This window comes from Mucilaginibacter sp. PPCGB 2223 (genome assembly GCF_001705515.1).
GTDB lineage: Bacteria > Bacteroidota > Bacteroidia > Sphingobacteriales > Sphingobacteriaceae > Mucilaginibacter.
The window spans coordinates 346029-461371 of record NZ_MDJS01000001.1 but is presented as its reverse complement, the minus strand read 5'-3'; the positions used below and the strand labels follow the sequence as shown (position 1 = coordinate 461371).

At 46.9% G+C, this 115343-nt stretch carries 67 protein-coding genes (2 of these 67 cut by a window edge); 12 read left to right on the top strand and 55 right to left on the bottom strand.

Going from position 1 to position 115343, the window contains the following annotated elements; all coding sequences use genetic code 11:
- Positions 1-1313 carry the 5' portion of a polysaccharide lyase gene (locus tag BEL04_RS01775; RefSeq protein WP_065999545.1) on the bottom strand. It extends 343 nt beyond the left edge of the window, so the window shows 1313 of its 1656 coding nt (coding positions 1-1313); it begins with the start codon at positions 1311-1313; its stop codon lies beyond the left edge, outside the window.
- Between the two features lie 27 nt (positions 1314-1340).
- The gene (locus BEL04_RS01770; RefSeq protein WP_065999538.1) at positions 1341-2039 is read right to left on the bottom strand and encodes a DUF3826 domain-containing protein; all 699 of its coding nucleotides are present in this window, start codon (positions 2037-2039) and stop codon (positions 1341-1343) included.
- A gap of 181 nt (positions 2040-2220) precedes the next feature.
- On the opposite strand from BEL04_RS01770, the gene BEL04_RS01765 reads away from it, so the two are divergent.
- Both BEL04_RS01765 and BEL04_RS01760 read left to right on the top strand, forming a co-directional pair.
- Positions 2221-3669 carry a sialate O-acetylesterase gene (locus tag BEL04_RS01765; RefSeq protein ID WP_065999536.1) on the top strand — a complete coding sequence of 483 codons (1449 nt, stop codon included), beginning with the start codon at positions 2221-2223 and terminating at the stop codon, positions 3667-3669.
- A gap of 16 nt (positions 3670-3685) precedes the next feature.
- Positions 3686-5992: a DUF5703 domain-containing protein gene (locus tag BEL04_RS01760; RefSeq protein ID WP_254659510.1), complete on the top strand. Its 2307-nt coding sequence runs from the start codon at positions 3686-3688 to the stop codon at positions 5990-5992.
- 394 nt (positions 5993-6386) lie between these two features.
- Here the strand turns inward: BEL04_RS01760 and BEL04_RS01755 are convergent, their stop codons facing one another.
- From BEL04_RS01755 to BEL04_RS01640, 24 genes are all read right to left on the bottom strand, one after another.
- Positions 6387-6848 carry a hypothetical protein gene (locus BEL04_RS01755; protein ID WP_065999532.1) on the bottom strand — a complete coding sequence of 154 codons (462 nt, stop codon included), beginning with the start codon at positions 6846-6848 and terminating at the stop codon, positions 6387-6389.
- Between the two features lie 11 nt (positions 6849-6859).
- Positions 6860-8899 carry a glycoside hydrolase family 127 protein gene (locus BEL04_RS01750; protein WP_254659509.1) on the bottom strand — a complete coding sequence of 680 codons (2040 nt, stop codon included), beginning with the start codon at positions 8897-8899 and terminating at the stop codon, positions 6860-6862.
- A 123-nt stretch (positions 8900-9022) separates the two neighbouring features.
- Positions 9023-12307, bottom strand: a complete 3285-nt coding sequence (locus BEL04_RS01745) for a glycoside hydrolase family 2 TIM barrel-domain containing protein (protein ID WP_065999530.1) — start codon at positions 12305-12307, stop codon at positions 9023-9025.
- Positions 12307-13380 carry a mandelate racemase/muconate lactonizing enzyme family protein gene (locus BEL04_RS01740; RefSeq protein ID WP_065999528.1) on the bottom strand — a complete coding sequence of 358 codons (1074 nt, stop codon included), beginning with the start codon at positions 13378-13380 and terminating at the stop codon, positions 12307-12309. Before BEL04_RS01740 ends, BEL04_RS01745 begins: the two co-directional genes overlap by 1 nt.
- An 8-nt stretch (positions 13381-13388) precedes the next feature.
- Positions 13389-15560 carry a trehalase family glycosidase gene (locus tag BEL04_RS01735; RefSeq protein ID WP_065999525.1) on the bottom strand — a complete coding sequence of 724 codons (2172 nt, stop codon included), beginning with the start codon at positions 15558-15560 and terminating at the stop codon, positions 13389-13391.
- A gap of 49 nt (positions 15561-15609) precedes the next feature.
- Positions 15610-17238: a sodium/solute symporter gene (locus BEL04_RS01730; protein ID WP_254659508.1), complete on the bottom strand. Its 1629-nt coding sequence runs from the start codon at positions 17236-17238 to the stop codon at positions 15610-15612.
- 105 nt (positions 17239-17343) lie between these two features.
- The gene (locus BEL04_RS01725; protein WP_065999522.1) at positions 17344-18414 is read right to left on the bottom strand and encodes a Gfo/Idh/MocA family protein; all 1071 of its coding nucleotides are present in this window, start codon (positions 18412-18414) and stop codon (positions 17344-17346) included.
- Positions 18415-18530: 116 nt separating this feature from the next.
- Positions 18531-19271 (bottom strand): L-rhamnose mutarotase, encoded by a 741-nt coding sequence (locus BEL04_RS01720; RefSeq protein WP_065999521.1) that lies wholly within the window; start codon positions 19269-19271, stop codon positions 18531-18533.
- Positions 19272-19277: 6 nt separating this feature from the next.
- Positions 19278-21179: a right-handed parallel beta-helix repeat-containing protein gene (locus tag BEL04_RS01715; RefSeq protein WP_083227722.1), complete on the bottom strand. Its 1902-nt coding sequence runs from the start codon at positions 21177-21179 to the stop codon at positions 19278-19280.
- On the bottom strand, positions 21179-22090 hold the full coding sequence (locus BEL04_RS01710) for a sugar phosphate isomerase/epimerase (RefSeq protein ID WP_065999515.1): 912 nt from the start codon (positions 22088-22090) through the stop codon (positions 21179-21181). Before BEL04_RS01710 ends, BEL04_RS01715 begins: the two co-directional genes overlap by 1 nt.
- Position 22091: 1 nt before the next feature.
- Positions 22092-23486 carry a S9 family peptidase gene (locus BEL04_RS01705; RefSeq protein WP_065999513.1) on the bottom strand — a complete coding sequence of 465 codons (1395 nt, stop codon included), beginning with the start codon at positions 23484-23486 and terminating at the stop codon, positions 22092-22094.
- 4 nt (positions 23487-23490) lie between these two features.
- Positions 23491-24600 (bottom strand): exo-alpha-sialidase, encoded by a 1110-nt coding sequence (locus BEL04_RS01700; protein WP_254659507.1) that lies wholly within the window; start codon positions 24598-24600, stop codon positions 23491-23493.
- 39 nt (positions 24601-24639) lie between these two features.
- On the bottom strand, positions 24640-27414 hold the full coding sequence (locus tag BEL04_RS01695) for an alpha-L-rhamnosidase (protein WP_065999508.1): 2775 nt from the start codon (positions 27412-27414) through the stop codon (positions 24640-24642).
- Complete coding sequence (locus tag BEL04_RS01690; RefSeq protein WP_065999506.1) at positions 27411-30206, bottom strand: glycoside hydrolase family 2 protein; 2796 nt, start codon at positions 30204-30206, stop codon at positions 27411-27413. The genes BEL04_RS01695 and BEL04_RS01690 overlap by 4 nt, the downstream gene beginning before the upstream one ends.
- Position 30207: 1 nt before the next feature.
- Positions 30208-31650, bottom strand: coding sequence for a sialate O-acetylesterase (locus BEL04_RS01685; RefSeq protein WP_065999503.1), 1443 nt, complete (start codon positions 31648-31650; stop codon positions 30208-30210).
- Positions 31650-33491 carry a six-hairpin glycosidase gene (locus BEL04_RS01680; protein ID WP_065999502.1) on the bottom strand — a complete coding sequence of 614 codons (1842 nt, stop codon included), beginning with the start codon at positions 33489-33491 and terminating at the stop codon, positions 31650-31652. The genes BEL04_RS01685 and BEL04_RS01680 overlap by 1 nt, the downstream gene beginning before the upstream one ends.
- Before the next feature lie 19 nt (positions 33492-33510).
- Entirely contained in the window at positions 33511-34431 is a 921-nt protein-coding gene (locus BEL04_RS01675; protein ID WP_065999496.1) for a glycoside hydrolase family 43 protein, read from the bottom strand.
- On the bottom strand, positions 34428-35810 hold the full coding sequence (locus tag BEL04_RS01670; protein WP_065999494.1) for a glycoside hydrolase family 140 protein: 1383 nt from the start codon (positions 35808-35810) through the stop codon (positions 34428-34430). Before BEL04_RS01670 ends, BEL04_RS01675 begins: the two co-directional genes overlap by 4 nt.
- A gap of 142 nt (positions 35811-35952) precedes the next feature.
- Positions 35953-39105: a DUF6298 domain-containing protein gene (locus BEL04_RS01665; protein ID WP_065999491.1), complete on the bottom strand. Its 3153-nt coding sequence runs from the start codon at positions 39103-39105 to the stop codon at positions 35953-35955.
- A 34-nt stretch (positions 39106-39139) separates the two neighbouring features.
- Positions 39140-40819 (bottom strand): polysaccharide lyase, encoded by a 1680-nt coding sequence (locus BEL04_RS01660; protein ID WP_065999489.1) that lies wholly within the window; start codon positions 40817-40819, stop codon positions 39140-39142.
- 448 nt (positions 40820-41267) lie between these two features.
- The gene (locus BEL04_RS01655; protein WP_065999487.1) at positions 41268-42197 is read right to left on the bottom strand and encodes a hypothetical protein; all 930 of its coding nucleotides are present in this window, start codon (positions 42195-42197) and stop codon (positions 41268-41270) included.
- A 56-nt stretch (positions 42198-42253) separates the two neighbouring features.
- A complete protein-coding gene (locus tag BEL04_RS01650) occupies positions 42254-44125 on the bottom strand; it encodes a RagB/SusD family nutrient uptake outer membrane protein (protein WP_065999486.1) in 1872 nt (623 codons plus the stop codon).
- 22 nt (positions 44126-44147) lie between these two features.
- Positions 44148-47306 (bottom strand): SusC/RagA family TonB-linked outer membrane protein, encoded by a 3159-nt coding sequence (locus tag BEL04_RS01645; protein WP_065999485.1) that lies wholly within the window; start codon positions 47304-47306, stop codon positions 44148-44150.
- Between the two features lie 61 nt (positions 47307-47367).
- Positions 47368-48051, bottom strand: a complete 684-nt coding sequence (locus BEL04_RS01640) for a DUF3826 domain-containing protein (protein ID WP_065999484.1) — start codon at positions 48049-48051, stop codon at positions 47368-47370.
- A 478-nt stretch (positions 48052-48529) separates the two neighbouring features.
- Between BEL04_RS01640 and BEL04_RS01635 the strand changes: the two genes are divergently transcribed.
- Positions 48530-49402, top strand: coding sequence for an AraC family transcriptional regulator (locus tag BEL04_RS01635; RefSeq protein WP_065999483.1), 873 nt, complete (start codon positions 48530-48532; stop codon positions 49400-49402).
- On the opposite strand, the gene BEL04_RS01630 is transcribed toward BEL04_RS01635, so the two are convergent.
- From BEL04_RS01630 to BEL04_RS01555, 16 genes are all read right to left on the bottom strand, one after another.
- A complete protein-coding gene (locus BEL04_RS01630) occupies positions 49399-50322 on the bottom strand; it encodes a dihydrodipicolinate synthase family protein (RefSeq protein WP_065999481.1) in 924 nt (307 codons plus the stop codon). The two genes, BEL04_RS01635 and BEL04_RS01630, sit on opposite strands and share 4 nt — an antisense overlap.
- Positions 50323-50324: 2 nt before the next feature.
- On the bottom strand, positions 50325-51914 hold the full coding sequence (locus tag BEL04_RS01625) for a sodium:solute symporter (protein WP_065999478.1): 1590 nt from the start codon (positions 51912-51914) through the stop codon (positions 50325-50327).
- Between the two features lie 26 nt (positions 51915-51940).
- Entirely contained in the window at positions 51941-52972 is a 1032-nt protein-coding gene (locus BEL04_RS01620; protein ID WP_065999476.1) for a substrate-binding domain-containing protein, read from the bottom strand.
- A 110-nt stretch (positions 52973-53082) separates the two neighbouring features.
- Positions 53083-55605 (bottom strand): beta-galactosidase GalB, encoded by a 2523-nt coding sequence (galB, locus tag BEL04_RS01615; protein ID WP_254659506.1) that lies wholly within the window; start codon positions 55603-55605, stop codon positions 53083-53085.
- 27 nt (positions 55606-55632) lie between these two features.
- Positions 55633-56772 carry a glycosylase gene (locus BEL04_RS01610; protein ID WP_065999473.1) on the bottom strand — a complete coding sequence of 380 codons (1140 nt, stop codon included), beginning with the start codon at positions 56770-56772 and terminating at the stop codon, positions 55633-55635.
- 25 nt (positions 56773-56797) lie between these two features.
- Entirely contained in the window at positions 56798-60292 is a 3495-nt protein-coding gene (locus BEL04_RS01605) for a malectin domain-containing carbohydrate-binding protein (protein ID WP_065999471.1), read from the bottom strand.
- A gap of 46 nt (positions 60293-60338) precedes the next feature.
- Positions 60339-63161: a glycoside hydrolase N-terminal domain-containing protein gene (locus tag BEL04_RS01600; RefSeq protein WP_139112894.1), complete on the bottom strand. Its 2823-nt coding sequence runs from the start codon at positions 63159-63161 to the stop codon at positions 60339-60341.
- A 4-nt stretch (positions 63162-63165) separates the two neighbouring features.
- On the bottom strand, positions 63166-65913 hold the full coding sequence (locus tag BEL04_RS01595) for a hypothetical protein (RefSeq protein ID WP_065999468.1): 2748 nt from the start codon (positions 65911-65913) through the stop codon (positions 63166-63168).
- Positions 65914-66055: 142 nt separating this feature from the next.
- A complete protein-coding gene (locus tag BEL04_RS01590; RefSeq protein ID WP_065999466.1) occupies positions 66056-67624 on the bottom strand; it encodes a sodium:solute symporter in 1569 nt (522 codons plus the stop codon).
- A 7-nt stretch (positions 67625-67631) separates the two neighbouring features.
- Complete coding sequence (locus BEL04_RS01585) at positions 67632-68798, bottom strand: four-carbon acid sugar kinase family protein (protein ID WP_065999463.1); 1167 nt, start codon at positions 68796-68798, stop codon at positions 67632-67634.
- Entirely contained in the window at positions 68795-69847 is a 1053-nt protein-coding gene (gene pdxA, locus BEL04_RS01580) for a 4-hydroxythreonine-4-phosphate dehydrogenase PdxA (RefSeq protein WP_066003339.1), read from the bottom strand. Before pdxA ends, BEL04_RS01585 begins: the two co-directional genes overlap by 4 nt.
- A gap of 4 nt (positions 69848-69851) precedes the next feature.
- Complete coding sequence (locus tag BEL04_RS01575) at positions 69852-70781, bottom strand: dihydrodipicolinate synthase family protein (RefSeq protein WP_065999460.1); 930 nt, start codon at positions 70779-70781, stop codon at positions 69852-69854.
- 2 nt (positions 70782-70783) lie between these two features.
- The gene (locus BEL04_RS01570) at positions 70784-71935 is read right to left on the bottom strand and encodes an iron-containing alcohol dehydrogenase (protein WP_065999458.1); all 1152 of its coding nucleotides are present in this window, start codon (positions 71933-71935) and stop codon (positions 70784-70786) included.
- 37 nt (positions 71936-71972) lie between these two features.
- A complete protein-coding gene (locus tag BEL04_RS01565) occupies positions 71973-73526 on the bottom strand; it encodes a glycosyl hydrolase family 65 protein (RefSeq protein ID WP_065999456.1) in 1554 nt (517 codons plus the stop codon).
- Positions 73527-73921: 395 nt separating this feature from the next.
- Positions 73922-74839: a type IX secretion system membrane protein PorP/SprF gene (locus BEL04_RS01560; protein WP_083227720.1), complete on the bottom strand. Its 918-nt coding sequence runs from the start codon at positions 74837-74839 to the stop codon at positions 73922-73924.
- A gap of 33 nt (positions 74840-74872) precedes the next feature.
- On the bottom strand, positions 74873-81775 hold the full coding sequence (locus tag BEL04_RS01555) for an MBG domain-containing protein (RefSeq protein ID WP_083227719.1): 6903 nt from the start codon (positions 81773-81775) through the stop codon (positions 74873-74875).
- A 706-nt stretch (positions 81776-82481) separates the two neighbouring features.
- On the opposite strand from BEL04_RS01555, the gene BEL04_RS01545 reads away from it, so the two are divergent.
- From BEL04_RS01545 to fucP, 7 genes are all read left to right on the top strand, one after another.
- Entirely contained in the window at positions 82482-83642 is a 1161-nt protein-coding gene (locus BEL04_RS01545; protein ID WP_065999447.1) for an ABC transporter substrate-binding protein, read from the top strand.
- Positions 83643-84788, top strand: a complete 1146-nt coding sequence (locus BEL04_RS01540; protein WP_065999441.1) for a CaiB/BaiF CoA-transferase family protein — start codon at positions 83643-83645, stop codon at positions 84786-84788. It abuts the gene before it with no gap.
- Positions 84785-85930: a CaiB/BaiF CoA-transferase family protein gene (locus BEL04_RS01535; RefSeq protein ID WP_065999434.1), complete on the top strand. Its 1146-nt coding sequence runs from the start codon at positions 84785-84787 to the stop codon at positions 85928-85930. Before BEL04_RS01540 ends, BEL04_RS01535 begins: the two co-directional genes overlap by 4 nt.
- The gene (locus tag BEL04_RS01530; protein ID WP_065999432.1) at positions 85920-87152 is read left to right on the top strand and encodes an extracellular solute-binding protein; all 1233 of its coding nucleotides are present in this window, start codon (positions 85920-85922) and stop codon (positions 87150-87152) included. The genes BEL04_RS01535 and BEL04_RS01530 overlap by 11 nt, the downstream gene beginning before the upstream one ends.
- 3 nt (positions 87153-87155) lie before the next feature.
- Complete coding sequence (locus tag BEL04_RS01525; protein WP_065999431.1) at positions 87156-88229, top strand: Gfo/Idh/MocA family protein; 1074 nt, start codon at positions 87156-87158, stop codon at positions 88227-88229.
- 289 nt (positions 88230-88518) lie between these two features.
- Positions 88519-88968, top strand: coding sequence for a MaoC/PaaZ C-terminal domain-containing protein (locus tag BEL04_RS01520; protein WP_065999430.1), 450 nt, complete (start codon positions 88519-88521; stop codon positions 88966-88968).
- Positions 88969-88971: 3 nt separating this feature from the next.
- Entirely contained in the window at positions 88972-90282 is a 1311-nt protein-coding gene (gene fucP, locus BEL04_RS01515; RefSeq protein ID WP_065999428.1) for an L-fucose:H+ symporter permease, read from the top strand.
- Positions 90283-90321: 39 nt separating this feature from the next.
- Here fucP and BEL04_RS01510 read toward each other — a convergent pair whose 3' ends face one another.
- The 5 genes from BEL04_RS01510 to BEL04_RS01490 form a co-directional block, all read right to left on the bottom strand.
- Positions 90322-91641: a gluconate:H+ symporter gene (locus BEL04_RS01510; protein ID WP_065999423.1), complete on the bottom strand. Its 1320-nt coding sequence runs from the start codon at positions 91639-91641 to the stop codon at positions 90322-90324.
- Positions 91642-91649: 8 nt separating this feature from the next.
- The gene (locus BEL04_RS01505) at positions 91650-93362 is read right to left on the bottom strand and encodes an IlvD/Edd family dehydratase (protein ID WP_065999422.1); all 1713 of its coding nucleotides are present in this window, start codon (positions 93360-93362) and stop codon (positions 91650-91652) included.
- A gap of 27 nt (positions 93363-93389) precedes the next feature.
- On the bottom strand, positions 93390-94970 hold the full coding sequence (locus BEL04_RS01500; RefSeq protein WP_065999420.1) for an aldehyde dehydrogenase (NADP(+)): 1581 nt from the start codon (positions 94968-94970) through the stop codon (positions 93390-93392).
- Positions 94967-95806 carry a fumarylacetoacetate hydrolase family protein gene (locus BEL04_RS01495; RefSeq protein ID WP_065999418.1) on the bottom strand — a complete coding sequence of 280 codons (840 nt, stop codon included), beginning with the start codon at positions 95804-95806 and terminating at the stop codon, positions 94967-94969. The genes BEL04_RS01500 and BEL04_RS01495 overlap by 4 nt, the downstream gene beginning before the upstream one ends.
- A gap of 279 nt (positions 95807-96085) precedes the next feature.
- Positions 96086-96976, bottom strand: a complete 891-nt coding sequence (locus tag BEL04_RS01490; protein ID WP_065999416.1) for an AraC family transcriptional regulator — start codon at positions 96974-96976, stop codon at positions 96086-96088.
- Between the two features lie 762 nt (positions 96977-97738).
- On the opposite strand from BEL04_RS01490, the gene BEL04_RS01485 reads away from it, so the two are divergent.
- Positions 97739-100879 (top strand): SusC/RagA family TonB-linked outer membrane protein, encoded by a 3141-nt coding sequence (locus BEL04_RS01485; protein ID WP_065999413.1) that lies wholly within the window; start codon positions 97739-97741, stop codon positions 100877-100879.
- Between the two features lie 13 nt (positions 100880-100892).
- A complete protein-coding gene (locus tag BEL04_RS01480; protein WP_065999411.1) occupies positions 100893-102443 on the top strand; it encodes a SusD/RagB family nutrient-binding outer membrane lipoprotein in 1551 nt (516 codons plus the stop codon).
- A gap of 160 nt (positions 102444-102603) precedes the next feature.
- On the opposite strand, the gene BEL04_RS01475 is transcribed toward BEL04_RS01480, so the two are convergent.
- The 8 genes from BEL04_RS01475 to BEL04_RS01440 form a co-directional block, all read right to left on the bottom strand.
- Positions 102604-104769 carry a glycoside hydrolase family 3 C-terminal domain-containing protein gene (locus tag BEL04_RS01475; RefSeq protein WP_083227718.1) on the bottom strand — a complete coding sequence of 722 codons (2166 nt, stop codon included), beginning with the start codon at positions 104767-104769 and terminating at the stop codon, positions 102604-102606.
- Positions 104770-104922: 153 nt separating this feature from the next.
- Entirely contained in the window at positions 104923-106371 is a 1449-nt protein-coding gene (locus BEL04_RS01470) for a family 43 glycosylhydrolase (protein WP_065999404.1), read from the bottom strand.
- A 17-nt stretch (positions 106372-106388) separates the two neighbouring features.
- Entirely contained in the window at positions 106389-107129 is a 741-nt protein-coding gene (locus tag BEL04_RS01465; protein WP_175403976.1) for an acetylxylan esterase, read from the bottom strand.
- A 116-nt stretch (positions 107130-107245) separates the two neighbouring features.
- Positions 107246-109597 (bottom strand): glycoside hydrolase family 127 protein, encoded by a 2352-nt coding sequence (locus BEL04_RS01460; protein WP_065999399.1) that lies wholly within the window; start codon positions 109595-109597, stop codon positions 107246-107248.
- Positions 109598-109822: 225 nt separating this feature from the next.
- Positions 109823-110995 carry an endo-1,4-beta-xylanase gene (locus tag BEL04_RS01455; protein ID WP_065999398.1) on the bottom strand — a complete coding sequence of 391 codons (1173 nt, stop codon included), beginning with the start codon at positions 110993-110995 and terminating at the stop codon, positions 109823-109825.
- A 1-nt stretch (position 110996) separates the two neighbouring features.
- Positions 110997-111854, bottom strand: coding sequence for a sialate O-acetylesterase (locus BEL04_RS01450; protein ID WP_254659505.1), 858 nt, complete (start codon positions 111852-111854; stop codon positions 110997-110999).
- A 95-nt stretch (positions 111855-111949) separates the two neighbouring features.
- Positions 111950-114562 (bottom strand): TIM-barrel domain-containing protein, encoded by a 2613-nt coding sequence (locus BEL04_RS01445; RefSeq protein WP_065999397.1) that lies wholly within the window; start codon positions 114560-114562, stop codon positions 111950-111952.
- A 33-nt stretch (positions 114563-114595) separates the two neighbouring features.
- On the bottom strand, positions 114596-115343 hold the 3' portion of the coding sequence (locus BEL04_RS01440; RefSeq protein WP_065999394.1) for an alpha/beta hydrolase-fold protein. Its footprint extends 446 nt past the window's final position; only the last 748 of its 1194 coding nucleotides appear in the window; its start codon lies off the right edge, out of view; the stop codon is at positions 114596-114598.

Below are 115343 nucleotides of genomic sequence, written 5' to 3'. Positions count from 1 at the left end.
CGGGTATCAACCGGGTCGCGTTTGGGTAAAAAAGCACCCACATTTTCCAATACATAATTGTAAGCTTCCTGCGCAGGGATAATGGTCACTTTCGGCATCGGGAACGGCGTGGTCGATTTGATGCTGTCAGTATATCTTCCGGCATCCGGCATCTCGGCAATCTGTATACCGCCATCCCAGTTGTTTTTGGTTACCTTCTCGTTACCGTCGATAATGTTGCCATCGGCATAAACCCGGCCGAACAAACCTTTTTCCTGCGGCGAGCGGCCCGATTCCGGTTTCAGTATCCTATGACCGATCGGTTTATCCAGCGGGGTTATCGGCCCTGGTTTATAATAGTTGTTAATGAAATTAAATAACGATTTATTGTCGCCACCGTCTGCGCTGCGGTTCCACCAGTTAAAAATCACATTATCCACAAAGTTAAAATCACCATCCATACCTACCGACGGGTTACGGCTGATGCAATTTGCCCACAGGTTACGGGTAAACATGCTGTTGTGCCCGCCAATGGTGCTGCCAAACGCGTGGTTATACGTATCCAGCGATTCGGCCGAGATCGAGTTTTGGATAGTGATGTTCACAGTCGGCAATTTCAAGCCTTTGCCGTCATTTTTACGGTCGTACACATGGCGGTACATCGACATCGTTTCATCCAATCCCCAGCTTGCCGATACATGGTCGATCATGATATTACCGATCGGGTTACCGCCAAAAGCGTCGTCCCTGCGGGCAACATTGGTTTCACCTCTGCGGAAACGCATAAAACGAACGATCACATCGTGCGTATCTATCCAAACCGATTCCCCTGCGATACAGATACCATCGCCCGGCGCGGTCTGCCCTTCAATCGTAACATAAGGTGCACGGATACTCACCGGATCAGTGAGGTGAATAATCCCTGCAACGTTAAATACGATCACACGTGCACCGCCCTCTTCACATGCAGCACGGAAACTGCCCGGCCCATGATCGTTCAGATTAGTCACCACGATCACGCGCCCGCCACGGCCACCTGCCGTATACATACCACCACCTTCAGCACCCGGAAATGCCGGGATCTTTGCATGAGGCAGGTCTTCGGGCTTTGCCGCCCAGGGTACATAAGGCCTGCCCTCTTTTTCTTCTTTCTCGATGATCGGCAACGCTTTTGCCCAGGCCTCGTCCGAGCGTTTTTGCGCTTCCTTCAAAGCCGAATCGGCTACTGCCTGCACTTTCGGCGGTATGCGCGGGTATTGTGCTTCTGCTTTGTTAAAGCTGAGTGTGCCTGCTACCAGGGCGGCAACGGCTAAAAAATATTTGGTATTGTTCATTATAATAAGATATCAGAATTTACGGGTTTATTGATCAGCTGGTGCAGCACCTTTTTTGGCTTTCTGCGCATCCGCATAAGCTTTATACATGGCATGCCAGTTGCGGCCACTATCGGTAAAGTAAGCTTCTATTTTGGTTTTATAAATTTTAAAGATGGTCGATATCTGGTCTACATTCTTATAGTCTATCGCCTGCTCACGCGCCAATTTTAAATTAGTTAAGATAAACGCTTCATCTTCTTTGGTCATATTCGGCACGATGGATTTATACCCATTCATGGTAAAGGCTACCTTACCGATGGTGTATTTATCCAGTACCAGTTCCACCTGGGCCTCGGTCAGGTCTTTGCGCAAACCGGCCATCAGGCTTTCATGTACCGATTTCGGGATGGTTGAATTGATGATCACCTGGCGTTCCAGTTTATTAAACACCTTGCCGGTGATAGGGTTCATGCCCTCGGGTACCAAAGTATAATCGTGGCTGTTGTGCCAATCGCGCACTGCCGTTAAATGCGCAGTAATTACCGCTGCTACACGCGCTTCCTTCGCGGCATCGTTCAGGTTAAGCGATGCCGCCCACTGCGCGGCTTTCACATCCGGGTCAGACTTCGATTTCGCAGGTGCAGCTTTTTCATCAACCGGCGGCGTTGCCGTTTGGGCAAAAGTACTTTTACATACTGCAGTAAGTACAAAACAGCAGGCTAAAACGGCACAGGCTTTTTTCATCGTTTTCAGGCTAAAAAATAATTGGTGATCAAATAAGTTATTCGATGATGTAAAGGTAGGCGTTATTACGCCAGCTGATTGGAATAGATTAGCAACTCATTGTACGATCTTATCTTATTTAAATCTATCATCCAAACTATCTAAAAAAGATAGTATACATTTGATATATAAACCTTCGATAATGAAAACATTACGCCTGCCCTTATGCCTTTGTGCTGTTTTATGCCCATTTTTTATTACTGCCAACGCGCAGGTAAAACCCGCCAATCTGTTTACCGATGGCATGGTATTACAGCAAAAAGCCACCGTACCCGTTTGGGGATGCGATAAGGCCGGCGCTAAGATCAGCATTGTTGGCTCCTGGGATAAAAAAGCGTACACCGGCACGGCCGATGCTTCAGGCAAATTCATCATCAAAATCAACACGCCTGCTTACGGCGGACCGTTTACCCTCACCATCAGCGATGGCAAACCGGTCGTTTTAAAAGATGTACTCATCGGCGAAGTCTGGATCTGCACCGGCCAATCCAATATGGAAATGCCCATGAAAGGTTTTAAAGGCCAGCCCATCATCGGCTCAAACGAGGCTATTGTTGCCTCGGCAAACAAGAACATCCACTTATTCACCGTTCCCCGCGGCTCAACAACCACACTGCAAACCGATATTAAACCCAGCCAATGGCTGGAAGCCTCACCCGAATCGGTATCCAATTTCAGCGCTACGGGCTATTACTTTGGCAGGCTCATCAACAAAATGCTCAATGTGCCTGTCGGCCTGATCAATTGCAGCTACAGTGGTTCGAGCATCCAAGCCTGGATGGATCCGGAAACTTTAAAAGCCTTCCCCGAAATTAAAGTACCCGCGCCAGCCGATAGTATTAAGGATAAAAGCCGCACAGCTACCACCCTATACAATGCCATGATCAGCGCCGTGTATGGCTACGGCATCAAAGGCGCCATATGGTACCAGGGCGAATCCAACTATACCGAACCCGCCCAATATCAAAAGCTGCTCGAAACCATGGTAGCCAAATGGCGCAGCGTTTGGGGCATCGGCGATTTTCCATTCTACTACTGCCAGATAGCACCTTACGATTATGCCCAACTGCCTCCCTACAACAAAGGCGGCAAATACAATTCGGCCTTTTTACGCGATGCCCAGCGCGTCGAAGCCGACAAGATACCCAACAGCGGCATGGCCGTACTGATGGATATTGGTCAGCAAGGCACCATCCACCCTTTTCATAAGGAAGAAGGCGGCACCCGCCTTGCCTACCTGGCTTTGGTTAAAACCTACGGCGTAAAAGGCTTTAGCGGCGTTAGCCCCTCGTACGAATCAATGACCGTAAAAGGCAGCGTAGCAAACATTAAATTTAAAGATTGCGTCAACGGACTGACATCTTACCTCAAAGAATTGACCACCTTCGAAGTATCCGGCGCCGATAAACATTTCTACCCGGCCAAAGCCATCATCAGCGGCAGCTCGGTAAACGTAAGCTCCGACCAGGTTAAAGAACCCGTTGCCGTACGTTATGCTTTCCGCGATTTTGTAGTAGGCGAACTGTTCGGTACCGATGGCCTGCCTGTTTCCTCATTCCGCACCGACGATTGGGATTATAATGTGCAGTAAAAAACTCAGATGGCTTTTGTTCGGACTGCTTGGCTTACAAGCATCCTCGCTACGCGCGCAAACCGGCGAGCTGGATAAATACAACATCGTTTGGAACAGCCAAAGTCATAACTCCGGCGAAAGCATGCCCTGTGGCGGCGGCGATGTCGGTTTGAATGTTTGGGTCGAGAACGGCGACCTGCTCATCTATCTCGCCCAAAGCGGTGCTTTCGACGAAAACAACACGCTGCTTAAGCTTGGCCGTGTTCGGGTAAAGCTATTCCCAAACCCCTTTGCGGGGAAAACCTTTAAGCAAGAATTGGTTTTGCGTGATGGCAACATCGTAATAACCGGCACGAATAATACCAAGATAACGGTTTGGGTTGACATATTTAACCCTACTGTCCACATCGAGATCAAAAGCGCTAAACTAATATCGGCCAAAGCCGCTTACGAAAGTTGGCGCTATCGCGACCGTATAATGAAAGGCCGCGAAAACAACCAAAGTTCCTGGAAATTCGGCGCGCCGCCCAATACGGTTACCTATGCCGATACCATTAGTTATCACGGTAAAAATAGCGTGCAGTTCTACCATCGCAACCGCGATTCCACCATTTTCGATGCCACGGTAAGGCAACAAGGCATACAGTCGGTAAAAGCCGGAATGTATAACCCGCTTAGTGAGCTAATTTCGGGTGGCGAACTATGCGGTGATGACAACATGGTTGTCGCACAAAAAACAAGCGATGGCATTTACAACGGCACCGATTACCGCTCATGGCAGATACAAAGTCGTAAACCCGGCACGGAATTTCACATCGATGCCTTCCTGTTGATCGCAAAAGCAAAAACAGTTGGCGATTGGCAGACTGCATTATTCCATAAACAACATGGCCCGTTATCACATGTGCCTTATGATAAAACAAAAGAGGCAAACATTACATATTGGCATCACTATTGGGATAAAAGTTTTATCTGCATCAATCCTGATGACGCCAACCCCGCCGACAGCGTTTGGCAAGCCGGGCGTAATTACCAGCTATTTCGCTACATGCTGGGCTGCAATGCTTACGGCAGCTCCCCTACCAAATTTAACGGCGGCCTGTTTACCTACGACCCTGTTTTTGTAAATAAAGATTATGCCTACACACCCGATTTTCGTAACTGGGGCGGCGGTTTGATGACGGCCCAAAACCAACGCCTGGTCTATTTCCCGATGCTTAAAAATGGCGACTGGGACATGATGAAACCCCAATTCGACTTCTATCTTAAATCCCTTCACAACGCCGAACTGCGCAGCCGTGTGTACTGGAACCACGCAGGTGCAAGTTTTACCGAACAGATCGAAAACTTCGGCCTGCCCAATTATGCCGAATACGGCACCAAACGCCCGGCCGGTTTTGACAAGGGCGTCGAGTACAACAACTGGCTCGAATACGAGTGGGATACCGTTTTCCAGTTTTGTTTGATGATGTTGGATGTGGAACGCTATACCGGCAAAGACATTAGCCATTATATTCCCCTGATCGAAAGCTGCCTGACTTTTTACGATGAGCATTACCAATACCTCGCCAAACAGCGTGGAGAATCTCCATTGGATGAGAACGGCAAACTAAAACTCTATCCCGGTTCTGCCGCCGAAACGTATAAAGTGACCAATAACTCAACCACTACCATTGCTGCGCTACAAGGTACACTAACACGCCTTTTAGCTTTGCCGGATCATTATCTCAGCAAAGAAAAAAAAGAGCATTGGACTCAAATGCTCACCCGCATCCCGCCTATAAGTTTCCGCGAGTTCGACGGGCACAAAACCATCGCCCCCGCTCAAAAATGGGAACGCATCAACAATACCGAACCTGCCGAACTATATGCTGTATTCCCCTGGCATCTGTACGGTGTCGGCAAACCCGATCTGCAAACCGCCATCAACACCTGGCAATATGATACCGATGCCATTAAATTCAGAAGCTTTATTGGTTGGAAACAGGATAACATCTTCGCTGCCGATATGGGCCTCACCAAAGAAGCCGCCGAACTGACCATTTTAAAAATGAAAGACTCCGGCCGCCGCTTCCCTGCCTTCTGGGGTCCGGGTTTCGATTGGGCGCCCGATCATAACTGGGGCGGCTCGGGCATGATCGGCCTGCAGGAAATGCTGCTGCAGACCGATAACAGAAAGATCTACCTCTTCCCGGCCTGGCCAAAAGATTGGGCTGTACATTTTAAACTTCATGCGCCCTACAACACTACCATCGAAGCTGTATTAAAAAACGGCAAAGTGCAATCGCTCAAAGTAACTCCGGTTGAAAGGATCAAAGATGTGATCAACCTGTTGAAATAATGCCGATGTAAATATACCCCATGTCATTTCGACGAATATGGGAGGGTTAAGCGTGCCGGAATGAGGAGAAATCTTTTGCGAAATTCATGAAATTTGCTAATAGCAGAAGATTTCTCAGTCACGCAGCCCTTCATCCCCCCTCGTTCCTTCGAAATGACAATTTTTTATATTCTTATTGAACTTTAATAAAAAAAGTCCCGGCTGTGAAACACAGCCGGGACGCCAATTATAAACCAATTAAAGTTTCTTTTTTAAAGCTGCTCCGGGCGGAGCCAAGGTCCTAACCAAAACCTGTACAAACTTTAATTATCTGTAATGCAAATGTATCTCACACCCGCTTTGCATTGCTGTATAAATTTTTCAATGTATTGTAGGATGTTAGCAAAATAAACAATCAGTTAACCGATTGTCGTTTAACCACAGAATAGCCCACTATGCCCATATCTATTATATTACCCGCTATCAGTTTATTAGGAAAACCTGAAATATTTAAGTTCTCATCATCACCTAATTCGAAGTGAATCACCAAAGTGTATTTCCCTGGCATCAGTTTAATAGTCGGATGAAGGGTATTATTATAATTTTCGAGCTTTCTTACTACCTCGGTATCACACTGCGGAAGCAAACTTCTTACCACTTTAATATTGGTTATTGATTGTTGAGTTAGCGTCAGACTAATAATTTCTTTCCCTTGAAAATTATTTTCTTTAGCCACGGCTGGATAACGTATATTTTTCATCAGGTAGCGACAAAAACTCTTCAAGCTATCATCTTTCATTAAGTTGTCCGTCTGCGCAAAGCTCTTCGTCTGTGAAAACAAAACCATCGTTATTCCAATCAAAAAAAAGCGTTTCATACCAACAATTTTTACCTGCTAAACGGTATCCAGGTCTCCATTTCCACATGGCCGCGGTTACCCCAGGCAAAATACGGAATTAATTGCACATCAACCGTGCCCAAAGGTTTGCTGTTTACCTCGCGGTAAAGCTGATTAGTCCATTTGGTATTATCGATAATGGTCGCTTTGCCCGTTAGGCTTACCAGGTCGGCATTATCAATTTTGATATTTTGAGGTTTTAGATCGATGTTTGACGACAGCGCCAGTCCCGACACTTTTTTGCCCTTCGGTATCCCTGCCGATTCGATACAATAAACCACAGGGCCACGTTTAACAGCTATCTGGTTGCGTACCTCCTCAACCAGCGGGTTAGCCTCAACCATCGTTACCGGCATAGCCAGTTGCAATTCAATTTTATCGCCTGCGTGCCATTTGCGGTTCAGTTCGGCGTAGGTTCCCGGTGTCAAGATAACCGAGGCCGGCTTGCCGTTCACCGTGAGCGATGCATTTTTACACCATCCAGGTATCCGTACAAAAAATGAAAACGTGTTGGCGGGCACTTCCTGCAAGGTAATGCTCACAGCGCCGTTCCACGGGTAATCGGTTTGCTGTGTTAGTTTGATCTTCGAACCATCTTTTAAAGTGGTGGATAGATTATTACCACCATACAAATTAACCCAAAGCCCTTTATCAGATACATTATAAGCATAGTTGCTCACCTCAGCTATAGTCCGGATCACATTCGGCGGGCAGCAGTTAGAGTAGCCGATGTACCCCACCCTGTCTTTCGACCAACGCTGGGCAAACGGCAGATCGTCCGAAACGGCCAGCGGGTTGGTATACAAAAACTTCGTGCCATTAAGGCTAATGCCCGAAAGCATGCCATTGTACAGTGTCAGCTCCATGATATCGGCATATTTGGCATCGCCGGTTAGTTGCAGCATACGCCAGTTCCAAAGCACGTTGCCCACAGCGGCGCAGGTTTCGTTATGCGCAGTAAAATTGGGCAACTGGTAATCACGGCCGTAAGCCTGGTGCACCTGCTGTACATCTTTCAGCAGGTACGATGTCCCGTCGGGCGAAACACCATCGTATAAAGCACCGCAGCCACCGGTAATATACAGTTTATGCTGGGTTACATCGTTCCAAACCAGGTTAAGCACGTGGGTCAGGCTGGTATCGCCAGTTTCGGCAAAAACATCGGCAGCGCCGGCATAAAGGTAATTGGCGCGCACCGCATGGCCGGTAGCCACGGTCTGCTCGCGGAAAGGTATCCTGTCCTGGTTATCGTCGGTACCCTCCTTCATCAAACCACGAATGTCGATCAGATTTTTAGCCAGTTCCAGGTATTTCGGGTCGCGCGTGGTACGGTACATTTCCACCACACCCATATAGTGCGAGGGGCATATAGCATTCCGCGCCAGCTCCGGCGAAGCCGTTTTATAAAAACGGTATAAATAATCAGTGGCCTTAACGGCAATATCCAAAAACGTCCGTTTTCCGGTAGCCCGGTAATGTATGCAGGCAGCGGTCATCAAATGGCCCAGGTTATAGGTCTCAAAGTTCAGCCTGTCCTGAAACGATGCTTTCACACCCGGATGCATACGCTCTTCTATCTCGGCCGGGGTATGGATATACCCATCCGCACGCTGCGCCTTACCTATTATCGCGATGGTTTTATCCATCAGTTCGTCCAGTTTCTTGTCATGCGTTTGCGCATACAAACTGGCTACCGCTTCAAACAGCTTATAAAAATCCCCATCCTGAAACGGCGGACCTACATGCGAACCTGTATCCAAACCAGCGGCGATCTCAAAATTCTGCACCGCGTGGCCCATCTTCGGGTCGGCATAAATGCGCCACATATTAGGGATCATGCTGTCGCGGCAAGCTTTAAAACGCTCGGCCCAAAAACCGTTCGTCCATTGTACATCGCCCATGTTCACACTTTCCAGCTTGGCATAAGGGCTTTTTGAAGTATTTACCAGGGCTTTATCCTGTGCAAAAGCCGCGGTACTTGCGGCAAATAATACTGCATAAAAGGCAGCTTTCAACTTCTTTCCCATCATAATTATCTTCTGTTGTACTATTCAATTCTTGGGCGTTTCCCTATCGGGCCGGGTCTTCCGCTCATACTGCACCGGCCTTATCCGCGGGCCGGTATCCGCTTCCCCCCTAACGCAACTGCCCGTTTAAAATTTTATAGCCTTGGCCATATCACTAATCTTAGTTACCTCAGCCTTAACCGGCTTCAGGTAAAAAGTATAGTGGTAACTACCCGCCGGTATCTGGTATTGCGGCAACGGTGCAGCTACTTCGCTCCAACTATCATTACCACCAACACCCATCTGCTTTAAGTCAATATTGAGCGTGATATAACCCGCATCTTTCAGCTTATTGGTATGCCTTGCGGCGACGATATTTTGCTCGGTGTAAGGCCATGCGCTCATACTCAATAAACTGTCAGCAACCACCATTAAACCGTTATTCTGCTTATCGCCAAGGTACATCCAACGCACATCGGTACGGTTACCGTTTTCCTGCGGCACCACGTAAGGCTCATCAAACTCGTTAATGGGTTGTGAGTATATACCGACCGGGAAACCCGTTCTACGGTCAATATAGTTTTCCAACAAACCTCGGCCATACCAGGTGATGTTATCATAGCTCCGCGCTATACCACCCTGCATACCTACTTTAGGAATATTGGGTAAATCCGGCGACGCTTTCAATTTATAATCAATTTTTATAGTCCCATTGCCGCTAATGGTGTAAAATACTTCGGCGGTAGCCTTATTATCAATCACCGTATAGTTACAGCCTATTATGATGGTGCCGTTTCCCTCACCTACAGAAAACTCTTTTAACGACAACTTTGGATTATACCAAACAGCCAACTTTTTATCGGCTTTCCACCCACGATGGTCGTTATCAGTAGCCGGCCTGCTAAAATGGGGCAAAAATGGCGCGAATATCTGTTCTTTTCCATCATACACATATGAAACTAACGCTCCCTCTTCGTTAAATGCCAGTCTGAAGTCTTTACCGCTTACAATAGTTTTATCACCCTCCCGCGAAGTTGAAAGTTTAGGATAGCTCTCCTTTACAAGATTAGTTAACGCCAACCCGGTCAGCGCTAACTGGTTGCCCGCTACCTCGAAACCTCTATCCGCCCAAAGTGTGCTTTCGGGCAGTAAAAAATGGATATTGGCTAAGTATTCGCAACCCGTTTTCATTTTTGGAAGATAAGGCTGCAGATTAAGCGTCCCAATCGCTCCCGCTGCAATATCCATCTTTGGCAATAATTTACCTAAGATCACTTTCCCGTCTTCCAAAATTTCTAACTTAATATCATAATCAGCAGCTGACTGTACCGAACTACGATTCGCAATTTTCACAACAGCTTTCGCACTATCCGCCCAGGTACATTCAAAGGGCTGAAAAACATGCTTGCACTCATAAATGGCAGCTTTTGGTCTACCATCAGATGCAACAATGCCTTTAATGGTAAAATCGTCGAAATATCGCTCGTTGTAATCCCCGCCGTAAGCATAGTACTTCACCCCTGCCGAATCGGTCTTCTGCAAACCCTGATCCTTAAACTCCCATATCCCGCCGCCGATGATGCGTTTGGTGGATCGGAACAGATCCCAAAACTCTTTCAAATTGCCGTTCGAGTTCCCCATCGCGTGCGAGTACTCCACAAAAAATATGGGCCGGCGGTCGCCGTTATCCTGATTAGCCAGCAACGGCACAGTATACAAACCAGGGTACATCCGGCTGATGATATCCACATAAGGCTGGTCTATCGGGTTTTGCAGGCGGTGCGAATGGTCGTTCGGTTTCAGATAGCGCGGGTCGCCGGGCTCAATATAGCCTTCGGCCTGCGGCGTACCCTGTGCAGGCTCGTAATGCACCGGGCGGGTGATATCAAAATCGTGCACCCAACCGGCCATAGCGGCGTGGTTCGGCCCGCGACCGGCCTCGTTACCCAAACTCCAGATGATCACGCTCGGGTGGTTTTTATCACGCATTACCATCCGTGTAACGCGGTCGAGGTAAGCGCCCGCCCATGCCGGGTCATTACTTAACTTCGAACCCAAACCGTGTGTTTCAAGGTTAGCCTCATCTATCACCATAATACCATATTGGTCGCACAGGTCGTACAGGTACGGATCCATGGGATAATGACTGGTACGGATGCAGTTAAAATTAAATCGTTTGATGGTCTGTACATCCCGTAAAATGATATCCCGCGTAAGCGCCTTACCCAAAACCGGGTCATGATCCGGCCGGTTAACGGCGTACAGGTAAGTTACCTTACCGTTAATGAGCAGCTTGCTATCCGTTTTCGAAAACTCGATGCTGCGGAAACCTATCCGGCAGCTTTTGGCTTCCAGTACTTTGCCTGTAGTATCCTCAAGCGATAATACCAGTTTGTACAGGTTAGGTTGCTCGGGGCTCCATTTGGCCGGGTTTTTCAAATTGGCTTCCATCAAAGCAAACTTGGCATTATCCAGCCTCGGGAATATTTCGTTGATGATGCTCTCCACGCTCCTGTCCAATGGTTTATCCAACACCGGCTTATTATCCTTATCGTATAGTTGTGCTTTGAGGTGATATCCTACTACCTGTTTACCGGTCAGGTTCTCCATCCGCGGGCGAAGCATAAAACGCACGTCCTTATAATCCTTATCCAGTTTGCCCTGCCAAAAGAAATCTGCTATACGCAGTTTAGGCTCGGCCAGCAGCATTACCTCGCGATGAATACCGCTCAAACGCCATTGATCCTGGTCTTCCAGAAAATAACCATCGCTCCAGCGGATCACCTGAACCGATACAATATTTTCGCCTGCTTGCAGGTACGGCGTTACATTAAACTCCGATACCATAAAGCTATCCTCGCCATAACCTAAGAACTTCCCGTTCACCCAAACTTTGAAGCCCGACGATACCCCGCCGAAATGCAGGGTAACATTCATATCCTTCCAATCTGCCGGGATGGTAAATGTGCGCTGAAAGCTGCCCACACCGTTATAATCCAAAGGCGGGTACGGCGGGTTTACCGGGCGGAACGGATAGACTGCGCTTTTGTAGATCGGTTTTCCATAACCCTGCATTTCCATGTTGCCCGGAACGGGTATCTGTTTCCAGCCATGTACGCGACTTTTATAAAAATCGGCAGGTGCATCGCCCGGCTTCTCGGCGAACTCGAAATCCCACATCCCGTTCAAACTCATCATACGGCCGCTTTTATCCCTGTCTAAAGTCAACGCGTCCTGCACACTGCTAAACGAGTAAGCCGTTGCCCGGGCCTCGTCGCGGTTAATACCGTCCACCATCGGGTTTTGCCATGGCTCGGCGTTGTAAATAGTTGGCACTTGCGGTATGGCGGCCGGTGTTTTATCCACCAGTTGTGCAAACAATGCGCAAGGCAACAACCATCCGGCAATGGCCAGTAATATCTTTTTCTGCATTATATCTCGCTTAAAAACTCATCCTTAAAACCAAAACCCCAGCCCGGCCGGTTATGCGGCAAAGCAAAACCGTTGTCGACTATCATCGGGTTATCGATCAGCGGGTCGATCCAATCGAACGATTCAGCGCCCATGGCATTCGGTATTGTACACAGCAATGGTATATCATAATCCTTGTAATAATGCGGCAACACGGGAACATTGAAACTGCCGGCCAACGCGGCGCTATCGCGCCAGGCCTCAACCCCGCCCAGGCGCAAAATATCGGGTTGCCACATGTCGATAGCATTTCGGGTCAACAGTTCCCGCAAAGGCACGGTCGAGTATTCCCGCTCGCCCATCGCCAGCGAAATACCTGCCTGGTTGCGCAGCAACTGGTAACCCTGAAAGTCGGTATGATCGATAGGCTCCTCAAACCAGCTGATGTTGAGATGTTTGGCAGCGGTTGCCAAACTCAACGCGTTCGGCACCGTCATGCCCTGGTTGGCATCCATCATAATGCCGATGTCATTACCCACGGCTTCACGCACCAGCGTCAAACGTTCCAGGTCTTCGCGCCAATCGGGTTTGCCTACCTTTATTTTTACCGCCTTAAAACCGCGGGCTTTATATCGGGTAACTTCGTGGATCAGTTCGTCAACGGAGTAAGATATCCACCCACCACTCCCGTACAAAGGCACTTTGGTTCCCGATGAACCCAACACTTTCCATATCGGCTGGCCCAAAGTTTTGCACCAGGCATCCCACATGGCGATGTTATAAGCAGCCTGTGCCCAGCGGTTTATACCTTCGTGGCCAAAGTATTCGTTAGCAGCGTTTATCTTTTCGAAAACCTTAACGGTATCGTGTACCTCTTCGCCCAAAACCATTTCACCCACATCTTTCATAGCGCCTGCAATAGCTTTGGGGCTGTATTGAAAGCTTAGCATATAAGCTTCTCCGGTTACACCACCGGTGGTTACTATCCGCAGTATAATGAACGATATCTCCGTCAAGGTATGCGTGGCATCCGAAATGGGCTTTTCCAGTTTGGCTTTCGCCGAATAGACCGAATAGGTTTTAATTTTATTCATTTGATGGTTTAAATAGCCGAATATTTAATCGCATAGCTCTTATCCTTCTCAACACTAACCTCGTACACGTTATTACCTAAGTTTTTTATTTCGACAGTTTTGCACACTGGTTTGCTTTTACTTTTAAACCTCAACGTACCCAAACCTGCAGCGCCTTTTACTTTGATCTCGGTAGTGCTGGCGTATACATCAATATTACCATCGGGCGTTGGTACGCTGCCACTCATCCATTTTAAGCCACCTAAAACAGGTTCTATCTGATAAGTTGAATATCCCGGCCCGGTTGGTTTTACACCCATATAGTATTTGCCCAGCAGGTAAATCGGGCTCGCACCCCAGGCATGGCACAAACTCTTACCAAACGGACGCCCGTACATGGCGTAAATATCCGCACCGCTTTTGGTAGGATTATACTCTTCCCAAAAGGACGTCGCGCCAAGCTTTAACATTCCGCCCCAGTAATCTTTCATTTGTTTAAGCACATAATCCTGCTCGCCCATCGCGCAAAGCGCCTCAAGCTCGTAAAAACGCATGTACGGGGTAGTGATCTTTTGGATGTTGTCATTCAGCAGCACACTCTTCTTCACATCCTGCTTTTGCTGCTCGTTAAAATAGTTGAAGAAGATGGCGAACATATTGGTGTAACGGGTTACATTATCGCTCTGCTGCCCGTCTATCAGGCTATGCACCAATGCATGTTTCTGGTCATTCCAGTACAACTTGAAAATCTTAACCTTCATGTCATCAGCTAAGGCCTGATATTTAGCTGCGCCTTCAACATCACCATACTGTTTGGCGCAAATTGCCATGGTTTCCAAACTGCGGCAAAACAGCAATTGCTCAAAGCTTAGCTCTCCTTTTTTGCTTAGCCCATCAGCCCAATCAATAAACAGCCAGTCGCCGGGTAGGCCGGCCATCATGCCGTTTTTATCACGCCGCGCAAGGCAATAATCCATCAGCGTTTGCATACGCGGGTAAAACTGCTTAATAAATGTTTTATCGCCGGTGTACTGATAGTAATCGTTAATGCTCAAAAACCAGTAGAAAGTATAATCCATAATGGTGTTGATATGGCTCGTCACCGGGTCTTTTCCGCGCAAAGCTAAAATGGTGCGGGTAACCGTAGGCGAATCAAAGAACGAATAATAGTTCATGGCATAGCTCTGGTACGCATCGCCCGACCAGATCCACCGGTCACGTTTGATGCCATCGATAAAGAACTCACGCGTAGCGAGATGCAGCGTGTATTTCGAGATATCGTAGATATTATTGATCTCTTCATCCGAACATTTAAACGAACCTCTTTCCGTCAGCGGGGCGTACTCATACAGCATCGAAACCGAATCGACACTAATACCGCTATCAAACTGCACGTTAACATAACGTAACGCTTTAGACAGCTCCATCACCGAGTCTTTCTTAGCCGGTTCGTTGATGGTCAATTCGTCCAGTGTTTCGCAATGATCAACCGACAAAGCCTCTTCTTTCGATTCGCCATAATAGATATGCAATTTGCCTTTGCCTTTTAAGCCATGCAGTTTCACAAAACCAAAGGTTTCCTTACCAAAATCTAAAAAGAAAGAATGCGACTGCTTGTCGCTGCTTATGGCATGTTGCGGAATGGTTGGTAAACTAAATTTCGACGGCGGCATCACCGGATCATTAAAATTCCACGAACCGGCATTGAGGTAAGTAGTTCCCGATTTATCGGATACCTTGCCTGTGGCATCTATCCACTCTTTATCTTCAAAGGTCACCAGCCAGCTATCGTCGGATACCACGGTTTTGCCCTGCACAAATATGGTGGGCACATTGGCCTGGTTATACACTTTCAGGCTTAGCTTATGACGCCCGGCAGGCATCGTGATACTCTTGGGATAACCCACAAAAGCCTGCCCGTCAATCTTTACGTTATAGGTTCCTTCAACAAAAAGTTTAACTTCTTCGTTGGCCGGAACATCAAACTCTTTATGAAATTCAACCAATACATAATGACTGTCCATTTTCCAAAGCACCGGCAAAAACGCGCCACGGTCGGTACGGCGGTTCTGCATCTTATTGCCCAGCCATATCTCATAATCGCCCGGATAATATATCCAGGTAGCCTTTTTGGCTTGCGCCGATGCAATCTCCGGCACCATCAGGCCGCAGATTAATAATAAATAAATTATCTTCTTCATATATTCAGTTCATTGGTCATTGGTTCATTGGTTTATTTCAGAGTGGGAACTATTTAAAGTATAAATAGATCAAAATCATAGTTATTGTTAGCAATGCCCACGAAAGCTTAACCCGGTTGGTGGTTTTAAACACCGGTTCATTGGTTGTATCATCAGCTATATACGTTTGTGGCGACGGATCCAATACCGAGATCAGTACAGCCAATAGCTTCAACACCACAAAAATGATGAACGACAGCATCAGGTAATGCGGCCAGAACGGATGTGTTGCAGCAGGCAATACCCACAGGTAAACAACACCTGTACCCAAACTCAACACCGATCCTACCGACAACACAAAATTTACCGCTTTACGCGATGTACGCTTCCAGAAAACCGTGAGTAAAAATACAACTGCCAGCGGCGGTGCGATAAAACCTAATATGGATTGAAAAACATCGAACAGGTTCAGGTCTTTAATGCTGTCGATAGCCAGCGCCATGCCGATGGCGAAAATACAACCGGCCACCACTACCATGCGCCCCACCCCGATAATCTGTTGGTTGCTTGCCTGCTGATTGATCTTTTTCACATAAATATCCATGGTAAATACTGTGCTCAAAGCATTTAAGGATGAGCCGATTGTACCTACCAAAACTGCGATCAGCACTACGATCACGAGGCCGTTCATTCCCGGCGGGAAGAGGTTGGTCACCATCGTCATATACGCCTCGCTGGGGTCTTTTAAATGCGGGAAAAGGCTATAGCAAAGTATGCCCGTTACGATAAACAATGGCAGCGACAGTATTTTTAACCAGCCGATAAAGCTCACGCCCAATTGCCCCTGCTCCAGGTTACGCGATCCCAAAACCGACTGTACCATAGCCTGGTCGGTACAAAAGAACGCCACCGCAGAAACGGGGTAACCCAGCAAAATAGCATACCACGGGTATTTAGGATCGCTTGCCGGATGGATCAATTGCCAGTAATGTGCAGGCACGCCGTGATACATGGCCGATATGCCACCTACCTTTTGTAAACCTAAAATGGTTAACGTTAACGATACACCGATCAGCAACAGCATCTGGAAGATATTGACCTTGGCAATGGCCTTTAATCCACCGGTAAAAGCGAACAATCCCGCGAAGGAAACCAGCACGATGACCGACTCCCACATGGGTATCCCCAATACCTGCCTTACCAGCAATCCGCCTGCAAATAGCCCAAGCGACAACCACGATATCAGCATTTTAACCAGCGCATACCAGGCCAGAATGGTTTGGGTCGAATCGCCGTAGCGCTGCCCCATAAAGCCCGGCATGGTACTTACCCTGGCAGCCAGGTAACGCGGAGCAAAAACCATAGCCAGCAGCATCAAAAAGATAAAAGCATACCAATCGAAATTGGCGCCAACAATGCCCGATGTATAACCAATGCTTGCAAAAGCCAGCAGCAGCGAGGGACCAACGTTGGTGCCCCACATGTTGAAACCAATGCTTGCCCAGCCTAACGACTTGTTAGCCAAAAAGTACGAGTCCTCCTTGTTACGGCCTACAAAACTTGCCCGGTACCCGATAATGATCAGAATAACGAGATAAGCCACCACAATGGCATAATCTAAAAAAGTAAGTTTATCTACAATGCTGCTGTGCATGAGTTTTGTTATCGGGTTATTAAAATGATATTCTCCGCGCGTCATTGCGAGGCACGAAGCAATCTCTACGTAGGACAAGCGGCTATGCAAGTTCGCTCTGTACAGTTTAGAGATTGCTTCGTACCTCGCAATGACGTTTTATTTTCATAACTACAAGTTGATATGGTGTTCCTTCAAAATATCCGCTATTCTAACCGGTTTCCCGCTTTGCAGCGATTGATCCATTGCCTGCAATAGCGCCACCGTACCCACGCCCTCTTTCATATCCGGGTAAGCCGTAAATCCCTGCTCAATGCTATCGGCAAAATACTCCAGGTAATTCTGGTATTCGCCTGCGTGGTGGCTCTGCCCCTCGAAACGGAAATAATGCTTCAGCGTTTTATCGCCCCAGGTCACAATTTTCTCCTCGCCGGTTTTGTCAGTCACCGAATAGCGTAATTCGTGGTAATCAGCTTGCGAAGCCCCCTCGGTGCACCGTAGTATCACCGTCATGCCGCTATCGCGCTGAGCGGGCTGTATTGGCCCCGTATAGGCCCCGCTCACCCGGGCAACACGCCCGTCTTTGGCCCGGAAAATAAAATGCATGGTATCGTGGTTCCTCAGCCCCGCTGTTTTGCCATTGCTGCTGATCATCCCATAACCCATTACCTCTTCAATATCGGGCAGGTACCACCGGATAAAATCAACCGGGTGGCTCAGCCCGCCGTACAGCCATTTAAACGATGACTCCAACGCCCACGGCTTCTCCAGAAACCAGCGGTGGTCGGCATGGTAATGGCTTTCTACCGTGATCAATTCTCCCAATAAACCTGCCTCAAAATCCTTACGCTGCCTTTTAGCCGGTTCAAAAAAACGGGAGCTTTGACCGATAAACACCTTTTTATTAACACGTTGCGCTATCTCAATTAACTCGTTTGCTTTAGATAGGTCATCAATAAAAGGCTTGGTACAAACTACGTGCTTGTTATGCAGCAAAGCCTGTTTAACATGTTCGGCATGCAGGTGATCGGGCGTATAAATGGCAATTACATCTATTTCCTTGGCATCCAGCATATCCTGGTAATTGGTAGTGTAATCGTACATTTTAAACTCGTCGGCGCGGTGGCGGCACAGGTCTTCATTACGGTCGCATATCATCCGCAGGTCCCATTTCGGGCTCGCTATCGCTGCCGACATCGTGCTGCGGCCCTCGCCTAATCCTAATATTCCTAATCTTAACATATATCGTTCATTAGTTCATTTGTCATTGGTTCATTAGTACCAATCAGGTATTTATTTTTTTAAATCCGAAATCGAACATCCGAAACGGCGAAGCCCTCAACGGAGTTAATCCGAAATCAAATTGGTTTCAAAAACACCCAGGTCTCTCCCGGCTTTGTTCCGGGGATACCTTCCTGGTATTTAGCCATAATTTTATTCCATTCATCAACCCGCGGGTTATTCTTCGTTGTCAGCGGGTTTAGTTTGTCGAGGCTTTCTCCTTGCGGGATGCTGATGATCAGCATCAACTGCCTGCCGTTTCTAAACACCAGCAACTGCTGAAAACTCGCGTTGCAAAAGCCCTGTGATACTTCTGGCCATTTTTCAAATTGGGTACGATGGTATTCCATGTATTCCGCTTGTTTTCCGGGATCGGAAACCAGGTTTGCGGTCAGGATGATGTTGTCCCAATTTTTGGAACTCACGGTGTCCGAACAAACCGACCGGTTGAAAATGTAGAAAGGCTTATTAAAGTACACTATAGTATCTTGTGGAAAATGAAGACGGTGATTTAGCCAATACTTAAACTCACCGTTTTCCAATGAACGCTTATCGGCCAATATCACCACTCGATTTTGCCATTCGAAAATGTTTTCTCGCTTAATCTTGTATCCATCACAAAGCCCATAGAGCCACTCTTTGGAAAACTCCGAACCATCATGCTTTATGATCTCGATCACTTGCATTTTGGTGGAATCACTAACTGTTATTACTGCCCTTTTCGCTTGCTTGCATGAGCCATACAACAAAGTAATAGAAATCAATAAAATAGTTAATACTTTACAATACAGATATTTATATATTTTATTTACACCCATACTTTATCAATGATTAATTGCCTGGTTTGTTAGGTTCGGTGTCTTATCGATCAGCAGATATTGGTACGTCGGGATGATGCCCGCGGCATTTTTTATCCCGTCGGATACCACCGGCCCGTTGTTCTCCCACACGTTCCCGGGGCCGTTGGCATTCTTCAAATATTTCTCAGTCGGTGTCCAGTTATCCCTTACGGTGATGTTGGATGAACCCTCGTCGAGGTACAGGTAAAACCAATGATGAGGGTCGTGGGCGTAAGGCGCTTTGTATATCGAATCGACATAATTTTCGGCTATCACCGTTCCCGGCTGGTTAGATAAAGTGTAGATACCAGCCACATCGTACATATGTTTGGCATAGCGGGTTATTTTGTTACCCGTTACCTTGTTATCGCTCATGGCATTCGCCGTCCGGGTCCACCCCCATCCTACGCTAATACCTGTGTACGATACATCGCAAATCTCATTGTGTCTTATTGCAATACCTTTAACATACCCTGCCCCTATCCCTACACAACCCCAATCCTCGTTGGCCACATCGGTTATCAAGTTGTAGTCAAAACGGTCATAGGTACAAACATCTCCGGGGTTAGTGGGATTGTAAGGCAAATGCACCTCGGTCGACTCATCCGAAAAAGTACCATCCAAAATACCGCTGCCGCCGATATCCTTAAACAAACAACCCATCACATGACTCTGGTAAGTACCTTTCACCAAATCAAGCCCGGTTGATGCCAGGTACAGGAACCTGCATTTTTCAAACTCAACCTGCTTGGTATAGCTCAACTTCACAGCCGCTTCCGGCCTGCCTACCCAGGCTTGGTTCTCCAAGCCCTTTTTATCGGGCGTACCCGGAATTTTTAGCTTGTAAGCATCCAGCATATACATGCCCGCCTGGTGCGGTACAATGCCCTGCTGCGACGGTCTGAGCCAGCCCGCATACATAAACGATATCCCATTGAAACATATTCCCGAAACCGGATTTTCGGCATTACCTTCAATCTTAACCAGGTTTTCCAGCACAGGCACAACCACGTTAGCCGTGGTCAGATCTTCCCCTCCGCGAGGCCAGTAGTACAACTTACGCGCTTTTTTATCCAGGTACCATTCGCCGGGCTGATCTAAAAACTGGATGGCATTGGTTAAATAAAACGCCGAATTACCTGTTTTTCTGGAGATAAAAGGCGCCGGCCAGGGGTGCTCAGATTGTATCCGGCTTTCGGGTTGCTGAAAGGTCAGCTTCACACTATCACCACTGGGTTCGTACGTTTTAACCCGCAAAATGGCTATCGCCCACATCTGGTGGATCAGCATCTCCATGCCTTTAACCCGTGTCAGATCAGCTGTCTTTGGTTTGGGTATCCAACAGCTTTGGTCTTTATGGTTCCATGAAAGGATACGCATCATGCTATCCCCTCGCATAGTATTGGCACGAGTGGCTTTATGGTTATTCACCCACATCTGCCTGAAATCGATCAATTGGTCACCAACTTCCGGAGCATCGCTTACCCAAACCTTGCCTCTTGCTTCTTTTGGCAAACCTGCAATATTATTTTTTGCTTTGCTCCAGCCGGCAATATTGATACCGCCGCTTAAAATGGGATATTCGCCCTCGGCAGCCTTGATCATCGTAGGCACAGGGCCCCCTGCGTCTTCAGGGCGAATGACAACAGGCTCATTCAATTGGTACACACCGCCGCTCATCGTGATCAAAATAAACTCGCCTTTTGGTAGTTGATTGAGCCTTCTTATCTCGCGGGCCGCACGCAGGGCCATTTGCAGCGTGGCAAAAGGTTTTTCTTTAGTACCCTGGTTAGCATCATCCCCCGTCGTACTAACATATAATTGCACCGCGAACACGCTAACGTGAGCCAGGCATATCAACAGGCATATCAACAACCTTTTGTACATTATTTTGATTGAAATACTGATTTAACATATTCGGTATTGGCGCTGTAATTCTTCTTTACGTTATGCACATCGTTTGCATCACGCGAGCGTTCTATCACCAGCCAGCCGCTCCACTTCATTTTATCCAATGTCTCTTTCACCTTTTTCAGATCGATCTTCGGGTCGTAACGCAGCCAGACACCGTCGGTATCGCTGCAGTGTATCATGCAGATACGTTTTTTACCTAAAGTTTTCAGTTCTTCGCTGATGTCACGCCCGTTATCTGCCGCGTTGGCAAAATTGAAATAGCTTTGGATATGCAAAGAACCAATTTCATCCAATAGTTTAACCTCATCGGCAGCAGCCAGCGAAGTTTCGATACCGATGATCACATCGGCCCTTTTAGCAAGTACGGCAACAGCTTTTAGACGTTCAACTATCGCCGGGCGCAGTTCGGGCTTCTTGGTCAGATCGGCAACTCCTAAAGGCAAAAAGCCCACTTTTACATTCATGGCCACCATGGTATCTATACAATCTTTCACCATCCGCTCTACGCCCGCCCTTTCGGCGAATGATTGCGCATAAAAACCGGTCATCCCCAGCGAGCATATCTCCAGGTTCAGTTCTTTGGCTTTATCTAAAAACTGCTGGCGTATCTCGGGAGTGCCTAACTGGCTGTCGAAAGTCTCACGCTGACCCAAGCCGCCCATATCCACCTCCACACCATCAGCGCCAATATCTTTGGTCAATTGCAGCGCGCCTAATTTCTGGCGTTTTAAGAGCATCAGGTCAACCAAAGCTACCTTGTACCGCTGCGAAGCATCCGAAGCAAATACACTCGTCCAGGATGCGTTTGCTGCCAGCAATGTACCACCGGTTAGTAAGACGCTGTTGCGGATAAAGTTTTTTCTACTGATATATTCTTCTTTCATTTCAATGCCCTGTCGACTTGTTAAACACCTTCTGTATCTCATCAAGCCCGTGAACGGCATTAGCGGGCAAACGCTCACCTTTATCGCCAAACACATATAAAGCCTTTTCAGGTTCGATGGCGCTTTTTGTTTCGTCTACTTCCCCGTCGGCACCCTGTACAGCCTTGATATCCAGTTTTAAATATTTCGCCATAAAAGCATAAACCGCTTTTCGTTTATTAATCCCGTAATCGTGACCTTCGGTCGGCAGGTGCACATTAGTCACCAGATCCTTTTTGCCGTAAAAGCCATAAGTTCGCTGCAAAAACGGGAATTCAATTTCAGGGACGTTCGCAGTCCAGTCCTTACCGTCCGATACGATCAGTTGAGGTTTGGGTGCTACCATAGCTGCCAGTTCCACATTATTCGTCCCGCCAACGCACAGGTGCACCGGCATCCCGCTTTCGGAGTGCGAACCGCCATAAAACGCGCTCGACAACATTACCACCGGCGCACTCACTTTAAAACGATCATCCAGCGAAGCCAGCAGCATGGTTTGACTGCCACCGCCTGAAGCCCCGGTAATACCAACCCGCTCCGGGTCGGCATCTTTCTGCGCAAGCAAAAAATCGAGCAAACGGATACCGTTCAGCGTTTCGATACTCATGGCGATGCTGCGGTTATGGTCGGCATCTTTAAACTGCAGCAGCGATTCGCCCCAGGCAAACAGATCGTAACTCATCGCCATAGCGCCCATGCGCGCAAACGTGGCGCAAAGCTTTTGCTGATCTTTGTTATAACGCCCGTGCTCAAAATGTCCGTTTGGCGATAAGATAACCGGCATCTTACCGTTGCTTTTTGCCGGGCGATAGATCGACCCGCAAACGTAATATCCCGGCAAAGTCTCGATAGCTACGTTTTGAATGGTATAGCCATCCATTAGCCTTAGGGGAGTAAAAATGGGTTTTGAGTTGGGCTTAGCCGGCAGCGGCGACAATTGCAAAGCGCTATAGGCACACGCGCGTAATTCGGTTTTTCGTTTTTCCCAGCCTGCCTGGTCGTTGTAAAGAGATGACAGGTAAGTCAGCTCTTCCTTCCCATCCTCAACCGACCAGCGCGGGTAGTCAAACTTGCGCAAGCTATACACACCTGCTTTCAGAGTATAAGAGATATCCAGTGGAGTAAGGATGTTATTCAACGTCTTATCAATATTACCCGGGCGTACACGCCAGTCGGCAAAGCTCACCACCTGCCCCTTCACAAGGTTTTCGTCGAACTTGATCTGTACATGAAAACGCGCCTGCACCTCGGTCAACACCTGCTTCAGCGGCTTTTTCAGGCTATCATCAACAGATACCTGTGCCATGCTCTTACAAGCAGCAACCATCAGAAAGATTATGACACTTATCTTTTTCATGCAATTACATATCAGATACCGGGCCGCTCACTACAGGCGCTGTATAACCGGCAACCTTTGGCCACTCTCCGTTCACAATTTCTTTTAAAAGCAGTTTTTTAGGATCGATCACCACGTGTTTGATCTTTTGCCTTCTCCAGGTATACACAAAATGCACCAGGCCATCTTTTGTCTGTATCACTGCCGGGTATGAGTACTGGCTTATGGGCGAATCTTCTAAGATCAAAGCCGCGTACCAGGTTTTACCATCGTTCGAAATAGCTACATTAAGCGGGGTACGCGCACCTTTAGCTTCTTTGCCCGGAGGCAACACATGGTTATAAACCAGCAACTGGCGGCCATCGACTAAAGTTACCGCGTCGGTACCCGAGTTATTGTTAGGCAAACTTGTTTTGGTTAATGGCGACCAGGTTACCCCGTTATCGCCCGACCAAGTCTCGAGTATCGCCCTGTCTCGGCTACGGCACAGCGCCTGGAGCTTTCCATCTTTATGAAACAGGATGCTGGGCTGTATAGCACCTGTCGCGCCATCGCCTTTGGCTAAGTCGGCGGTCTTTGTCCAGGTTTTGCCATTATCGGGCGATAATTCAAAATGCACGTTCCAGCCTTTATCTTCGGTACTCGTCGGGCAGATAAGCGTTCCGTTTTTCAGCAATACGGGCTTGTTTTTGATCGGGCCCAGGAAACCAGCAGGCAAGGCCTTTTGCGCCGACCAGGTAACACCGCCATCGGCCGAGGTTTTCATAAAGCCCTTCCAGGTACCGGGGCTTGGGCCTATCTTGTAAAACAACATCAACTCGCCGTTGGGCACCTGGTACAATACCGGGTTCCAGCAGGGGTAACGCAGCGTATCGTTCTGTATACCGTCGGCTACGTTTTGCGGGGCTGTCCATTTGCCGTTCACGTGCCGGCAAACCCAGATGCATACATCGGGGTTACGCTCTTTGGTCCCGCCAAAAAATGCAGCCACCAAACCTGTTTTTGTTTGTGCGATAGTGGATGCATGGCACTCCGGGAAAGGTGCCTTATCATACAAAAACTCATCAACCAAAATGCCTTTACGCCATGGATTTGTCTGTGCAAATACCACATTTACAGCATGACAAAATAGCATAGCTGTAAAAAATAAAATTCTTTTATAATTCATATTCAATTATATATGCGATTTAAATGAATAATCACCTGAATTAACACGATATACTGCCCTACCGGCCTCCATTTTTACAAAATGCACGTCAGGATTGCCTGTCAAACTCTTGCCCGACTCGCTAACACCCGCCGCAGAAGTTGCCGGAACATAGATCAACGCTTTCGTATTTGCCGGCACACTGATCTCCCAGCTAAAGCTACTCCCCTCTTTTTTCCAATTACTTTTAACCATCCCGCTAACAGATTTGTACGACGCATTGACGAAAGTCAATCCGGCAACCGGCTCTGGTTTCATCACCAGTTTATGGAAGCCCTGTGCACTTTCGGTTTTGATCCCGGCAAGGTTTTCGTAAAACCAAACCAGCAGGTCGCCTAACAGCATCACGTGGTTTTGTGAGTTCATTTGCGGAGCTGCGGTGTTACCATTCCAAAGCTCCCAAAAGGTAGTAGCGCCGTTCTTCACCATATAACCCCAGCTCGGGTAGTCGGTATTGGAAGCAATACGATAAGCAATATCCGCACGGCCATTATCAGTTAGCATCCGCATTAAAAATTGGGTACCGATAACCCCGGTACTGATGTGGCCTTTGTTTTCGATCAGTATTTTATCGGTAATGTTTTTAAATACGGCTTTCCTATCCTCAACAGGCACCATGCCGAAGTATAACGGCAACAGGTTTGAGGTTACCGAGTTATTGCTGTAGCGTTTGGTTTTAGCATTAAAGAAAGTTTGATTGAAAGTGGCTTTGATCTTACTGGCCATGGCATCGTATTCGGCTATATCCCGACTTTTACCAGCCAAACCCGCAAAACGCTTCATCAACGTCAACATCCGGTAATAATAGGCCGTGGCTATCAAATGCCCGTCGGTACCGCGCAGGGTATCTTTGGAATGTATCAGCTCCGGTGATTCAGGCGGAACACACCAATCGCCGTATTTATCCTTGGTCAGGATGTTATCTTTAAGATATTTATCGCGCATGTAGTTCATCCATTTTTTCATGGATGCATAATGCTTTACGATGGGCTCTTTATCGCCATATTGGTCGTACAGCATATCGGCAACAACCAGGTAGGTAGCGGGCCAGGTAAAATCTTCGCTGTAATAGTTCCAGTACGCCGGAGCTACGTCACACAATTGGCCTTCAGGTTTTTGAGATTGTTCAATATCATCCAGCCATTTAGCGTAAAAACTATCGTTGCCGTAAACAAAACTTTCGCTGTACGAACCTGTAGCATGGTCGGCCAGCCAGGGCATGCGCTCGTTGCGCTGCGGGCAATCCAGCGGCATGCCTTTATAATTGGCACGGATACCCCAATAAGCGTTTTTGTAGATCTGGTTGATCAACGGATTCGATGTTTCGAACGAGCCTACATTTTGCAGGTCATCATTAACCACCTGGCCTTCAAAATCTTCAATTTTAGGCACGCCCGGGTAACCAACTATCTCCACATACCTGAAGCCGTGATACGCAAAGCGCGGATGCCATTGTTCTTCGCTCCCACCTTTTAAAGTATAAACGTCTGTCGATCGGGCATCGCGAAGGTTGGCTACATACAAATCACCATCGCTTTTAGTAGTTTCGGCAAAGCGCAACTCAACACGCTGCGCTTTATCGCCCTTTACATGCATGTTGATCCAGCCTGCCATATTCTGGCCCATATCGATCACATAATTGCCATTAGCTATTTTGGTGATGGCTTTAGGTTTAATGGTTTCTACAACACGTACCGGCTCGTTCATCTGTGCACTCATGTAGCCGCCGGGAACATCAACCACTTCGGGTTTTATCCATGCCGAAGCATTATACCCGGTATTTGTCCATCCGGTCAGTTCTTTATTCGCATCATATTCCTCGCCATCATATTCGTTATTGCTGCGGATCGGGCCGTCACCGGTGAGTTTCCAGCTATCATCGCTGGCTACAATACTGTGCGAACCATCAGCGTATTCAATATCCATCTGCAACAGCATTTTAGGGTAGCCAAAGGTTTTAATTTTGGCCGGCTTATAATTTTGGCGCATGGTAAAAAAGCGGCCGTTTCCCAATATGGTACCGATAGCATTACTGCCCTGTTTCAATTGCGCGGTAACATCATAAGTATTGTATTTAACCGATTGCGTATAATCGGTCGGCGCGGGCGCTAAAACCTGGTCGCCAATACGGCTGCCATTAATGTATAGCTCATAATACCCCAGGCCAGAAACATAAACCATCGCTTTCTTTATCGCTTTCGCGGACGAAAACTCCTTCCTAAAATATCTTGCCGAAAGACGCGAGAACTTAGATACGCTATCCCAGGCAAAAGCGTGGTCATACCCTATCCATTTGGCTTGCCAGTCGGCAGGCTTTAGTAAACCTACGCTCCAGTGCTGCACTTCGCTCCAGGCTGATTCGCCTTTATTGGTCCAAATCCTTACTTTCCAAAAGTATTCGGTGCCGCTTTGCAGCGGTTTGCCTTTATAGCTTACCTGTATCGATTGATCTGATTTAACAACGCCAGAGTCCCAAACGTTGCCGGTATTGTCAGATAGTTTTTCGGCAGATGACGATACCAACACTTGATAGGCGATCTGATCGGTACCGCGAACATTGGATGTGATCTCCCAGCTCAAGCGTGGCTGCAGGGCATCGATACCTTCGGGGTTAACCAACAACTCGCAGCGCGGGTTTTGTATAGCGATGCCCGTTGCATCCTGTGCCCGGAAGGAAAACAAACAAGCACCGCTTAAAAGCAGTGCAAATAATAGCTTGTATGGTGTCTTGTTCAGTTTCATTTGCCCGAAAAATCAAAATACAGGTCCATACTCAGCGCAGCATCTATATTCTTGTAATAATCAAAATACTTATTCGGAGCTCCCTGCGGCCCCAATTTTTCCGGCTTTTGCGATTTGGTACCGATAGCCGTTATGCCATTCATAAACGAAATATCTCCCGAAGGGAAAGCCGGTGCCGTATTGTAAACCTTTTTAGGCGCGGCCGGTGTAAACAGGCGCATAAACACATCCCGGTTATCGCAAACAATAGTAATTGGCTGGCCGGTGGTTTTCAGCTTCATCCAATATAAATTAGAGTAGTAACCTTTAAACTCAGGGTACTCCATCCCCGGTTGCCCGGTGATGGTATTGTTATAAGTTTTATCCCAAACGTTTAGCGTAACACCCTTCAGGCGGTTTTTCCAAACGTGGTAAGGCCCATCGCCCATATATTCAACGCCTTTAACATCCTTTTCAGGATAATTGAAGCTAAAACCGAGCAAATTGCCTTCTTCACCTATCGGCCAGTATTTTACATTGAGTTTTATCCAGCCCGACGGATAGATCGTCCAGCTTAAACCGGCCTCGGTAGCCTTCTTTTCGAAAATGGCTTCTATGATCAAATTTTCGCCATCATAACGATAGCTCAATTTTTGAAAACCTGTTTTCTCGGCGCCCTCGGCCAAAACCGGCCCGTTATTGAACGGGATATTACCTTTTTGATTTTTAACACTTACCAGGAGGCCAGAATTACGGTTAAACTCCGCTTCGATACCGTTTACGGCAACTTTGTAAAGCGAATCAGTTTCTTTAATAGTTGGTTTGGCTGCGCCTTTAGTTTCGATAATACGTTTTGTGATCTTTTCATGGCTGCTTATCGGGTAACTCCAGGTAAACAGTTCGCGTTTATCGGGGCCGTAGGCGGTTAGATACATCACATCGTAATGCTGCCAGCCTTGCGGAAGATTAACCTGCAGGTTACCAAACTGACCGGGAGCCACGTCAGGCGCAGCAATAGCACCCGTTTCGGCAGGGTATTTCACCGTTTCGCCGGGGTAGGTCAGCATCGCCAGTTTATATTTAAATGTACATTGTTTGATATTGGTGTACAGGTAGCGGTTTTCAAAGTGTAGATGTCCGTCAAATTGTGGTGTGATATCACGCGGCTCCAGGTGTATCGGGCACCATATCTCTTTAATGGCGTAATAGCTCCCTTCTTTTTCGCGATACGGGCCTACGATGCCATCCGGTGCATGGTCGCCATCCGAATCCAAAATGCCGCCTTTATCGGTACGCACCACATCCTCATCCAGAAAGGCCCAGATAAAACCGCCTGCCGAGATCGGCGTGCGGTACATCAGTTCCCAAAAATCGTCTAACCCCGCACCTGCGCCGCCGTCATATAAACCATGCAAAAACTCGGTCGGGAAGAACACATCATGGCCGTGCAGAGCTGTGCCTGTGCCGTAGTCGTAATTGATGTAGTGATTGGTGTTGATACCTTTAAAAACGGCCCAGGGGTGTATCACCGGGCGTTTTTGAGGGTCGTTGTCCGGAAAAAGATGATCGAGGTCAAAATTAAAGCCGCTTTCGTTACCGTTATCCCAAACGACGATCGACGGGTGGTTAACATCACGGGTAACCATCTCCTTTACCAGTTTTGAGCCGGTTGGCGTATCATAGATACCATGCCAGCCGGTTAGCTCATCCAGTACGAACAAGCCCAGCGAGTCGCACACATCCAAAAAATGCGTATCAGGCGGGTAATGCGACATGCGGACAGCGTTCATGTTCATATCCTTGATCAACTTCACATCTTCGATGCTGATAGTTTTATTAACCGCCCTGCCGGTAGTCGGCCAGAAAGTATGACGGTTTACACCTTTAAATTTGATCTTAACATTGTTGACATAAATCCCATCGTGTTCACGGAACTCAACCGTGCGGAAGCCAAAACGCTGTTTGTAGGTATGTATAGCTTTGCCATTGCTGGTGAGTGTAAACACCACATTATACAGGTTTGGAAACTCGGGCGACCATAATTTTGGCGAAGTGATATTACCCTGCAGATGCGCTACCATATCACCTTTGTTTATCTTAACACTAAAAGGCTGTCTGAATTTTTGCCCCGCAAGGGTATAAACCTGTGCGGTTACCTGGCTGTTAGCCGATACATCCGCTAAAGAAACATTAGCCATAATCCTGCCGCTTGCCAGGGCATTAACGGCAACAGTGCTGATATGCTGCGGCGGCGCGGCCTCCAGGTAAACCGGGCGGTAAATCCCGCCGAACACCCAGAAATCAGCCTTGCGTTCCGCATTGTTTACCGACGCATTTGCTGAATACTTATCAACCGTAGCTTCAAGCAGATTGCTTTCGCCGTATTTAAGCAGTTTAGTGATATCGTACTTAAACCGGTAAAACGAGCCCTGATGGATTGCTCCCGCCGACTCACCGTTGATCTTCACCCTGGTATCTGTCATCGAGCCTTCAAAAACGATCTGCACGTTTTTTCCTTTCCAGGCTACGGGCACTTTAAACTCGTATTTATATAAACCCTGTTCGCGACCTTTGGTACTATCCTTATCCAAACCATAATTGTATTTGCCAAAGCCCTGTAGTTCCCAGTTCGAGGGAACGGGGATGGTCGTCCACACGCCCGAGTGCATGCCACCGGTACAGTAAAAATGCCAGTTTACGGTATGATCGCTGCCGGTACCCGAGAGGTAGAGCTTTTGGGTTTCCTGTGCTTTTGAGCTGAAAGTTAAAAGCACCAAGCATAAAGCCAATATTTTAGTAGCGATGTATCTCATATCAATTTGGGCTGAACTTTATGGGGTTATTGGTGCGGAACGGCGCTGCTGGCAGCCCATCTTTGTTGAATAAATTAGGCTGAGCATCCTCGCTCCAGGCAAAGCGTACAGCAGCCGGATTAGTCACCTCGGGCGATGACACGATCACTTTATTACCATCAATAACCGCATCGGCTTTTACGAACTTACCATCAGCGCCCGCTATGCTAAACCAGGTAAGCGGTTTGCCATCTTTACTTGCCAAGCCTTTGCCAACGTTGGCAAATGTAAGTTCGATGGTGCTGCCCTTTATCGCCATGGATTGGTATACCGGCCCAGAATACACAATATTTTTATTATAACTTTTCGCCAATGCCAGCAGGGCAAGCCTGCGGCCTACTTCCCACTTATAAGGCGGGTGTAGGTTGTGGATGTCATCGTTCAGGTCGGTTGTGATGATCATGCCTGTATTTGGTATTTTAAGCGCCGCCTGTTGTACCTCCCAAAATGCGGGCAGGCTTTCGGGTGTGATAACCGCGGTGCTCTTCATCTGTGAGTAGTAGTAAGGCACTATTTCGACATAGTAGAACGGCAATGCAGCATCATTCCAGGTTTTACGCCAGGAGTTGATGAGTGCGTTCATCTTATGATCATAGATCACATCGTCGGTCATGTTGGCCTCGCCCTGGTACCATAAAAAACCCTTGATGGCAAAAGGTGCTAAAGGTTCGATCATGGTATGATAGAACTTGCCGTCGGCTTTTGAGTTAATGCCGGTTAAACGAAAGTATGGATCAGCAGTAAATACCTCGTAAGGCGCCCATGGTTCGATGGCGCTGCCACTGATGGCTGCGCAGATGATACCTACAGGCACTTTAAGTTCCTGGTTCAGTTTTTTGGCGAAGAAATAACCTGCCGCCGAAAATGACCGCAGCGCCGAATCCTGGGTAGCCGACTCCCATTTGGCCAGGTAATTACCGGTTGTCTTGAGGTTTTTCTGGTTTACCCAAAACAGGCGGATGTCGGGGCTATGCGGCCTGTCCATTTCATCAACAGGCGAGTTTTTATCCAGGCTATCGGGTTTGCGCACTTTGCTGTTCTTGCGCATCTCATACAGCATGTTCGACTGGCCCGAGCATAGCCAAACCTCCCCGACCACCACATCATGCAAAACAATGGTATTGGTACCCTGCACAGTAAAATCGCGACCTTTGACCGTTGCTTTCAGCACATCGAGCATCACCTGCCATTTGCCCGAAGTATCGGCAACAGCTTTTTTGGTTTGACCGGCAAATTGCACCGTAATCTGTTCTCCAGCGGCAGCCGTGCCCCAAACCGGCACTGGTTGACCTTGCTGCAGCACCATGCCACTGGTAAATACGCGCGGCAAAACAACTTCGGCGTGTAGAGTTGGCACGAAAAATAGCGCAAGCGCCAAAAAGAGGTATGATTTATAATTACGCATTAATAGTTTTTAGTTGTTAAACCTTTAATATAAAACACTGCCGGTTTATCTTTTTCGCCGCCGTTGGGCAAATCAAAATCCTGATCGGTTGGTGTATCCGCATTCGGGAACCTGCGTACCCCACCAGTACGGAACACGATCCTTTTTACGGTGAGCACCGGGGCAAAAAACAAGCTCGGAGATAAGTCTTTCCCATCTATGTTAACCGTGTAAAAGCGGGTATCGGTATGCAGTTTTACTATGATATGATAAGGTTTATCAGCCTCGTATTTTTTAATCAGGGTTTTGTTGCGGTAGCCTGCTTTGGCGATAAATGCACCTGTCGAATCAAAAGTTAAGCGGATAGCTGCATCACCCTTACCATTTTGAAATTCAATATCCAGCATACCATTGGTATTTTGGCCGGGCACTACCGTAAAATCGGCTACTAACTTCTTTGACTCAGGCACTACACGTTCGGCACGGGCATAGTCAAACTTATCTTCGTCGTGCAGGGCCAGCGCTTTGGTGCCATCGGCCATCTTTTCTATCTGTACCTTTGCCCATTGCGGGCTGAAAGTGTTCCATTTATCCAGTTCTCTCCCGGCAGGCATCGTGTTAAAATCTTCATTGGCATGCGCATCGGCCATATCCGTAACCGGCACAGGGATGGACGACACCCAGATATCCTCCTTATTCATACTATAAGTTACCCAAAGTTTGCCATCGGGTACCACACCGTTACCTTCTTCAATACCGCGCACATACTGCGGCCCGTACGATTTATAGGCGCCGCCATAACGCATGGTCGATATTTCGCCGTTTACCAATAGCAGGTTAGTGTATTCTAAACCGTCCTTACTGGTTGATACACCCAGCGGCCAGCGAAATTCGGACGGGTTATAAACCGTGGCATATTTACCGTCGGATGTTTTTTGCCCCCAGATTTTAGCATTGCTGGTCACAATCCTCGGCGCCCTTACAACTGCGCCCCAGGTTTTGCCTTCGTCTTTGCTGATCGATGTCAGGCCGTTCTTCCACAAACCGACAACCCTGCCATCGGGCAAATGGTAAAAATTAAAGGCTTTGTAATCCTTGTGCAAAGGTATCAGCGGGTCTTTCCGGTCGGTTTCTTCGGCCCATTGCATCATCATTAAAGGCGTTGCCATCAACTCATCGCAAGCCTGTACAAAACCTTTGTCCTTGCTGGTTTTATAGAACGGATACGAGGTGTTTTTTTCGTTCCAGGCCGGGTTATAATGTAAAAAGTAGATCGGCCCGTATTTGCCATCGGGTAAAACTTCGCGTACTACCCTGCCGATACCTAAACCATCGTTAGGATCATCATGCGGTTCGAGGCATATCCCATAAAAACCCAACACCAGCAGACGTTTTGATTTAGCCTGGTAAAAGCCCATGCGCTGGTGCATTACCGAGTACAAGTCTTTAGCCACCGTTTTAATGCCGGGCTTGGTAGTACCGTCGGGTATTTTGTATTGCGGGAAAACAACTTCGGGTTTCGACCAGTTTTGCCCGTCTTTCGAGGTAATCACCAGCGTTTGGCCGGGTGGTACGCTTTCGCCTACCTTATCGCTCAGGTACTCAACATAAAAAGTATTGTTCCAGTAGCTTAGCATCGGCGCGTGGTTATAGGTAAAGCCAAAACCATCTGCCCATTCAGGGTGCTCGCGGTTTGCCCGGAAGATCTGCATGCTATGCACCCCTATTGCCGGACTTAACTGCCCGTGGTGATAATCCACATTAACCACCGTATTGCCGGTATAATGCACGGTATCCTGTGCCTGCGCGTTAAACGCAAACAAAACCGGTATTAACAATAGCAGTTTAAAGTTCTTCTTCATAAATAATAGCGCAGGCCGTTTAGTTGGCGATCTGCTGTTTTAGGTTATCCAGTACCTTTTTGCTGACTTTAAAAATGGTACCATGCTTATGCCCTTGCGGGATGTTGATCTCGCCGGTTGCATCGGTAAAAGTTACGAAATCCTGAGTCTTAACCGCACCAAATTTTTTATCGCGGTAAGCATCATAATAAATGAGCCAATCGTTGCCCGCGTGCGCTACTGATGGGCCCTCACTAAACAAAGGCGCTACCGGTTTCGAGATATTGGTATACGGTCCAAGCACGTTTTTGCTGAAGCCCACTTTAATATCACGTTCCGGCCGGGTATTGTCCTTCATCACCAGCACATAATCGTTTCTGCCGCGCTGCACAATGGTGGCGTCGATCACGCTGAAACCCGGATCTAAAAATAGTTTGGTAGGTGCGAATGTTTTAAAGTCGGTAGTGGTGGTATAATATAAGCGGTGATTGTTATTCTCATCCTCCTGCCCTTTCGCAAAACGACCGGGGACACACGATGCAAATACGATAACGAATTGTTTACCTTCATCATCATAAAACAACTCCGGCGCCCAGGCGTTGATGGCGGTCGGCTCATAAGCCATTACGGGGATGTGTTCTTCTTTCGACCAATGGATCAAATCGGGCGAGCTGGCGTAACCGATGCTCTGGTCATTTTTCCAGCCGGTTGTCCACACTAAACGAAATATTCCGTCAGGTCCCTGGCAGATCGAGGCATCACGCATGATCTTTTCGGTGCCTACTTCAGGTTTAATAAAAATATGGTTCAGGTCTGTCCAATGGTACGCGTCAAAGCTGTATAGCAGGCGCAGGCCCTCATTGGCCGGTTCGTGAAAAGAACTGTACATGTACACATTCTTTTTTGCTTTGCAGGATGCAAACAGTACAGCAGCTAATATGATGAACCCGAAATGCCTCATATCTTATCTAAAATTAAAACCCAGTCGTTGCCGTCTTTCACCTCGCCGGGTGGGTTAAACCCGTGCGTGCCGGTGTTGGCAAAACTGCCGATGGTTTTGGTTTCGCCTGTCCGCGGGTCGTACCAGGAAGCTTTTACTTTAGTACCTGCTATCTTACCCATCACAACCGGGATATTGCGACCGTTGTAAGTATAGATAAAGGCGTAATCCTTACCCCGCGTAGCCAGCAGGCGGTTATATCGTGTACCTTGTTTTGCAGCTACGATCAGACTTTGATCGGGAACACGTTCAAAATACGGTCGCGACAGCATCAGCTTTTTAACGTATTGCATCTGCGATGAACCGGGATCGTTAATAGCGTCAAACCAAAGGGCTTTTGCGCCATAAGCGCTGCCTTTGGCATGGGGCAGCAAAAACTGCATCACCGAGTTATTGCCATAGGTAAAACCGCAGCCACCCGCAAAAACCGACCAGTACGCATAACGGCGCACATCTGCATCCGTCCACCTTTTCTGTGTGGTGTCATGCAAGCCTTGCGGGATGCCTTCGTAACTTGGTTCGGCATCAAGTGTGGGTTTTGCCGGTATTTTTTTATAATCAACGTTTACATATTTCCAGTTATCCTCGCCGTATTTAAAATCATTTTTAGAGGTATCTTGTTTGTAATTACGGTGCCCCGACTGGAACACATTAAAGCTTAGCCAGCTTTGATTGTGGAACCAAATAGACGATTGCGTGCGGCCCCGCGGGTGGAAAGTTTCGATGTGCGACGGATCGAGCTGTTGTAAGGTTGAACCGATAGCATTCCAAACATCCATATTCTGGCTGCCTGGGATATCGCCGCCGTTCATCCAGATAATATTTGGCCTGTTTTTATAGCGCTCTGCTAAAAATGCAGCGTAAGTTTTTGCTTGTGCCACAGTTACATGGTGCGATTTTACTGCCGAGCCCCAAACCGGAACCATCGCAATATAAATCCCTTTGCTGGCCGCCAGGTCAACTATATAATCTACATGATCCCAGTAATCATAGGTTTTATCAGCAAGCGAAGTCCCATTCATTATCCTTGGAGTAGCTACGTTTTTGTTGATCAACGCCGAATCGCCGTAGGCATCTTTGATACCCAGATCGTGCAGCACCATTACCTGTATCACGTTAAAACCTTTTGCAGCACGGTCGGTCAGGTACTTATCTGCTTCTTCGCGGGTCAGTTTTTCGAACAACAGCCAGCCGGTATCGCCTAGCCAAAAGAATGGTTTACCATCCGATGTGGTAAAGTAGCGGTGGTTAGCCGATATTTTTAAGCGTGACGGTGTTTGGGCATTGACACCAATGCACACTAAAATTAAAAGTAATATGCCTAATATCTTTCTATACATCTCTTTATACAAATTGTCATTTCGACTGGGAGGAGAAATCTTCTGCTCTATACATAAGCATCTGATTGTTCTGTAGCAGACCTACTGCCCTCAGAAAATCTCTCAAATCGTTCGAGATGACAAGGTTTTTATTTTAGGTTAACTATTTCTTCTGTGCCCACATAATCACTGCGCCACCATTGGGTGCTTTCAATTCTACCGTTTTACCTCCTGTAACCGTTTCATCTTCTTTTACTATCCTGCCATCGCGCGGGTTTATCCAGTGGATAATATAGTTTCCGTTGTTCATGTTCAGACTGATTGGCGTCGGGTCAGCATTATAAACAATATAGCCTTTATCGGGGTTACCCAAGGCATACTGGCCTTTTGTGTTTAGCTCGATACCTTTCATAGCCGATGCATCAACAGCAAATTGCGGGTTAGCCACTGCAGGTACGGCCGCCAGCGAACCCCCGCCGATAAATACTGCCCAGGCATAATTATCGTAACCATCATCCGAATAGATCACGGCCTTATCAGGATATTTAGTGCGATACTCGTGCACCGCACGGTAAACCTGATCGAATGAAGTTGCTTTAGGTTTTAAAATACGCTCGTGCTGGCGTGGGGCCAAACTTTGGCCGCCAAGCGGCGCGTAAGTCGTGCCATCGGCCTGGTAATGCCAGTATTTGATATCGATCACATTAATTACAGAAGCACGTGCAGGGTCGGCCAGGATAGCGTCCTGAACATCTTTAGTGGTGCTTAAACCAATGATCTCTTTATGTTTATTATCGATTTCCCACTGCTTCACGTTATCAACCCAAAACTGTACAAAGTGTAGCGGGCCGGTAAATTCTTCACCTATCAGCTGAATGACGCCTGTGTTATCTTTAAAGTTATCCAAACACTGGCGAACAAACGCGATATGCAGCTTGGTTAATGCAGGGTCTTTCTCGTTATAAAATTGCTCGGCCATAAATATCCGCTTATCCCCAGCAAACGGAACCGGCTCAGGAAAACTGGTGCTATTGACGTTATTAGCCGTGCGCCATGGAAAATCGGCATAATGCGCACCCGCCTCGATAATATTATGCTGGAAATAGTTTTGATGAATGAGTACCAGGCCTTTTTCATCGGCCAGGTCGGCAAATTTCTTTAACCGGCTCCAGTACCAGGTATTGTATTTGGTCAAATCATATTTACTTAAACCATCCCAGGCACTGCTTTCGCCGCTGCGGGCAAAAGGCAATTCGTAAAACGGAGGCCAGACGTCACCATCCATCCGGCGGATACGCTCGTGATCGTCACGGCGGCGATCATACCATAAACCGTAATTATGCTCGTAGGTTAACACATGCTGACTGATCATTTTGTTGGTCATGCTGTCCAGATCATCCGTCCAGCCCGTACCTGTGCGGCCGGGCACATAACGGGTTACCGATGGCTTAGCCTCCTTAACCCCGACCGGGCGAATATTACCGTTCCACCACGGCGAATCATAATGGCGGCCGGTTAACACCGAATTGCCGCGAACGATCACACCATTAACAACCGCCATCGGTGCCGCCATTTTGGGAGCAACGGGTTCTTTGATCCCTATCTCATCAATAGTTTTTACGCCCGATGCCGAAACCGGTATGGGTGTACGTTTGGCGGCCTGATCGATCCAATCGCTTAAATGCAATTGTGGTTTTTTATATTGTTCTATTAACCGTTGTGCTTCCTCAACAGTCGGGCTGCTGGATGCGCTGGTATTTAACGGGAATATCTGCGCCATTTCCATAGCCTTTTCTTTGCCAAGCCTGTCGCTCAATTGTGCATAGTAAAAGCTGCGCGGACTGATGCTGTTATTCGAATCGCTCCAATAGCCATCGCCCTGAAACTGCGCCCATGTGGCAAATGCCCAGTTTTGAGCAGTGGGCGGCTTAGGGCAATCAACAATGGCGGCAGTGCAGTTCCAGAATACACTGTTTGCCGCGCTCCAGCCTGCTCCCTGCCCGTCTTGCCCACGGTTTGCATAGCTTAAGCGGTTGTTATCGATATTCACCACATCGAACAATACGCCCGATGCCCAGCTATCGATAGCACCGCTAAAACCAACCGACTGCCACGAATCGCACTGCACAAAGGCATTCGGGCCGGGGGCACAATATCCAACTGAAAAATCGTGATAACCATATTCAGAATACAAGCGCTGAAACAAAGTTTGCTGCCCCGTCGTAGTGAACGTAAACCGGCGCTGGCCCCCTATCTCGGATGTCGGCGATAGCGATTTACAATCTTCAACGGTTACCCGGCGCGATGTTTCCAGCACATTGACAGCCGAACCGGCAAAATGCTTAAACACCACCTGCCTAACCCAGGCATCGCTTGTGTTCTCTATCGTGATGGCCATCCAGCGGTGATCTTCGTCTTTTGGTTTGGCTTCGTCGTAGTAAGAGCGCATCTGCAGGTTTTCGATACCTATCTGCTCAATGCGGCCCGGCCACTCGTATTTAGCAATAGTTCCGCCACCATAAGTGGTATCGAGCGCAGTCGTCAACGGGACATCCAGTGTCAGTACATCGCCGTTAACGGCTACAACCTTACGGTCCCAAAAGGTTTCACGGTCTCCTGCATGCCAGCCTAAAGCTGAGAGGCCGCCGCCAAAACTTTCAGTACCTAACTTCTGTATCCAGGCCAGTGTGGTCGGGCGGTGTATCATCACCATATCACCGGCCCTAAATTTACCGGCATCGGCAACTTTAATTTCGGTAGCGTTTACAGGTACGTAAGTATTGGTAATTTTCGTCCAGCTATCAACACGTTTGTTAGGTGTGCCTAAAACTCTTATAAATGTTGCCCGGTCTTTACCGCCTGCAACCAATATGGTGCCCTCAAGCGTATTGCCGCTTCCGCGGAGCACAACGCCCGATTTGCGGATGAGCAAAGTACCTGCAACATCGTATTTGCCCTTTTCCAGCAAAACCGCTCCACGTATACCCTCTTTATCGGCAGGCAGCGAAGCCACATAATCCAACGCCGATTGGATGCGCAAAGTGGCATCCCCTTTTTTAACAGGCACAACCACTTTTACAGGAACGTTGGGAATTGCTTTTTCTGAAGCCATGTATCCACAGTACGAAAAATCGGGAATGCGGTTACCCTGTTCGTCGGCAGCGTATACCAGTTTGCCATCTTTACCGGCTGCAACAGGTGGTTGTGGTTTGGGGGCTTTAGCCGGCTTTTGAGCCGTTGCAGACAAAGTAATAAATAAACAACCTGCCGAAAAGCAGGTTGTTAAGTATGTATTAAGTTTCGGTTTGAGAAACATTTTGTTTTTAGGTTATTAAAGGTATTGGTATGCCTTAAAACTTGGTTAGCGATGGCGGCAATTTTTGCTGACCTTTTTCGGCCAGGGTGTTCAGATATACTTCGATGTTAGTATAACCACCACCATTTTTAGCCGGTTTAGCCGAATCGGTCGGGTCTTTCGGGTTTAAACCGTGGGCAATTTCCCAGGCATCGGGTATACCGTCGTTATCGCTATCCTTGTAAGGTGTTCCTTTATAGTCGGGGTAACCGCCCACCTGCCATGGCGCAGTAATGATACCCATTTTGTACGAGTCTTTAGGCAATTTACGCACTTTAAACTGAAAATCGGTATCTGTTTGCATCTCTTTATAAGTGATCTTCCCGGTACGCGCCTGTTCGGTTATGCGTTTATCTACCGCATCGCGTACAGGTAAGGTCGCACCTACATTATCCAGTACATATCTATAGGCCTGCTCTGCGCTAAGCACGGTGATAGGCGCTGGTGGCAGCGGGAACGGATGATCGGCATACATATAATCTTTATATTTACCTGCGTCTGGCAGTTCTTTACCACCTTCGCCTTCAACCTGTACACCACCGGCCCAGTTGTCCTTAGTCACTTCAGGGAAACCTTCCACAATGTTGCCATTTACGTAAGCACGGCCGAAGTATTTTTCTTTCAGCTTACTGCGCCCCGACTCTGGTTTTAAAATACGGTGACCTACAGGTTCGTTTTTGGGTGTAACGGGACCAGGTTTGAAGTAGTTATTAATAATATTGAAATGGCTGGTGTAATCGCCGCCATCCATTGATCGGTGGTGCCAGTTAAATACCACGTTGTTTACAAAGTTGTATACGCCATTCCACCCGATAGACGGGTTACGACCGGTGTTATCGGCCCATAGGTTACGGATCAGCAGACTGTTTTCGCCGCCGGTGGTGCTGCCAAAAGCATGGTTCCAATAGTCGAGCGCTTCGGCATAGATACAGTTTTGAACAGTAATATTTGCTGTGCCTTTTTTCTCATCTATAGATCCATCGCCGGGTGTAAACATGTGACGGTACATCGAAAAGTTTTCATCCAGGCCCCAGCTTGTTGAAGTATGATCGACAATGATGTTACCAACCGGGTTGCCGCCCAAAGCATCGTCACGACGGCCCACATTGGTTTCGCCACGACGGAAACGCATATAGCGGATGATCACATCGTGCGTATTTACCCAGAACGATTCGCCTGCCACGCAAACGCCGTCGCCTGGAGCGCTCTGACCTTCGATAGAAATATATGGCGCGCGAACAATGATAGGCGATTTGATCCGGATAATACCGGCAACATTAAATACCACGATGCGCGCGCCACCCTGTTCGCAGGCCCAGCGCAAGCTCCCCGGGCCATCATCATTCAGATTGGTTACTACGATCACTTTGCCGCCGCGGCCACCGAAAGAATAAGCACCGCCACCTTCGGCCCCCGGGAAAGCCAGGATAGGCGCCTGCGGCAAATCTGTTGGACGGGAAGCCCATGGAACATATGGTTTACCGTGTTTGGCATCGTAATCTACGATTGGGAATGCCACAGCCCAGGCTGAATCTGATTTACGATAGGTTTCCTTGATCAGGGCATCGGCAGCAGCCTGAACGCTTTTGGGGACATTGGGGTATTGCGCTTTAACAGGTTTAACCAAACCCATCACCGCGGCAACCGCCAAAAATAAAACTGTGCTTTTTTTCATGTAGTTGATCTATAAAAGAGACTATACCTATTCCTCAATAACAATCCTGAACCAGCATAATGTTTGGGTTTAAAACCGGTTCATTAACTAATTTCCGATATAAAGATCACTTTGGTTATAGGTATAACTGGTTGTTTAGCAAATTATCTATAATTCAAATATGCACGGTATTCATAGCTGTTTTATATAGAATATTAACAAGCTTTAGTACGATTTTATCTTAAGGCCGAAAACGCCCTGTAGACGCTCCAATGTCTCAACGATGTTACAATAACAACAAAATTGGCATATTTCTTAATATTTTGTTTAAATCATTCAAATCAAAAACACAGTTAAACAAGTACGATTAGCTGTCAAAATCATACAACAGATAATACAAATTGGCTTTATGTAAAACAAAAAAGGAGAAGCACCGGCCTCTCCTTTTTGACAGATGATCAACCGGCTGTTAGTTAGCCAGTTTCACCTCAAAATTCATGTAAGTGGTTTTTGAGGGAGACGCAGCATTGATATAAGTAATATTGATGGCGCCATATTTACCTGCGGCAGTTTTAAACAAAATTACGCTGCCCGCAGCAAGTTGCGAAACCGAGTTTGCAGACGCCGTTTTAAAGGCAGCTGCCCCCTGGGCTTTCAATAATCCTCCCGAGTTGATATTTGCCCAGGTAGGTGTGGTAATTACTTTAAACTGGGTAAGATTTTTTGTAAAACTGGCTGTATTGTACATGGCGATAGGGCTCGGTACAGGCGACATGGCCAGGTTATAAATGGTGTTACCCTTTGGCGTCGTTCCCGATGCTATCGTAGGATCCCAGAAATAACCAAAATCGATCAGGTTACTGTTAACGCCACCCGAATTGATATCGGTAAAGCTGTAAGCTGTTTGGCTTGCGACGTTATAATAACATTTATTGGTCATTGCCGTAGTATCCGGAACGTACAACCTTTGATTGGTATAATAATTAAAATCGGCGGTAACAGTTACGATGATCGGGTTACTTGCTCCCAGGTAGATACCGGTATTGTCCCGGGCAACCACTTTATAAACGTATTGGCCCGGTATAGTATCGGCCACTAATTTCTTTAAAAAGCCGGAAGCCGACATCCTATCGCCGGTTTTAACCGAGTCGCGCGATATCTCAGTATCGTTCTTTGTTAATGTCAGGTACGACATCGGCTGCGTGCAAACAACCGAGTAGCTGAATTTAATGCTGTCTTTCGGGTTAACCGTTTTATCGCCTGTTAAAAACAAAGAGCCCTGGTTATTAAATGTAACCGTTAAGTTATTGCTGTTAAATTTATCAATCACCTTAACGCAACTTGTTGCCAATATTGTCAGAAAGATGGCTGTATAAAATATGATTGATCTTTTTTTCATTGTTGTCATTCTTTAATAATGCTTACACACTATGTATTTATATTTTATCAGTTATCTTATTGCAGCGGATCGAACGTGCCACCCGGCCAGCCGATTGTTTGCTGTATTGATGGATTTGAGGTCAACAGCACTTGTGGCAACGGATAGAAATAATATGTCGACGGATAGTTAATAACAGGAGCGGTTGATGGCTCGATAGTTGCGAAAGTCGGCGTAAAGAACTTGCGGTACGTAGTTCTGTTATTTACGTTTATGGTATCGCAAACCCTCGCGCCGGTAACGTCAGGAACGTCCATATAAGTTTTACCTGCCACCGGGTTCGCCGGTTTGGCACCGGCCAGGTATGGCGAATTTACCGCCAGTTTGATACCAAACCTTTGTGTACCCGATAGTTTTTCGAACTGGCGCGTACGGCGCAGGTCCCAGTAACGTTTGCCTTCCATCGCAAACTCGATCTCGCGCTCGGTTAATAAGAAGGTAAACATGGCCGACCGGGTGGTTACCACGCTTAAACCATAGTTATAGCTGCCCTGTGTAAGGCCGCGTGCGGCACGCAGTGTTGCAAGTAAACCCTGGCACTCAGATAAATTACCGATACCGTTAGCGGCTTCGGCGTAGTTCATCAGCACTTCGGCAAAACGCAGTTCGATCCAATCCATACCGCTACCGCCGCCGGTATTTGAGTTTAACGGGGCCTGTGATGCAGTTATGGTAGGATTACAGATTTTGCGGCAATAAAACCCGGTTACCGAAGCTTTGCTCACATCGTCCAGAAAACCGGTGTACGTCCACTCGTGGCGGTTCGACTTATTGCTCAGGTTCCATATCTGGCCATTGTACGAAATGGTCTGATTGAAACGAGGATCGCGGTTTAGCCAGTATAATTCGGCATCGTAGCCCGAGTTAGGATCGGTGATAGGCAAGCCGTTTGCCATTGGGAACGCCTGTACCAGGTTCCAGGTTGGCTCGTTGCTGCCGCCGCCACCAGTGGTTTCAGAAACCGGGCGGGTGATATTTTCATTATTGGTACCATGGGTCGGGTTAACGCTAACGGCATCTAAGGTACGCCACATCATCCGCTCTTTGTTGTTGGCGCTTTCGTCTATCCACAAGTTACCCAGGCCACCGCTTGTTGAAGGATATAAGGCATATCCGTCTGTTTGCGCCAGGGTGTAGGCAGCTTTACATGCATTATACGCGTCCTGCCAGCGACTGGCAATATCGTTGGGGTTAAATTGCGGGCTTGCCCAATAAAGCAACGTTTTGCCTTTATATGCCGAGGCCACAGCCCTGGTTATACGGCCGCCATCAGTTGATAAGGGCCAGGTTGCCGGGAGCATAGCTGCTGCCGAGTCCATATCGGCGCAGATTTGTTTCACGCAAACGCTGGTTTTGCTTCTTGGGGTATAAAGCGAATCTGTCTGCGACGGATCCTGTGGCTTCAGAATTAAAGGCACGCCGCCGTATATCCTGATGAGGTTAAAATAGATGTACCCTCTTAAAAAATAAAACTGGCCTTTAAGTTTCGCCTTAACATCGTCAGACATGGTGCCGCCGTTAATGCCCTGTAACGCCAGGTTACAACGGTATATCCACCAGTACTGGTCGTTGGCTTGTTTATTGGCGCTGGCAATATCGGTGATTTCGTTACCAACACCTGTTAAGGTGCCATTTAAAATAGATGCTGTGGCATTGTTCAGCTCATCGCTGGTATTATGGATTGAACCGGGCGACGGCCAGTTAGGCATTACCAGGTCGTATGTGCCGTTTAAAAACTCGGTGGCCGACGATTCGGTATTCCAGATAGACGGATCGATACCGTTCAGATCCGATTTATTAAGCACGTTTTTATTACATGCCATAAATGCCGTGCTTATTGCTGCAAACATCAATACTATTTGAGCTTGCTTTATAAAGTTTCTTTTCATGTTAAACTACTTAAATAATTTACTACAGCGTTAAATTAACCCCGAATGAGAATGTTCTGAGCATCGGATAGGTTTGAATATTGGCGGTCCTTACGTCCTTATAATCAAACGGATTAATGATACTCCACAAGTTTTCACCGGTTACCAGGAACCTCAGGTTAGGTATTTTCAGCCTGTCTGCTATAGATTTAGGTAAAGCATATGATAAAGTAGCGTTGTTGATATATAACCTTGTACCGCTGCGGGTCCAGAACGTTGAGTTCTCAGAGATATCCGGCGAATCTGTACGCGGATAAGCAGCATCAGGATTGCTCGGCGTCCAGTGGTCGGCCCAGAAAGCAGGCTGGTTCAATGAACCTGATGAGTTTACTGTAGCGCTGGTTGGCGGGTTCCTGTCGGTCACTGTAACCTTGCCTCCTAACTGAAGATATCCGTTAACACTCAGTTTAAGGGTCTTGTAGCCTACGCCCCATGTCCAGCCCATTGATAGTTTTGGCGACAAGCTATTGTACATCGGATATTCATCCTGTGCGGCGGTGATCTTACCATCGCCGTTCACATCAACAAAGTCCATCCAGCCTACCTGTGGCGTTTTGCCTTCAATGGTATAGTTGGGGTTTTTGGCCAGAATTGCATTCAGATCGGCTTGGGTACGAATAATACCTTTTGCAATTAGTCCATAATTGCTTGAGCTGTATTTGCTCGACAGCTCGCCTACGCTGATATTCTGATATTCGGTAGCTGTACCCAGGGCGCCTAAAGAATACATAGACTGCGTAACCTGGCTATCGCCCCATCCGAAATTGACGTTAATGTTGTAGGTCCAATCTTTATTTATCCTGTCAACATAACCAATAGTGAACGTTTCGCCCCAGGTGTTAGCCTCGTTATAGTTTACTACGGCGCTCGAGTTGCCAAAAGTTAACGGAAGCACGGTATTACCCAGATCGATCAGGCCGTCGTAATAATGCTTGGTCCAGATATCGGCGGTAAGAGATAACCTGTCGTTAAGGAAAGTGGCATCGATACCGAATGTTTGCGACCGGTTATGCTCCCAGGTAATACCAGGGTTTGGAACCACGCTCGGATCGAGGCCGTTTGTAACCGTTGTTCCGAATAATGATGTACCGCTGTAAGGCGTAAATCTTGATTTATACAAAAACGAGTTTACACGGTCGTCGCCGGTGATACCAATGTTATACCTTATTTTTAAACTGTTGATGTATTTGGAAAGGCTCTTTTTAAAGAAGTTTTCTTCGCTTATCCTCCAGCCGATCGCCGCAGCAGGCGAACTGCCCCATTGATGGCCCGGGCCAAAATTGGCCGACCCGTCTATACGGTCTATAAATTGAAACAAATATTTACCTGCGTAATCATAATTTGCCCTGAAAACGTAACCTATGTTGCCGCTCTCGGAGTTTGATATGTTTTGACCGGTTGTTGTGCTTGGATCGAAAGCAAACATCTGATCGACACCCGGAATTAGCTGGGTAGTACGGTAGGTATTATACGATGTGGCATTGGTTTCATTTTGAGTACCAACTACCAAAATATCAAAAGTGTGAGCTTTAATTGTACGATTGTAATCTAACGAACCGATTAACTCATACTCCGAAGTTGAACCTGTGCCCACAAGCAACTGGTTTGAGTTGCTGATAGATTTGGTACCGGTTTGGGTGGTGGTATATAACGCACCGTTCTGGCCCGTATTGGCAAAAGTATAAAGGGTATACGGCGGATAATAGTTTTTACTATTGCTCAGGTAATTGTTTTTACCAAACTGTACCTTGGCGGTTAAGCCCTTAAGCTGATGTGGCCTGAACTCCAGCGAAGAGTTAAGGTTAATAACCTGTGCGGCGCTGGTGGTATAACTTCCCGAATCGAAATATGCCGACGGGTTCCAGGCGCCGCCTGTAGAGCTCGGCCCGTTCCAGTAAACAGGCAACCCGTTAATAGTTAACGGCACCCATGCCGGAACCTGGATAATTGCGCCAAAAGTGGTGTTCTCGGCGTCTGAGCTTTCAGATTTTGCGGTATTGCGGTAATCGTTACTATACGAGGTATTTAAGCTGATATACGCGGTAAGTTCATCGCTAATCTTCGCGGTCATGCCCGAACGGATATTGTATTTTTTGATCGAGGTTTTGCCAAAGTTCGAATCTTCATTATAATAACTGCCACCACCAAAAAATGTCACCTTTTCTGTGCCGCCGCTTACGTTGATAGTATGCCTCATAGCTTGCGACGAATGCCACAACTGGCTGTACCAGCTTGGGTAAGGATTGGTCGCGATAAAGTCCAGGTCGGCTTGCGAAAACCGCGAACTCAAAGCGGCATTGCTCAGCTCCAAACCGTCATTAATGGTTTTAGCCAGTTGGTACCCGCTCAGCAATTTAGGGAGAGAAGCAGCATTGGTGGTACCAAAATAACCGGTATAGCTTATCTGTGCTTTACCTACTTTACCTTTTTTGGTAGTTACCAAAACCACGCCTTTATCAGCTGCGGCACCATAAATAGCCGCTTCAGCATCTTTCAAAAACGAGATCGACTCAACCAGACTTGCATCTAAATTATCAAAATCACTTTTTTGTGCTATTAAACCGTCAATTACATACAACGGGTCGGTAGTGATACCGGCTGTAGAAGACGCGGCGAAGGCACCCTGTAAAGTAAGGGTGGTTGTGGCGCCCGGGCGGCCGGAGCCAGAGGCAACACTAACGTTTACGCCCGCAACCCTGTTCATTAACGCGGTACCTAGGTTTGCCACCGGGATGTCTTCGATCTCGGCTGCTTTAATTTCGGATACCGAACCTAATAACTTATTTTTCAGGGTAGTCCCATAACCTGTTGCCACAACCGCTACTTCAGCCAGATCGGTGGTCGATTTAGGCAACTTAAAGTTTGCAACGGTCTCGCCCGGTTTCAGGGTTATCTCCTGATATTGAAAGCCAATGAACTTAGCGCCAATGGTTACATTCTGTAAGTTGGTTACCATAATAGAGAATTTACCATTCACATCGGTCGAGGTCGCAGCAGAGCTCCCTTTAACCGTAATGGTAACCCCTATCAGCGGGTCTGTTTCGCCCTCACCGGTAACCACACCGGTAATGGTTCTGTTTTGAGCATGCGCAGCGATGGTTACCGTGAGCATTACAAAAAATAAGAGGAAAAGTTTTCTCATAATAATTCAGGATTTGGTTTCATATTTAGTTAATGGTTGATTGGTTACGCTCTCATTTTGGTCAGTTATCTTTAGGCTGGGCTTTTTCTTTGATGCGCTTTTGCCACTCCTCGCCCTCCTTTTTCATATCGTAGCCCTGGGCCGACAGGTAGTTATTGATACGACCTTTGTATTTATTAAAAACAGCATGTTTTTTATCAGATGATTCGGCATCGATAGCCAGTTCGCGCGCTTCAAGCAACCAGGTTTTGATCTGGGCCTTTTGCACGTCGGTGAGGGTGAGTACTTCTTCGGTATAGGCTTTATAAGTGATAGGCATGATGCGATAAGTCATGGCATCTTTTACCTGGTCTGTTTGCGCCGGAGTAAGTTCTGTGTTTAATTTAGACAGATATTCGCTGTGCAGCTTGCCAAGCCGGGCATCTACATCATCGTCAATTGACTTTATTTTAGCGTTAGCTGCATCTTTATCGGCACTGGCTTGCGCTTTGATATCTTTTACCTGTGCGTTACGGGTATCGTGTATACTGCTCAGGCTACGGTACTGATCAACAATGATGGCCTGAACACGTTTGTATTTAACAGAATCGCTGATGCCGAGTGCGTCGACAATTTTGGCAGCCCGGGCCGTAATTACCTGGGCATAATTGGCGTCTTGCCCGGCAGGTGTGTTGCCACCTTTTTGGGCAAATACGGGTACAGTTAAAACAGTAACAATTAAAAAGAGGGTGAAAAACTTGTTCATTGTAATATCCGGCAGGACCGGTAATTAGTTTATAATTTTATAATTCAGAAGCACGTCCGTTATAATATTTTGAATAATCGCCACAATAAATTATCATAATTTATCACTGCAATGACCGCCGAATACCGCCGGGCTCTTTTAGTGTTGATCCATTTCCAACACTAAATATTTTAAGCAAAAATGTATAGCTATGTGCTTTGGTTTATATCTCAGGTACAGCGAATTTGTTTAAATTCAAACTATCCAATACAAATATCAATTTTACTATAAGCACATTATTGCCCATTGTTATCAACTTATTGTATAATCTTATCATAACCGTTACGTTAACATTTTAAAAAGCTATTTTTAGTTTTTTTGTAGGATTTTATCATTCCGGCTTGGAGATAATAAAGTATAATTTATTACTTTTACCATCCGGAAAACATAGGGATCACCGTTCCCGAACCAATTAAACCTGTTAGTAAATTTTTTTGAGATGAAACCTCATTTTTTAAAGGTTGACGTTAAGCCACAAAACTCATTCAGCATAAGGCACGATATACTGCCAACCTTCAGGGGCATCTGGCACTATCACCCTGAACTGGAACTTCACTATGTAATCAAGGGCGAAGGCGTACGTTTTATCGGTGATAATATCAGCAACTTTTCGGCCGGCGAAATCACGCTCCTGGGCGAGAACCTCCCCCACTGCTGGCGTTGTAAAGAGGAATATTTCCAACCCGATTCGAACCTGAACGTCGAAGTGATCGTTATTCATTTTTTGCCCGATTGCCTGGGGCGCTATCTGCTCAACCTGCCCGAAATGTACCTGCTGCCAAAACTGTTTGAAAAGGCTAAGGGCGGTTTGGTTATCGAAGGTAAAGCGCGTACCGAACTGGCCTCGCTGATGCGCCGGGCTTTGGAGGCTACGAATATGGACCGGGTGATCGTACTGCTATCCATCCTTAAAGTATTAGCCGAAACCGAGGAATTTAAGCCAATCACACTCTCACACAACGAGTTTCATCAATCCAACGAATCGGATACGATACGCTTAAACAAGGTTTGCAGCTATACTTTGGCCAATTATAAAAAAGAGATCAGCCTCGAAGAGATATCATCAATCGGCAACCTGAGCGTAACTTCGTTTTGCCGGTATTTTAAGCTGATGACCAAGAAAACCTATTCGGATTTTTTAACTGAGATACGCATCAGCCACGCCTGCCGGTTTTTGATCGAAGATAAACTACCTACCGAGGTGTTATGCTTTGAATGCGGTTTTAATAATGTATCCAACTTCTATCGCCACTTTAAAAAAGTAACCAATATGACGCCGCTGGAGTACAAACGCAAATACCTGCACAATTAACTGTGCAGGCCGATGCGGTTACTTAGTATCGAATAGTCGGTATACAAATGCTCAATGCTGCTTTTAATGGCCGGTGAAAAATCGCCCACTTTACGGCGCGTAAAGGTGGATATTTTTAGCCCGCGTTTGTTTAAGCCGTACTTAGCGATGATAGGGTACACATTGTGCATCACATCCATGTTATCGATCAAAAATTGCTGCACATTGTCAACTTCAGCTTTAAGGCCGGCATTGTCGTAATTATCGCAAAGCCAAACAATCAGCTCGGGGAAGAAGTTACCCTGTATACACGATAATCCCGCCGATCCAGCCTTCAACGATTCCACGGCATGCACCATGTATGCATCATACAATCCAAAATCGCTGTTATATTTCCCGGCCTTTAGTTTTTGTTTGATCATGCCCAGGTCGAGGCAAGTATCCTTGTGATAGACAACCCTGCCGGTTTTAACAAAGGCCGTTAATTGTTCTGCTGATATTAAACGCTTATAAGGTACCGGGCATTCGTAAAAACCAAGCGGAATTTTATCTGTTTTATCAAACAGCTCAAAAACACGATCATTGAATACTTTCTCGCTTTCATTTTCGGCAGCCAACACGCCGGTGATGGCAATTACAGCATCCGTACCGGCATCGTTTACCCGTTTAACAAAATCGGCCTGCTGGTCAACGGTACCTTCAAAAGTACCCGTGGCTACTACCGGTACTTCGCCGTTGGCCACTTTAATCACGTGTTTGATAACCAGTAAACGCTCGGCATCGCTCAGCTCAAACATCTCGCTCGACAGGCAGTTGGCAAACAAACCGGTTGCCCCGGCTTCGATATAAATCTCCGTCAGTTGCGTTAAAACATCATAATCTATCGTACCGTTATCTTTAAACGGCGTCAGCATCACCGGTATAAAACCTTTCTTTTTCATTCTTAATGTATCTCTTGTATTTCGTGTTGCGCTGCATCGGTTGGCGCAGCTTTTAGTTTTGTTAACAGTATTCCAACAAGGAAAATAGCCAGCGTACCTACCACGATGATCATGTTGGTATGCAGCGTATTGCGCAGGAATTTATATTCTTCGGGGATAAGGCCCGGGAAAGTCATCCATAAAATAACCAGTAAACCGATGATTGAAGCTATAAGCGCTTCCTGGTTTTGGGTTTGTTTGCTAATGATGCCCAGCAGGAAAAGGCCCAGCATACCCGCGGCAAATATGCCCGAAAGCGCCCACCAGATATCGAGGATGCTCTTCACTCCTATCATGGCGATACCCGTGCCCATGCCCAGTAACCCGAAGATCACGGTAGCAATGTGCAGCGTATTCAGGGTTTGCCTTTCGTTGATGCCCGGTTTGATATAACGTTTATAGATATCGACGGTAAACACAGTAGCCGACGAGTTCATGCCCGAACTGATGGTGCTCATAGCGGCGGATAAAATTGCAGATACGATGAGGCCGACCAAACCCGTCGGGATGCTGGTGACCATAAAATGCGGCATTACTTTATCGCCGTAGTCGGCGGGCTGCAGTTTCGCAGCCAAAGCGTTGATCTGATCGGCAGTGGCATTGAGCGGCAATCTTTCTACCGCGGCCTGGTGCCTGATGCCTTCGAGCAATTCGGGGTGAACATTGTAATACGCAAACAAACATGCGCCGATGATAAAAAACAGGAACGAGGCCGGGACATAAATGTAAACGCAAAGCCATACCGATTTTGCTGCGGCTTTTGCCGATTTTGCGGTATGATAGCGCTGAATATAATTCTGATCCATCCCGAAATTATTGAGATTGATAAAGAACCCGTAAAGGAGCACTACCCAAAAAGTCGATTGGGTAAAATTTGCCGAGAAGCTACCCAGGCTAAACTTACCTGCTATCTTCCCAATACTAACTATCCTTTGGATACCGCCATCCATATGCGATACGATGAGATAGATGATCAGCACTGCGCCCAGGGTTTTGATAACGCCTTGCACAACTTCCGTCCAAATCACCGCTTTAATACCTCCCATTACCGTGTAAATGATAATGGATATACCCATCACGATCATGATCGTCTGCATGGAATAGCCCGTCAGGGCCTGCAGGCTCAAAGCTATCCCAAAAAAAACCGAGCCCATACGTGCCAACTGCGTCAGTAAAAAGCAAACTACGGCATACGTTCGCGCCCAGGCGCCAAAACGCTTTTCCAGATGCGTATACGCTGATATCTGCCCGGTTTCACGATAAAATGGTACAAAATATTTAGTAGCAACCCAGGCTGCTAAAGGCATCGACAGGCTGAATACAAAAGCATTCCAGTTGCCACCAAAGGCTTTACCGGGTACACCTAAAAAAGTATTACTGCTGAGAAAGGTAGCATAGATCGACATGCCGATGGCCCAACCTGGTATCAGGCCCGACGCTTTGGAATACGAATCGGAATTGTTGTTTTTGCGCGAAAAATAAAAGCCTACCAGAATCATCCCCAGCAAATAGAGCACAATGATCGCGAGATCGAACAGGGGCAAAACTTTCATATGCCTGGTGGTTGCTTGGGATTAGATTATATTGACGATCGTTGTTTGATACGGCACTCCAAATGCATTTGTTCCATCTGCCCTTTCAGGATCATGGTAGCAGCCTGCCTGCCCATTTGTTCATAATCAACCGATATCGTGGTAATACCTTCCAGGATATATTTTTTAAGCGGTGTTTCATTGCACGATATGATACCTACATCTTTCCCAACCTTAAATTTAGTGGTTTTGATTTTTTCGATCAGCGTGATCAGGTCATCGTCAGCAAGGCAAACGTAAACCTCTCCCTGTTTAATTTCTGTAGTGCCAACATCTTTCAGCACAGCTCGCTCAAATGCATACTGCAGGCAAAATGCACCGAAATTCTTGACTATACCGGCACAATGATGATCATTCTGCGGCAAAACCAGTTTCATGGTGTGATACTTGCTCAACGGCTCAAGTAACTTTTCGAGCGATGAGTAAATGCCTTTTTTAAAGTCTTCATAAACTGCACCGTAATTACCCTTTAACCCGGCAACAGGTTTATCCAGCAGGATCAGCCTGTCTTTCGGCAGGGTATCAATCAATTCGTGCACGTGCTCTCCGCCTTCGGTAAATTGTGGTAAGATAACATAATGGGTATAACCCTCGCGCCTGGTATTGAACAGTTTTTTAAACAAGGCAAAATCTCCATTGTACACATAGAAATCGATGGTTACGGGCTCCTTTAAAACCTGCGTAAAGGCATCATAGAATACTTTTTTATTATTTCCCAGTTCGTTGATCAGCAAAAAAATCTTGTTTTGCCTTACCACGTTATTCGCAGTAATAAAATGGCCCTTACCGGGGATAGATGCCAGTATGCCCAGGTTTCGCAAGTATTTATAGCCTTTATCGGCCGTATCTCTTGATATTTCGAGATGATAGGTCAGTTCGTGCAGCGATGGCAGAATCCGGTCGCGGTTAATTTTCCCGGTCATTACCGCTTCGTGGATACAATTGGCAAGCTGCATATATTTCGGTGTCGACGAAAAGCCGTCAACGCTGATATGATCGAAGATGCTTTGTTGTTTCATAGATACGGGTAAATAAGTGCCGCAGGTTTATTGGGATAAAACTACTCGCAACAGGCACTGCTTTTGTGTATCAGGTTCTCCAACTATTGTACGATTTTAGCATTAATAACTTATTTGTTACAATCGATAAAAATTGTAACCGGTTGTAGCCCGGCTGAACTTGCCGTAACCATAACCTTACCCTTATAGTTTTTAGATTGTATGATGGCGAGGCATAAGCCATTAAATACTTTACACGATGAAGAGTTGAAAGGCTCCAGGCTGGTTTGCAAGCCGTTATCGACACCGGCTATAAAGCCCGGTCCGTTTACCTCGAACTGTATCTGGTTACCGGCATCGGGCACAAGGTTACCCTGCGCATCAGTGACCCGCACAGTAATATAGCTTAGGTCCGTTCCATCGGCTTTAAGTTTGGTTTTATCTGTTATGAGTTCAATTCTCGCCGGCTTACCTGCTGTATGTATCTCGCGGGTCAGTACCACCTTACCATTCAGCCGTGATACCGCTTTTAAAGCTCCCGCTTCATATCTTACCCGCCATTGCACATGCAGGTCGTCGACTTGCTTATGCCTCACTCCCAGTGATTTGCCGTTTAAAAACAGTTCCACCTCATCAGCCCGGCTATAATATGCCCAAACGTCGACCACCTTACCCGGCTGCCAGTTCCAATGCGGAAAGATATGCAGTACGGGCTTATTTGTCCATTCGCTTTGGTACATATAATAGATATCCTTAGGGAACCCGGCCAGATCGACAATGCCGAAATACGAACTGCGCGCCGGCCACGGATATGGTGTTGGCTCGCCCAGGTAATCAAAACCGGTCCAGATAAACATCCCCGAAAGGAAATTGTACTTTTTGATCACTTTCCAGGTTTCTTCGTGCGTTGAACCCCAATAGGCTGATATATTGTCATAAGCCGAAACTGTCAGATCTGCATTACCATCTTTCAGCGGATCCTTACCATTATGCGGCCAGCGGCGTATGCTGTCGCTGGGCATATCATAATGTCCGCGGGTTTCTAAAGCCGAAACCGTTTCGGTAGCGAGAAACTTCTGGCCGGGATAATTCTTCGGAAAATCAGGATACAACTCATGGTGATAATTAAAGCCTAACACATCCAAAGCGCCGCTCTGGTAAATAAAATTCTTTTTAGGATCGGTTTCCGTCAGAGCCGAAGTAACCGGCCGTGTCGGGTCATATTCTTTTACAATACCAGCCAATTCTTTAGCGATGCGTATGCCCGATGTATCAAACTGCTCCCGTATCTCGTTGCCGATGCTCCACATAAAAACCGATGCGTGGTTACGGTCGCGTTTGATCTGATCAATTAAATCCTGCTTATGCCATTTATCCCAATCCAAATGATAATCGTTTTGGGTCTTCTTTTTCTTCCACATATCAAATGCTTCATCCATCACTAAAAAACCCATTTTATCGCATAGGTCTAAAAGCTCGGGAGCAGGCGGATTGTGCGATGTACGGATGGCATTGCAGCCCATATCTTTTAATATTTTAAGCTGTCGCTCGATGGCATGTTTGTTAACTACCGCGCCTAAAGCCCCTGCATCATGGTGCAGGCAAACGCCGTTTATTTTCAGCGATCTGCCATTCAGAAAAAACCCCTTGTGCTCATCGAAATTGAAAAAGCGGATGCCGAAGCTGGTCGTTTCAGCATTCAAAACTTTATCACCATCCAACACCTGGCATACTGCTTTATATAGGTAAGGGTGCTTAACCGACCAGAGAATAGGTTTGAACACTTTTAATTCTTCCCGGAATGAGTATGCTTTAAACAAACCGACATAAGGTATAACTGATTTTACTGCGGCAACAGTTTTACCCGATTCGTTGTTTATTGTTATTTTCAGATGTAACTTTTTACCCAAACTGCCAAAGTTGACCTTGGTTACTATTCGAACAGTGGCATTTTGATCATTTATTGATGGTGTAGTTACAAAAGTATCCCATTGATCAAACCCATGAGGGTTTTCCTTTAATAACCAAACATTCCGGTATATCCCCGAACCCGAATACCAGCGCGAGTTAGGTTGCGCCGAGTTATCAACCTTTACGGCGACGACATTAGGCCTTGCACCAAAGTTAAGATAAGGCGTCAGATCATACCTGAACGAGATATACCCGTTCGGCCTGTTGCCCAGCAAATGTCCGTTGAGCCAAACTGTGCTATTACGGTATACGCCGTCAAAATCAATATAAATATTTTTGCCTTTATCCGTTGCCGGGATGGTAAACGTTTTGCGATACCAGCCAATACCTGTGGGCAAAGCGGCTTCGTTGGTTGTACCGGGTGCTTTTTCGTCAAATTTTCCTTCAATGCTCCAATCTTGCGGCAGATCCAGTTTTCTCCAGCGGCTGTCATCGTAAGCCTGGTGTTTTGCCAGGCTGTCATCGCCTAAATTAAATTTCCAGTTTTGGTTAAAGTTTTGAGATGGGGAATGCTGTGCGAAAGTAACGGAAGAGGTTAATAAGATCAGCAGGCAAGATATACCCATGAGCCGCGTTAGGGATAGCAGCGGATACCGGCCCGTGGCTAAAGCCTGTGCAGTATGAGCGGATAGCCCGGCCCACAGGGAAACGCCCAAAACTTTATAATCAGTGTTACTTTTCACTACCAACTCTTTTTATCATAAAAAATCCTACTGCCCTACCGACCGTGCTTTTTGCGGTGGCGGAGCAACAAAATGCACTTCGCTTTTACCCATATCTTTTGAGGTGGCTACCGCAATGCCTCTCTGATCGGCTTTGTTTACCGCGCAATAAAAGTGATAAACTACACCTTTATATTTAATGACGTACGACTTATGCGCGAATTGCCCGTCGAACACTTCGGATGATTTGATCAGATCGTCTCCGGTCCAATCCGTCCAGTGTACCAGGTCGTACGATGCCGCGAAACGATTAAACGCCCCACCACGTTTATTCCATGTCGGCCCGGAGGTCGACCAAAACGCACCGAAGTAAAACATCACCCAGGTATCTCCTATCTTCTCAATGTTCGGGTCGCCGGTAATGCCTGCGCCATGATTCAGCACCGGGTCTTTACCATAGCGCTTCCAATGCACCATGTCAGTTGATACGGCAAGGCCGATGCGTTCTGCCCCGCGTTTTTTGTTTACGCTGTCGCCGTTGGCGTTATAATACATTAAAAACGGGTAGCCGGTGGTTTTTGCTTTGTCCCAGATCACGGTTTCCTTATACAAAATATGATTATCCCACCAACTAACGGTACTATCGGCAGGCGTCAACACCGGGTGGCCAAGGCGCTGCCAATCATGCGGCACAGACGGATCTTTATCAGTATACGCCAGGCTAATAGCCAACGAGCCCTTTTCGTAACCACGCTCATGGCCGCCGAAATAGCTCATCCAGTATTTGCCGTCGTATTTTTGCAGCTCGTAGCTGCCGCCCCATCTGGTATCTTCCAAAGCAGCGTAGCCGGCCTTTTGGTTATTGTCCCAATCCGTCGTATCACTGAATGATAACACACGTCCCTGCGTTGCCCAATGCAGCAGGTCATCGCTTTTGGCCAGCCAGGTTTCATAACCGCGGCCGTTAAAGATAATATAGGTCATGTACCATTTCCGGGTTTTGCGGAACACCGTGGGGCAGTCCATTTTTTTGCTGTTATCGGTCGGCACCATTACCATACCGTATTTGAATGGCGTTTTTACTTCGTTGTAAATCTCCTGCATTTTGGCCTCAGATACTGTTTGTGCATGCGCCACTATTGCTGTCACCATCAGTAAAATCCCAAAAAACAACTTTGCTAATCTCATATCATTAGTTTTTTCATTTGCACATCTACTGTATTTCTATTCCCGAAATGCTTAGCCCTGTAGCTGCTTTAGCCGATATCTGAACCCGGTAATTACCGGCATTAATACTTGTACCCGTAGTGGTTTCAACAGTTTTCCATTTATCGGCAGTTGTTGGCGGGAACTCCATTATGCCCGATTTCATCACCGGGCCATCGGCTGCCAATACCTTCACGTTCGCGCTAAGAGTTTTGCCTGTCGTGTTTAAGTATTTTACACGAATGGTGTATACATCGGCCACACCAGGTGCAATTGCCCAGGCTATGCTACCTTCATCCGATTTAAAACTGATGGCTTTTTTACCTGCCGGCTCTGCAAGGGTGATCCCACCTGTCAGAATAGCTGTTTCCGGCTTATAAGATACCGTAGGTTTCAGATCGGTAGCGCGCTCCATGTAGGTTACCGGCAATACTGAGATGGTATACATGAGCGCGTTATCAGCATTTTTACCAAATATCACCGTAGCGTTTTTATTGAAGCGATGGTGATAAACATTAAAACGATGCCCGCCATCTGCGTCAGTTTCGATAAAGGTCTTGGTATCGTCGTAATTCTTTAACCAACCCGGTAATTGTTTTGCTTTTTCATCAATGGCAACATAAACCTCTGCGTCGGTAGCCACCGAGAAAGAAGCTCCTCCAGTTGCGCTTTGCGAAGTGCTTAACCATTCGGCACCGTACAGGTTTGGCGGCAGTTTACTGAATTGTGTACCGGCGCCGGCGTACTGTTGATTGCCGGTATCCATCCAGGTATTAAGTTTCCACTTGTCTTTGCCCTTCGATCTCAAATTTTGAACAAGGGTCGGCGCTGTAGTTACTGCCGGCATCCGGGTATTTTTTGTAGCGATGGCTATTGCCGAGATTACCGCCTGGCCGGAGGCCACCTGCGGAAAACTAATGGAGAGCCAGCCATTGGTAACGTGTACATACAAAACCTTTTTAACCGCAGTTGAAAAGCCTGCCTCTTTAAACAGATCGACGTTTTTTAACATGGTTTTCCCGTTGACAGCCACATCGAACACGCGCCAGCCGGTAGCATCGATGTTAGCGAGGCCGTACCAGGGTTCGGCAAAATAAAGCTCAACCCGGTATTCGCCATTGGGCAGCGGGAAATCATATTTCAGCTTATTCCTACCGTACCTGAATGTTTGAAACAATGGTTCATCGAGCGTACCCGCAACAGGATCAATTATCCGCCGCTGGCTCCCGAACATGGCCGGCATCCCCGCAAAATCGTCTGTCCACGAGGTTGAGCCCCAATGCTTTTTATCGGGTTGTTGAACATCCTGCATCCAGGTATTCCCCAAATGGTCGGTATAAGCAGGTCCTCCGCAATTTACCCGGTAAACATAATTCATCCCCTGTGCCGGTGCGAGAATATCTTGATCAATCCTGATATTTTTAAAATTGGGCGAAGCAGGTAAATGATGCAACATGATGTAATCCTCTGCTACTTTTTTACCGCTTACATACCCCACCGCGTAAAGCATATTGCATTTGATATCTACACCATCCCACTGAAAATGCGTACCCTTGCCCTGTTGCCGGCGTTTGCCTAACGATGCACCGTTAATATCATTAAATAGCTCCACCTCGTCGCAGTTCGAGTACACTATAATGCTATCTTTTTTGCCTGGCTTCAGCCACCTGTCGGGCCAGGTATGCGATACGATGTAAACCATCGGCTCCTTGTCCTTCGGTACATAATTAGCGCGATACAGGTAAAAAGCGTCGGTAGGTTCGCCCCATGGCGTTAGCAGCCCTTTATAATTTATTGGGCCAATCCTGTCCAATTCGCGATAACCTTCGCCTGCCTGTACCCTGCCAGGGTTATCGTGCGAGCTGAGCACCCATAAAAACTGGCCGGCGGACTTATCCTTTACCGATTCTGCCAGTCGTATCTTAGTCTCCAGTAATTGCTCTTCACGATTTTCACTTAAAGGCCCATCCTGCACAAACGCACCTTCAGTATGCATATCAATACTGCGCCATGCGCCGTACTCACCTATCAAAATCTGTTTCTGAATGTCGGCAGCATAAGTTTGCGGATCGCCGCCGTAAGTGCCTGTCCAGTTTTGCGGAACGTTCCAGTCGGTACCTTCGCCGCCGTTACAGGTGGTTATTTTACGTTGGGATGATGCCGTAGGGTCGAGCTTACGGATGATATCCGAGCATTCCCTGGCAAAATCGGCAGGCAGTTTACTTTCATTCTGTAAACCCCATAAAATGTTTGATGGATCGTTACGGCGTTCTTTCACCCAATCAATTAACAGCGTTTTAAAATTATCGCGAAAAGCGGGCGTATCATACCAGATATGCGCCGTAAACTGCGGCCACCATAGGACGCCCAGCTCATCCCAATACTTTTGATATAACAAATTATGCGGCTGATGCGCATCGCGGAAAGCATTAAAACCTGCCGCCTTTACCTGCATTACGCGAGCACGTACCTGTTCATCGGTAAAAGCGTGGCTTTGCCCCATATTGTGCTCGTACTCGCCTATGCCGTTGATAAATACAGGCTTTCCATTCAGTAAAAACTGTTTCTGATTATCTTTTCGCCCAACAGGCCAGCTTATCCGGCGTATACCGTAAGGCGTGGTTTCCCGGTCGATAACATTTTTATTTTCATCAAGCACCTCGGTAACCAGCCGATACAAATAAGGATCTTGCAGCGACCATAAATGCACATTTTTAAATCCTATACCATACTGTGTGGTAGTGCTTTCGCCCCGATTAAGCGTTAGATCAGTATACGCCTTCGCAACAATTTTTCCTTCTTTGTCGATCAGTTTATTGCTGATAGTAATGCTTGCTGCACTGTTTTTATAGTTTTTAACTTCAGTTTCGATATTCACTGTCGCAGAGCGTTCGCTTACTGTAGTATCGTTCCAGATGTGTACGCCAAAAGGCTGCACCCTTACGGCATTGGTAACGACCAGATGCACCGGCCTGAAAATACCTATAGGCTGCGAGCCTTCCGAAAAACCCACCTCATCCGACGAGCCACCGCAAACCCATGGCAGATCCTGAATATGGTCCGGATGATCGGCTCGAACAGCCAAAATGTTTTGCGCCTTGATAGCATCAGTAACATCCAAAGTAAATGTGGTACGGCCGCCAGCATGGTAACCAACCTGCTTACCATTTAGCCAAACCGTAGCGTATGAACCTACACCCTCGAAATACAGAGAATAGCGTTTACCGGGAATAATTTTGACTGCGAAACTTTTGCGATACCAGGCATAGCCATGCCTGTCGCCATGTTTTAAACGGCGGTAACCTTCGTATTCGTCCCAATTATGCGGTACGTCGACGCTTTTCCAATTGATTGTTTTAAAGTTCGGATTTTCAAAGCCGCCATATGCTTTGACATTGTTATCGTCTTCGGCGGTAAGCCAGTTTTTGTTGAGGGAGATATCCTGGCGGACACTTTGCGCAAATAATGGCTGAATAAGCAGCAACAGAATAGCTATTTGCATGAACAAATGCCAATATTTCGCTCGGTGTTGCTGGGTAAGTTGCATATCAAGTGCCGATGGCTTTTAATTCGCCGTTAAACTTATACGTTTTGCCTTTAACGGTTTTAAATTTAACAGCCTGCCCTGCATATTTCAACTCGCAATCACTGCCTGCTTTGGATATAACCTCCAGTCGTTGCAGTTTACCATTCTGCCATTTCATATTCAATACAAAGCCACTACGGGCACAAGTGCCTTTGATCTCGCCATTCGGCAAAGCCGATGGCAGGGCCGGAAACAGTTCAATATAACCTTGCTGGCTTTGAACCAGCATCTCTGCAATACCCGCCGCGCCGCCAAAATTGCCATCAATCTGGAAAGGCGGGTGTGCATCGAACAGGTTATGGTAAACGCCACTGCGCTCTTTGCCATTAGGATTGCTGTTTTCAGCCACGCTTAGTAACTTATTAACCAGCGCCATGGCATGATCAGCATGCTTAAAACGTGCCATCAGGTTGATCTTCCACGCTAAACTCCAACCGGTTGCGTCATCACCACGAAATTTAAATGACTGCTCGGCAGCATGCATCATCGCCGGCGAATCATCCCAGGTAATGTCCGTACCCGGATACACGCCCCACAGATGCGAAACATGGCGATGCGTATCTGCCGTATCATCCTTATCTTCCATCCACTCCTGCAGCTGTCCGTATTTGCCGATCATATTCGGCGCTATCTGCTTATACTTCTCTTCCAGTATTTTGCGGAATTCAGCATCAATTCGCAATGTTTTGCTTGCCGCGATGCAGTTCTTAAACAGATCGCGGATGATCTGCCTGTCCATCGCAGGTCCTGCAACCAAACCGCCATGTTCAGGCGAGTTTGACGGTGTGCTGATCAAATACCCTGTTTTGGGGTCTTTAACTAACGTACTCACAAAAAATTCCGCTGCGCCTTTCATTTCTGGGTAAGCATTTTTCAAAAACGCGATATCCCTTGTGAACAGGTAATGTTCGTACAAATTATGGCACAGCCACGCACCGCCACTTTGCCAGATACCGTGGTTGGATGCATTGATAGGCGCCGTACCAAGCCAGATATCGGTATTGTGATGCAGCACCCAACCCGGCGCATTATAATGTATTTTAGCCGTTGCCTTACCGGCGACAGATAGCTCGCCGATCATTTTATACAGCGGCTGGCCGCAATCTGCAAGGTTCAGTTCGTCCACCGGCCAGTAATTCATTTGCAGGTTAATGTTGGTAGTAAATTTGCTACCCCACGGCGGTGTCAGCTGATCGTTCCAGATGCCTTGCAGGTTAGCAGGCAGCGGGCTATCCGGCCGCGAGCACGAGATCATCAGGTAGCGCGCATATTGCATGTACAGCGCCAGTAAACCGGGATCAGTAGCTGCAGAATATTGTTTGATCCGCTCATCGGTCGGCAGGCTACTGCCCGCACCAAAATCAACCGAGAACTTATTGAAATACCTTTGATAATCTGCAATATGCGCAGCTTTTACCTGTGCGTAGGTTTTGCTTTTCAGCGACAATGTCGGTTTAATTAATGACTGCGAAATATTGCCCGAGGCATTTTTATAATTTCTAAACGAGGTACCCGCGGTTAAGTATAGTGTTACCTCATCAGCGGCAGCGATATGAATGCCTTTTCCACTTATACTGACTATACCTTTAACAGTTTTGGCATACAAGTAAGCCGCCGCATGTAAAACGCCATTATTAACTTTAAGCGTCATGCCCAGCGTATGGTCATCAATCTTAGTGATATGATTTTCTTTCTGGAATGTTTGCAGCAGCGCATCCAGGTTTATCTGTCCCGGTTTATCGGCCTTGATATGGATAACAATGGCCTTATCGGGCGCACTGGCAAAATACTCGCGGGTGAAGTGGACGCCATTTGCCGTATAGCTTGTAGTTGAGATGGCATTTTTAATATCTAATTCGCGGCGGTAAGCGGTAGCAGCTCCCTGCTCTTTAAAGTTAAGATACAGATCTCCGAATGGTTGATAATCGGCTTCATAAACAGGAGCAGCGGGTGGACTGGCATCCTCGATTTTATATTTCCATTCAGAGTTTAACACTATTGCATTTTTCGGGTCTTCGCCTTCCGGGTAAACCACATAAGGTTTTTGATCGGCTTTAGGCCCAACCAGTCCGCCCTTATCGTACGGGTTAATCACCTGTACGGCCACTTCGTTTTTGCCCTCTTTCAGTATGCTTGCCGCGATAGTGTATTTGCGGCCAAGGTTCATCGAATCCATCGATCCTACCTTTACGCCGTTGATGTAAGTAATATCCTTATCGCGTATCTTACCTAAATTAATCACCAGGTTTTTACCTTTCCACGCCGCAGGCAATTCAAAACTATTGCGGAACCAAACGGCACCGTCCACTCCCGTTAGGCCCGCAACTTCCCACCCGTTTACTGTTGGAATTTTCATTGTTTCCCAACGGCTATCATCCTCCAGGGCTAAACTTTTGTCGGCCATTACTTTATCGAGCCAGGCAGTAAAAGCAGCAGGATAAGTAGCTTCATGATCTTTCATCCCCATAAAATGCTTTTCTGCCAATTTCTCAGCCTCGGCCTGCTTGCCTTCAAACAATAATTTTCTGATCTGCGGTAAATAACTCGCTGCCCCGGCGCGTTGATAGATACGCGGGCCGCCGCTCCATAATGTCTCTTCGTTAAACTGGATATGATCGCTGTTTACGCCGCCATAGATCATTGCGCCAAGCCTGCCGTTACCGATGGGCAAAGCGTCCGTCCACTTTTCGGCGGGTTTGTTATACCACAATTTCAGGTTATCGCTTTGCGCGAAAACCGAACCGGCAAATAATATCCATAGTACGATCAGGCTATATTTCTTCATCTTTCTATTCAAATAAAGCATCTAAAAAACGGTTAACGCCGCCTTTGTTCATCGCGGCATCGTAAACCGGGATCGTCGAACTTCCATCAACAAAACCCAATACCAAACAGCGCCCTTTGGCCAAAGTAAACGTATGCGTACCCGCAGCGAAGGTATAAGCATGGATGTTTACCGGCGGCATGTCTTTAAACACGATAGCATTGGCTATTTTGATTTCGGCCTGGCCGTAGTCGTTCGCAGTGGCATCATTTTCTAAAGTTGGCTCAGGCGAGTACGCTTTTCCCTTTTCCTTAAAAAAGCCCACCAATAATTTCACTGGCTTATCTGTAGTAAATTTAAGTGTAGTACCTCCCGTTATTTGTTGCTTTTGCGATGAGCGCAAACCATTCATATTTTTCAATATACCATCGTAAACATTGGCTACCAGGTCGGTATCTGCATAAACCGAGCTTTTTGCGGCAAGTGTGTAATTACCGTCAACTTTCGATAACCAATTAACATTGACCGGAACAAGCGGTGCTGCACTTACTTTTTCAGGCTCACCCTGATGGCGTTTCAGCGAGTCGACATTCTTCTTAAAATGCGCCAATTCGGTTTCGTATTTGGGCAGCAGTTCGGCCCAGGTTTTATTTTTACCATCATTACCGCCAATGGGTATTTTACGCTGACTGGTTTGCATGCTGTTAGCATACAAATAAGTGTTTTTCGTATGTTCGGTGAGCTGTTTAAAATGATCAACGCTTTGCTGCAATAGTGGCACTGCTTTTTCCAGATCAGCCACATCTTTCGAGTTTTTGTAGCGCAGCACCAGTAAAGCCGCGCGAGCTTTTAACGCATAAAAATTGGCCAGGTCGTTATAGCAATACATATCGTTCTTTAACCTGCCGAACTCCGCTTTATCTTTTTTAATAAACGGTTCGGCTGCGTTAATGGCTTTAATGGCATCGGCGCCTTCCTGCACCACATCGCCTGCAACCCGCAAAGGCGTTTCGCCGATGTGCGGCTGGTGGTTCCATTCCTTATCGGCATATTCGCTCAACATCTCTCCTTCCGGCCCTTCCGAGTTATACAACAACGTAAACAAGCCATACCTTTCGGGATTAACCAGCTGGCTCATAAACATGCCCAGCGTTAAGGTCTGGCGGTTTCCATCGGTAATGCCATAACGACGCAGCAGTTTAGGCGCTATCTCGCCTGATTGCTTGTAGGCTTCCATAATATCCGCGCCGGCTTTTTCACCACAATCGTATTTATGACTTACCTGTCTGGCCCAGTATTGTCCTTCGGCAACGGTATCCCGGTGGGAGTTCCAGGCGTAGCGCGACCATTCCTTATACCATATCCAGTCCCTGTCGATTTGCAGCAGGCGCTTGCCATCGGCATTATCGGCACTGTACGGCCAGTCCCAGTACGATGCCTGCGGATACAAGTGCAGGCCGTTAGCCTCGTAAGTATTATGCATGGCTAATACACATTTCTGTATAAAATCGGCCGAACCATAGCGAAACGGCTCAAGATTAGCCATAATGTGGATATTTTCGATCTGCACACTACCCAAATGGCTCAACGTGCGATGCAGTTCGGCCCAGGGCCCATGTGGCGTATAAGTAGTTAAAGCTTCGCCGGTATATTTGGCTTCGGTGTACAGGTTTTTGTAAAGCGGTAAGGCAGCTTTCATATCGGCGGGAGCATCGGTATCGTGTGCGCGTAAAACAATCGGCGGCTCCTCGGTTTTACCCAAAGCTTTTAAACCGTCTTTTACACCCGGGATGATCGTTTTTGTGAACCAGTCGATATCATCCTGCCCGACACCCTCCATGGCCTCGCCCAGGCAAACCATTAAGCCCACATTGGGATATTTCTCAACAAAGGCAGCTATTGATTTACGGGTATAATCAGCTATGATCGGGATGATTGGCCTATTACGGTCCTGTGTCTTCATGTGGTTATGCTCGGCAAAAGGCTTGGATACGATAATGTTGTAAAACATCTGGATCACCCAGATGCCGCGCTTATCAGCTTCCTCGGTCAGAAACCTGAACATTTCCTCGTTCTTTTTGAAAGTTGCATCGTCCACCTCAACAGCGTACGGATAATCCTTCAATTTTACCAGCGACGCGAACGGATGACCGGCCCACAGGTACAGCGAATTCATCCGGTTCTCTACCATATTATCCAGATACTTTATCCATAAAGCTTTATCATAAAACCAGGGAAAAGTTTCGGGCGTATACGGGTACTCATAAACAGTACGGCCCGGTAGATAGGTCGACTTTTGCAAGCCAATGCAAGCGCCCCGCAATACCATTTCGGGGTGATCGAATCTGGAGATATTTTGCGGTTGCTTGCCGGTCACCTTGATCTCGTCGGCCAGTTCCATACAGCCGTACAGTGCGCCCGAATTATCCAGACCGCTTATGACGATGTTATTTTGTTTGGATGAATTGATGTTGAAAGCTTCTTTGGCTGCGGGTAATTTTTTCATCGGCAAATGCCAGGCGGCGATCGATTTCGTCACCAACTCGTCGCCGGTCAAACCAACTACAATTGCCCAGCCTGTGGGCACCGTGTTTTGGTGCAGGATAATGGCATTGTACCCCGCTTTGACATATGCTTCGCGCAAATGCTCGGCTCCAAACAATATACGTGGGTGGCATTTAACAGGTACTACAATATGCACGAGTTTTGTTGTGCCTGCGTGGGCGAGTGTAGTTATAAATACGAATAGTAATAATATTTTCAGATGTTTCATGGTACTACCCTTTAAATTAAAACGGTCCGCGTCAGCGATTGCAGCGGATACCGGCCCGTGGCTAAGGCCCGTGCAGTATGAGCGGAAAGCGCGGCCCGCAGGGAAACGCCCAACTCTTTGCTTTTCACAACACAACTTTACACTAAAACCTTTCTTTATTTATTGTCCTCCTCTTCTCCAGCCACCCGCTGAACAACAAATTCTTCGGCACGTTCGCTTTTGGGAAAAACAGGCTCGCCAGGTACCCTACGCCTATCACAATCAAATGGCTGTACACGCCGAGCATGTACTTATGCTGTTTAAAGCCGTACTTGCCCATATCGAGCAGCAGGTGTTTATCCTTACCCAAACCTATTTTGGTTGACGATAAAAACGCATAAGCCGTAAAGAGCACGCAAACAATCACGCCGATCAGTAAACCTTGTTTATTAGCCCGCGAACTGAACAGCCCCAACAGGAATATCCCGGCAATTCCGCCCGAAAATATCGCGTAAAGCGTAAACACAATACCCAAAACGCCTTCGTCGCCGGCCAGCAGGTACAAAGTGGCTATCAGCACTGCGCCAATACCGCCGAAAACAACGATCCAACGTCCGGCGCGCAGGTTTTGCAGATCGGTGCTTTTGGGTTTAAGTTTTTTGTAAAAATCCTCAACGCCTACGGCACCCAGGCAGTTCAGATCAGAACCTAAGCTGGATATCGCCGCCGAAATTAACGCCGCCAAAATTAAACCCACTACGCCCGGGGGCAGGTTCGTCATGATGAAGTACGGGAATACGGCATCGGGCCGCGTACCGGCAGGCAGCGGATTTTGCCTATAAAATACAAACAGCGCCGTACCAATGAACATAAACAATATCCAAAGCGGCACAGTTAAACCAACGCCCAATAAAGTTGCCCTGATTGCCGATTTATCGCTTTTAGCAGTTAAGTATCGCTGCACCATCGTTTGATCAGTACCATATTTCTGGATGGCATAAAACACGCCGTTAATGGCCATCACTATAAAAGTGAGCTTTTTAAAACTGATATCGTACGGACCAAAACCTGTTTTACCGTTTGCTTCCGCGATGTGCCATACTTCGGCCGGGCCACCTTTTAAAGCAAACAATAAGATCACAAAAGATACCACACCGCCTGCAATAAGCAGGAAGCCTTGTATCACATCTGCCCAGATCACGGCTTCTATCCCGCCTATCAGCGTAATGGCGATCACCACAAAACCTATCACCCAGATGATAGCAAAGGTATTGGCGCCTGTCATATTCGATAGAGCAAGCGCCAACAGGAAAAATACCGTGCCCATTTTTGAAAAGTGTGTGAGTACAAAGGCAATAGAGCTGTACATGCGTGCAAAAAGCCCGAAACGCTTCTCGAAGTATTCGTAGGTGCTGAGGCCTATCACATCGCGGTAAAGCGGTACGATGAACCATACCATAAACAGCAGCACCACCGGCACCATCAACCCTTGTACCAGCAATATCCAGTTAGATGAATAACCTTCGCCGGGATAAGCCAGAAAGGTAACGCTGCTCACCAGCGTAGCCATTAACGACATACCAATGGCCCACGAGGGCACTGATCCCTTGGAGATAAAATAATCCTGCGTAGAATGATTTTTTTTACGAAAACCCAGGCCAATACCCAATGATGTAGCCAGCGCGGCTGCTACAATGAGGTAATCAACCAGGTGTAAAGTTTGCTTCTGCATTATAAGTTTAGTACAAGCTATATTGTTGTACAGCCTGCGGCCAGGCGTAACTGCCTGGTTTTAGGGTGACATATAGCTCAGGTTTATTTTCGGTTCGCATCCGGATAACACCGGTTGCCAGTTCTTCTACAGGGAAGAACCTGTACAAACATAACTGTTTAAAAATTGCCGACGCAGTCGATCCGCCTTCGATCATCAATTCTTTGATAGCTATCCTATCGAAAACCATTTTAACAACAATGGCAGTTTTATAACGAAGATCTTTGGCATCGGCCTGCGCCGGATAAATAATCTCGTCATTCACGGCTACGATTGCTTTACCCGACGCTTGGATAAGCGATATGATCTCGCGGCACCAGGCTTCATAATCAGCCTCATCGGGCGAGGGTTTGTTCATCACCCCCACCGGCATATAGCTCACCGGCATCCCGGTGGATTTTAATTCTTTAATAGCCTCACGACTTTTACCGAACGATGTACCTGATACGATCAGTATCGGGTTTTCAAAAGCCCGCGGGTTTTCTATTCGGGCTTGTGCGTCCGGAATGATCAGGCTATCCAGCAAAGCGGTAAAAAAGCCCGACGCGCCTGCCAGCAACATATTTTTATTGATCTTGCCGGCCCACGCTTTCAGATCGTCGGTACTCCCGGCATCGCCGATAACCAGGCCTTCGTGCTGCAAAGTTTCGTCATGCTTTTGTGAATGAACCTTCAGGCCTTTGCCGTTGAGCCTTTCAACTACCGATGAGGTTTTGGCCGGAAATTCGGGATCGTTGGCAAAATTGCTTTCGTGTAAGAGCGAACCATTAAGATAATATCGCCCATCCACAATGGTACGGCTAAGCGCCGGGTTGGCCGGCACGACCAATGCCCGCGTATGGTTCAGTTTTTTGATGATGACCCGCAGTTCTTCGGCTATATAACCGCGCAGTACCGAATCGACTTTTTTAAACACCCAGGTTGGGTTCAGCTCTGCCAGTTCGCGCACCACTTCTTCGGTTTCGCGCTCGGCCTCGCTTTTGCTCATCGACCTGGTATCTGTGGCGATCACAAACAGATCGGCCTTTGATTGCAGATTGACACGGGTATTGATCTCGACCTGCAATTGATACCGCAAGCCGATACCGCCCAGTTCGGCAGCACCCGTAAAGTCATCTGCTATAACTACGATCATTCCTGGTACACTGTTTTGGGGCTGCGGTGCTTGTGTAACTGCACAGCCGATTGGATAGCCAGCACCATCGCATCCTGACTGGCAACACCTTTACCGGCTATCTCGAAAGCGGTGCCATGATCCACCGAAGTACGGATGATCGGCAAACCCATGGTGATATTTACACCTTTCACGCTATCCATCTGCTTTTTCTCAGCATTCCATTTAAAACCCGAAAGCTTGAACGGGATATGCCCCTGATCATGATACATGGCCACTACGCCACCATAATAACCTGTAGCCGCTTTAGCGAACATGGTATCGGCCGGAACCGGGCCCTCTACATCATAACCACGGCCCAAAGCTTCTTCAACTGCAGGTAATATTTCCTGGTCGTCTTCGGTACCGAACAAGCCCGAGTCGCCTGCATGCGGGTTTAAACCTGCAATACCGATCTTCAGGTTAGCTTCGCCCAACTGTATCAATCCGTTATACAACAACTCGGTCACTTCGAGGATACGTTCTTTTTTTACGAGGTCGCAGGCCTGGCGCAGTGACACATGGGTCGATACGTGGATCACTTTCATATTATCCTCAACCAGCAACATCGCGTACTTGCGGGTATTGGTATAATGTGCGTATATCTCGGTATGCCCGGCAAAATGGTGCCCGGCCTCGTTGATCGATTTTTTATTGATCGGGCCGGTTACTGTGGCGTCAATCTCTCCCGCCATAGCCAGTTCGATCACTTTCTTTACCGATTGGAAAGAGGCATCGCCACACATAGCCGAGATCTGCCCGAACTCCAGTTTACTGAGATCGACATTCTTCAGATCATAGATATCGGGTTTACCAAACTCAAATTTTGCTTCGCTTACCTTGCTGATCGCATTAAGAGCGACACCCAGATTAAGCTTTTTTGCGATATGATGGAACACGCCTGCATCCCCAACCAAAATCGGACGGCAGATATTGTATATTCCTTTATCGAGTAAGGCTTTGATGGCTATCTCCGGACCGATACTGGCCGGGTCGCCCATGGTAATGCCTACTATTGGTTTTAATCCCATTACATTAAACATTTTTAACTACCAACCCTTCCTGCTCAATCAAAATATGCAAACTCTGCCTTAATAGTTCTTCATCGTGCATGGTTTGCGGTTGTAATGGTGGCATCACGTGGGTATCACACAAATTTTTCTCGTTCATCAATACTTTCAATGCCCAAAGCGACTCGCCCAGTGAGCGGCTTTTTTGATACAAGGCTCCGAACATGTCCGATTTCTTTTGCAGCGCATGCACCAGTTCTACATCGCCGTTATATGCGGCGGTATACATATCGGTATAAATACCCGGCAACAGGTTACCGGTACTTGGTACAATGCCATCGCCACCGTTCAGCATGGCAATGGCCGAACGTGCCGCCCATCCCAAAAAGTAGCTAAAATCTTGCCGTGCGGCCCATAGGTGCAAAGCTTCTTTCAAGCGGTCGTCGCTGCGCTCCGAATCCTTAGTGGCCACAATATTTTCGTGGTAGCTCAGTTCGTCAATCACCTTTAGCGGGATCGACATGTGGGTGGTGGCCGGGATATTATAAATAATCAGCGGACCTTTACATTCGTTCGCCAATTGCTCAAAGTATATTTTCATATCCCTTTCGGATAGTGCATAGTACGATGGCAAACTCGCCACCACAGCGTCGGTACCATTGGCGAAGCTCAGTTTTGCCAGTTCGACCGACTCTTCAATGCAATTAGATGTGATGCCGGTATAGAGCATATCGCCGGGGCGTTTCAATTTACCCGAAAGCTTGATGTAATCGGCCTTCAGCGACATAGATAAGGATGCCGATTCGCCAGTTGTGCCCAGTATGAACGGGTAAGCGCCATACCGGTTAAAATTGGCGAACATATTTTCAACGCCTTGTTCATCCAGCCTAAGCTTCGCGTTAAGCGGTACAACAGCAGGTACAATCACACCCTGATATTTCTTTTTTATCTTCATGGTCAGTACGCGTCAGTATAGATATCAACCGCATCGGCGTACGTTATCGGCCGGGGGTTGTTTTTTAATAGTCGTGTTATTTTCATGGCATCTTCGGCCATTTGCGGTATCGCCTCAGTCGGGATATTCACGTCGCGTAAACGTGCCGGAATCCCGCATTCTGCAATCAGCTGCCTGATCTTTTCTATTCCTTTTTGCGCGGTTTCGTTATCGCTACCGCCTCGTTCGCAGCCCAAAGCAATAGCTACCTGTGCATATTTGGCTGTTGCCGACGGGATGTTAAACTTCATCACATAAGGCAGCAATAATGCATTGGATAAGCCATGAGGCAAATGAAACGAACTGCCCAACGGGTACGACAGTGCATGTACACCAGCCGTATTTACCGGACCAAGGCAAAAACCGCCTAACAGGCTGCCCATGGCTACTTGGGTGCGCGCCTCTTCATCACGCCCATTGTTCACGGCCTGTGTAATATTGGCTGCAATCAAACGCATGCCTTCAAAGGCGTACATATCGATCATCGGCTGGGCAAATTTGTTGGTATAGGCTTCCAGGCAATGCGTCAAAGCATCCAAACCGGTTGCTGCTGTGATAGATGCCGGCACACTCATGGTCAGCAACGGGTCTACATACACTATATCGGGCACCAGGTATGGGCTGATGATGCCTTTCTTCTGGTTCTCGTTATCAACTAATATCGCATTAGGCGATACTTCGCTGCCTGTACCTGATGTTGCGGGCACGCAGATCAACTTTTTAGCGCGCTGCTTCAGCAAGCCAATGCCTACTATATCAGTTAGACTTTGCGTATTGTTCAGCTGCGCAGCAACCAGTTTGGCAATATCCAGCACACTGCCGCCACCAATTCCTAAAACCATATCAGGATTGATTTCGGCAGCCTCCAGCATCAGGTTTTCAAAATCGGCAAAGGTTGGCTCGTTTATAATTTTTGTATTGATCGTAACAGATACGCCGGCCTGTTTCACTTTTTGCACAAGCGGGTCGATCTGTGTTAAAAGCGGAGTAATGGTAACGATGTATACCGAAGTGCTTTGCAGCGCCAGCAGTTCATCGGGTAAGGCAGACAGGCACCCTTTACCGAATACAAGCTTCCCCGGAAACTGTATAGTTAAATTTGGTACGCTATCCATGTGTATAGTAGTTGTTGGTCATTCAATCAATTTATCGTTACAGCTTCGCGAAGACATGCTTCAGGCTTTCGCTGTGTAATACTTCTTTCCCACCGGCATAAATATGCATGCCTTTTCCCTTGTGATATTTTGCACCGGTTTTGTCCCATAGTATGGTGATGTTTTTGCCGTGATATAAAACTTTATCTAAGCAAAACCAATCCCATTGTCCCTGCGGGATGAGCGGGCAAACCTCGAGCGTGTTATCCAATCGTGGTTTAATGCCAACCAGGTCGTTGATGACCAGATCCGCAAAACCAGAGTGGTTGTAAAAGGTACTGCGTGGGTTATCCCCCTTTAGCCAATACCCATTTTTCTCATCTTGGTATTCGCCTATGTACGGCCTGCCGTACATTTGCTGGCTCCAGGCATATTTGTGCAGGTTATCAAAAAACACCTTAGCCGTCATTTTACCATGGTTGGTATAGTTGGTCAGCAGATTGGCCAGGCCTTTCAGGTCCTGTGTGGTGGCATAGGGCCAAACGGCTCCGTCCCACTCGCATTTGCCGGTTCCGTGTGTACGGAATTTCGGGTGACGTCTTTCAGCAGTAGTTATGCCCCATGGTGCGTTAAAACCGGTTGTATCGATCAGTTGATCCCAGGCTTTGGCATATTTAGGTGTATCATCGGGCAGGTTAAAATACCATGGTATGAAACCGATAGCTTCCCTTACTTCCGCAAACTGCCCGTTGGTGAGCTTCACTTCAAAAAACGAGGCTTCGTTATCCCAAAGGTTTTGCTGAACCAGTGCCTTCAATTCTCTGGCTTTCGCCGAATATTTCTTTTGCAGGCTGTCAATGCCTAACTCGCCTGCCATTTGTGCCAACGCTTTGGCATTGCCATACATGTAGCTGTTGATGGTCGGGCGAATGTTTTTATCCTTCCGGCTTCCGCTGATGGATTCTTCCATGGCATCGCGCACATCAAACTGCCAGAACATACCGTTAGCTACCTGCTTCTCTTTCTCCCATTGCTGGTAATCGGTATTCAGCGCAGGTAATAGCTTTTGCAAAAATGCCTTATCGGGACTGACGAGGTTACGCTGATATACAGCATCATCAATCCAACTGCTGAAATTATGGCCGTGCGGCTTAGGCAGCTTGGGTACATCCAGCAGCCAGAATTTGATGTAATCATTAATATATTGAGGATCGCGCAGCCAGCGGCCTTCATTAACCTGATGCCCTACTGCCGAACTGATGGTATTATATTTGCCGGCAAACTTTACCGGAATGATAAATTCGGTAAACACAAAGCCGTCAGGTGTTTTAACCAGGTGTTTGCGGAAGCTCCACCATCGGTAATAATACATGCGCTGCAGTGTAGTGTCCGGGCATTCGAACAGCGGGATATTTTTTGAAAGCCAGGTATACGACTCGCTGTTAGGCACATAATTTTTTACCGCTTCGGTATCGATAGAGTTGAAGTACGAAACGTATTTTTTAAGCTGATCCGTACGAAGTACGGCGCCGCCATTCTGCGCACGGCCGACACTGACCAGCAGCACCAGCAACAAAAACGGAGCAACACTTTTATTAATACGTTTTATCATCCTGAATAAAAACAAGCAATTTTTTGCAGACGTATTTGATAATAACCGGAAAGATATAGGCCATTTTAATAGGACGATTTCCCCGCTTATTCAATACAATGCGACGGTTAATTGATCTTAACAAAAGTATTTTACAAACCGCAACGTTTTCTATACCATTTTCACTATGTATTGTAGTATATTATCCTACATTAAGCATGCGGGTATTCAATCCGACAAAATATCTATAAAATCACAGTTGAAAAATACACACTATTCGTGGCAGTTGAGTAAATAGTAAAACATTCGCTTCGGGGATGTTATGATAATATCATACAAAAAAAGTCCTTTAGTGTATACTAAAGGACTTTTGCCATTATGGTTATCGGTGAGGTGCCAAGCCATCATTCATGGGATTATTTAGCCTTATTGAATAGTTTAATCTTCAAACCAAACTCAAAAGCTCCCGAACTGTAAGTACTCACCGGGCCGGTTTCGAGGTTGTAGTTAAAGCTCAGGCCAAAAGCATGCTCTTCCCAGGCAAAGCCCATACCTACATTCTGGTTGCTGTGGTAAATGCCCTGCAAACTTAAGCCGGTGCTGGTCATACTAAAATTAACCCCTGCGTCAAGGATATTGTCAAAACCTTTTACGCCCCGAAACATTACTTTTGGCTCAACCGCAAGCGCATTGCCCGGCAATTGTATCTTATAGCTGGCTGCTGTCATAAAAGTAGTCCGGTCAACATCTATCCGGTCGTCCTCGTTTTTAAACAGGTTTGCTTTCAGGTTAGGTATCGCAGCTTCAACAGTCAGGTGGTTGCTGGTGTACGAGATACCGAAATCGCCATCCACATAAGGTTTCAGTTGGTTGTAATCGGCAATCTGCACATCGCTCTGGTCGCCGTTAACGCTGCTGGTACTGATGAAAGGATCGTTGATACCTAAGGATAAACCGAAGTTCAGGCGCTGGTCGTTCCCGCTCAAAGGCAAATGGTAAGCATAGGTTGCCATCATGCGGGTCTGTTGTATCAAGCCTGCTTTATCGTTGCTGATGTTCAAGCCCAGGCCAACTTTATCGGTCGCCTGGTAATCGGCGGTTAGGGTTTGAGTTTTGGGTGTACCTGGGAAAGAGCTCCATTGCTGGCGGTAACCGGCGTTGATGTTCAACCCCGGGTTGATACCGGCCATCGACGGGTCGGCCAGGTATTTATTCAGATAATAACCCTGCTGGAACGGGTTTAGCTGGGCCCTGCTGCTTAACGATACCATCATTAAGCAGGCAAGCACTGATGCAGCTATGGTAGTTTTTTTGATATGATTAAAGATTTTCATCGTTATACTTTTTAAAATGTTCGCGTTCAACAATTACCTGGTTCTTAAAATCGTGATATAGCCTTTGATCACAGGCAATTTCGGATCGAGTTGCACGGTATAGTAGTATGTACCTTCCGAAAGAGGTGCACCTCTCAGCGTTCCGTTCCAATCGTTGGTATAACCATGTTTACTGTACACTACCCTGCCGCCGCGATCATAAACCGTTACGTTATTGTTCGGATATAGAAGTATATCCTTGATGACCCAGTTATCGTTCTTGCCATCACCGTTCGGCGACATGATGTTCGACGCCGTGATATTGCTCACAGCCGAAGCCCTGTACACGGTTACCGTATAGGTATTTTTAGTTACACCGTCCTGCGCAGTCACTAAAATGGTAATTGTAGTGTTGTCGCCTTCTTTCAATGGTATAAATACCGAGTTGTTGCCGCTGCCTACCTGCGTACTATTAACCTGCAGGTTAGCTGCCAGATCGCTCAGCGTTGGGATAACACTGATACGGTCGACCGAATTGGCCACCGTATCCACATAAGCTTTAGTCGCTGCCGCAAAGGTTGGCGATAGCGTACCCGAGCTGATTGTAAGGAACGCCAGGTTAGCGTTGTTACCCGGGGCAACGGTCAGCACACCATTCACATAAGTAATGGTATAATTTGGCGATGCAGCGCCGCTTACCGTGATCGGGTAAGTACCCGGCAAGGAACTGGTAACCGCAGTAGTTGAAAATGTCGGCTGCGTGGTTAAACTTGCCGCATTATCCGTACCTGCAAAACCGGTATATGTTGCCGTTAAGGTTGGGTTAGCTGTATTGTACGCCCTGGTTTTGGCATCGGCTGTAATTGTTAACGGCGCAGGTGTGATGGCCAACGTGCCTGTACCCGAATATACAAACGTATAGTTGCTACTTACACCCCCTGCGGCTGTTAAGGTATAGTTACCTACACCCGAAGTTGCAGTTGCAGTAGTAGTAACGGTTGGTTGCGTAGTTAAGCTGGCCGCATTATCGCCGGTTATAAAGCCGGCGTAGTTCACGGTAAATGCCGGGTTGGCCGCTCCGTAAACTTTAGTCGCATTATTAACGGTAACCGTTAAAGTAACCGGAGTTACCGTAATGTTACCTGCCGCATAAGTAATGTTGTAATTGGCAGCAGCAAATGTACCGCCGGTGGCGGCCGAAGCCACTACCGAACCGGTATAGGTGCCCCCGGCAGCATTTGCGGCCGAGCCTGTACCATAAGCAATAGTTACTGAGCCTATAGTTTCGGAATTAGCCAAACCTGTTGAGGTGAAAGCCGTTGAACCCGAAGCGCCGGTAATAGCTACACCGTAAACCTTGCTCACGTTATTGGCTGTGATGGTCAGGTTAGCTTTGCCTACGATGATAGCCCCGTTATTATAAGTAATGTTATAGTTACCCGCGGTAAACGTGCCACCGGTAGCCGCTGATGGCGTTACCTGGCCGGTATAGGTATTCACAGCAGCAGTAGCGGCCGAGCCTGTACCATAAGCTACGGTTACACTGCCGATGGTTTCGCTGTTTACCAAACCTGTCGAAGTAAAGGCTGTAGAACCTGTGGCACCGGTTAAAGTAGCGCCGTAAGTTTTGTTAACATCTGTAGCGGTGATAGCGAGGTTGGCTTTACCTACAATGATATTACCGGTGGCATAAGTGATGTTGTAATTACCTGCAGTAAATGTACCGCCGGTAGCTGCCGATGGTGTTACCGAACCTGTGTAGGTATTCACAGCGGCATTCGCGGCTGCGCCTGTGCCATAAGCTATGGTTACCGAACCGATGGTTTCAGAATTAGCCAAACCTGTCGAAGTAAAGGCTGTTGAGCCTGCAGTCCCAGTCAAAGCAGTACCATAAGTTTTGCTGGCATCGTTAGCTGTAATAGTCAGGTTAGCTTTACCTACGATGATACTTCCCGGACTATAAGTAATGTTATAATTTCCGGCCGTAAATGTACCGCCGGTAGCTGCCGACGGCGTTGCCTGACCGGTATAGGTATTTACGGCGGCGGTGGCGGCCGAGCCTGTACCGTAAGCGATGGTTACGCTGCCTATTGTTTCGGAGTTAGCTAAACCTGTCGGGGTGAACGCTGTTGAACCCGCAGCGCCTATTAAAGTAGTGCCATAAGTTTTGTTAACATCGGCAGCAGTGATGGTTAGGTTAGCTTTGCCTACGATAATATTACCCGCAGCATAAGTAATGTTATAGTTACTTGCCGTAAACGTACCGCCCGTTGCAGCCGAGGGCGTAACCTGGCCGGTATAAGTATTTACAACCGCTGTTGCTGCCGAACCTGTACCGTAAGCAACAGTAACGCTACCAATAGTTTCGCCATTAGCCAAGCCTGTCGGAATAAAGGCTGTTGACCCTGCAGCCCCGGTTAAAGTAGCGCCATAAGTTTTGTTTACATTGTTTGCCGTAATGGTCAGATTAGCCGTACCTACAATAATGTCACCGGCTGTATAGGTAATGTTGTAGTTACCGGCAGTAAACGTGCCGCCTGTTGCAGCTGAGGGTGTAACCTGGCCGGTATAAGTATTAACTGCCGCAGTTGCAGCCGATCCGGTACCGTAAGCAAGAGTAACGCTACCGATAGTTTCCGAATTTTGTAAACCCGTCGGGGTAAACGCTGTTGAACCGGTTACACCGGCTAAAGTTGTGCCATAGGTCTTATTGGCGGTATTTGCAGTAATGGCCAGATTAGCTTTTCCTACAACGATATCGCCTTTAGTATAAGTGATCGAATAGTTAGTGGCAGTGAAAGTACCACCGGTAGCAGCCGATGGCGTTACCTGGCTGGTGTAGGTATTAACTGCAGCATTGGCAGCCGAACCCGTACCATAGGCTAAAGTTACCGAACCGATGGTTTCGGAGTTTTGTAAACCTGTTGGCGTAAACGCTGTTGAACCTGCGCCGCCTGTTAAAGCCGTGCCATAAGTTTTATTGGCAGTATTGGCAGTAATAGTCAAATTAGCTTGCGTTACACTAATGCTGTTGCTGGTATAGGTAATGTTATAATTACCTGTCGAGAAACCGTTCGAACCCGTAGCTGCGCTTGGCACAACCGCACCAGTGTATGTATTCACGCCATCTGTGGCAGCAGCACCGGTACCATAAGTAATGGTAGCGCCGGTTATGGTTTCGCCATTCTGCAAAGTGCCGGTAACGGTAAATGCGGTAGTTGTTACGGTACCGCTGGTTAGTGTTTGTCCGTAAGTTTTAGATGCCGAATTGGCAGTTAGCGTTAATGCAGCCTTATTTACTGTACTGGTAGCAGTTGCAACGTTAACGTTGACAGCGCCGGTACTGCTCAATACCACATTACCCGAATAGGTAGTAGCCGCCGAAGTTTTAGCGAGGCGGATGTACACCGGTGTAGAAGATATCGTACCGGCTGCTCCTACAGTAACAGTACTGCTGAAGCTGGCGTTATCGGTACTTACCTCAAAACCTGCAGGTGGTGTAACTAAGATACCGGCCGACATATTAGCTCCCGATACACTGAATGTACCTGATGATGAAGCTGTACCATAAGTAGCAGTGAGTGCAGATAATGTGCCAGTACTGCTGATGGTAGGTGTTGGCGCAGATGACACAGTGATATCGCCGGCATGATAAGTAATTGTATAGTTGCCTGCATTAAAAGTACCTCCGGTTGCTGCCGATGCTACAACAGAGCCAGTATAGGTAGCAACAGGCGCACCCGCTGCCGAACCTGTACCGTAGGCGATAGTTACCGAGCCGATGGTCTCCGAATTCTGTAAGCCTGTCGAAGTAAAAGCAGTTGAACCCGTACTGCCTGTAATTGTTGTGCCTACCGTTTTGGTAACACTATTGGCAGTGATATCCAAGGCCGCTTTACCAACCACGATGTCGCCGGCCGTATAAGTAATGCTATAATTGCTTGCATTAAACGAACCACCAGTAGCTGCCGAAGGCGTTGCCTGGCCGGTATAGGTATTTACCGCAGCCGTCGCAGCAGCACCTGTACCGTAAGTTATAGTCACGCTGCCGATGGTTTCGCTGTTAGCTAAACCGCTTGGGGTAAATGCTGTTGAGCCCGATCCGCTGGTTAATGTCGATCCATAGGTTTTATTGGCTGTATTTGCTGTGATAGTTAAATTGGCCTGACCAACAACAATATCGCCGTTATTATAGGTGATATTATAATTGGCTGCCGAAAACGTTCCACCTGTAGCTGCTGATGGTGTAACCTGGCTGGTGTAAGTATTCACGGAGGCGTTACCTGCTGCACCTGTACCGTAGGCAAGAGTTACGGTTCCGATAGTCTCAGAATTAAGCAAACCGCTCGATGTAAACGCTGTAGAGCCTGCTGCACCCGTTAAAACGACACCATAAGCTTTGTTGGCTGTATTAGCAGTAACGGATAACGACGCTTTACCAACCGTAATATCACCTGTGGCATAAGTAATGCTATAGTTTGAAGCGGTGAATGTTCCGCCGGTAGCCGCAGATGGTGTTACCTGGCCGGTATAAGTATTTACCCCAGCAGTCGCAGCAGCACCTGTACCGTAAGCAATAGTCACTGTCGAAATAGTTTCTGAGTTTTTCAACCCTGAAGGGGTGAATGCCGTCGAACCAGCCCCCCCTGTCAGCGTACTGCCGTAGGTTTTGTTAACTCCGTTTGCGGTGATGGTTAAGGCAGCAGCGCTAACTGTACTCGTAACCGTGGCAACGTTAACGCTGTTAGCCCCGCTGCTGCTTAATACCACGTTGCCGGAGTATGAACTTCCCACTGCTGTAGTGGCTGCTAACCTGATATAAACCGGGGTAGATGTTACTGTGCCCGCAGCACCGACAGTAACTGTGCTGCTGAATGTGGTGCCATCGGTGCTTACTTCAAAACCCGATGGCGGAGTAACCAGGATACCCGCAGTAAGGTTAGTACCCGAAACGTTGAAAGTACCGTTTGACGATGCTGTACCATAGGTTGTACTTAAAGCCGAAAGTGTACCTGTTGTACCTATTGCAGGTTGAGCATTCACTGTTATATTTAGGGTGGTACTTGTTCCGCCCCCACTGTTAAAAGCGGTAATAGTATAATTAGTTGAAGCGCTTGCTACAGTAGGCGTACCGCTGATAGCACCGGTGGTGCCATCCATACTTAAACCAGCAGGCAAGGACGGTGTGATGTAGTAGCCACCGGTACGCGCTACTTTCTTGACTGAACCTCCCGCAGTGTAATCGGCTACGTACGGATTGCCGGTGGCATCTATTACCAATCCGGCAGGTGTGGTAAAGTTGGTTGAAAGCTGTGTTGATGTGGTAGTACCTGCCGCTATTTCGTTAACCGAATGGTTGGCAATGTTTGTATAATACAGATTACCTGCTGCATCGAATGCTAAACCAGTTATACCAGGAGAAATTGTTGCAACATCGGTTACAGCGTGACCTGTAGCAGCGATCATTTGCAGCTTGCCATTACCTTGGTTGGCCACATAGATATTTCCCGAAGCATCTATAGCTACGCCAAAAGGAGTCGAAAATCCGGAAGCAATGACCGAGGCCGATGAGCCCCCTGAAAGTATTTCGCTCACCTGATTGGTGCCCTGGTCGGCAACGAAAATATTGCCCGAAGCATCCAGTGCAACACCTGTTGGTTGTGTGAACGTTGTTACATCTGTAACCACTCCTGCGGGCGTAACTTTTTTCAGTTTCCCGGTAGTGACTTCGGTTACATACATATTTCCGGATGCATCCAGGGCTATAGCGCCAAGACCTGCAATGCCAGACCCGATAGTTGTTAAACCCGAGCCGGTTGCCGACATTTTAGAAACCGACGTCCCTCCGGCATCAGCCACGTAAATATTCCCTGAGGCATCACGCGCTACACCAATTGGTTGTGCAAAAGCCAAGCCGATGGCCGATGTATTGAAATTCGGAGCCACAACGCCGCTACTGGTTGGTGTAAGTGTAGTGATGGCAGTGTTTTGGGTATATGTTTGTGGTGTTGTATAACTAACTGTCGGCGGAGCGACACCCGTACTACCGGTAAACACTACATTGTCAACACTAAACGTACCCGCTGTACTGGTTGTGGCATCATTAAACGGATAGATACGAATAGTTACCGCGCTGGTTAAACCGGTAAACGAACCTGCAGGAAACGTAATGGTGCTCCCGGTCTGAGCGGTCGTAGCCGTAGTCGGCATTGTAAATATATTGCTGGCAACAGTTATGTTAGCATTTGCAGGGTTTACCGATGCCGGCAGATCTGTTGCATAATTATCTAAGCTGCTTCGAACACTGTATTTCATTGGCCCGGTTGCCGAGTGTTGCGATGTGAATGTAAGCGCCGTAAGCGTAAGCGTACTGCCTGATGCCGGCGTAATTGTTACCGAATAATAGTTACTCGAATTAAAAGGAGAATTTGCAGTGTTCCCCCAGGTATTGGCTGCATAGCGCCCTGCGCCGGCCGAGGCCGTAGCACCAGCTAAGGTATATGAGCTAAATGTAACATTATCAACCACCGGCACAGGTGATGGATCTGTAGCTCCCGAGGGTGATGAAAGTATAGAGTTGAAATCGTATGTAGCCGAAAAATTTGACGATGCCAGCGTTGCAAGTGTAACTATCGATGAGTTAGAACTTGTACCCCCGGCGGTAACCGTCCGTACCCTGATATAATACGTTGTACTGGCTGTCAAACCTGTTATTGTCACGCCGGCGGCCGTCGAACCTGTGCTCACGTTGGTATAACCGCTTACTGTTGTGCTAAAATTGTCCGTCGAAAGATCGTAAAAATAGTTAGTGGCTCCTGTAGCCGGGACCCAATCAACACTAAGGGTGGTTGCACTCGCGCCCGATCCCGTTATACTTGTCGGTGCTGTTTGTCCGAATAATATCGCTGGTGAAAACGACAGCACAGCGAAAAAAACAAAACGTAGAAGTTTTTTCATTAAAGGAGAATTAGAGGGTACTTATTTTTATTTTATGAAACAGTTTGCAAACTCCATTACGCGTATTTCTCAAAACACAAAAACCAAGCCTGCTAAACTAACCAGTATTCGCAAGCCCTGTATTAACTTAATGTTAATTCTTAAAATCTGTACCCGCTCATTCACACAACAATACACCACTGTAAGTTGGCGTATCAACCCCATTAAGAAGCTAAAAGAAGAGCTCCTTTTACATGTACAAACTTCAAACAGGTAGTGTAGAATATATATATTTAACCGCTTACTGTTTAGCCGGCACCCTGATCGTGTTAAGATCACAACACAAGCCTCATCAAGGTTCGGAGAGGACGTATTACCAAACAGTTAACAAATTGAAATACCGCTCAATATGGTAAAACTTTTTTAATAAGTAAAACAAAAAACAATTTATTTTAGAAATAATACAATAAAACTGCACTTTTTACAGTTACGCGGATTACTCCGGCTTCATTACTCTCCAAACCTTGTATTTAAACCAACTGCTTTGCATTTTTCATTCTGCACTCGCATGATAATATCCTACAATGGCTTGCTTAGATTCTATAACCGCCAAATAGCAGTTGCGGATAAATTTGTTTTTGCAATAAATCTAAAAATTTCAAATAACCGGCCGACATCCTGCAATATCTTTTTTAGCTCTTGCCGGGATGTAATCTGATACTATTTCATGTCTGAAAACATCAATTTAAAAGGAATTACCTGGAACCACAGCCGCGGCTTTACGCCGATGGCAGCTACCGCACAACGCTTTTCCGAATTGAACCCCAATGTTAACATTACCTGGGAGAAACGCTCGCTGCAACAATTTGCCGACCTATCCATACAACAATTGGCCGAATGCTATGATCTGCTGGTGATCGATCATCCCTGGGCCGGTTTCACTGCCAAAACAAACAGCATTTTGGCATTCGATCAATATCTGCCTGCCGAGTTCCTGAAAGATCAGAAGCGCAATACCGTTGGCCATTCGTACGAAAGTTATCATTACGACGGTCGCCAGTGGGCATTGGCTATCGACGCAGCTACCCCTGTAGCCTCTTCCCGCCCCGACCTGCTCGAGAAACATGGCCTGTCACTGCCCAAAACCTATGCCGAATTATTGTCGATGGCAAAGAAAGGCCTGGTCGCGTTTCCCGCTATCCCGATCGATTCGCTGATGACCTTTTATACGTTCTGCTGCTCGCTTGGCGAAGACCCTTGCCAGGACGATAACATCGTAATTAGCGAAGAGACCGGCATCAAGGCTTTGCAGCTATATCGTGAGCTGTCCCTATACATCGATCCGGCTTGTTTTAATCGCAACCCTATACAAACTTATGAGGCGATGACTTTAAGCGACGATATTGCTTATTGCCCGTTTGCCTACGGTTATTCCAACTACTCGCGCAAAGGATATGCACGCAAGCTGTTGCTATTTCACGATATGGTGACGCTCAACGGCAAAACCAATCTGCGCAGTTCGCTGGGTGGCACGGGTTTGGCCGTTTCGGCTAATTGCAAACATATCGATATCGCGATGCAGTATGCGCAATACGTAGCTTCGCCACTATGCCAGCGTGGTTTGTATGCCGATAATGGCGGTCAACCAGGGCATTTATCAGCATGGACTGATGAAGACTGCAACCTAAAAACGCATAACTACTTTGCCCATACCCTGCCTGCTTTGCAACGGGCGTACCTTCGTCCGAGATATTTTGGACACATGTTTTTCCAGGATCATGCGGGCGATATTGTGCGCGATTACCTGATGCAGGGTGGCTCTGAAACCGGAGTTTTAAATCGCCTGAATAAACTGTATATTGAATCGAAAACCAAAGTGCAGGCATAAATGAAACCACTGGAGGGCCTTTTGGTATTGGAGTTTGCGCAGTTTATGGCGGCGCCTACGGCTGGTTTACGCCTGGCCGACCTGGGCGCGCGTGTGATTAAAATAGAACGGCCGGTAAAAGGCGAAGCCGGCCGGCAAATCGCCATCCGCAATATTTTTGTTGATGGCAGCAGTTTGGTTTTTCATACCATCAACCGCAATAAGGAGTCGTACGCCGCTGATCTGAAAAACCCGGCCGACCTGGAACATATCAAAAAGCTCATCGCAAAAGCAGATATCATTACCCATAATTTCAGGCCGGGTGTGATGGAGAAGATAGGTCTGGGCTATGAATCTGTCCGTACCATTAACCCACGCATAGTTTACGGCGTGGTTACCGGCTACGGCAGCAAAGGCCCCTGGGCGTTACGCCCGGGCCAGGATCTACTAATTCAGTCGCTTTCCGGGCTGGCCTATTTATCAGATACGCATAATTCAGGCCCCGTATCTTTCGGTTTAGCTACTGCCGATATGATCTGCGGTGCGCATTTTGTACAAGGTTTGCTGGCGGCGCTGCTTAAACGCGCTAAAACCAACAACAGCGTTTTGGTAGAAGTGAGTTTGCTCGAATCCGTACTCGACCTGCAGTTCGAAGTAATTACCACGCACCTAAACGATGGCGGCAAACTACCCCAACGCAGCCAGGTTAAAGGCAACGGTCACCCCTATCTGAGCGCTCCGTATGGTATCTATAAAACCAGCGACGGTTATCTGTCGTTAGCCATGGGCGATCTGCACCAGATTGGTGATGCTTTAGGTGTCGATCTGCGGGCTTATGCAGATAAAAGTTCCTGGTTCGATCATCGCGACGAAATTATGCGCACCATCGCGCAACAATTGTCTGCCCAAACCACAGGGCACTGGCTCGCCAAACTGGAAACTAAAGGAATCTGGTGCGCAGAGGTCCTTACTTACGAGCAGGCATTGCAGCACGAGGGTTACCTGGCCCAGGGTATGAAACAGGAAGTTACTTTACCCGATGGCAGCTTACTGAGCACTACCCGCTGCCCTATCCGCATTAATGGCGAGAGGCTCTATTCGGATAAAGCTGCCCCAAGGCCCGGCGCAGATACCGATTTGATCAACCAACAATTTGAACTGGCATGAAACCATTGGAAGATTACCTGGTCATTGATTTCAGCCAGTTTTTGTCGGGCCCGTCGGCAGCTCTTAAACTGGCCGATATGGGCGCACGCGTTATCAAGATAGAAAAACCCGGCACCGGAGATATCTGCCGGCATTTATATACTTCGAACGTCATCATGAACGGCGAATCATCAGTTTTTCATGCCATCAACCGCAACAAGGAAAGTTTTGCTGCCGATCTGAAGGTTGAGGACGACAAAAAACAGCTTTGGGAGCTTGTAAAGAAAGCCGATGTGGTAATGCATAACTTCCGCCCGGGTGTGATGGAGCGTTTGGGCTTCGATTATGCATCGGTAAAAAAAATCAATCCTAATGTAATTTATGGCGAGATATCAGGCTATGGCGATACCGGACCGTGGCGCGATAAGCCCGGACAGGATTTATTGCTTCAATCCCTCACCGGTTTAACCTGGTTAAGCGGCAACGCCGGCGGACCAGTACCAATGGGCTTATCGATTGTGGATATGCTTGCTGGTAATCATCTGGCGCAGGGTATTTTGGCTTGCCTGGTACGCCGAACCATCAACGGCGAAGGCGCCCTGGTGCAGGTAAGTATGCTCGAATCGGCTATCGATTTCCAGTTCGAAGCCATTACTACCTATTTTTATGACGGCAAGTTGCCCGAGCGTTCGGAAAAGAATAATGCCCATGCTTACCTGGGCGCACCCTACGGCATTTATCAAACCACCGATGGTTACCTGGCCTTGGCGATGGGCTCGATACCGCAATTAGGCAATTTATTAGGGTGTGACGAACTACTGGCCTACACCGAAGTTGCTCAGGCTTTTGCTTTGCGCGATGAGATCAAAACCATCCTGGCTGCACATTTGCTCACCAACACAACCAAACACTGGCTGGATATTCTGCTTACCGCAGATATCTGGTGTGCGGAAGTTCTCTCATGGGATAAACTGATGCAGGAAGACGGTTTTAAAGTGCTGGATATGATACAGGAAGTTGAAATGAGCGATGGTTACCGTTACCGCACTACACGGAGCCCCATCACGATCGATGGTGAACATTTTACATCGGCCAAAGGTTCGCCCAAATTAGGTGAAGATAATGATACGATCACCAAACAACTCATCGGCAATGGCAACTGAACAAATCAGGATAGCGGTACGCAAATTCGGACCTTTTGAAAGCACCCTGCAAAAGCTGTGGGATAGTTACCGCGCCGAAACCGGCTGCACATTAGAAGCCGAAATGGTACCGATGGACCTGGATGACCTGCACACCGCTATTTTAGAAAACAATGGTTTGAAAAACGGCGACTGGGATATCGCACATGTGGTTACCGATTGGTTATTGGAGGCCTGGGAAGGCGGATCGTTGCAAAACTTGCAACCTTATGCTGCGCAAAATCCGCCCGATGGTTACCCGCAGGGATGGAGCAACTCGTTACTGGGTATGCAGCAGTTTGGTGATGCATTAGCCGGATTGCCCTTTCACGATGGGCCGGAATGTTTGATCTATCGTAAAGACTTGTTCGAAGATGAAGCCGAACAAAAAGCCTTTCAGCAACAATTCGGCAAACCTTTAACCGTACCTAAAACCTGGGATGATTTTATACAGGTGGCCCGATTCTTTCATCGTCCTGAGCAGAACTTATATGGAACGGTCTTCGCCGGTTTGCCCGACGGCCATAACACTGTATTTGATTTCTGCCTGCAATTGTGGACGCGCGGCGGAAATCTGACCGATGCACAGGGGAATGTCAACATTAACACCGAAGCGGCAGCCCTGGGCTTGCAGTTTTACAGGGATACCCTGCTCGATAGTAACGTTGTTCATCCTGGTACCATGCAATACGAATCGGTAGCTACCGGCATGGCTTTTGCCCGCGGTGAAGCCGCCATGATGGTAAACTGGTTTGGCTTTGCTTCGATGTGCGAAGTGATCGGCGAATCGGTAGTAAAGGGCAAGGTCGATATTACGAATATCCCCGCCGCTCCGGGCCATGCCTCAGCATCGCTCAATGTGTATTGGTTGTATACTGTTGGATCGGGCAGTAAGCATAAAGATGTAGCATATGATTTTTTGAGATTTGCCGTCAATCAGCAAAACGATAAATTATTAACTTTAGAAGGTGGCATTGGTTGCCGTATTTCGACATGGCAAGATCAAGAGATCAATCAAACCATCCCTTATTATCATAAATTGGAGCAACTGCACCAATCAGCACGCTCGTTGCCACAATTGGCTAACTGGGCGCAGATTGCACGGGTAATCGACGGCGTAGTAATCAAAGCCATCAACACCAATACACCGGTTAACCAGTTGCTTGCCGAAGGGCAGCAGCAAATAACCGCGTTAACACCATGAACTATGGAGATAACTTATAAACCCGTATTACCGCAAAAACCTTTGCCGATCATCATCATCGGCGCTGGCGGCATTGTACACGATGCGCACCTGCCTGCTTACAAAAAAGCGGGTTTTACTGTGATGGGTATTACCAACCGTACCCGTGCACGTGCCGAGAAACTGGCTGCCGAATGGAGCATCCCATGTGTGTACGACAGTGTCGACGAGGCCGTAGCTAATGCTCCTGCCGATGCCGTTTACGACATTACCATTATGCCGGAGCAATTTGTGGCTACTCTTGAAAAATTGCCCGACGGCGCTGGCGTATTAATACAAAAGCCCATGGGCGATTACTTTTGGCAGAGCAAAGAGATACTGGAAGTTTGCCGCCGAAAAAAGTTAGCCGCCGCCATTAATTGCCAGCTGCGGTTCGCGCCCTATGTTGCTGCCGCACGGTATATGATAGAACAAGGAATGATTGGCGAACTGTATGATATGGAGGTGCGGGTAACGCTGGAAACACCCTGGGAACTGTTCCCTTTTGTGATGGTGCACCCGCGACTGGAGATACAGTACCACAGTATCCACTACATCGACCTGATGCGCTCGTTTTTAGGCGACCCGCATACGGTAATGGCCAAAACACTGAAACACCCGGCCAAAAGACTGTCATCATCGCGCTCGACGATTTTGTTCGATTATGGTGATACCATGCACGCGGTGATCAACACCAATCATGATCACTCATTCGGCCCGCATAACCAGGAAAGTTTTATTAAGTGGGAAGGCACTAAAGGGGCTATCAAAGCTCGCATGGGCTTGCTGATGGATTACCCGCATGGCGTACCCGACAAGTTTGAATACTGTATTGTTGAAGAAGGCAAAGCTCCCGAATGGAAAGAGATCGTGCTGGAAGGTTCCTGGTTCCCGGACGCATTTATGGGCACGATGGGCAGCCTGATGCGCTACAAAAACGGTGAAACAGATATTTTGCCGACCAGTGTTGAAGATGTAATCAAGACCATGGCCGTGGTGGAAAGCGCCTATGCTTCGAACGATAATGGTGGTGTGAACGTGGCGGAGAGGTTTGTTTGATTTTGAAGTGCTTTATTTCGAATGTTCAATTTCGAATTTAAACGAAAACCCGCGTTAGGGATAGCAGCGCCTGCCTGCCGGCAGGCAGGGATACCAGCCCGGTGGCTAATGCCCGCGCAGTATGAGCGGATAGCCCGGGCCACAGGCAACGCTCTGATAAGTAGATTTAAGAGACAAGAGTCAAGACAGTAAATAATAAATAACTTAACAACTTAGTAAACACCTGCTAATACCATAGTTAAACAATCTGCCAACACAACTGCTCACCTGATCACCAATAAACCAACATATGTACTTCAAATCCATGTTCTTCGAAGATTATACCATAGGCGACAAACGCGTAACGCTTGGCCGCACCATTACCGAAACTGATTTTGTTGTTCATGCCGGCCATACAGGCGACTTTTTCCCGCATCACATGGATGCCGAATGGTGCAAAACCCAGCCTTTTAAACAGCGGATAGCGCATGGCACCATGGTGTTCAGTATCGGTATCGGGTTAACTGCGTCGGAGATCAACCCTGAAGCTTTTTCGCGGGGATATGATACACTGCGCTTTATCAAACCGGTATTTATTGGCGATACGATACACTCGGAGATCACCATTTCGGCCAAGAGTGATGCTAAAAAGCCAGAGTTCGGCATTGTGACCGAGCACGTAGAGATTATCAATCAGCACGGCGAAGTGGTTCAGGCCTGCGATCACCTGCTGATGGTTAAAAGAAAACAAAACTCCTAAGCCATGCAAATAAACACCGGCGCTACCGAGCAACCGATACCCGAAAGCTCGCTTAAAGGCAAAACGCTTTTAGTACCATTCATCCTCATCTGCTCGCTGTTCTTTTTATGGGGCATGGTGCACAACCTTGACGGGATTTTGATACCCCACCTAAAAAAAGCCTGCCAGCTCAATAACCGGCAATCGACGCTGGTGGATACGGCCATATTCCTGGCTTATTTTGTAATGGCGATACCCGCAGGCATACTGCTCAAAAAGATCGGTTATAAAAAAAGCATTATAGTAGGCCTGTTGCTGGCCACAATCGGTGCCGCCCTGTTTATCCCGGCCGCAAACGCGTTGGCTTACCTCGGCTTTTTAGGCTCATTATTTGTTATCGGCTGCGGCATCGCTATCTTAGAAACTGCCGCCAACCCCTACTCGGCCATACTTGGCAACCCGGCAGGCGCAACAACACGCATTAACCTGGCGGCGGCTTTTAACGGAGCCGCAGCTACAGTTGCACCGTATGTGGGCGGCATGTTGATTCTTTCGGGCAAAGAGTATACCAGGACTCAACTCGACGCTATGCCCGCTGCAGATAAATCTGCATATTTATTGCATGAAGCTTCATCAGTAAAATTACCTTACGGTATACTGGCCGCTACACTGGCTGTTGTAGCCATCTGCTTTATACTAAGCAAGTTGCCCGAAATTAAAAATATTTCGAAGGAAGAATCATCTGGCGGAAGCTTTTTAGGCGCGTTAAAACACCGGCACTTGTTACTTGCCGTGCTTGCACAGTTTTTTTATGTGGGCGCCCAGGTTTGCGTGACCAGCTTCTTTATCCGAATGGCCAAACAAGGCGCAGGTATAGATGAGAAGTCGGCATCCGTTTATCTTGGTTTGTATTATGGCTTGCTGTTTATGGGTGGGCGTTTTATCGGGACGGCCATATTAAGTGTTGTTAAATCACACAAATTGCTAACCGTTTATGCCGTAATGGCCGCTTTGTTGTGCACGGTATGTATCCTGGGAAAAGGCGAATATGTTGTTTATTGCTTAGGCGCAATGGGCTTTTTTATGTCGATTATGTTCCCGACGATATTTGCACTGGGTATTGATGGTTTGGGCGATGATACCAAGCCGGCCTCTTCCTGGTTGATTATGTCGATAGTCGGCGGCGCTATTCTTCCCTACCTGATGGGTACCGTGATCGACTTTAATCATGATAACATTCAAGCAGGGTACATCGTTCCGCTGCTGTGTTTTTTGTTTATTGTGTATTTTGGGACGAGTGGGTATAAGATCAAAAAACAGGTGATAAAACGGTGAAAGGTAAGGTAATTACTTTTCACAAGCAGAATTGTACCACTATTGCCTAAGCACTTCGCTCAGTATCAGTACGCCGATCAGGCCGATAACTGAAACGAGCGTTTCCATCAGGGACCAGGATAAAAAAGTTTGTTTCATTGATAAGCCAAAATACTCTTTAAACAGCCAGAAAGAGGTATCATTAACATGCGAACAGAACAGGCTACCGGCGCCTACGGCCAACACCATCAGGTTGGGATCGGGGCCATAAGGCCCCATCAGCGGATAAACGATGCCTGCGGCGGTTAAACCAGCGATGGTAGCCGAACCCAGGCTAAGCCGAAGTATAGCCGTGATAAGCCAGGCTAAAAGCAAAGGAGGCAGGCTGAGCTGCTGCAATATGGAAGCCATCTGGGTGCTTACACCCGTTTCAACAAATATTTGCTTCAGAATTCCGGCGCTTCCGATTATCAACAGGATCATTGCGATATCCTTAACCGCTTCGGCATAGATACCCATAACCGTACTGAGCGTTTTGCCTGCCCACAGACCCAGGGTACAGGTTGCGATGCACATGGTCAGTATCATGGCGATAGCCGGTTCACTGATAAAGCCGGCGATATTTTTAATGCCCGTATTATCGCCGAATATTCGGGCAGTTAAAGTAGCGCCACCAATAATCAGCACCGGGAGCAAAGAGGAAATGATGCTGTTTCCTATGCCGGGCAATTCCTCATCGGTTAGCTGATCAGCCTGTAAAATAATTGTCGGGCTGGATTGCATATTTTTTAACGTGCTTGCAAAAACAGGCCCTGCAATAATTATAGCAGGGATAGCGACTATAGTGCCGTAGGCAAAAGTTTTGGCCAGGTCGGCATGGAATTGCGACACCAATGCCATAGGCGATGGGTGGGGCGGTACGAAGCCATGCATTACCGAGAGCGATGCCAGCATCGGTAAACCAACGTATACCAATGGTACCTTATAGCTGTAAGCAACTGAAAAGATAATAGGTATCAGCAGGACAAATCCTACATTATAAAACAGGGGGATGCCTACAATAAAGCCTGTTAAAGACATGGCCCAGGTTACATATTTATATCCAAAAGTATTTTTTAATACCGTAGCTATTTTTTGCGCCGCACCACTAAAGGCTACCAGTTTACCCAGCATGGCCCCTAACACAATGATGATCACCAACGAGCCCAGCGTATCACCTAACCCCTTGTTAACCGCCTGAGGGATACGGTTTAGGGGCATGCCCAATAACAGGGCCGCCATTACGGATACGATTAAGAACGCCAGGAAAGTATTTACCCTGGCCCAGGCTATCAGCAATACCAACGTTATTATACAGGCAAACAGAATGATTATGGCCATGGCTTGGTTTAATGCGAGTCGCGGGTTACGGTCGATCCTGATCCACCTACCAGGAAATCCAGATCGGCACCCTTATCGGCCTGCTGTACGTGCTTGACATACATATTGACATAACCGCGTTCTGTAACCGGTGGTGGTATCCATTTACTTTTCCTGTCGGCCAGTTCTTCATCGCTAACCGCCAGGTGGATGCGTTTGCCCGCAACGTCCAGTTCGATGATATCCCCGTTCTCAACAAGCCCCAAATTTCCACCGATAGCCGACTCGGGCGATACATGCAGGATAACCGTCCCATAAGCGGTGCCGCTCATTCTGCCGTCTGATATCCTGACCATATCCATTACCCCTTTATCCAGTAATTTTTTTGGCAGCGTCATATTACCAACCTCGGGCATGCCGGGATAACCAACGGGCCCCACGCTTTTTAAAACCATTACACAAGTTTCATCGATATCCAGGTCAGGGTCATCTATCCGGGCATGATAATCCTCAATGTTTTCAAAAACAACTGCACGGCCGCTATGTTGCATTAATTCCGGCGTTGCTGCTGAGGGCTTAATCACCGCACCGTTTAATGCCAGGTTACCTTTTAATACAACGATACCCGCCTCTGGTGTTAAAGGGGAATCATATTCATAAATAACCTCTTTGTTATAATTCACGCCAGAACCCTCAATATTTTCCCGATGTGATTTACCGCTTACCGTAAGCGTATCCATCTTAAGCTGAGATCGCATTTGATTAATAACTGCGGGTACACCACCTGCATAATAAAAATCTTCCATCAGGAATTTCCCGGAAGGCATCAGGTTTACCAGCAGCGGCATCTTACTGCCAATTTTATCATAATCTTCCAAATTCAATTCTACGCCTATCCTACCTGCAATAGCTGTGAGATGAATAACAAAGTTAGACGAGCCACCAACTGCGGCATTAATTTTAATGGCGTTTTCAAATGCATCACGGGTTAGTATTTTAGAGATGCGCAGATCTTCTTTCACCATTTCTACGATCCTTCTGCCGGATAGTTGAGCAAGTCTTTTCCTCCTGGCATCCACGGCCGGTATAGCCGCGCCACCGCTTAGGCTCATACCCAGCGCTTCGACCATGCAGGCCATCGTTGAAGCCGTACCCATGGTCATACAGTGGCCTGCACTGCGCGACATGCAGCTTTCTACCTCTGTATATTCTTCGTAACTGATGTTGCCTTTTTTCAACTCTTCGGTCAGCTTCCATACACTGGTACCCGAACCGATGTCATGACCGTGGTATTTGCCGTTCAGCATCGGCCCACCCTGCACAACAATGGTTGGCAAATCCACACTGGCCGCCCCCATTAAGGTGGAAGGCGTAGTTTTATCGCATCCGGTTAGTAGTACCACACCGTCGATAGGATTTCCTCTGATGGATTCTTCGGCATCCATGCTGGCCAGGTTGCGAAACAGCATAGCCGTAGGTTTTAGCAGCGTTTCGCCTAATGACATAATGGGAAACTCAAGCGGGAAACCGCCAGCTTCCAGCACACCGCGCCGTACGCTTTCGGCTATGTCACGCAGATGCGCGTTGCAAGGTGTGAGCTCCGACCATGTGTTACAGATCCCGATCACAGGCCTGCCATCGAACATGTCCTCCGGCATTCCCTGATTTTTCATCCAGCTCCGGTAAATCAGACCCATTTTATCTTTTTTCCCAAACCAGTCTGAACTTCTATATGATCCCATATCTACCGTTATTTGTTAGTTTATAATTTAGATTTCTTCTTTACTTAAGCTACCGTTTACTAATCTCCAGATACCTAAGACATTGTTGTTCTTTAATTCATCCGGCAGTAAGTCCTGCGGCATGTTCTGGTAACATACCGGCCGTGTAAACCGGTTAATTGCTGCCGTACCAACTGATGTGCTTCGGGAGTCGGTTGTAGCAGGGAACGGCCCGCCATGCACCATCGCACTACATACTTCAACCCCGGTAGGGAAACCATTAATCAGCAGCCTGCCCACTTTCTGTTCTAAAATATCCAGCAGGTCTTTATAATCGGCCAGATCACTATCGGTTCCGTGTACTGTCGCTGTTAAATGCCCGGTAAGGTTTCGGGCTATTTCCAGCATATCTCGCCTGGAGGTAGCCTCTACCACCATGCTGGTTGGACCGAACACCTCTTCAGACAAATCAGGGTGCGTTTTTAAGGCATCGCTTTTTATTTTAAATAGTGTGGGCATCGCCGTATTCAAACCACCCGGGGTATTCCCTTTTGCCAGCTCGAGTACGCCTGCAGTATTTGCATGTCTATCAATCCCGGTGTTGTATGATTGATAGATATGAGTAGTCAGCATAACGCCGCCGAGTGTTTGCTTAAATTCCCCTTCCAGCTTAGCCGTAAATACTTCGGAGGTTTCATAAATAAGCATTCCCGGATTTGTGCAAAATTGACCTACCCCCAGGGTTACCGACCCCGAAAACCCTTTAGCAATAGCATCACCATGGTTTTGCAAAGCCTGCGGAAGGATAAACACCGGATTGGTACTTCCCATCTCAGCATAAACAGGGATAGGGACATCCCTACGCACCGCAAGGTCATAAATGGCTTTACCTGCACCGAATGACCCTGTAAAACCCACAGCTTTTACTTCAGGGTGTTTAACTAACTGGGCGCCTAAAACCGGCCCATCGCCGAATAACAGGGAGAAAACACCGTCAGGCATACCGGTTGACCTGGCTGCTTTTTGAATAGCCTTGCCAATAAGCCAGCTGGTTGCCGGATGGGCAGGATGAGCCTTTACAACAACGCTGCAACCCGCAGCCAATGCCGACGCCGTATCGCCGCCAGCCACCGAAAAGGCCAGTGGAAAATTACTTGCCCCAAAAACTACTACCGGACCAAGGGGTATTTGCATAGAACGGATATCGGGTTTTGGAAGCGGTACGCGGTCAGGGTTGGCAGTTTCGATCCGTGCGTCCAGCCACGAGCCTTCTTTTAATAAATCAGCAAATAATTTGAGTTGTCCTGTGGTGCGGCCCCGTTCACCTGCGATACGCCCCTGGGGCAATCCGGATTCAGCGCAGCAAACGGTAACCAATTCCTCTCCTATAGCCATAATTTCATCAGCTATTGCTTCTAAAAAGCCGGCTTTCTCGGTCCCCGATTTTTTCCGGTACAGTTGGAAAGCGGCCGCTGCTTTTTCGACAGCCTTATCAACCTCGGCTGTCGTGGCTATAAAAAACTCAGCTACCTTATCGTCGTTAGCCGGATTGTGGGAGGTCATTAACTCACTTCCATCGTCCGATGCTTCAAAACCTATTATTTGTTTTATTTGTTCTCCAACCATCATTGTGCAACTGTGTTTATCAATGTCCCGATCTCTGCAATGGTTATTTTTACGATGTCGCCGGCATGCAGGGTAAAATCATCATGCGGGATTATGCCGGTGCCCGTCATTAAAAAGGTACCGTGTGGAAAATCCAGCTCCCTGAACAGGTAACTGACAAGTTCGGTATGCTTGCGCTTCATCTGGTTTATAGAGATCTGGTCGCTGAACACAACAGCCGAGTCCCGGACGATTTCCATACTGATAGCCGCATCCGGATCGATCGGATTTTCCTGCACCAACAGGCAGGGACCCAGGGCTGCTGCCCCATTATATGATTTTGCCTGCGGGAGGTAGAGCGGATTTTCGCCTTCAATGTCTCTCGAAGACATATCATTGCCAATGGTATACCCTTCAATAGTCCCCCCCGAGCAAACGAACAAGGTCAACTCAGGTTCGGGTACATTCCACCGCGAATCTTTGCGGATGCGGACCTGGCTACCCGGCCCCACGGTACGATAGGCGGGTGATTTAAAAAAAAGTTCGGGTCGCTCCGCATCGTATACCCTTGTATAAAAGTCGCCCCCTTTCGCATCTTTTGATTCTTCTATCCGGGCTTCCCGGCTGCGGAAATAAGTTACGCCGGATGCCCACACTTCCTGATCGGCGATAGGTGCCAGCAACGCTGAAGTAATTAGTTCCGTTAATTGATCATTAGCCTCAAGCTGTTGCAACTCATTGCAAACAGCTTTATAAAGATTACTCCGGTTGACAAAAACATTCCAGTCCCTTTCTTCGGACAAAAAAAACTGGTCATGGTGGCTAATAATGATACCCCGGGTAGTGTTATAAATTCTCATGATATCAGGTTAAACTTAGTCGGGGTGAATATAGGGTTTATTGATTTATTCGAGAACTCCGGCCTGTGCCAGAGATCAGCAAATAAGCCCTGTAAGGCTTTGTTTGCCACATATTGTTAATATACTACAAAAATTTGCTTCAATAGTAAAATGTCCCGTTTGCTTGAGATTTCGCGAATAACAATAAAACCGGATAGCCGATAATAATTATCTCAAACCAGGGGCCGGTGTCAAAAAAACAATAGGGATGCAAATTATTAGCAAGCGATATTGATTTTCTTAATCAGCCACCTTCATAGCTTCGGTTCTGAGGTAGTTGTGGCGATAATCAAGCGGATTTTTTTTGGTGAGCGCTTTAAACTGGTGATAGAAATGAGAAATATTATTGTAACCGCAGGCGTACCCGATCTCGGCCATATTAAACTCTTCTTCAACCAACAACCGGCATGCATGCCCTATCCTCACTTCCATTAAGAACTGGATATACGTTTTTTTTGTTTTTGATTTAAAGTACCTGCAAAACGAATGCTTACCCATATTGATGATAGCCGCTACGTCTTCCAAAACAACTTTACGATGATAATTATTAAAGGTATATTCAAATATCGTATTGATCCGGCTTTGGTCAACCTGGTTTACTTCGGGGTTAAAACCGCTGGACGAGATCAACTCATACTCTTTCGAGGCCGCTATCAGTTCCAGTGCAGAGAGTAGATTGATCAGTTTCCTTGCCGGAGAATCAAGGAGCATTTCTTCCGCTATTTTAGCCACCTTTCGTCTGGTCGACCCTTTTAATCGTAACCCCAGCTTGCTGGTATTGAGTAATTTTACAATCGGGCTTATTTCAGGAAGATTTAAAAAAGCATCGCCCCAAATATTATTCTGAAACAGGATAACGATCGTCTCGCCTATTTTTTCGTCATCCCGCTCGAGGTATTTTTTTTCGCCCCTGAAGGTATGAGGCAGGTTTGAGCCAAATAAAAATACGTCACCGTTTTTAAAGGGGCCTACGTGGTCACCGATCAGGCAGGTGCCATAAGTTCGTTTAAGTACCAGGAGTTCACATTCCGGATGATAATGCCAGGCACTTAACATAGCATGTCCGATATCTTTATGAATATTAAAGGACTGCTCCGGATTTGGAGTGGCTTTTTTTAACGTCGCCTTCATGTATTATAATTGGTTAATTACAGTTGTAATTTATACATTCTGCCCGATACTTTGCAATGCCTGGTTGTTTGAGCCATTGTTTTTTCGTCTTTCTTGTGCTTTTATAGTCCAAAAACACAGCCCGAGCAGTTTTTAAAATAAAATAAGTTTTTGACATACAGATAGTTACATAAAAACACAGGAAAAGCATCAAAAACAACAATGTTAATATATTACAAAAAATTGCTTTGATACTAAACTCCATAGTTTAACTTTTCAACACAGCTATTAGATGATTGGGTGATCAGAAGCACCAACTAACGAGGCACATTGTCGTCATTTCAGTACATGGGATTGCTTTTGGCTGACCATGTTAATATGTTACAATTTTTTGCTTTGATACTGAAATTACTTTTCACAGAAGTTGTCTTTATTTGTTTCGTAACATAAAAGTTGCAAACCAATTACATAACCGGTAATACTGTTAATTTATTAGTACCGATTTTATTTCAACAAGGTAGTTAAACTGATGATTGCATGTTTAAGTGTGCGTGATAGCGAATAGTTTTAAATAATCCTGTTGATTGGCTGTGATACCTGATCAAACCAATTAAATAAACACAACTAAATTGTAATCATATGAGATAAATTTACTCAATATCCAGCAGGGCGGTTCCTGGGTTGGCGCCGCATTCCTCCCTTACTTTCCCGAAACTACAGGCGGCTTTTCAAGCTGCAAGGGAATCTTTGTTTCAAATTTTAATCTATTAACCTAATTAAATTATGGAAAAAAAGTCATTACTATCATTATTTACGTGTGCTGTTTTAACCGCAGTCGTGCTCTTGCAATATACAGGAGTTACCAAAGCTGCACCTGCTTCTACAGCCATATTTGTTTTAAAAACGGTTACCGGTAAGGTAACAGACGAAAAAGGGAGCGGTTTACCCGGCGTAACCGTCACTGAAAAAGGCACCCAAAACAGAACGGTTACCAATGCGTCCGGAGACTATAAATTGAGTGTTGCCAACAACGGCGCAGTGCTGGTATTTACTTTTATTGGTTATATACCTCTGGAAATATCCGTCGGTAATCAAACTACTGTAAATGCTTCAATGACGCCGGCATCGAGTGCTTTAAGCGAGGTAATTGTCACCGCGCTCGGTATTAAAAGAGAGGCAAAAAGCCTTGGTTACTCAGCCCAGAAAGCTGATGTTCAGGCAATGCAAACCAATCGTACAACTAACCTTGCCAATGCCCTTGAAGGACAGGTGGCCGGTTTGGATGTATCACCTCCTGCGGCAGGCCCGGGCGGAAGTACAAAGATCCGGTTACGTGGGCAATCATCTTTTACGGCCGACAATTCGCCACTGATTGTAATTGATGGGCTACCGATGTCGCAAGGCGCGAGCAGCACTAATGGTTATACCCAATCGATCGACCAGGGGGACAATTTACAGGGGATCAATCAGGATGATATTGAGACGATGACCGTTTTAAAAGGATCTACGGCAGCAGCGTTATATGGCTCACGGGCCGTTAACGGGGCAATTATTATAACTACTAAAAGCGGCGCTAAAAATACAGGCGTTGGCATCGAGTTTAATTCAAATTTCACCGAAAGCCAGGCACTTGATTATACGGACTTTCAGTACGAATACGGGCAGGGCGAGAATAATATCCGCCCATCGTCGCAGGGTACTGCTCAAAGCTCTGGTGCCTGGAGTTTTGGCGTACCATTTGATAATGTGCCAACTTACCAGTTCGACGGGGTTCAACGCCCTTATGCACCTGTTAAAAACCGCGTAAGTACTTTTTTCAGAGTTGCACCCTCATGGAGCAATACCGTTGCCATCTCGGGGGGAAATGATAAAGGCAGTTTCCGGGTTTCGTTCGCTAACCAGGATGCCGATGGTATTGTACCAAACAACGATTTCCACAAAAAGATATTTAATATAGGCATCAACTATAAACTTACCGACAAACTATCGGCACAGTTTTATGTGAACTATAGCCACGAGTTTAACAATAATCCACCGGTTATCGGGATACAAGGTTTATCGATCCCAACATCGATATACAGGCTTGCCAACTCGACAGATTTTAACGTACTTAAAGCAGGCGCAACAGATGCCAACGGCAATGAAACACCTACCTCGCGCTTCTCTACCATTACTAACCCATATTGGATTTTAGCCAACCAGTTTCAAAGGCAAACCAAAGATCATTTATTAGGGACCGCCGTAGTTCGGTACCAGTTCTTTGACTGGTTATACCTGCAGGGCCGTGCCAATATGGATCTTTTACAAACCACTTTTGAGTCAAATACGCCAACGGGGACCTTGTCTGTCGGTTCGGCTCCGTCGGGCTTGTTTAATGGCGGTTATGCCATCAACACGGTAAACAACCGCCAAAACAACTTCGATTTTCTGCTGGGCGGTGGGCATACCTGGAGGAATTTTGCCTTCAACGCCACTGTCGGTGGTAATAACTTTCCTTTAAGTACTTCAACTTTTAGCGAAAGCGTGACCAATTTTTATATACGCGGCTTATACACCATCGGGAACGGGGTAACAACAACCTCCAGTTATAACTTATCTAAACAGACAGTCAATTCTTTGTATGGTACCGCCGAGCTTTCTTATAAAAGTCTGTTTTATTTAAACGTTACGGGCCGTACAGATTGGTATTCGGTATTGGCTATGGATATTGATCATTATTTTTACCCTTCCATCAGCGGTAGTTTTGTTTTTTCGGAATTGCTGCCGAATGTAACCTGGCTTAATTTTGGAAAGGTCAGGGTTGCAATAGCCGAAACGGGAAGCGCCCAGGGAGTAGCTCCGTATAATGCGTTAACTTTTGCATTGTCTCAAAATACGTTCAACGGCCTGCCATTGGGGAGCATTAACAACACATCATCACCAAACCCGCGGATCAAACCTTTTGGTGTAAATGAAAAAGAGATTGGGTTGGAGTTGCACATGTTCAATAACCGCGTCAATTTGGATGTAGCCGCTTATGACAAAAAAACCACTAATCAGGCTGTCCCGATCAGCCTTTCCGCCTCTACCGGATATAGCAGCACGCTGGTTAACTTAGGCGGATTAGACAATAAGGGTCTCGAATTCAACCTTGAGCTGATACCTGTTCGAAACCAAACAATAACATGGAAGACAGCATTTAACAGTGCCTTCAATTCGTCAAAGGTTTTATCCTTAGCCAACAATCAATCACAACTTGTTGTGGGCAGCCCTGAATTTTTCGGAACGATCGCCGACGTGGTAGGGTTACCGCTTAACCAAATTCAAGGTGCAACTTATAAACGCGACGCTTCAGGAAACATACTCCTCACGGGCGGCAAACCTATTGCAAGCACCTTACCCGTTAATTTTGGCAGCGGCTTACCTACTTCAACCGGCGGATGGATCAATACGGTGAATTACAAAGGCTTTATGTTTACCGCGCATATTGATTATAAAGCCGGGGGTAAAGTATTATCCAGTACGAACCTAAACTTATTAAGAGAGGGGTTATCAAAAGAATCATTACCGGGCCGGGTTGGCGGGGTGACTTTTCCTGGAGTAAATACAACCAATGGGCAGCCAAATACTACCGCAGTAAACGCTGAGGATTTTTACGCCAATTACCGTTCCACCAATATACTCGATCCTTTTGTTTACAGTTCGAGCTTTATCAAGCTACGAAGCCTGTCCCTGGGTTATGACCTGTCTAAGTTTATCAATAAAAAGTATGTCAAAAGTTTAGTGCTTTCAGCAGTATGCCACAATGTGCTGATCATTAAGAAGTACACGCCAAACATTGACCCTGAAGCGATATCCTCAAGCGGCGACAATCTGACAGGATATGAGCAAGCATCATTACCAACCATACGCACCTATGGTTTTAACATGAATATAAAATTCTAATGCTCAATAAAACATGAAAAATATAACCAGTATTTTAATTTCAGCAATCTGCATTACATTGGTAAGCAGCTGCAATAAAGGATTTGATACCTTGAATATCAGTCCGAACAATCCAACGCAACTTGACGCCTCGTTTTTATTTACCAATGCAGAATTTAGCACCTACGCAGCCATTATGGAAACAGAGCCAACGGTTGTACAGCAATTCATCAATCCATTTACGGGTATTACCTCAGCATTTAATTTTAACCAGGTCAACCAAACTTACACCGCCCAAAGATGGAACGCCGAGTTTACGGGCACCAATACAGGAGCTACAACTTCAGCCGGGCCGGTTCAATTGTTGGTGCAGATATTGAGCCAGTTGAAGGGCAATGCTGCCAGGACAAACTTATATAACGAGGCCAGGATCTTAAAAGCGTATCAATTTATGGTATTGGTTGATACTTATGGCGATGTTCCGTATAGCGAAGCAGGCCAGGCTTATCTGGGCAACATCCTTACACCGAAATATGACAATCAAGTCGCTATCTACGCCGATCTGGTAAACGAATTGACGAACGCGACAGCCGGGCTTGATCCTGCGAAGGACATCGTTACGGCGGACGTATTTTATGGTGGTAATGTCGCACAATGGAAAAAATTAGGATATTCCTTATTGCTACGTGTGGGCATGCGGTATTCAAAATACGACGCAACCAAAGCGCAGAATATAGTGCAAACTGCATTTGCCGGTGGGGTGATGACCTCGAACGCCGACAACTGCTATTTGAAATACAATGTGACTTACGTTAATCCGGTAAGTCAAAATCTGTCTACCCTAACCAATACGTATTATTTGGCCGAGCCTTTTGTGAACCAGCTAAAAAACTCTGGCGACCCGCGATTGAAATACATATCGGCGAAATACCCCAATCCTGCCGCAGCAACGAGCGGTGTGCCGGATACGTTGTCGGCTGATCAGTTCGGTTTACCGATAGGCTACAGCAGTGCCACCTTAGCTACGGCGCCCGGCTTTAGGGGAGCGAATGGCTCAGGCTATAACTATTCGCAAATAAATTACACCTATTTGGGCAGCTTAACAGCGCCGCAGTTTTTTGTAACCTACGCACAAACACAGTTACTATTGGCCGAGGCAGCATTCAGGGGGTGGATACCCGGCGGAAGCACACCTGACGTTTACTATGCGAACGGTATCCGGGCAGCGATGGATCAATGGGCCACATACAGCCCGTCGGCCACGATTCCCCTATCTACAGAAAACGCCTTTATTAATAATCCCGTCAATGCCTACAGTCCGGCAAATGCATTAAATCTCATCAATACTCAATATTGGATCGCATCGTGGGGCAACGGAGCCGAAGCCTGGGCCAACTTCAGGAGAAGTGGTTTTCCTGCTTTATCACCCAACACCATTGCCGGTCAAAGTATAACCGGAGGGTTTGTCCGCAGATATGTCTACCCTACCCTTGAACTTTCAGCAAACCTGACGAACTATCAGGCTGCCGTTGCAGATATCGGCGGAGCAGATAATATGGATACGCGTGTTTTTTGGGACAAATAATTGTTTGTTTAGTCTATATATTGATAAAAATGCCGGCCGCAATTGACCGGCATTTTTGCAATAGCTCAATCAGAAAATCAAAGGTTGCACGCTTATATCTCTTAAACCCGGGAGCATCGCACATTAAGCTTTAGCTTGTTGCCTGCTTATATCGCGCTTATTATTGGTGAAATACCCGTCCGGTTAAACGGATATCTTTTGAGGAACTTCCGATGATCATGTCAAAGAAACCTGCATCGGATACCCATTGACCTTTCAGATCATTAAAGTATTGAAAAGCATCTTTGTCTAAGGTTAAGGTCGCCGTTTTTTCTTCGCCGGCTTTTAAAAATAGCTTTGCAAATCCTTTCAATTCTTTCTCTGGCCGCGGTAAATTTAATTTTTCCTGTTTGATATACAGTTGGGCCGTTTCCGCGCCGGCAATCGTCCCGGTATTTTTTATTTTAAAGCTGATGACTGTTTTACCACTGTTTGCCGAGATCCTGAGGTTGCCATATTTAAACGTGGTATAAGAAAGGCCGTGCCCAAAAGCAAACTGAGGGGCTACATTAAAAGTATCATAAAAGCGGTATCCCACATAAATATCGTCGTTGTAATTAACAGTAACACCATTTCCGGGATATTCTCCTAATTTATGAGCAGGCTCGTCTTCCAGTTTCTTGGGGAATGACATGGGCAGCTTACCTGAAGGGTTGACCTGCCCGAAAATTATTTTTGCTAACGCATTACCGCCTTCCATACCCGGATACCAGGCCTGTATGACTGCAGGTGTATTATCTATCCATTGGGTCATGTCGACAGGTCCACCGCCCAATAAAACAACTACCGTTTTAGGGTTTGCTTTTACCACTGCCCGGATCAGTTCATCTTGTCCGAATGGCATCAACATATCGGGCTTATCTGTATCTTCTGCATCATACGCGTTATCTTTCCACTCAGCATAGTTATACCCATGTGTCCAGCCGCCAACAATAATAGCAACATCGGCCTTGGAAGCAGCTTGTACAGCTTCTTCGATCATCTTTGCATCGCTAACGCCACCACGCTCAATTTTATAACCTTGCGTATAAGTTATTTGGACATTTGTACCTGCAACATTCTTTAAGCCTTCAAGCGGCGTTACCTCATAAAATGCCTTCACCTGTGAACTGCCGCCGCCTAAAGCTTGCGGCCTTGTCGCGTTGTAGCCGATAACGGCAATCGATTTGGTACCGGCCGTCAACGGGAGAGTTTGATGTTGATTTTTAAGTAAGACGATGCCTTCTTCAGCTATTTTTAATGCGGTTTGCTGATGGCTCTTTGTGTTGTATTCACCTGGTTTTCTATGGCCATCGATCATGTTTGTTTTAAACATCACATATAAGATGCGGCGCACCTTTTCATTAATAAGGTATTCTGGCATCTTTCCGGCTTTTACCAAATGAATAACCGTATCACCCATATAAAATTTACCATAATCCACCCTGGGCCGCATGCCGAGATCGGTTCCCATTTCCAGATCAGTTCCATTCCATAACGCCTGGTCTGTGCTATGAACGGCCCCCCAGTCGCTTATCACTATCCCTTTAAACCCCCAGTCTTTTTTTAGTATTTGATTGATCAGATAATCGTTCTGGGTAGCCCATTGCCCTCTGAACTTGTTATACGACCCCATGAGGGTATTTACTTTGCCAATGGTGACGGCTGCTTTAAACCCAGGCAAATAAATCTCATTCAGGGCCCGGTCGCTCATCTGCACGTCAATACTGGTTCTGAGCAGTTCCTGGTTGTTTGCCATAAAATGTTTAACACAGGCGGATACACCCTGATCTTGAACACCCTTAATATAGCCAACTGCCATTTTAGCTATCAGGAAAGGGTCTTCGCTTTGATATTCAAAATTCCGGCCGTTTAAGGCTGTACGAATAATGTTGATACCCGGCCCAAGGATGACATCTTTACCACGGTAACTCGCTTCACTTCCTAATACTGCTCCGAACTGATAACCTAAAGCCGGGTTCCACGTGGCCGCCAGGCATACGCCGGTAGGCAAATAAGTACCGGCATCCTTTAAATCTTTTGGCCTGACATAGTTAGGGCCGTGTTCCAAACGTACTCCATGCGGGCCGTCGGACATCACAAAATCCGGAATTCCCAATCGTTTAACCCCTGCGGAAGTGAATAGCGAATTGCCATGAATCATTCCCACTTTCTCTTCCAGGGTCATTTGCCGGATCAACTTATCAACTTTAACTGCTATTTCTTTGTCTGTTTGTGGATGATGCTGAGCCTGGCAACATAAAATTGAACATGATAACAGCGTTAGTAATAAAAGAACAACTTTCATAAGTTTTAAATCCGGTTTTTAGGTTTCGATCAAACCTAAAAATTTAATTAAAAACCTGCTATTTATTATTAGTGCATTTTAATGTACTATATTAACCTTTAAGAACCGACAGGCATAACCCGTAAAAATATAGTGACCTGCCGCCAGGTCTTTTTAATGAGACCTGAAATTCCATTTACAATTGTCGCTATTCATATCAAACCTGGCCAGCGTAGGTGTACTGTCGCCGGAAGATACAAGAGCTAATGATTCCTTTGAATTTGGTATCACTTTCGGCATAATTCTATAAGTCCCGTCCGTCAATTGATCAATTCGCCATAATTGTTCGGGGACACCGGTAAATGTTGGAACCGTGGTTACTTCAGCATCTGCCGTTGCGGCCAATGCCCGATCAGTTCCTGCAATCACGATCTTATAATAAGGCCCGCCAAGATATCCGCCTGCCTCCAGAACGGGCGTTACGGTCCATTTTTGTTGAGGGCGAAACATATAGTCATCAATCCTCAGATCGATATTTCCGGTTGGCCAGGTTTTGATTACATCTGCCAGTTCCTGTGATGGTACGGGTTTAACCGGTTCGTCGGCGTTGCGGTTAAACCGCATTCTACCCGGCATGCGTACAAAGTCTACTTTTAGCCCTAATGCGTACCCTCTACGCTCAGATTCGATCTCATAGGTTCCCGGTTTTACATTATCGCCGGCGACGGGCCATCCATTTTTCCAGAGCAAGGGGCGGATGCCTAATACGCTGCGGCCGCTTTGATCTAAGTCGGCCTCGTAATGGCATGACATTTTTTGAACGCCGGGTTCAACAACAACACGCCCAAAATGGCCCGGCCCAATCAACCTGTCGCCGGCAGCCAAAACCATTTTACCACCACCCTTTAACATTTCCCTGCCCATGTTATCTACATACGGGCCGGTTACTTTTCGCGAACGCCCAACTACAATATTGTATGTTGAGTTCGGGCCGTCGCAACAGGTACCATGGGTTCCGAGCAGGTAATACCAACCGTCCTGATACATCAAATCTGTCGCCTCACAATCAATAGCAATATCTAATGCTTTATTGCCTTTTATGCGTTCTCCTGTTTTTGGGTCCAGTTCCACTAAACGGATGTAACCGAAATAAGTACCGTAAGATAACCATAGGCGTCCGTCGGTTGGGTCTAACAATAATCCCGGATCAATAGCATCCTGATCTTCCACACCATCGGAAGATGCCACTACAACCGGGTCAGAGTATTTAAAATCGGGAGATTTTGGGTCAAGGGTTTTATTCCACATAGTCAGAATTTTACCGGCATGCCCTCCCGCCAGGCCACCACCGGTTGCGCCGTACACGATCAGATAACGATCGCCGACTTTCAAAATATCCGGAGCCGCTCCGCCACCGGGCCGCACAGCTCCGCCATTCCAGCTCCAGCCATCTTCAGAAATCAATCCTCCACCGCCGGTACCAAAGGTGTAATATTTCCCGTCGCTCAGCGCGATGGTAGATGGATCATGTATAAAAGGCTTACCGATTTGTGCGTGCACTACCTGAGTTGACCAAAACGTATACAGGGCAACTGCAGTGAAAAGTTTATTGATTGATATCATTATAAAACGAGCAAAATTTATTGATAACTGATAGTAAGATCTTTCACAGGTACGCCTTTTTCATCCAGGAAACGAACGCAGAAATCACTTAAGCCAGGGCCATTGATCAGCGCTACACGAATAATATTCTTCCCCTTATTAAGCGTAAGCCGGTTCGAAACACCGTCATCCATCACCATGCGCCTGTCTCCCTCAAGCAATAGCGCTTCTTTTGAATTTACCCACCAGATTGAGGCGCCGTTTGAGCCTGCTGCCAGCCGTACATTTTTCATTTCTCTGGGGCTGTTTACTACGGTTACAGCCCAGAATAGAACGGCATAAGTGTGTTTGTAGTAGCCATAAGCAAAACGGAATAACTTCACATTAAAGTTGTTAGTTTCCAGAGCATGCCAGGTTAATTCCTGCTCACCAGCCTTTACCGTCTCCCCATCTTTAGGCAGTATCGTAAACTGGTTTGGAAAATATTCAGTGTTAAATGCCGTGTTGAGGTAAGTATATGTAAAAACGGTGTTGGTCCGGTTTGGTTTGTTAATCGGCTCTAAAAGTAACCAGCGTTGGATAAATCCATCTGGGTTTGGTGTTTTTTTACCTGTTGTTGGAGCGATGAAGTACGGTGCAAGTGTTCGCCCGGTGTCAGTTTGGACGGCATAGCTCCACTTTTTGTGTAAGTAAGCGGAATGGCCAGGGAATGCTGCTCCTGTTAACATTAAATAGACTGCAGGCAGCAAAAATGCTTTACGCATTCTGTTTTTTTTCATATTGCTGTTTAGTGTTTGGCTGGTTTATAATCCGGTGGTAAATATATTGCGACCGGTCCTTTAATAAAGCCAACAAAACCGTACAATTCTATAACAAATGTTTACATAGCCGATAATTATCGCATGATCCGCACGTCTGTTATTTTTGCTGTTGCCGAACCATTTGCAGCAATAAAACTCACGGTTAACGGGCTGCCTTGTGCGCCTGGCAATGATACCGGAAGCGGATATTCTGCTACCGCTAAATCATTTTGAGCTGTTCCGTCAAGCAACAAATGCGCAATCTTATTTCCGTTAATCAGAATATCAAATTCACACCCTTTATCTTTTGCATAATAGGCAATACGCAGCGTTTTTGCTGCCGGGGAGCGTCGTAGCTGGTAGCTGAAGGAACCACCTGCCGAACGCCAGTGCAAATTATTAATAGTACCTGTCTGCGATGCAACGGCTTGCAGGCGGTGGTCGTTTTCCGGCTGCTGTTCTCCGGGCGATACCTGGTCGATGGTTCGAGGGGCCAGTTTCAGGTATTTCTCATCCAGCGCGGATAATTCGGCTTCTTTTTCCTTGACGCTACCTGCCGATGTTACAGGCCAGTACAATACATAACGCGTATCGTGTACCTTGTAAAACGGGATAAGTTTAAGGTTTTTATAGGCGGATTGACTTATCAGCGAAGGCATTTGAAATTGCAGATCTGCTGACTTACTTTCTGTTAAGCCGTCGGCAAGATTATCCGTTTGTTTAACAAGCAACGGCGAAGTTGATAACGGATAAAGCGCCCCTCCTGCGATATGCCCCCAACGACTATCGTCAGCAAACAGCCCGCTCATACCGGTAGTGTCTGTGGGTGCTGCCAAAACAACAGGGCCGTGAACAAATGATACCCAGTTTGAATGGTCGGGCAGGTACTCTGCATAGGTTTTCATTGGTAAATCAACGGTGATCCTATCGCCTTTATGCCAAACCCGACTGATGCCTGCGTAATTACCGGATATTTGCGTGGGTTTAACGGTGTTTCCGTTAAGCTTTACTACAAAGCCGCCTTCTGTAACCCAAAAAGGCTTACGGACGAACAGCGTGAATTGTTTGGGACTATTTACATCAACGACCAAACTTGATGATGCCTGATCCGGAAATTTATTTTGCTGGGTGATGATGACACCTTGTTGCTTCCAATTGAGTACCGAGGGGATAAAAAGATTAACATAAACATCCTTATCAGTATGAGTGTAGATGAGTTCGCCATATTTTCCATGATTTTCCATACCGGTGCCTACGCAACACCAAAAGCTCTCATCGGCGGTCGAATAAACACGATAATGTTGAGGATGAATTGGGGTAAAGTATACAAAGCCCCCTTTTACCGGGTGCTGAGATGATAAAATATGGTTGTATAACAGGCGCTCATAAAAATCGATATAGCCTGCTTTCCCTTCGTCAAGAAAAAGCATTTTAGATAATTTAAGCATATTATTGCTGTTACAGGTTTCGGGCCCCTGTTCGGATTCGAGCATTGATGCAAAATCGTTTGAAGGGTTGAAATGTTCGCGAACGCTATTTCCCCCTATCGAAACAGACCGGTTATTCACAACCGTCTGCCAAAAAAAACGTGCGGCAGAAGAGTAAACCGTATCATGGCTCAACTCAGCTATTCTCTCAAAACCGATCACCTTGGGAATTTGAGTATTGGCATGCAATCCGGTCAGCTGATCCCGGTGCTGTTCCAGCGGATCGAGCAACTTTTTGTGGCAAAACCGCTCGGCGAGCAGCAGATATTTTTTTTCCCGCGTCATCGCGTATGCGTCGGCCAACACTTCATCCATCCCACCATGCTCAGTATTGAGCATTGATTGGACCTGGACATCCGTCAGTCCGCTAATTTCGTAGTCGGCCCAATCGGCTAACTTTATAAAAATATTCTTCGCCTGTTCGTTACCCGCCAGCAGATAAGCGTCACGCAAACCCGCGAATAGTTTATGCAGGTTATACCAGGGCACCCATTTTTGATTAAAGCTGTTAAAATTACCCGCCTTAACTTCCGACCACATACTCATACCTCCGGGAACGCCGCCGACATAGCCGTTACCGTTACTTTCCTGGCAACGGGCCAGTTCGCTAATCATGTAATCCAAACGCTTTTTACACTCGGCCGAACCGTTGGCCGCATACATCTGGGCGAGGGCAGTGAGGTAATGCCCTGCAGTATGCCCATCCAGGCCGGTATTCTCCCAGTTGCCATAGCCTGGCGCTTTAGGTTGCAATTTTGCTTCACGAAAGAAAGGTGATAACAATTTATCGGGATTTAGCTTGAGCATATAGGCCAGGTCTGTCTGCTCTGCCGAGAGAAATGGACTGGGCAGTAGCCGCACCTCATCAAGTCGATAGGGTTGCGTAACGATATTTTGAGCGTTTGCTACAAAAGCAAAGCAAGTGTATACAAGTGTACCAAGCAGCGATTTTGAAATCATTTTAAAGCAATTTATCGATATCTTATTAATTGGAAAAAACGCGCAGGCCGGCGTTTTTTAGGTTAAACGGGCGTGTAGCCAGATCAAAAATATAAAATCCTGCAGTCGATCAAAAAAATAATTGTATTTATTACAATTATTTTTTTGACTATAGAAACCTTGTGCCCATTTTTAAAGAAATTAAACGATGAAAATGGCGCTAAAAGATATATTTAAAATCATCACCTAAAAATCGATTACTGCCTGGTAGGCTTTTTTACGTTGACGGTTCTCGTCAAACAATAAAGGGTAGGCTTTTCTTATTACTCGCGGCCCGTTATTGCTGGCCGCTGCGCCGCCTGCCAAACCGCCCCCACGGGCATCGAGCCAGCTGTACCGGTCAGAAACATTCCAGAAAGTAACACTGGTAATCGATTTCCGGTATTCGCGGAAAATATCAAACGCCATTTTGTATTGTGCCACCTGCCTGGCCTCGGCCTGCGGTGTGTAACCCGAATCCGGAACTTGCGCTGCGGGAATGCTGCCTGGTGCCGGCCGCGGCCGCGGCATCCGGATGGTAATATCTAACTCAGTAATTTGAATTTTCAGGCCAAGTGAGGTGAACTCATCCAGTGCTTTCCGCAGTTCTTCGGGCGATGGATCATTCAGTTTCCAATGTGCCTGCATTCCGACGCCATCTATCGGTACGTGGTTGTCCACCAGCCTTTTTAACAGCTTGTAGATCTTCTCCCTTTTTATCGGATGTTCGCTGTTATAGTCGTTGTAATAAAGCTTTGCTCCAGGATCGGCTTCATGAGCATACCTGAAAGCCGCTTCGATAAACTCGGGTCCGTTGCAAATGGTGTACCAGTTGCTTTTACGGTATACCTGCGTGGTATCATTACTGTCGTCCACAGCCTCGTTCACAACATCCCAGGCATATATTTTTCCTTTGTAACGCCCTGCTACCGCGAAAATGTGGTCCTTCAGGCGTTTTAACAGCAACTCTTTACTTACCTGTTTTCCGTCCGGCCCGGTAAACATCCAGTTGGCTTCCTGAGCATGCCAGCATAGGTTATGTCCCCTTATTTTAATGTGATGAGCAACGGCAAAGTTCACAATATCATCAGCGTTCTTCCAGTTGTAGACATCTTCAGAAGGATGCAGCGGCCCCATTTTCATGTCGTTTTCGGGCGTAACACTATTAAATTCCTTCACGATCAAAGCAGAATCGACGCCGTGCAAAGATGCTGTGCTGACGGCAACCCCTATCGGAAAATAGGCTTTGTAATAATCTTTAAGGCCTTTGCCGATGCCCGAATCCGATGCCAAATGGCTTTTTTGAGAACACCCGTTTGATAATATTAAGCTGATGGTAAAAACCGGCAAATATAGTTTCCGGGCAAGTTTAATGGTCATGCTATTGATTTTTTAATTGGTTAGCCGGTTTATATCCTAACAACGCAAGCATTTTTTCTCCGTACCGTGTGCCGATAATTCGATAGCCTTCGGCAGTAAAATGCAAATGATCCCTGGAGGAAGGGCAACCGGCCGAAGAAATGATATAGGAATTAGGAAGTTTATCGGGCAGTGTTGCAATGATCTTATTCATGTTTGCGCATGCCCCCTGCTGATCTGCATTAACCAGTTCGCCGGCAAGCAGAGGCACTTTTTTTGGCTTAAGGTTTAGATCCTTCACCAAGTTGTCGTAAATCCCTTTCACTTTCTGCGTCCAAAGCGTATCGTTGGGGTTAGACTCACCCTGGTGCAGCAACATCCCTTTAATCACGCCGGCTTTCTGTGCCAGCCGTGCCAATTCGACCAATCTTCCATAAGGATTGCCGCCGTATTCATTAGCAATGTTTTTCATCCACTCCGGCGCGTTAGATAAGTACGTTTGGTATTGGTCTTTCTCAAAAACCTCAATCCTGGCGCCTGCGACTGACACATTAATAATCCCTATTTTTATTTTCTTCGGTAGGCTTGCAGCCAGGGTTCGTCCAAAATAATCAGCGGGGGTCAGCCCTGTTCTGCAACGGGCCAGTGGTGGAACGGCGGTGTACCATTGATCCTTTATCCTGCCTTTATCAGAGCAGTCGACCGCTTGCAGAACCCGGAAACGGGCATCAATCCCAGATGTATCCTGAGCTTCGATTCTGGCATTCCCCTCCATGTTGGATTGGCCAAAGCAAATAAAAATGTAAAAGTTTTTGTCTTGCGAAAACCCTTTCAAGGTCGTCAGCAAAAAAAGCATAACTGCCGATAGTATTAATTTCATATTGTTTTTTAGTCGCTTTAAAATTCTTCAAAATATCCGGCGTTATTAAACCACAGTTGTTGATACTTATAGAACAAATGTTCAGTCACGACTGATCATAGTTTTAACACAACTGGCTTGTTAAAATAAACCAAACTTTTGTCCGGCTTCCCTTCGGCCCCACTAATGCCATTATCCGGTCTTACCAACACAATATTGAATACCCGTTTTTTAAGCGAATTTTGGTAAGATCCGCGGCGTGCGCCAATATTTAACGTGTGTAACTTATCATTCCATACAAACGGGATAATGGTGTATTTCCCCTGTTCATAACGATATCCATCACCCTCGTCCTCATACAAATCAAACCTTCCGCCTGCACCGGGGTAAATTCTCACTTCAAGAGTATCTAAAGGTTTTTGCCCGGTGTACTGCATCGGTTTTGCCATCGGGATGATCGATCCTGATTTGACGAAGACAGGAATTTTATCGTGGGGGGCGTCTGCCTGGACGGCTTGGCCGCCAGCAAACATTTTACCATTCCAGTAACTATACCATTGTTGTCCTTCGGGTAAGTAAACCGTCCATTTTTGAATGTCGGGCGCTGTAACCGGGGCAATCAGCATTGCTTTTCCAAACATATATTCATACGGTTGCCGTACAGCATTACTATCTGATGCAAAATCCATCACCAGGGGACGCATAATTGTTGAACCGAAATGATGGACCTGCCATGCTTCAGAGTAAATATAGGGCAATAACCGGTAACGCATATTCGTGATTTCGCGCATATCTCCTTCAACCTTTTCGCCATATTTCCATGGCTCGGTTTCACTTTGGTAGCCGTGTACGCGAAAAATAGGATTAAAAGCTCCCCATTGGAACCAGCGGGTAAGCAGATCATGGTACTTCTCGTCGGTATATTGACTGCGACCAGGCCTGAAAAAACCACCGATATCCGTTGTCCAATACGGCATGCCTGTGATACTATAATTCAGCCCGGCGACGATCTGCCGTTTGAACGAATCCCATGTACCCCCGATGTCGCCCGACCAGTTGATGGTACCATATCGCTGCTGACCCGGAAAAGCTGAACGGGTAAGAATTGTAACCCGCTTTTGCGGATTAACTGCACGCTGCCCTTCGTAAATTGCCTTACTCACAAATAGCGGATAAGTTAACCGGTAAAAATCCCCTGCGCCAAAATAGGTTTGTTTACCTGTCAGGGCATCGTTTTCGGGCTCGGTCGCATCCATCCACCAAGAGTCGACACCTTTGCTGAACAAATTGGCATTCAACACGTCCCAATGTGTTTTTTGTGCCTCGGGGTTATACATGTCCAGCCAGGGGCTGTTTACCAGGTATAAGCCTTTATCAACATAAGGTTTAGCAACCTCTGATTTTTTATCCGGGTTCTCCCAAACCGATAAAGAAAAATGCGCGTGCAGGTTGTGAATATCCTTGATAAACCCTTCTGGATTAGCATAATGTGTTTCATCAAATTTAGGTACGCCCCAGCCGTATTTCCCCCAGTATTGCCAATCCTGAACGATTACGTCCAGGGGTAACTTCCGGTCTCTGAATGCTTTTACCGCAGCTATCAACTCATCTCCAGAAGCATAGCGCTCTCGGCATTGCCAAAACCCGTATGCCCATAGTGGCAGCATGGGTACCTGGCCCGAAAGCTGCCGATAGGATGCGATCACTTCGTCTGCATTTTCGCCGTAAAACACGGTATAGTCCAGTGACCGCGCATCCGGAGAACGGAACGAGCTTGTATTACCGGCCAATTTCCATGATAAACGGGGCTTATTAGATTTTTTACAAAGCACCTGAACAGTATGTTCACCGGCCGTTAAATACACAATTTTGCCTACTGCGGGTGGCAGCCAAAGGTTAGATTGGTCGATACGGGCGATACCATCAATTAGCAGCAAATGGCGGTTATCCATATCGCCCAGATCAAGGGCAAAAGTGTAATTGCCCGCTGTTTCTACTTTAAATTTACCCGCGTACAGGGCCTGCTGTTGCGATACACGCCGGGTACCTGCTGTTGTTGTCACCTCGGCATCACGCAGTTGTACCGCATTGGTATCTTTTTTTTGCAACGTGATGTCGTTATCAGCCGGGTTAAAGTAGGTTAATCCATACTGATGCCATAATATCCCGTATCCCCTACTGGAAAAAAGAAAAGGCAGCGCTATCTGCGTATTAACCTGTATCAGCTTTCGATAAACATTGCGCAGATCAAATTCGGCGTCCTGGAATTGCCCTAACCCAAACAAGTGTTCATCGGGTGGTGATATAAAGCTTTGTTCGGCAATATAGCTGGGTATTCCCATCGTTGTTGAAGGCGTCAGCTTTCGACTTCCTGATTCATTTAAAAATACCTGACCCTTATGGTTTCGGTAGATTAATGCACCAGTGGTTTTATCAAACGATACGGTTATCCACGTGGTACTTATTTGAAGTGCTGCCTGCGTCTCCGAGAACCTAAACGGCGGTGTTGGTTGTTGCTGCGTCAGAATAAATTCAAGTGGCTCAGGTTGTATATCTTTTTGCCACCTGATCCTGACAGCCTTTGCACTGAGAGGTTTGATATCCAATCTGCCTTCGGTAAGGAAAATAGAAAGCTGATCTTTTTGTAACCGATAATTACGATATACCTGCCCAAAGCAAATAACAGGTATCAGCGTTATCAATAAAAAAAATGCTCTTTTAATATTCATTCGGATTAATAACGTTGATACCTGTATGAGTTATTAGTTAAATAGTAACGGGGCCAATTGATAAAGGCTACGGCGCCAGCTCAAAAATTCGTGAGCAGTATTTTCAGAAACAAAAGCTACAGCGTTGTAGCCCGCACTTTTTAAAGCTGTTGCTGCATCATTTACCGTTTTTGAGGCGGGCTCCCTGCTGCCGTAACTCATAAACACCAATTTTGGTTTTTCCTTTCCGTTAAGTTCCTCCGTCGTATAGGTGCCGCCGCTTAACAGAGCGTAGTAGCCAAATACTTCCGGTTTATCCAGAGTGATAAAGTGTGTTTCGCCACCGCCCATAGAAAGCCCCCCCATGGCACGATGTGGTCTGTCTGCAATAGTACGGAAGTTAGCATCAACGTACGGAACAAGTTCGTCAACCAAAACAGTTTCAAAGCCGTTACCTTTAACCATCGCATCCATATTGAAGCCACGAGGGCGAGCTGCGCCAGCCGGAGCAGTTGCGCCAGCCGGAGGAGGAGTTGGACGAGGACCTGCTCCGGGCCTGAAGTTGTTGGTCATACCATAGGTCATTACAATAATAAACGGTTTGATCTTGCCGTCTGCGATGAGGTTATCCATGATCAGGTTGGCATGGCCCTGGTTGCTCCACGCGGTTTCATCCTCGCCCCAGCCGTGTTGCAGGTATAGTACAGGGTATTTTTTCGATTTATCTTTTTCATAGCCCGGCGGCGTATAAACAAATGCCCGGCGCGAAGTATTGGTGCTTTTTGATGGGAACAGTATCTGC

Coding starts and splice junctions, on each gene's coding strand:
- BEL04_RS01770 (WP_065999538.1), bottom strand. CDS start 2,039: ATGAAAAAAGCCTGTGCCGTTTTAGCCTGCTGTTTTGTACTTACTGCA.
- BEL04_RS01765 (WP_065999536.1), top strand. CDS start 2,221: ATGAAAACATTACGCCTGCCCTTATGCCTTTGTGCTGTTTTATGCCCA.
- BEL04_RS01755 (WP_065999532.1), bottom strand. CDS start 6,848: ATGAAACGCTTTTTTTTGATTGGAATAACGATGGTTTTGTTTTCACAG.
- BEL04_RS01750 (WP_254659509.1), bottom strand. CDS start 8,899: ATGATGGGAAAGAAGTTGAAAGCTGCCTTTTATGCAGTATTATTTGCC.
- BEL04_RS01745 (WP_065999530.1), bottom strand. CDS start 12,307: ATGCAGAAAAAGATATTACTGGCCATTGCCGGATGGTTGTTGCCTTGC.
- BEL04_RS01740 (WP_065999528.1), bottom strand. CDS start 13,380: ATGAATAAAATTAAAACCTATTCGGTCTATTCGGCGAAAGCCAAACTG.
- BEL04_RS01735 (WP_065999525.1), bottom strand. CDS start 15,560: ATGAAGAAGATAATTTATTTATTATTAATCTGCGGCCTGATGGTGCCG.
- BEL04_RS01730 (WP_254659508.1), bottom strand. CDS start 17,238: ATGACGCGCGGAGAATATCATTTTAATAACCCGATAACAAAACTCATG.
- BEL04_RS01725 (WP_065999522.1), bottom strand. CDS start 18,414: ATGTTAAGATTAGGAATATTAGGATTAGGCGAGGGCCGCAGCACGATG.
- BEL04_RS01720 (WP_065999521.1), bottom strand. CDS start 19,271: ATGGGTGTAAATAAAATATATAAATATCTGTATTGTAAAGTATTAACT.
- BEL04_RS01715 (WP_083227722.1), bottom strand. CDS start 21,179: ATGTACAAAAGGTTGTTGATATGCCTGTTGATATGCCTGGCTCACGTT.
- BEL04_RS01710 (WP_065999515.1), bottom strand. CDS start 22,090: ATGAAAGAAGAATATATCAGTAGAAAAAACTTTATCCGCAACAGCGTC.
- BEL04_RS01705 (WP_065999513.1), bottom strand. CDS start 23,486: ATGAAAAAGATAAGTGTCATAATCTTTCTGATGGTTGCTGCTTGTAAG.
- BEL04_RS01700 (WP_254659507.1), bottom strand. CDS start 24,600: ATGCTATTTTGTCATGCTGTAAATGTGGTATTTGCACAGACAAATCCA.
- BEL04_RS01695 (WP_065999508.1), bottom strand. CDS start 27,414: ATGAAACTGAACAAGACACCATACAAGCTATTATTTGCACTGCTTTTA.
- BEL04_RS01690 (WP_065999506.1), bottom strand. CDS start 30,206: ATGAGATACATCGCTACTAAAATATTGGCTTTATGCTTGGTGCTTTTA.
- BEL04_RS01685 (WP_065999503.1), bottom strand. CDS start 31,650: ATGCGTAATTATAAATCATACCTCTTTTTGGCGCTTGCGCTATTTTTC.
- BEL04_RS01680 (WP_065999502.1), bottom strand. CDS start 33,491: ATGAAGAAGAACTTTAAACTGCTATTGTTAATACCGGTTTTGTTTGCG.
- BEL04_RS01675 (WP_065999496.1), bottom strand. CDS start 34,431: ATGAGGCATTTCGGGTTCATCATATTAGCTGCTGTACTGTTTGCATCC.
- BEL04_RS01670 (WP_065999494.1), bottom strand. CDS start 35,810: ATGTATAGAAAGATATTAGGCATATTACTTTTAATTTTAGTGTGCATT.
- BEL04_RS01665 (WP_065999491.1), bottom strand. CDS start 39,105: ATGTTTCTCAAACCGAAACTTAATACATACTTAACAACCTGCTTTTCG.
- BEL04_RS01660 (WP_065999489.1), bottom strand. CDS start 40,819: ATGAAAAAAAGCACAGTTTTATTTTTGGCGGTTGCCGCGGTGATGGGT.
- BEL04_RS01655 (WP_065999487.1), bottom strand. CDS start 42,197: ATGAAAAAAAGATCAATCATATTTTATACAGCCATCTTTCTGACAATA.
- BEL04_RS01650 (WP_065999486.1), bottom strand. CDS start 44,125: ATGAAAAGAAACTTTATAAAGCAAGCTCAAATAGTATTGATGTTTGCA.
- BEL04_RS01645 (WP_065999485.1), bottom strand. CDS start 47,306: ATGAGAAAACTTTTCCTCTTATTTTTTGTAATGCTCACGGTAACCATC.
- BEL04_RS01640 (WP_065999484.1), bottom strand. CDS start 48,051: ATGAACAAGTTTTTCACCCTCTTTTTAATTGTTACTGTTTTAACTGTA.
- BEL04_RS01635 (WP_065999483.1), top strand. CDS start 48,530: ATGAAACCTCATTTTTTAAAGGTTGACGTTAAGCCACAAAACTCATTC.
- BEL04_RS01630 (WP_065999481.1), bottom strand. CDS start 50,322: ATGAAAAAGAAAGGTTTTATACCGGTGATGCTGACGCCGTTTAAAGAT.
- BEL04_RS01625 (WP_065999478.1), bottom strand. CDS start 51,914: ATGAAAGTTTTGCCCCTGTTCGATCTCGCGATCATTGTGCTCTATTTG.
- BEL04_RS01620 (WP_065999476.1), bottom strand. CDS start 52,972: ATGAAACAACAAAGCATCTTCGATCATATCAGCGTTGACGGCTTTTCG.
- BEL04_RS01610 (WP_065999473.1), bottom strand. CDS start 56,772: ATGAGATTAGCAAAGTTGTTTTTTGGGATTTTACTGATGGTGACAGCA.
- BEL04_RS01605 (WP_065999471.1), bottom strand. CDS start 60,292: ATGCAAATAGCTATTCTGTTGCTGCTTATTCAGCCATTATTTGCGCAA.
- BEL04_RS01600 (WP_139112894.1), bottom strand. CDS start 63,161: ATGAAGAAATATAGCCTGATCGTACTATGGATATTATTTGCCGGTTCG.
- BEL04_RS01595 (WP_065999468.1), bottom strand. CDS start 65,913: ATGAAACATCTGAAAATATTATTACTATTCGTATTTATAACTACACTC.
- BEL04_RS01590 (WP_065999466.1), bottom strand. CDS start 67,624: ATGCAGAAGCAAACTTTACACCTGGTTGATTACCTCATTGTAGCAGCC.
- BEL04_RS01585 (WP_065999463.1), bottom strand. CDS start 68,798: ATGATCGTAGTTATAGCAGATGACTTTACGGGTGCTGCCGAACTGGGC.
- pdxA (WP_066003339.1), bottom strand. CDS start 69,847: ATGGGATTAAAACCAATAGTAGGCATTACCATGGGCGACCCGGCCAGT.
- BEL04_RS01575 (WP_065999460.1), bottom strand. CDS start 70,781: ATGAAGATAAAAAAGAAATATCAGGGTGTGATTGTACCTGCTGTTGTA.
- BEL04_RS01570 (WP_065999458.1), bottom strand. CDS start 71,935: ATGGATAGCGTACCAAATTTAACTATACAGTTTCCGGGGAAGCTTGTA.
- BEL04_RS01565 (WP_065999456.1), bottom strand. CDS start 73,526: ATGATAAAACGTATTAATAAAAGTGTTGCTCCGTTTTTGTTGCTGGTG.
- BEL04_RS01560 (WP_083227720.1), bottom strand. CDS start 74,839: ATGAAAATCTTTAATCATATCAAAAAAACTACCATAGCTGCATCAGTG.
- BEL04_RS01555 (WP_083227719.1), bottom strand. CDS start 81,775: ATGAAAAAACTTCTACGTTTTGTTTTTTTCGCTGTGCTGTCGTTTTCA.
- BEL04_RS01545 (WP_065999447.1), top strand. CDS start 82,482: ATGTCTGAAAACATCAATTTAAAAGGAATTACCTGGAACCACAGCCGC.
- BEL04_RS01540 (WP_065999441.1), top strand. CDS start 83,643: ATGAAACCACTGGAGGGCCTTTTGGTATTGGAGTTTGCGCAGTTTATG.
- BEL04_RS01535 (WP_065999434.1), top strand. CDS start 84,785: ATGAAACCATTGGAAGATTACCTGGTCATTGATTTCAGCCAGTTTTTG.
- BEL04_RS01530 (WP_065999432.1), top strand. CDS start 85,920: ATGGCAACTGAACAAATCAGGATAGCGGTACGCAAATTCGGACCTTTT.
- BEL04_RS01525 (WP_065999431.1), top strand. CDS start 87,156: ATGGAGATAACTTATAAACCCGTATTACCGCAAAAACCTTTGCCGATC.
- BEL04_RS01520 (WP_065999430.1), top strand. CDS start 88,519: ATGTACTTCAAATCCATGTTCTTCGAAGATTATACCATAGGCGACAAA.
- fucP (WP_065999428.1), top strand. CDS start 88,972: ATGCAAATAAACACCGGCGCTACCGAGCAACCGATACCCGAAAGCTCG.
- BEL04_RS01510 (WP_065999423.1), bottom strand. CDS start 91,641: ATGGCCATAATCATTCTGTTTGCCTGTATAATAACGTTGGTATTGCTG.
- BEL04_RS01505 (WP_065999422.1), bottom strand. CDS start 93,362: ATGGGATCATATAGAAGTTCAGACTGGTTTGGGAAAAAAGATAAAATG.
- BEL04_RS01500 (WP_065999420.1), bottom strand. CDS start 94,970: ATGATGGTTGGAGAACAAATAAAACAAATAATAGGTTTTGAAGCATCG.
- BEL04_RS01495 (WP_065999418.1), bottom strand. CDS start 95,806: ATGAGAATTTATAACACTACCCGGGGTATCATTATTAGCCACCATGAC.
- BEL04_RS01490 (WP_065999416.1), bottom strand. CDS start 96,976: ATGAAGGCGACGTTAAAAAAAGCCACTCCAAATCCGGAGCAGTCCTTT.
- BEL04_RS01485 (WP_065999413.1), top strand. CDS start 97,739: ATGGAAAAAAAGTCATTACTATCATTATTTACGTGTGCTGTTTTAACC.
- BEL04_RS01480 (WP_065999411.1), top strand. CDS start 100,893: ATGAAAAATATAACCAGTATTTTAATTTCAGCAATCTGCATTACATTG.
- BEL04_RS01475 (WP_083227718.1), bottom strand. CDS start 104,769: ATGAAAGTTGTTCTTTTATTACTAACGCTGTTATCATGTTCAATTTTA.
- BEL04_RS01470 (WP_065999404.1), bottom strand. CDS start 106,371: ATGATATCAATCAATAAACTTTTCACTGCAGTTGCCCTGTATACGTTT.
- BEL04_RS01465 (WP_175403976.1), bottom strand. CDS start 107,129: ATGAAAAAAAACAGAATGCGTAAAGCATTTTTGCTGCCTGCAGTCTAT.
- BEL04_RS01460 (WP_065999399.1), bottom strand. CDS start 109,597: ATGATTTCAAAATCGCTGCTTGGTACACTTGTATACACTTGCTTTGCT.
- BEL04_RS01455 (WP_065999398.1), bottom strand. CDS start 110,995: ATGACCATTAAACTTGCCCGGAAACTATATTTGCCGGTTTTTACCATC.
- BEL04_RS01450 (WP_254659505.1), bottom strand. CDS start 111,854: ATGAAATTAATACTATCGGCAGTTATGCTTTTTTTGCTGACGACCTTG.
- BEL04_RS01445 (WP_065999397.1), bottom strand. CDS start 114,562: ATGAATATTAAAAGAGCATTTTTTTTATTGATAACGCTGATACCTGTT.